This is a genomic window from Capnocytophaga sp. H2931 (assembly GCF_002302535.1).
Classification (GTDB): Bacteria; Bacteroidota; Bacteroidia; order Flavobacteriales; family Flavobacteriaceae; genus Capnocytophaga; species Capnocytophaga canis.
This window is the reverse complement of record NZ_CP022381.1, coordinates 928,187-1,043,529: the sequence shown is the minus strand read 5'-3', so window position 1 is coordinate 1,043,529 and position 115,343 is coordinate 928,187. Positions and strand designations below refer to the sequence as shown.

99 protein-coding genes, 2 tRNA genes and 1 pseudogene (2 of these 102 running past the window's edge) are annotated in these 115,343 nt (G+C 35.7%); 54 read left to right on the top strand and 48 right to left on the bottom strand.

Annotated features, from left to right (window positions below; genetic code table 11):
• The 5 genes from CGC52_RS04420 to CGC52_RS04400 form a co-directional block, all read right to left on the bottom strand.
• Window position 1, bottom strand: a 1-nt sliver of a protein-coding gene (locus tag CGC52_RS04420) for a Crp/Fnr family transcriptional regulator (protein ID WP_042005374.1). The gene continues 623 nt to the left of window position 1, outside the view; a 1-nt sliver of its 624-nt coding sequence is all that appears in the window; only part of the start codon is in view: it crosses the left edge, with 1 base visible at window position 1; its stop codon lies off the left edge, out of view.
• A gap of 77 nt (window positions 2-78) precedes the next feature.
• Window positions 79-978 carry a Ppx/GppA phosphatase family protein gene (locus CGC52_RS04415; protein ID WP_095893549.1) on the bottom strand — a complete coding sequence of 300 codons (900 nt, stop codon included), beginning with the start codon at window positions 976-978 and terminating at the stop codon, window positions 79-81.
• 53 nt (window positions 979-1,031) lie between these two features.
• Entirely contained in the window at window positions 1,032-3,086 is a 2,055-nt protein-coding gene (locus CGC52_RS04410) for a multiheme c-type cytochrome (protein WP_095893548.1), read from the bottom strand.
• A gap of 47 nt (window positions 3,087-3,133) precedes the next feature.
• Window positions 3,134-5,662, bottom strand: a complete 2,529-nt coding sequence (locus tag CGC52_RS04405) for a phosphoenolpyruvate carboxylase (protein ID WP_095893547.1) — start codon at window positions 5,660-5,662, stop codon at window positions 3,134-3,136.
• A 207-nt stretch (window positions 5,663-5,869) separates the two neighbouring features.
• Window positions 5,870-7,285 carry a TlpA disulfide reductase family protein gene (locus CGC52_RS04400; protein ID WP_095893546.1) on the bottom strand — a complete coding sequence of 472 codons (1,416 nt, stop codon included), beginning with the start codon at window positions 7,283-7,285 and terminating at the stop codon, window positions 5,870-5,872.
• Window positions 7,286-8,298: 1,013 nt separating this feature from the next.
• Here CGC52_RS04400 and CGC52_RS04395 point away from each other — a divergent pair.
• Together CGC52_RS04395 and CGC52_RS04390 are read left to right on the top strand one after the other, a co-directional pair.
• Window positions 8,299-8,982: a response regulator transcription factor gene (locus CGC52_RS04395; RefSeq protein ID WP_095893545.1), complete on the top strand. Its 684-nt coding sequence runs from the start codon at window positions 8,299-8,301 to the stop codon at window positions 8,980-8,982.
• 55 nt (window positions 8,983-9,037) lie between these two features.
• The gene (locus tag CGC52_RS04390; RefSeq protein WP_095893544.1) at window positions 9,038-10,054 is read left to right on the top strand and encodes a cell wall metabolism sensor histidine kinase WalK; all 1,017 of its coding nucleotides are present in this window, start codon (window positions 9,038-9,040) and stop codon (window positions 10,052-10,054) included.
• A 53-nt stretch (window positions 10,055-10,107) separates the two neighbouring features.
• Here the strand turns inward: CGC52_RS04390 and mdh are convergent, their stop codons facing one another.
• Together mdh and thiL are read right to left on the bottom strand one after the other, a co-directional pair.
• The gene (gene mdh, locus CGC52_RS04385; RefSeq protein WP_042005382.1) at window positions 10,108-11,040 is read right to left on the bottom strand and encodes a malate dehydrogenase; all 933 of its coding nucleotides are present in this window, start codon (window positions 11,038-11,040) and stop codon (window positions 10,108-10,110) included.
• A 93-nt stretch (window positions 11,041-11,133) separates the two neighbouring features.
• Entirely contained in the window at window positions 11,134-12,177 is a 1,044-nt protein-coding gene (gene thiL / locus CGC52_RS04380; RefSeq protein ID WP_095893543.1) for a thiamine-phosphate kinase, read from the bottom strand.
• Window positions 12,178-12,288: 111 nt separating this feature from the next.
• On the opposite strand from thiL, the gene CGC52_RS04375 reads away from it, so the two are divergent.
• Both CGC52_RS04375 and CGC52_RS04370 read left to right on the top strand, forming a co-directional pair.
• A complete protein-coding gene (locus tag CGC52_RS04375) occupies window positions 12,289-12,783 on the top strand; it encodes a DUF4920 domain-containing protein (protein WP_095894448.1) in 495 nt (164 codons plus the stop codon).
• Between the two features lie 111 nt (window positions 12,784-12,894).
• Window positions 12,895-13,473: an HlyD family secretion protein gene (locus CGC52_RS04370; protein ID WP_232745200.1), complete on the top strand. Its 579-nt coding sequence runs from the start codon at window positions 12,895-12,897 to the stop codon at window positions 13,471-13,473.
• Here CGC52_RS04370 and CGC52_RS04365 read toward each other — a convergent pair.
• On the bottom strand, window positions 13,456-14,154 hold the full coding sequence (locus CGC52_RS04365) for a type II CAAX prenyl endopeptidase Rce1 family protein (protein ID WP_095893542.1): 699 nt from the start codon (window positions 14,152-14,154) through the stop codon (window positions 13,456-13,458). The two genes, CGC52_RS04370 and CGC52_RS04365, sit on opposite strands and share 18 nt — an antisense overlap.
• Window positions 14,155-14,357: 203 nt before the next feature.
• Entirely contained in the window at window positions 14,358-14,774 is a 417-nt protein-coding gene (locus CGC52_RS04360; RefSeq protein WP_042009113.1) for a hypothetical protein, read from the bottom strand.
• 157 nt (window positions 14,775-14,931) lie between these two features.
• Between CGC52_RS04360 and CGC52_RS04355 the strand changes: the two genes are divergently transcribed.
• Both CGC52_RS04355 and CGC52_RS04350 read left to right on the top strand, forming a co-directional pair.
• Window positions 14,932-15,525 (top strand): SCO family protein, encoded by a 594-nt coding sequence (locus tag CGC52_RS04355; RefSeq protein ID WP_095893541.1) that lies wholly within the window; start codon window positions 14,932-14,934, stop codon window positions 15,523-15,525.
• 15 nt (window positions 15,526-15,540) lie between these two features.
• A complete protein-coding gene (locus CGC52_RS04350) occupies window positions 15,541-18,009 on the top strand; it encodes a DUF5686 and carboxypeptidase regulatory-like domain-containing protein (RefSeq protein ID WP_095893540.1) in 2,469 nt (822 codons plus the stop codon).
• A gap of 84 nt (window positions 18,010-18,093) precedes the next feature.
• On the opposite strand, the gene CGC52_RS04345 is transcribed toward CGC52_RS04350, so the two are convergent.
• The 10 genes from CGC52_RS04345 to CGC52_RS04305 all read right to left on the bottom strand — a co-directional run bounded on the left by CGC52_RS04345 (window position 18,094) and on the right by CGC52_RS04305 (window position 24,132).
• Window positions 18,094-18,456: a hypothetical protein gene (locus CGC52_RS04345; protein ID WP_042009106.1), complete on the bottom strand. Its 363-nt coding sequence runs from the start codon at window positions 18,454-18,456 to the stop codon at window positions 18,094-18,096.
• Window positions 18,457-18,531: 75 nt separating this feature from the next.
• Entirely contained in the window at window positions 18,532-18,669 is a 138-nt protein-coding gene (locus CGC52_RS04340; RefSeq protein WP_095893539.1) for a class IIb bacteriocin, lactobin A/cerein 7B family, read from the bottom strand.
• A gap of 335 nt (window positions 18,670-19,004) precedes the next feature.
• On the bottom strand, window positions 19,005-19,661 hold the full coding sequence (locus CGC52_RS04330) for a hypothetical protein (RefSeq protein ID WP_095893537.1): 657 nt from the start codon (window positions 19,659-19,661) through the stop codon (window positions 19,005-19,007).
• A 10-nt stretch (window positions 19,662-19,671) separates the two neighbouring features.
• Window positions 19,672-19,899, bottom strand: a complete 228-nt coding sequence (locus CGC52_RS04325; protein WP_095893536.1) for a ComC/BlpC family leader-containing pheromone/bacteriocin — start codon at window positions 19,897-19,899, stop codon at window positions 19,672-19,674.
• Window positions 19,900-20,006: 107 nt separating this feature from the next.
• Window positions 20,007-20,252 carry a hypothetical protein gene (locus tag CGC52_RS04320; RefSeq protein WP_157909105.1) on the bottom strand — a complete coding sequence of 82 codons (246 nt, stop codon included), beginning with the start codon at window positions 20,250-20,252 and terminating at the stop codon, window positions 20,007-20,009.
• A gap of 196 nt (window positions 20,253-20,448) precedes the next feature.
• Entirely contained in the window at window positions 20,449-20,643 is a 195-nt protein-coding gene (locus CGC52_RS04315; RefSeq protein WP_095893534.1) for a hypothetical protein, read from the bottom strand.
• Between the two features lies 1 nt (window position 20,644).
• On the bottom strand, window positions 20,645-20,821 hold the full coding sequence (locus tag CGC52_RS11205) for a hypothetical protein (protein ID WP_157909104.1): 177 nt from the start codon (window positions 20,819-20,821) through the stop codon (window positions 20,645-20,647).
• Between the two features lie 2 nt (window positions 20,822-20,823).
• Window positions 20,824-21,069, bottom strand: a complete 246-nt coding sequence (locus CGC52_RS04310; protein ID WP_095893533.1) for a hypothetical protein — start codon at window positions 21,067-21,069, stop codon at window positions 20,824-20,826.
• Window positions 21,070-21,230: 161 nt separating this feature from the next.
• Window positions 21,231-21,389, bottom strand: coding sequence for a hypothetical protein (locus tag CGC52_RS11200; protein ID WP_157909103.1), 159 nt, complete (start codon window positions 21,387-21,389; stop codon window positions 21,231-21,233).
• Between the two features lie 121 nt (window positions 21,390-21,510).
• Entirely contained in the window at window positions 21,511-24,132 is a 2,622-nt protein-coding gene (locus tag CGC52_RS04305) for a glucosidase (protein ID WP_095893532.1), read from the bottom strand.
• 419 nt (window positions 24,133-24,551) lie between these two features.
• On the opposite strand from CGC52_RS04305, the gene CGC52_RS11285 reads away from it, so the two are divergent.
• Complete coding sequence (locus tag CGC52_RS11285; protein WP_172914657.1) at window positions 24,552-24,848, top strand: type II toxin-antitoxin system HigB family toxin; 297 nt, start codon at window positions 24,552-24,554, stop codon at window positions 24,846-24,848.
• Between the two features lie 3 nt (window positions 24,849-24,851).
• On the top strand, window positions 24,852-25,211 hold the full coding sequence (locus CGC52_RS11280) for a type II toxin-antitoxin system HigA family antitoxin (RefSeq protein ID WP_172914656.1): 360 nt from the start codon (window positions 24,852-24,854) through the stop codon (window positions 25,209-25,211).
• Between the two features lie 256 nt (window positions 25,212-25,467).
• On the opposite strand, the gene CGC52_RS04295 is transcribed toward CGC52_RS11280, so the two are convergent.
• From CGC52_RS04295 to CGC52_RS04260, 8 genes are all read right to left on the bottom strand, one after another.
• The gene (locus CGC52_RS04295) at window positions 25,468-26,442 is read right to left on the bottom strand and encodes a transposase (protein WP_095893531.1); all 975 of its coding nucleotides are present in this window, start codon (window positions 26,440-26,442) and stop codon (window positions 25,468-25,470) included.
• Between the two features lie 299 nt (window positions 26,443-26,741).
• Window positions 26,742-26,817, bottom strand: a tRNA-His gene (locus CGC52_RS04290).
• A gap of 258 nt (window positions 26,818-27,075) precedes the next feature.
• On the bottom strand, window positions 27,076-28,200 hold the full coding sequence (locus CGC52_RS04285) for a DegT/DnrJ/EryC1/StrS aminotransferase family protein (protein WP_095893530.1): 1,125 nt from the start codon (window positions 28,198-28,200) through the stop codon (window positions 27,076-27,078).
• A gap of 156 nt (window positions 28,201-28,356) precedes the next feature.
• Window positions 28,357-28,803 (bottom strand): hypothetical protein, encoded by a 447-nt coding sequence (locus CGC52_RS04280; RefSeq protein ID WP_095893529.1) that lies wholly within the window; start codon window positions 28,801-28,803, stop codon window positions 28,357-28,359.
• Window positions 28,804-28,882: 79 nt separating this feature from the next.
• On the bottom strand, window positions 28,883-35,935 hold the full coding sequence (gene sprA, locus CGC52_RS04275; protein WP_095893528.1) for a cell surface protein SprA: 7,053 nt from the start codon (window positions 35,933-35,935) through the stop codon (window positions 28,883-28,885).
• 37 nt (window positions 35,936-35,972) lie between these two features.
• Window positions 35,973-36,557: a Holliday junction branch migration protein RuvA gene (ruvA, locus tag CGC52_RS04270; RefSeq protein WP_095893527.1), complete on the bottom strand. Its 585-nt coding sequence runs from the start codon at window positions 36,555-36,557 to the stop codon at window positions 35,973-35,975.
• A 257-nt stretch (window positions 36,558-36,814) separates the two neighbouring features.
• Window positions 36,815-38,608 carry a RagB/SusD family nutrient uptake outer membrane protein gene (locus CGC52_RS04265; RefSeq protein WP_095893526.1) on the bottom strand — a complete coding sequence of 598 codons (1,794 nt, stop codon included), beginning with the start codon at window positions 38,606-38,608 and terminating at the stop codon, window positions 36,815-36,817.
• 26 nt (window positions 38,609-38,634) lie between these two features.
• Window positions 38,635-41,727: a TonB-dependent receptor gene (locus CGC52_RS04260; RefSeq protein ID WP_095893525.1), complete on the bottom strand. Its 3,093-nt coding sequence runs from the start codon at window positions 41,725-41,727 to the stop codon at window positions 38,635-38,637.
• A 475-nt stretch (window positions 41,728-42,202) separates the two neighbouring features.
• Between CGC52_RS04260 and CGC52_RS04255 the strand changes: the two genes are divergently transcribed.
• Genes CGC52_RS04255 through CGC52_RS04230 form a run of 6 tightly spaced genes read left to right on the top strand, consistent with a single transcriptional unit; the run spans window position 42,203 to window position 50,437 of the window.
• Window positions 42,203-43,495, top strand: coding sequence for a c-type cytochrome (locus CGC52_RS04255; RefSeq protein ID WP_042009090.1), 1,293 nt, complete (start codon window positions 42,203-42,205; stop codon window positions 43,493-43,495).
• 50 nt (window positions 43,496-43,545) lie between these two features.
• Window positions 43,546-46,614: a TAT-variant-translocated molybdopterin oxidoreductase gene (locus CGC52_RS04250; protein ID WP_095893524.1), complete on the top strand. Its 3,069-nt coding sequence runs from the start codon at window positions 43,546-43,548 to the stop codon at window positions 46,612-46,614.
• Window positions 46,615-46,651: 37 nt separating this feature from the next.
• A complete protein-coding gene (nrfD, locus tag CGC52_RS04245) occupies window positions 46,652-48,046 on the top strand; it encodes an NrfD/PsrC family molybdoenzyme membrane anchor subunit (RefSeq protein ID WP_042008345.1) in 1,395 nt (464 codons plus the stop codon).
• 5 nt (window positions 48,047-48,051) lie between these two features.
• Window positions 48,052-48,576, top strand: a complete 525-nt coding sequence (locus tag CGC52_RS04240) for a DUF3341 domain-containing protein (RefSeq protein ID WP_095893523.1) — start codon at window positions 48,052-48,054, stop codon at window positions 48,574-48,576.
• Between the two features lie 5 nt (window positions 48,577-48,581).
• Window positions 48,582-49,139 carry a cytochrome c gene (locus tag CGC52_RS04235; RefSeq protein WP_042008350.1) on the top strand — a complete coding sequence of 186 codons (558 nt, stop codon included), beginning with the start codon at window positions 48,582-48,584 and terminating at the stop codon, window positions 49,137-49,139.
• A gap of 26 nt (window positions 49,140-49,165) precedes the next feature.
• Window positions 49,166-50,437: a quinol:cytochrome C oxidoreductase gene (locus tag CGC52_RS04230; RefSeq protein WP_095893522.1), complete on the top strand. Its 1,272-nt coding sequence runs from the start codon at window positions 49,166-49,168 to the stop codon at window positions 50,435-50,437.
• 83 nt (window positions 50,438-50,520) lie between these two features.
• Here CGC52_RS04230 and CGC52_RS04225 read toward each other — a convergent pair whose 3' ends face one another.
• The gene (locus CGC52_RS04225; RefSeq protein WP_095893521.1) at window positions 50,521-51,099 is read right to left on the bottom strand and encodes an ACP phosphodiesterase; all 579 of its coding nucleotides are present in this window, start codon (window positions 51,097-51,099) and stop codon (window positions 50,521-50,523) included.
• Between the two features lie 242 nt (window positions 51,100-51,341).
• Here CGC52_RS04225 and CGC52_RS04220 point away from each other — a divergent pair, with 242 nt between their 5' ends.
• The 4 genes from CGC52_RS04220 (at window position 51,342) to CGC52_RS04205 (ending at window position 54,079) form a co-directional block, all read left to right on the top strand.
• The gene (locus CGC52_RS04220) at window positions 51,342-52,025 is read left to right on the top strand and encodes a GH25 family lysozyme (RefSeq protein WP_369800745.1); all 684 of its coding nucleotides are present in this window, start codon (window positions 51,342-51,344) and stop codon (window positions 52,023-52,025) included.
• Between the two features lie 212 nt (window positions 52,026-52,237).
• Window positions 52,238-52,630: a 30S ribosome-binding factor RbfA gene (gene rbfA / locus CGC52_RS04215; protein ID WP_042008359.1), complete on the top strand. Its 393-nt coding sequence runs from the start codon at window positions 52,238-52,240 to the stop codon at window positions 52,628-52,630.
• Window positions 52,631-52,666: 36 nt separating this feature from the next.
• Window positions 52,667-53,824: an ABC transporter permease gene (locus CGC52_RS04210; protein ID WP_042008361.1), complete on the top strand. Its 1,158-nt coding sequence runs from the start codon at window positions 52,667-52,669 to the stop codon at window positions 53,822-53,824.
• A gap of 12 nt (window positions 53,825-53,836) precedes the next feature.
• Complete coding sequence (locus CGC52_RS04205) at window positions 53,837-54,079, top strand: uroporphyrinogen decarboxylase (RefSeq protein ID WP_042008363.1); 243 nt, start codon at window positions 53,837-53,839, stop codon at window positions 54,077-54,079.
• Between the two features lie 61 nt (window positions 54,080-54,140).
• On the opposite strand, the gene CGC52_RS04200 is transcribed toward CGC52_RS04205, so the two are convergent.
• The 7 genes from CGC52_RS04200 to CGC52_RS04170 form a co-directional block, all read right to left on the bottom strand.
• Window positions 54,141-54,692, bottom strand: coding sequence for a thioredoxin fold domain-containing protein (locus CGC52_RS04200; protein ID WP_042344287.1), 552 nt, complete (start codon window positions 54,690-54,692; stop codon window positions 54,141-54,143).
• An 85-nt stretch (window positions 54,693-54,777) separates the two neighbouring features.
• Window positions 54,778-56,133: a sigma-54 dependent transcriptional regulator gene (locus CGC52_RS04195; RefSeq protein WP_042346005.1), complete on the bottom strand. Its 1,356-nt coding sequence runs from the start codon at window positions 56,131-56,133 to the stop codon at window positions 54,778-54,780.
• 628 nt (window positions 56,134-56,761) lie between these two features.
• The gene (locus tag CGC52_RS04190; RefSeq protein WP_095894445.1) at window positions 56,762-57,475 is read right to left on the bottom strand and encodes a 3'-5' exonuclease; all 714 of its coding nucleotides are present in this window, start codon (window positions 57,473-57,475) and stop codon (window positions 56,762-56,764) included.
• A complete protein-coding gene (locus CGC52_RS04185; protein WP_095894446.1) occupies window positions 57,465-58,616 on the bottom strand; it encodes a serine hydrolase in 1,152 nt (383 codons plus the stop codon). Before CGC52_RS04185 ends, CGC52_RS04190 begins: the two co-directional genes overlap by 11 nt.
• Before the next feature lie 98 nt (window positions 58,617-58,714).
• The gene (gene uvrC / locus CGC52_RS04180) at window positions 58,715-60,490 is read right to left on the bottom strand and encodes an excinuclease ABC subunit UvrC (protein ID WP_095893519.1); all 1,776 of its coding nucleotides are present in this window, start codon (window positions 60,488-60,490) and stop codon (window positions 58,715-58,717) included.
• Between the two features lie 93 nt (window positions 60,491-60,583).
• Window positions 60,584-61,063: a 6,7-dimethyl-8-ribityllumazine synthase gene (ribH, locus tag CGC52_RS04175; protein ID WP_095893518.1), complete on the bottom strand. Its 480-nt coding sequence runs from the start codon at window positions 61,061-61,063 to the stop codon at window positions 60,584-60,586.
• Window positions 61,064-61,175: 112 nt separating this feature from the next.
• A complete protein-coding gene (locus CGC52_RS04170; protein WP_042008376.1) occupies window positions 61,176-61,964 on the bottom strand; it encodes a tol-pal system YbgF family protein in 789 nt (262 codons plus the stop codon).
• Between the two features lie 270 nt (window positions 61,965-62,234).
• Between CGC52_RS04170 and CGC52_RS04165 the strand changes: the two genes are divergently transcribed.
• Window positions 62,235-64,169: an LTA synthase family protein gene (locus tag CGC52_RS04165; protein ID WP_232751838.1), complete on the top strand. Its 1,935-nt coding sequence runs from the start codon at window positions 62,235-62,237 to the stop codon at window positions 64,167-64,169.
• Window positions 64,170-64,351: 182 nt separating this feature from the next.
• On the opposite strand, the gene CGC52_RS04160 is transcribed toward CGC52_RS04165, so the two are convergent.
• The 3 genes from CGC52_RS04160 to CGC52_RS04150 all read right to left on the bottom strand — a co-directional run bounded on the left by CGC52_RS04160 (window position 64,352) and on the right by CGC52_RS04150 (window position 65,985).
• Window positions 64,352-64,669: a hypothetical protein gene (locus CGC52_RS04160; protein ID WP_095893517.1), complete on the bottom strand. Its 318-nt coding sequence runs from the start codon at window positions 64,667-64,669 to the stop codon at window positions 64,352-64,354.
• A 650-nt stretch (window positions 64,670-65,319) separates the two neighbouring features.
• Entirely contained in the window at window positions 65,320-65,478 is a 159-nt protein-coding gene (locus CGC52_RS04155) for a hypothetical protein (RefSeq protein ID WP_157909102.1), read from the bottom strand.
• Window positions 65,479-65,805: 327 nt separating this feature from the next.
• A complete protein-coding gene (locus CGC52_RS04150) occupies window positions 65,806-65,985 on the bottom strand; it encodes a hypothetical protein (RefSeq protein WP_095893515.1) in 180 nt (59 codons plus the stop codon).
• A gap of 375 nt (window positions 65,986-66,360) precedes the next feature.
• On the opposite strand from CGC52_RS04150, the gene CGC52_RS04145 reads away from it, so the two are divergent.
• Window positions 66,361-66,546: a hypothetical protein gene (locus tag CGC52_RS04145; RefSeq protein WP_095893514.1), complete on the top strand. Its 186-nt coding sequence runs from the start codon at window positions 66,361-66,363 to the stop codon at window positions 66,544-66,546.
• Between the two features lie 13 nt (window positions 66,547-66,559).
• On the opposite strand, the gene CGC52_RS04140 is transcribed toward CGC52_RS04145, so the two are convergent.
• A complete protein-coding gene (locus tag CGC52_RS04140) occupies window positions 66,560-66,760 on the bottom strand; it encodes a hypothetical protein (RefSeq protein ID WP_042008384.1) in 201 nt (66 codons plus the stop codon).
• 686 nt (window positions 66,761-67,446) lie between these two features.
• Here CGC52_RS04140 and CGC52_RS04135 point away from each other — a divergent pair.
• The 3 genes from CGC52_RS04135 (at window position 67,447) to CGC52_RS04125 (ending at window position 71,047) form a co-directional block, all read left to right on the top strand.
• Window positions 67,447-68,139 (top strand): TIGR00730 family Rossman fold protein, encoded by a 693-nt coding sequence (locus tag CGC52_RS04135; protein ID WP_095893513.1) that lies wholly within the window; start codon window positions 67,447-67,449, stop codon window positions 68,137-68,139.
• A 112-nt stretch (window positions 68,140-68,251) separates the two neighbouring features.
• Window positions 68,252-70,558 (top strand): beta-N-acetylhexosaminidase, encoded by a 2,307-nt coding sequence (locus tag CGC52_RS04130; protein ID WP_095893512.1) that lies wholly within the window; start codon window positions 68,252-68,254, stop codon window positions 70,556-70,558.
• 183 nt (window positions 70,559-70,741) lie between these two features.
• A complete protein-coding gene (locus CGC52_RS04125) occupies window positions 70,742-71,047 on the top strand; it encodes a hypothetical protein (protein ID WP_095893511.1) in 306 nt (101 codons plus the stop codon).
• A 101-nt stretch (window positions 71,048-71,148) separates the two neighbouring features.
• Here CGC52_RS04125 and murF read toward each other — a convergent pair whose 3' ends face one another.
• The 4 genes from murF to CGC52_RS04105 all read right to left on the bottom strand — a co-directional run bounded on the left by murF (window position 71,149) and on the right by CGC52_RS04105 (window position 76,219).
• Entirely contained in the window at window positions 71,149-72,489 is a 1,341-nt protein-coding gene (murF, locus tag CGC52_RS04120; protein WP_095893510.1) for a UDP-N-acetylmuramoyl-tripeptide--D-alanyl-D-alanine ligase, read from the bottom strand.
• Window positions 72,490-72,585: 96 nt separating this feature from the next.
• Entirely contained in the window at window positions 72,586-74,247 is a 1,662-nt protein-coding gene (gene gldJ / locus CGC52_RS04115; RefSeq protein ID WP_095893509.1) for a gliding motility lipoprotein GldJ, read from the bottom strand.
• Window positions 74,248-74,497: 250 nt separating this feature from the next.
• Window positions 74,498-75,451: an electron transfer flavoprotein subunit alpha/FixB family protein gene (locus CGC52_RS04110; protein ID WP_095894443.1), complete on the bottom strand. Its 954-nt coding sequence runs from the start codon at window positions 75,449-75,451 to the stop codon at window positions 74,498-74,500.
• A 21-nt stretch (window positions 75,452-75,472) separates the two neighbouring features.
• Complete coding sequence (locus tag CGC52_RS04105) at window positions 75,473-76,219, bottom strand: electron transfer flavoprotein subunit beta/FixA family protein (RefSeq protein ID WP_042008262.1); 747 nt, start codon at window positions 76,217-76,219, stop codon at window positions 75,473-75,475.
• Between the two features lie 487 nt (window positions 76,220-76,706).
• Between CGC52_RS04105 and dnaG the strand changes: the two genes are divergently transcribed.
• The 3 genes from dnaG (at window position 76,707) to CGC52_RS04090 (ending at window position 80,949) form a co-directional block, all read left to right on the top strand.
• Complete coding sequence (gene dnaG / locus CGC52_RS04100) at window positions 76,707-78,674, top strand: DNA primase (RefSeq protein ID WP_095893508.1); 1,968 nt, start codon at window positions 76,707-76,709, stop codon at window positions 78,672-78,674.
• Between the two features lie 198 nt (window positions 78,675-78,872).
• Window positions 78,873-79,178: an HU family DNA-binding protein gene (locus CGC52_RS04095; protein WP_042008258.1), complete on the top strand. Its 306-nt coding sequence runs from the start codon at window positions 78,873-78,875 to the stop codon at window positions 79,176-79,178.
• A gap of 229 nt (window positions 79,179-79,407) precedes the next feature.
• Window positions 79,408-80,949: an Rne/Rng family ribonuclease gene (locus CGC52_RS04090; RefSeq protein ID WP_042008256.1), complete on the top strand. Its 1,542-nt coding sequence runs from the start codon at window positions 79,408-79,410 to the stop codon at window positions 80,947-80,949.
• A 259-nt stretch (window positions 80,950-81,208) separates the two neighbouring features.
• Here the strand turns inward: CGC52_RS04090 and CGC52_RS04085 are convergent, their stop codons facing one another.
• Window positions 81,209-82,453, bottom strand: a complete 1,245-nt coding sequence (locus tag CGC52_RS04085) for a DUF5103 domain-containing protein (protein WP_095893507.1) — start codon at window positions 82,451-82,453, stop codon at window positions 81,209-81,211.
• An 88-nt stretch (window positions 82,454-82,541) separates the two neighbouring features.
• Here CGC52_RS04085 and CGC52_RS04080 point away from each other — a divergent pair, with 88 nt between their 5' ends.
• The 8 genes from CGC52_RS04080 (at window position 82,542) to CGC52_RS04045 (ending at window position 89,076) form a co-directional block, all read left to right on the top strand.
• Window positions 82,542-83,795 carry a peptidase U32 family protein gene (locus CGC52_RS04080; RefSeq protein ID WP_013996163.1) on the top strand — a complete coding sequence of 418 codons (1,254 nt, stop codon included), beginning with the start codon at window positions 82,542-82,544 and terminating at the stop codon, window positions 83,793-83,795.
• Window positions 83,796-83,879: 84 nt separating this feature from the next.
• Complete coding sequence (locus CGC52_RS04075) at window positions 83,880-85,034, top strand: AAA family ATPase (RefSeq protein ID WP_095893506.1); 1,155 nt, start codon at window positions 83,880-83,882, stop codon at window positions 85,032-85,034.
• Window positions 85,015-85,464, top strand: a complete 450-nt coding sequence (locus tag CGC52_RS04070) for a hypothetical protein (protein ID WP_095893505.1) — start codon at window positions 85,015-85,017, stop codon at window positions 85,462-85,464. Before CGC52_RS04075 ends, CGC52_RS04070 begins: the two co-directional genes overlap by 20 nt.
• Before the next feature lie 322 nt (window positions 85,465-85,786).
• A complete protein-coding gene (locus CGC52_RS04065) occupies window positions 85,787-86,443 on the top strand; it encodes a hypothetical protein (RefSeq protein ID WP_042345923.1) in 657 nt (218 codons plus the stop codon).
• 344 nt (window positions 86,444-86,787) lie between these two features.
• Entirely contained in the window at window positions 86,788-87,018 is a 231-nt protein-coding gene (locus CGC52_RS04060) for a ferredoxin (protein WP_042008246.1), read from the top strand.
• Between the two features lie 24 nt (window positions 87,019-87,042).
• Window positions 87,043-87,651, top strand: a complete 609-nt coding sequence (locus CGC52_RS04055) for a porin family protein (protein ID WP_157908992.1) — start codon at window positions 87,043-87,045, stop codon at window positions 87,649-87,651.
• A gap of 5 nt (window positions 87,652-87,656) precedes the next feature.
• A complete protein-coding gene (locus CGC52_RS04050) occupies window positions 87,657-88,154 on the top strand; it encodes a hypothetical protein (RefSeq protein ID WP_231550006.1) in 498 nt (165 codons plus the stop codon).
• A 10-nt stretch (window positions 88,155-88,164) separates the two neighbouring features.
• A complete protein-coding gene (locus CGC52_RS04045) occupies window positions 88,165-89,076 on the top strand; it encodes a DUF6427 family protein (RefSeq protein ID WP_095893503.1) in 912 nt (303 codons plus the stop codon).
• On the opposite strand, the gene upp is transcribed toward CGC52_RS04045, so the two are convergent.
• Window positions 89,047-89,703, bottom strand: coding sequence for a uracil phosphoribosyltransferase (upp, locus tag CGC52_RS04040; RefSeq protein WP_042344448.1), 657 nt, complete (start codon window positions 89,701-89,703; stop codon window positions 89,047-89,049). The two genes, CGC52_RS04045 and upp, sit on opposite strands and share 30 nt — an antisense overlap.
• 273 nt (window positions 89,704-89,976) lie before the next feature.
• On the opposite strand from upp, the gene CGC52_RS04030 reads away from it, so the two are divergent.
• The 4 genes from CGC52_RS04030 (at window position 89,977) to CGC52_RS04015 (ending at window position 95,879) form a co-directional block, all read left to right on the top strand.
• Window positions 89,977-90,897 carry a type IX secretion system membrane protein PorP/SprF gene (locus CGC52_RS04030; protein ID WP_095893501.1) on the top strand — a complete coding sequence of 307 codons (921 nt, stop codon included), beginning with the start codon at window positions 89,977-89,979 and terminating at the stop codon, window positions 90,895-90,897.
• Between the two features lie 31 nt (window positions 90,898-90,928).
• Window positions 90,929-92,884 (top strand): OmpA family protein, encoded by a 1,956-nt coding sequence (locus CGC52_RS04025; protein ID WP_095893500.1) that lies wholly within the window; start codon window positions 90,929-90,931, stop codon window positions 92,882-92,884.
• A 137-nt stretch (window positions 92,885-93,021) separates the two neighbouring features.
• Window positions 93,022-95,013, top strand: coding sequence for an NAD-dependent DNA ligase LigA (ligA, locus tag CGC52_RS04020; RefSeq protein ID WP_095893499.1), 1,992 nt, complete (start codon window positions 93,022-93,024; stop codon window positions 95,011-95,013).
• A gap of 203 nt (window positions 95,014-95,216) precedes the next feature.
• Entirely contained in the window at window positions 95,217-95,879 is a 663-nt protein-coding gene (locus CGC52_RS04015) for an aspartate kinase (RefSeq protein WP_042009567.1), read from the top strand.
• A 131-nt stretch (window positions 95,880-96,010) separates the two neighbouring features.
• Here the strand turns inward: CGC52_RS04015 and CGC52_RS04010 are convergent, their stop codons facing one another.
• Window positions 96,011-97,216 (bottom strand): ISL3 family transposase, encoded by a 1,206-nt coding sequence (locus CGC52_RS04010; protein WP_095893498.1) that lies wholly within the window; start codon window positions 97,214-97,216, stop codon window positions 96,011-96,013.
• 253 nt (window positions 97,217-97,469) lie between these two features.
• Here CGC52_RS04010 and CGC52_RS04005 point away from each other — a divergent pair, with 253 nt between their 5' ends.
• The 9 genes and pseudogenes from CGC52_RS04005 to CGC52_RS03965 all read left to right on the top strand — a co-directional run bounded on the left by CGC52_RS04005 (window position 97,470) and on the right by CGC52_RS03965 (window position 108,027).
• The gene (locus CGC52_RS04005; RefSeq protein ID WP_095893497.1) at window positions 97,470-98,078 is read left to right on the top strand and encodes a TetR/AcrR family transcriptional regulator; all 609 of its coding nucleotides are present in this window, start codon (window positions 97,470-97,472) and stop codon (window positions 98,076-98,078) included.
• A gap of 41 nt (window positions 98,079-98,119) precedes the next feature.
• Window positions 98,120-99,469 carry a TolC family protein gene (locus CGC52_RS04000; RefSeq protein ID WP_095893496.1) on the top strand — a complete coding sequence of 450 codons (1,350 nt, stop codon included), beginning with the start codon at window positions 98,120-98,122 and terminating at the stop codon, window positions 99,467-99,469.
• Between the two features lie 71 nt (window positions 99,470-99,540).
• A complete protein-coding gene (locus CGC52_RS03995; RefSeq protein ID WP_095893495.1) occupies window positions 99,541-100,536 on the top strand; it encodes a YhcG family protein in 996 nt (331 codons plus the stop codon).
• Window positions 100,537-100,541: 5 nt separating this feature from the next.
• On the top strand, window positions 100,542-101,039 hold the full coding sequence (locus tag CGC52_RS03990) for a GNAT family N-acetyltransferase (protein WP_095893494.1): 498 nt from the start codon (window positions 100,542-100,544) through the stop codon (window positions 101,037-101,039).
• A gap of 11 nt (window positions 101,040-101,050) precedes the next feature.
• The gene (locus tag CGC52_RS03985; protein WP_095893493.1) at window positions 101,051-101,776 is read left to right on the top strand and encodes a nitroreductase family protein; all 726 of its coding nucleotides are present in this window, start codon (window positions 101,051-101,053) and stop codon (window positions 101,774-101,776) included.
• Between the two features lie 18 nt (window positions 101,777-101,794).
• Window positions 101,795-102,223: pseudogene (locus tag CGC52_RS03980) on the top strand (Bro-N domain-containing protein); the annotation flags it as partial.
• A gap of 328 nt (window positions 102,224-102,551) precedes the next feature.
• Window positions 102,552-103,721 (top strand): efflux RND transporter periplasmic adaptor subunit, encoded by a 1,170-nt coding sequence (locus tag CGC52_RS03975; RefSeq protein ID WP_095893492.1) that lies wholly within the window; start codon window positions 102,552-102,554, stop codon window positions 103,719-103,721.
• A 510-nt stretch (window positions 103,722-104,231) separates the two neighbouring features.
• Entirely contained in the window at window positions 104,232-104,489 is a 258-nt protein-coding gene (locus CGC52_RS03970; RefSeq protein WP_095893491.1) for a hypothetical protein, read from the top strand.
• Window positions 104,490-104,541: 52 nt separating this feature from the next.
• Entirely contained in the window at window positions 104,542-108,027 is a 3,486-nt protein-coding gene (locus CGC52_RS03965) for an efflux RND transporter permease subunit (RefSeq protein WP_095893490.1), read from the top strand.
• A gap of 800 nt (window positions 108,028-108,827) precedes the next feature.
• Here the strand turns inward: CGC52_RS03965 and CGC52_RS03960 are convergent.
• Window positions 108,828-108,900: transfer RNA gene (locus CGC52_RS03960), tRNA-Met, on the bottom strand.
• 310 nt (window positions 108,901-109,210) lie between these two features.
• On the opposite strand from CGC52_RS03960, the gene CGC52_RS03955 reads away from it, so the two are divergent.
• The 5 genes from CGC52_RS03955 (at window position 109,211) to CGC52_RS03935 (ending at window position 112,576) form a co-directional block, all read left to right on the top strand.
• On the top strand, window positions 109,211-109,774 hold the full coding sequence (locus CGC52_RS03955) for a Maf-like protein (RefSeq protein WP_095893489.1): 564 nt from the start codon (window positions 109,211-109,213) through the stop codon (window positions 109,772-109,774).
• Window positions 109,775-109,888: 114 nt separating this feature from the next.
• The gene (locus CGC52_RS03950; RefSeq protein WP_042010572.1) at window positions 109,889-110,329 is read left to right on the top strand and encodes a 2TM domain-containing protein; all 441 of its coding nucleotides are present in this window, start codon (window positions 109,889-109,891) and stop codon (window positions 110,327-110,329) included.
• The gene (locus CGC52_RS03945) at window positions 110,326-110,829 is read left to right on the top strand and encodes a dihydrofolate reductase (RefSeq protein ID WP_095893488.1); all 504 of its coding nucleotides are present in this window, start codon (window positions 110,326-110,328) and stop codon (window positions 110,827-110,829) included. The genes CGC52_RS03950 and CGC52_RS03945 overlap by 4 nt, the downstream gene beginning before the upstream one ends.
• Window positions 110,826-111,674, top strand: a complete 849-nt coding sequence (locus CGC52_RS03940) for a prephenate dehydratase (RefSeq protein WP_042010569.1) — start codon at window positions 110,826-110,828, stop codon at window positions 111,672-111,674. The genes CGC52_RS03945 and CGC52_RS03940 overlap by 4 nt, the downstream gene beginning before the upstream one ends.
• Before the next feature lie 59 nt (window positions 111,675-111,733).
• Window positions 111,734-112,576, top strand: a complete 843-nt coding sequence (locus tag CGC52_RS03935) for a prephenate dehydrogenase (protein ID WP_095893487.1) — start codon at window positions 111,734-111,736, stop codon at window positions 112,574-112,576.
• A 16-nt stretch (window positions 112,577-112,592) separates the two neighbouring features.
• Here CGC52_RS03935 and CGC52_RS03930 read toward each other — a convergent pair whose 3' ends face one another.
• A complete protein-coding gene (locus tag CGC52_RS03930) occupies window positions 112,593-113,549 on the bottom strand; it encodes a lytic transglycosylase domain-containing protein (RefSeq protein ID WP_042010564.1) in 957 nt (318 codons plus the stop codon).
• 195 nt (window positions 113,550-113,744) lie between these two features.
• Here CGC52_RS03930 and CGC52_RS03925 point away from each other — a divergent pair, with 195 nt between their 5' ends.
• Together CGC52_RS03925 and CGC52_RS03920 are read left to right on the top strand one after the other, a co-directional pair.
• A complete protein-coding gene (locus tag CGC52_RS03925; protein ID WP_042344059.1) occupies window positions 113,745-114,482 on the top strand; it encodes a type III pantothenate kinase in 738 nt (245 codons plus the stop codon).
• Between the two features lie 28 nt (window positions 114,483-114,510).
• A protein-coding gene (locus CGC52_RS03920) for a membrane protein (protein WP_042347992.1) crosses the window boundary here: on the top strand, window positions 114,511-115,343 show its 5' portion. 451 nt of this gene lie beyond the right edge of the window; the window shows 833 of its 1,284 coding nt (coding positions 1-833); it begins with the start codon at window positions 114,511-114,513; its stop codon lies off the right edge, out of view.

The window sequence follows — 115,343 nt, the reverse complement described above, 5'->3', positions numbered from 1 at the left end:
TAGGCAACGTTTGTATTTGACGAAAATTGTCATAGCTGATTTGTTCTCTCCTCTTGTGTGGCTCTTTTCACAACAAAATTACGAAGAAGTCTGAATTTGCTGGTAATAAATTGTTTTGATAATTCCGTCAGCCAAACCGATGCGTGGTACATGAATGAGTTTCGCACCACTCCATTTCATTGTGTTGATATAGATAGACATCGCGTGAAGGATAACGTCCGCACGATCTGGATTAAATTCTAACACCCGAATTCGCTCTTCGTAGTTGAAAGAAGATACATATTTGGCATAATCTTTTAAGTATTTCAAAGACAAAGGTTGTCTTTCTCGTTTTCCTGAGTTTTTGAATATTTTATTGATATTTCCTCCTGAACCAACGGCTTCAATTTTATCGTATTTTTTTGTGTTCTCTTGAATCCATCCCTTGACTTCGTTCCACATTTTGGAGCTGACCATATCGTCCAAAAGTCGTACGGTTCCAATAGGGAACGAACGCGAGTTCTGAACTTCGCCGTTCGCAAAGACGGTAAATTCAGTACTACCTCCTCCAACATCAATGTACAGATATGATTTTCCGTCCTTTATCAATGAATGTATGTCGGTTGAAGCAATGATTTTGGCCTCTTCACTTCCATCTATAATATTGATTTTCACACCTGTACGCTTAAAAACTTCGTCAGAAACAGCTGCCCCGTTAATTGCTTCACGCATTGCTGAGGTAGCACATGCCATATATTTTTCTACCTTATTAACTTTCATCAACAAACGGAAAGCTTCCATGGATTCGGCAAGTCGGTCGATGTTTTCTTCCGAGATTTTTTTATCAAGGAAAACATCAGCCCCCAAACGTATTGGCACCCGTACTAAACTGTTTTTTCGGAAAAGAGGTTGCTCAGATTCTGCTTCTAATACGTTCATAATCAATAAACGAACTCCGTTTGAACCAATGTCAATTGCGCCTAATTTTCGTATGTTCATAGCAATATATTTTTGAGAAATAGTGGTATGCAAATATACATTTTTTTTGTGAATTATCTACTTCCATTTCTCAACTGTATTTTTACGGCTTCGTAATTTCGGTGGATTGCTTCATTATCCATCCCAAGTTGCATTGCCTTTTCAAAAAGAGTTTTAGCTTGTTGATAATCCGATTGTTCGCTACGAAGTAATGCCAAAAAGTAGTAAATCTGAGGGTTATTTGGTTCGTGGGTTAAAGCATCATTGAGTTGCTGAGCTGCCTGGTCGTTTTGTCCAACGCCATTGTAGAGCATCGCTAAGTTCAACCGTATGTGGTTGAGTGATTTATCCTTGCTAACAGCCCGTTCATAGAACAAAATAGCCTTTGCATTATCGCCCAACAAGGTGAAATAATCTCCTGCAGTAGCACTTCCTAACGGAAAATCGGCTTGTGAAAGTACAAAGGTTTCATATTCTTGCAATGCTGGTTCGAAAGCAGGGAGATGCATCTTTGCCCATTGTCCTCCTTTTTGTGCTAACACCAAATATGCTGTTGCCAATCGTACTGACTTTACTTCATCAGAAAGCAAAGGAAATAATTCGTTTTCATAGGACTGTATTGGAAAATTTCCCAAAGCAAGTACAGCCCGATAACGCGTCTGAGGATCAGCACTGTACAATTCTTTTTTGATAAGCTCAAAACTCTGCTGTGTGTGTATGCCACTAAGATAATGAACGGCTGTTGCTCGGATAATGTTAGGTGTACTGCTATTATTCAATAAAGCCTCTAAATGCTGAAAGCTGTACGTTTTTTGGTCGCTTCCACGAATCAAATCTTCGGCAAAATGAGGTTTTCGTTCCTTGCCATACCACTGTTGAACGGCGGTTGCTGCCCATGTTGCTGTTTTGTCCGTGTGGCAATCATTACAAGCATTGGGAACGTCATATTTTGCGGACAAATCGGGGCGTGGCACGGAAAAATTATGGTCGTGGCGAACGTCATTACCCATATACGTACGCGTTGGCATGTGGCATACGCGACAATCAGAAGCTTGTGAATCGGTCGGGTGAAACGTGTGTTTTGATGTTCCGTAATCGGCTGTGTGGCATTGCAAACACAACTGATTTCCAACTGCCCTAACCTTACCCGAATGGGGAAAATGACAATTGGAACACCTAATCCCATAGTGAAACATTTTACTTTGCAAAAATGAACCATATTTATAAACCTCATCAAAAGCCTGTCCGTCAGCATAATAAATGTTTTTTGTAGGGATTTCTGGAATATATTCATCCATAATTTCGGTTGAAAAGGAATGAAACTGACTTGTTTCGCCTCTACGGGAATGACAAGGCATACAACTGTTTAATTCAGCTATTTGGTCTGTGTTTTTTCCTAAACGAATGAACAGTTCCTTGGATTTTTCAGCTTGGTAGTTAGCACTTTTTACAAAGTCAATGTGTTGTTTTCCCGCTCCATGGCAACTTTCACAACCCACAGTAAGTTCGCTGTAGGATGTTTGATACGTATCAGAAAAAGCATCGTAATTCTTCTCTAAATTAGTGCTATGGCACGAGGCACACATCAAATTCCAATTCTGGGAAGCGTTCGTCCAATGGAGATAATCATCATGAGGAATTTTTTGTCCTGCATACTGATGAAACCACTGATTTTTTTGACTATCCCAACTCTGCCGAAAAACTTGCATTTTGCCTCCTTCGAATTTCGTAATGTACTGTTGAAGTGGATAATAACCAAAAGTGAAAACTATTTCAAAATCTTGATAAATGCCATTTTTCCCTTCGGTATGGATATAAAACTTACCGTCTTTTTTGAAGAATCGAGAAGTGATGCCATCAGCGGTATAGTTCACATCATTGAAATTACCCAAAACAGTGGAGTCCGTAGCGTGTTGCATCGCTTTGAAATGGTCGGACATTTTCCAATCAGCAAAGGCCTGTGGATGACAATCCCTACAATTTTCAGAACCTACATACAATGATTTATAATCAGTTATGTTATTTTCAACAGAAATGTACTCTTTTTTATCATTCCCCAAAAAAACATATCCCAAGAGAGTTAATACCACTAAGGAAATGAAAAGATATATGACGTGCTTTCGATTCATCGACTTGATTGCGTTACTTTTGTTTTTAAACTCAAGATATTACATTCTTATGCTGAATTTCTACTTGCGTTGATATTTCCGAACAGTGAGCGAATAACCATTTTCTCATAGAGTTCCGTACTTCCTTCACCATTTTCTATTTTCATAAGTGCGTACTGTTGAATACTTAATAACGGCAACACTATTTTTTCACGAATTTCTACTGAACGACGACTTAGCGGTTCTTGTTCTTGCAGGATTTTTTGCTCCGTGAGTTCCAATGTTAGCTGTTTTGACAATAAAAACTCCTCGTGTAGTTGATTCCAAAAATCACCAAATTTCGGATGGTTTTTCATGTAATAGGTCAACGGAAAGTAACTCTTGTTCATACTCATCATGGAGTTAAGAATCAATGTTTTGAAGAAATCCGAGTTTTTGTATAATTTTTTTATACTTTCGAATTTTCCTTGTTTTTTTAGTTCGGATAAAGCATACCCTAATCCAAAAAAGCCTGGAATATTCTGTTTAAGTTGAGCCCATGAGCCTACAAATGGAATAGCACGTAAATCTTCGAATTTCATTTCTCCATCACTACCTCTTTTTGATGGACGACTTCCAATGTTAGTGCGTCCGTAGTACTGTAACGTACTCATTTTCTGAAGATATGGCACAAACATAGAATCAGATTTAAGCTGTGAATATCGCTTAAAACTCAAATCTGCTAATGCTTTCATGTAGAGGCGTTCCTGCTGATTGATGTCCTTTTTATCATTTTTAAACACTTCATTATCAATACCTGCTGTTAGCAATTGTTCGAAATTGTAACGTGCTTGATCCTTATTTCCGAACACACTCGTAATGGTTTGTCCTTGAATGGTGATTTCTATTTTATGATTAGCTATAGAGCTTCCTTGCGAAGCATAAAAATCGTGCGTTTTTCCGCCTCCTCGGGCTGGTGGGCCTCCGCGTCCGTCAAAAAAAATCGGTTTAATGTCAAATTTTTTGGAAATAGCTGTAAGTCGCTCTTTAGTCTCGTAGATTTCCCAATTTGCTTTTAAGTAACCTCCGTCTTTTGTACCATCGGAAAATCCTAACATAATAGTTTGTGATTTACTTCGATGTACTAAATGCTCTTGATAAACAGGATGTTGATAGAGTTTTTCCATTACCTTCTCTGAAAGATCTAATCCATCTATAGTTTCAAATAGTGGAATAATATCGACATTGATTTCATCAGGTTGGTATCCACAAATTTTGAAAAGAGCATACACATTCAACACATCTTTAATATGTTCCGAATTCGAAATGATATAACGATGGAGCCCCTTTTCACCATTTCGTTGTTGGATTTCTTTTATGCCGATAATGGAAAGTAAGGTCTCTTTGGTAATTCCCTCAAAATCATGGATTGATAATTTAATGTTGTTACTCAAAAGCCAATTGAATTTTTCTTCAAAAGTCATTTTTTGAGCTTTTTCTCCTGCATATTTTTCCGTGATTTCATCAATGACTTGCTGGTGGATACGACTGTCCTGTCGGATGTCCAACGAAGCAAAATGCGTTCCGAAAATTTTCACTCGATCGCTAAATTCCAAAAGCAGATTCAAGAAAACACTATTGTGTTCTTCTTTTAATATGGTCTCTGCCTTTGAAAGTCTCTCTAAAATGTGTTCTACGGAAATGATTTTTTTCTCGTGAATGGCAGTGTAAATAGAAAGACTTAATTCGGTAAGAATTTCAGCAATCCCTCTGAAACTGAGTCTCCTTCTAAGTTTTTTTAGATGCTCATAGTAGCATTTTAAAATATTGATACGCAATTCTTCAGCAACCTGTAGCGTTATTTCTGCTGTAACGAATGGATTTCCGTCACGGTCGCCACCTGGCCAAAATCCTAATTGAACAATATTTGGATTAATGGTTCCGAAATAGGTTTTCAGATTGGAGTAGAGTTCTCCGATGGCATCGTAATAGACATACCGTAGGTAGTAGATGATGCTGGTAGCTTCATCCAGAGGGGTAGGACGATCTTTATTCACAAAAGGGGTTTTTCCTAATTGTTGTAACAGCATATCTATCTCATTAGTAGAGTCTTGCAAAATAGCAGAACGCAAATCGTGCAAAATACGTTGCACAGAACTGGGGTAGAACTGAGTTGGGTGTGCCGTAAAAACCACTCTCACCGCGAAATCTTCCATTTTTTTTCTAACTTCTTCCAATTTTTGTGATTGGACACTTTTTTCATAGAGATGTAGAATGGTTCCTAAGTCCTTATCCGAATGCAGTTGAGTAAAAGCTGCATCTTCTACACTATCGAAAAGAACTACCTGTCTTTCAATATATTGTATGATAGTAAACAGCAAATCTGCCTTTTGTTTTTCAGTTTGAAGGTTGGTATGATTCCTGAAAAAGGTTTCGATGATTTCCTCAGGAGTTTTACCTTGCTCGTATCCGATTTTGCTTTCTTCATATAAAAAAGGCAAAAGCATACCTATGTTCGTCATCTTGTCATACGGTAAACTCATAAACAACGAGTTGTAGATTTGATATTTATTTTCAACAAGTTGTCTAAATTTTTCGGTCAATTGTTCGTTTCGCATTATTTTCTGTAATGTAGTGTTTTTAGAAGATGAGTGTTGTTAAATACGTTGCAAAGATACGATATTTTTATACTTTTAGCTCATCCAATAGGCAAACATTTCAGAGAATATCATTCATGTTAAGATAAAGAATATCGTCTGAAAGAGAGAAAAGAAAAACAGTACAGATTTCGGCTCTGTACTGTTTTTTTATGATTAAACTTTTTATTATAATGATTCTTCAATCAATTCTTTAATTTTAGGAGCTGATGGTTCAGGTGCACTCGGGGAAATTACCTTTCCTTTTTTGTCAATCAATATAAAACGAGGAATTGAATTTATAAAATACGCATCATAGAAATCAGATTTATTTCCTCCCCACAATTGAATTCCTTTCAATTGATGTTTTTCTAAGGCTTGTTGCCAATGCTCTTTCTTTATGTCTTTTGAAATACTAACAAAAACCACTTCTTTACCTTTAAAGTCAGCCTCCAATTTCTTTAAGTATGGAATTTCTGAAATACAAGGTCCACACCACGAAGCCCATACGTCAATATAAACCAATTTTCCTCTAAAATCTTCCAGCGATACTTTTTCTCCTTTTTCATTTTCAAATGAAAACGATGGTGATTTACTTCCTTTTTTGATACTTTTTTCGGTATTTAGAAAAATGTATTCGCATTCTTTACGAAGCTTCTCACTTGCCGAATTCTTCATTATATAATTATAAATGAGCTCGTTATTAGGATTTCCGTGATCAATAAGGTCTGAAATAGCTTCTTGATAAGCAGCTTTTATGTTCTGCGAACGAACTTTTTCGGTCTTATCAATAAGTTGTTGAACTTGTTTGGTGTCATTAGGGTTGGTTAGCAAACTTAATAGCTTACTCATAACCAATTTTCGGTATGTATTTACTTTTTCAAATTCATCAGCATTGTCGTAATCAATACTTTTTTCTTCTTCAAAGAAATCTGCTGGAACTTTGGTCTCTTTAAATGATTTTCGATGCATTTGATTAGCTCTGGGGTAGTGCACAAGCATTTGTACAAATGCATATTTACTCCACTTTTCTTCATTTTTACGGATAGGTTCGAAAGAATGTGATTTCCACTGTTTTTCCCAATTTGCAAACAGTTCTTTAAGTTTGTTTTTAAATACGACAGGTTTTTCTTTATAGATATTTCCATCGTAGTGCGTATTAAAGAATTTTTCTTTGTTGATATAGAAATGCGATATAAAAGCATCATTCCCTGATATAATTTCCTTTACATTCTCGGTGGGTTCAGTCAAATCAAGAACGATATCAGAATTTTCACGAAGTGCAACGTTAAAGCCTTTTGAAAATTTGACTTCGTACATTTCATATGTTTCACTTTTGATATGGAGCGTATCGCGAAACTCGGCATTTTCATTAGGTCTGATAATTTTTCGTACTTTACTTCCGTCTTCTACGAGTATCAAACTATTATCTTTACCAGCAGTTTTGCCAGAAATCGTAGCAACTTTTGTTTGTGAGTGAACGGTTCCAATAGTGGCTAATAATGAACAAATTAAAAAAGTATAGACTTTAAACGTTCCGACAAAACTTTTTGTTTCTCGTAACTTTGAATTCTCAGTAAATTGCAAATTGTTTGTAATGCCCATATACTCTATTTTTTGTAAATGATTATTAAATATTTTTTCAATCGCTTAAAAAGTGGATTTATAAAAAATGAAATATACGCTTTATGCTCAAAGCAACAGTCCGCAATTTATAATTTTTTTTTTGATTGTCAAACAAAAATTAAACCTTTGAGTCCTTTGCAAGATCCTCTATTTCCTTTTCTTAACTGGTTTTAAATAATTTTTGAACCGATTTTTTAGAAAATCACATATTTAAAAACATAAAAATAGATGATTTTCATCATTTTTTGTCCCTTTTTTGGGACTATTTTAAGCAAAATCTCTCATTTTTGAGCTTTTTTTCATTAAAAGGCAGGAAGTATCTCCATCTTCGGACTTCGCTTCAGATTGTAGGCAATAGCTTCCAAAATATGTTGTGTGTGTACTTTTGCTAAGCCTTTGAGCCGTATGCCACCCACGCCAAACCATTACTGTCCACCGCAATTTGTTTTTTGTATCCGAAATAAGTCTTTGTGCCTTTTTTGAGCCATTTCGCTTCCTTATCTTCCCCATCTTCAGCTACTTCCTTGAAAAAATCGTCTTGTTTCTCAACTTCTTCCTCGGGAAATTCACCCGAGGCGGAAAGCCCTTTTTGATAATGTTCATCGATGATAGCGGAAATGGGTTTCCAATCGATGATGGTATCGACTTATGCGTAAAAAGAGCCTTTTCGGGTACGTCTTTCTACATCGTAGGCAGCAAAGGACAGCGGATAAGGTTTTGGTGCGTTTCATAAAGTAAATATACGAAATAACCATCTAATATTCAAATGATTAACAATTTATTTTAGGGAAATTTGCCTTGCAAAGGTCTCAAAATATACTGACATGTGCTTTTTGAGGAAGAAATAAAAGCTATAAATATGATATTTGTACGTAATTGCTATACTAAATCATTGAATATTTTTTTAAAAATAATAAGTTGTTTATCTTTGTCCTCTTTCATAGTTGTTTATCAATGAAGGAAGATATATTATGGCATATAAAAAGTAAATTATGAAAAACATGAAGATACTTTTAGTTGATGACGAACCCGATATTTTGGAAATTGTGGGCTACAATTTGGAGAAAGAAGGGTTTCAGTTGTTTTCAGCAAAAAATGGAATTGAAGCTATCAAAATTGCTGAAAGAGAGCAGCCTCATTTAATTCTGATGGATGTAATGATGCCCGACATGGATGGTATTGAGGCTTGTGAACGCATCCGTAGAAACACAAATTTGTCAAGAACGGTCATCGCGTTTTTAACAGCTCGAGGTGAAGATTATTCTCAATTAGCAGGTTTTGAAGCTGGAGCCGATGATTACATTACAAAACCCATCAAACCCAAAGTGCTGGTTAGTAAGGTGAAGGCTTTATTGCGTCGTTTTAGTGTGGAAGAGGAAAAAGTGACTTCACTTACTATTGATAACTTGGTTATTGACCGCGATGAATACAAAGTAATCCGTAATAATGAAGAGATTATTTTACCTCGTAAAGAGTTTGAATTATTGTGGTTATTAGCTTCACAACCCAATAAAGTTTTCAAACGCGATGACATTTTGGATAAAGTTTGGGGAAGTGAAGTGGTTGTTGGTGATCGTACGATTGATGTACACATACGTAAATTGCGTGAGAAAATCGGTGAGAATTATTTCAAAACGATCAAAGGTGTAGGGTACAAATTGGTAGTTAAGGAATAATATTAACGTGCGAAAACTAAAAAAATCATATCGTTTTGCTCTAAAATCATCCGTGATGATAACAACTCTTTCGAGTGTTTTGCTTGGAATTGTCATTTTCTTTTTTGATAATATTCCGTTCTTAGGGCTAATCCCATTTGCTACGCTACTCTTTGCAATATGTTTCTTCACCTTGCAATATCGCGTTGAGAAATTCATTTACAAGCGTATCAAAAAAATATACCAAGATGTCTCTCTTTTGGAAAGTACAAATTTTAAAGACCAAGTCATCACAACGGACATTACCACATTGAGTCAAGAAATCAACCGATTTGCACATACCAAAAAAATGGAAATCGAAGATTTAAAAGACCGCGAGAACTACCGAAAGGAATACATAGGCAATATTTCCCATGAATTGAACACCCCGCTTTTTACTGTTCAAAGTTATATTCTCACTCTCTTAGATGGAGCTTCTGAAAACAAAAACATTCGTGATAAATACCTCTCACGAGCCGCCACAGGGGTCGAACGACTAATTTATATAGTCAAAGACCTTGAGATGATTTCAAAATTAGAAACAGGAGAACTCAATCTTCACTATGAAAAAATTAATATCATTGAGTTGATACAAAATGTGTTCGATATGTTTGAAATGCAGGCCGCTGAGCGAGATATTTCCCTTATTTTTGATAAGAAGTACGAAACACCGCTCTATGTATATGCCGATAAAGAACGAATTCAGCAGGTGCTTACCAATCTGATTGTCAATTCAATAAAGTATGGAAAACACAATGGAACAACGGAAATCAGTATTGAAGACATTTCTAAGAAGAAAATAATTATTCGTGTAACAGACAATGGAGAAGGGGTAATTAAAGAAAATATTCCGCGTTTGTTTGAACGATTTTACAGAGTCAAGAAAAGTGGTAATCGTCAAGAAAGTGGCTCAGGATTAGGGCTTTCTATTGTAAAACATATTATTGAAGCACATAAACAAAAAATTTATGTGGATAGTGTGTTCGGTGTAGGTTCTGAATTTTCATTTACGTTAGATAAAGTGATCTTTCAATCTGCAGAGAAAGATACTTAAAAAGGTTGTCTAAAAATTCAGACAACCTTTTTACGAAAGATAAATACTAATAACTATAGAATGTTCTGCAAATCTTTATTCACTTCTTTAACCGCAGCAGCACTTTCATTGAATTTTGCTTTTTCAGCGTCGTTCAATTTTACTTCAACGATTTTTTCAACACCATCTTTACCGATGATTACAGGAACTCCCAAGCAAATATCTGACTGGCCATATTCTCCATTAAGCATTACCGAACAAGGGAACATTTTCTTTTGGTCACAAGCAATCGCTTGAACCAAAGCCGAAACTGCAGCACCTGGGGCATACCATGCGGACGTTCCTAACAATTTGGTTAAGGTAGCACCACCTACTTTAGTTTCTTGAGCTACACTTTCTAATTGATTTTCAGTTAAAAATTCAGAAACAGGTACACCGTTGCGAGTTGCCAAGCGAGTAAGTGGAAGCATTCCTGTGTCGCTATGAGCTGCGATTACCATTCCGTCTACGTCCGAAAGTGGACATTCCAAAGCTTCTGCCAAGCGATATTTGAAACGAGCACTGTCCAAAGCTCCTCCCATTCCGATAATTCGGTTTTTAGGTAAGTTAGTAGCTTTATGAACTAAATAAGTCATGGTGTCCATAGGATTGCTCACCACAATCACAATCACGTTTGGAGAGTGTTTTACCAATTGTTCTACTACTGATTTTACGATGTTTGCGTTGGTTCCGATAAGCTCCTCACGAGTCATTCCTGGTTTGCGAGGAATTCCCGAGGTGATCACGGCTACGTCACTTCCTGCTGTTTTTGAATAATCATTGGTAGCTCCTACAATGCGTGTGTCAAATCCGTTTAGAGGAGCGGTTTGCATCAAATCCATAGCCTTACCTTCAGCAAAACCTTCTTTGATGTCTACTAAAACTACTTCTGAAGCAAAGTTTTTAATTGCAATGTACTCAGCACAGCTTGCTCCAACAGCTCCTGCACCTACAACTGTTACTTTCATATTGTGTATATTTTTTTAAATTGTTACGTTACTAACTTCAACAGAGACCAAAGATACGAAAAAAAATTACAGCAAACAATTTTTAAAGCAGTTTTATCTAAGGGCATTCCATCCTTTTGCTATAATTTCTATCGGTTCGCCCATTCGGGTAATTAGATTCTTTCCTGTATCTTTATGAGTGATATATCCAATTACGCTCAAATTTGGATTTCCTTTGATTTTGTCGTAATCCTTTTGTGAAATAGTGAATAGTAATTCATAGTCTTCACCTCCGCTCAAAGCAATGGTCGTACTATCCAAATTGAACTCCTCGCACGTACTGATAACTTGCGGGTCTAACGGAATTTTATCCTCGTACAAGCGACAACCAACATTTGATTGTTTACAAATGTGTAATATTTCGGAGGATAATCCATCACTAATGTCCATCATGGCAGTAGGTCTTACGCCCAACTCTTTCAGCAACAGGGGGATATCTTTCCTTGCTTCAGGTTTCAACTGACGTTCAATGATGTAGGAATACATATCTAAATCAGGTTGTGAATTTGGGTTTACCTGAAAAACAGCCTTTTCTCTTTCCAGCACTTGTAGTCCGAGGTAAGCACCGCCTAAATCTCCTGTAACCACTATTAAATCATTTTCCTTAGCACCATTTCGATAAACAATATCACCTTCATCAGCCTCGCCTATGGCTGTTATCGAGATGATTAACCCTCGGGTGGAAGAAGTTGTATCGCCTCCAATCAAATCCACATCGTAAAGTTTACATGCCAATCGGACACCCTCGTACAATTCTTCCAGTGCTTCCAACGGAAATCGATTGGATACTGCAATAGATACAGTGATTTGCGTGGCACGGGCGTTCATTGCGTAAATATCCGACAAATTGACCATGACCGATTTGTATCCCAAATGTTTCAGCGGGACGTAACTTAGGTCAAAATGCACTCCTTCAATAAGTAAATCGGTGGAAATAACAGCTTTTTTTTGCTTAAAATCAATAACAGCTGCATCATCGCCAATTCCTTTTAGGGTCGAAGGCTGTTTCAGTTCAAAATTCTTTGTCAAGTGAGAAATTAATCCAAATTCTCCCAAGTCAGACAAAGTGGTGCGTTGCGGAGTTTTATCTTCAATCATATGGCAAAGATACTAACTTTTGAAATAAATATGAAAGAAAACAGCAGTGAATTAAAAATTTTCATACCTTTGCAAAGAAATTTATTAAAAATAATTCTAAATAAAAACAAAATGAAAAAAATATTGTTATCACTTACTTTTGTAGTAAGTTCTTTCGTAGTTTTGGCTCAAGAAACGCCTATTAAAGAAGCCTCAGTGGGGGTGGAATATGGAGCGGGAGTTGTTGATGAAAACTCAGTAGAGCGAGTGTATGACGCTGAGATGTTGGCAAGTCAGTTGAATGAATCTAATCGAGAGATGAATGACTTGATAATCAGAGCTAAAGTGACGAAAGTGTGCCCTAAGAGAGGTTGTTGGGTTACGCTGGAAAACGATGCTAATATGCTTATGTTTGTAAAGATGAAAGACTACGCATTCTTTTTGCCGAATTCAATCGTAGGAAAAACGATTTTGTTGGATGCAAAAGCGACCTACAAAACAACTTCTGTAGAAAAATTGAAAGCCAATGCTAAAAAAGCAAAAAAATCGCGTAAAGAGATACGAGCCATCACTGAACCTCGTAAAGAGATTCATTTGTTGGCAACAGGCATCCGCGTTGTAGAATGAGGTAACCTTTCCTAAAAAATATCGGATACTCCCGAAGAATTTGAAAATGAACGATTAAATTTTTTACAAGCTCAACAAAATTTAGAAAATATTAGACTTTCTATTTCTAAATTGGAAGATGAAGCTATGATTCTTAATAAGAATAAAAAAAATATTGATCTAAATTTTATAAAAGATAAAGTAAATTACTCCTCTCAAACTTTACTTTCATTTGAACAATTGCGGAAATCCGTTATTCAATGGGAACAAAATTATTTAATAACTTCATCTATAGATGGAACTGTCAGTTTTCAAAACTTCATAGAAACTAATCAATATATTGCCTCAGGTGATGTTGTTTTATCCATCATCCCTAATGAAAAGAAAGGACTTGTCGGAATAATGAATATCCCCTCTGCCAATTCAGGAAAAATACAAAAAAATAGTAAAGTTCTGATAAAACTTGATAACTATCGCTACCAAGAATTTGGAATTATAGAAGGAAAAGTTGAATATATTTCTCTTACTCCAAGTAAAGAAGGAAATTATTACGTGTATATTACTCTTCCAAAAGGACTAAAAACATCTTATGGTAAAGATATAATATTCAATAAGGAAATGACAGGTAGAGCAGACATCATAACAGAAGATATGAGGTTAATAGAACGGTTTTTCTATCAAATACGAAAACTATTAGGTTATCAGCTTTAAACTCAAAATCAGCGCTATTGCATTATTGATACTATGAGTTAAAATGCTATATATAATTCCAAAATTCATCCGTATATATCCGAAAAAAAAACCTGATATCATTTGTGGTAAGGTAATTAAAGGAATGAAAAGTAAATCTTTTCCTTCCAATGAATAATTTTGAAAGTGTAAAAGTCCAAAGCTAAATGCACTCAAATAGAAGATATATTTAAAATTTTTTTCGTAAAAATTCAGTATATTTTTATAATATTTTTGAATTACCAAGATTGATACCAACCCTACCCCTACAGGAATCGTAATTCGGATGAATAACATATCATTAAAATTCATATTTCTTATCCCTAAAATTACATTCAAAATAAAAAAAGATAATACGATAATGGGAATAAATATCCAGCGATTAAAAATTAAAATTCCTCTGAAAGCAATTTCTTCAAGTATAGGACCCAAAAAAGCTCCTATAAGAAGTATGTACAAAAAAGAATGGTTTTCAAAAAATGAGTGAGCAGCTCCATTTTTGGGTAAGTAACCGAAAATTCTTACTCCTAAATTCAAAACTACCGTCATTGCTATAAAAAATAATAACAGCCCTATACAATAGCTTATATTTTTAATAATACCCCAATTTTTTTTCTCTCCGTAATAAACAGGATTAGAAATATATCTGAAAAACTCAATCATTATATAAATTTTTTATACACAAAAATATAGTAAAAAAGGAAGCAAAATTTTAATTTTGCTTCTTTTTTATTTATCATTTAATCTATAGCAGATAGCTTTTATATGAAGCATCAAATCTTTGTTTTTTAGCCTCTTGTTCCCAATATGTATTAAGTTCTATTTTCTTTCGTAAGGGTGGTAAATACACCGACTCTCTTTTTAAGTTATTTTTCATTATTGGTCATAGGCAAAAGCCAAACTCCCTTATATTGGTTGTGTACATTTCTCCAGCTGCTTTGATAAGGTTTAGGCCCATGTAAAAATCCAGTCTGGGTATTTAGGAAAAAATCACCTTTATATCCAAGACTTTCGGCGGGAAACCCTTCACCAATATGAAAGCGACTGCGTTCGGATTTATTTAGCTCATGCGCATCTCCCCAACCTGTTGAGGTTTTAACTTGGTACGACATGGCATTGGTGTTGATGTACACATCACCAACACTTCCCAACTCGTTGGCAGGTAGTTCCACTCCGAAATGAAAAGCTCCTGCTTGTGTGAGAACGGTTTGGTGTAGTTCTAATTCTTCTTTGCTACAACCAAGCACAGCTATTATGAGGAGTATGTTTAAAATTCTTTTCATAAAAGCAATATTGTTTAAGTTCCTCCTTAGACCAACAAAATTAAAAAATAATTACATAACACACAAAATTTTAACACTGGATTTTTTTTGGAATCCTAAGTAGTTTGATTTGAGTTTTGTTGTATATTTGTCCTTTTATTTACAAAAAATTGAATTTATGAAAAAGAATCTTTTATTTTTACTTTTTATTGTTGTTTTTGGATGTACTTCACACGATTCTAAATTAGTAATCATCGGAAAAGCTCCTAAGTTCTCACTTACAAATCAACATAATCAAACAATCACAAATGATACTTACAAAGGAAAGGTCTACGTGGCAGAATTTTTCTTCACTTCGTGTCCCTCCATTTGTCCGATAATGACCAAAAACACGGTGAAGATTCAAAATACGTTTCCTAATGAAGATAGGCTTGGTTTCGTCTCCTTCTCAATAAATCCAGATTTCGATACTCCCGAAATATTAAAATCATACGCTGACGTACAAGGAATTAAGAGTCCCAATTGGCATTTACTTACCGGGGAAGAGGATACTATTTACGATTTAGCCAACGAAGGGTTTAACTTACATGCCAAAGTTGACGACGCTGCTGAGGGTGGTTTTGAACATTCTGGATTGTTTGCCCTCATTGATACTAATGGAAACATCGTATCTCGTAAAGATACCAACGGAAATCCTATTATATACTACAATGGATTGGATCAAGAACACATCAAAATGCTTATAGAAGACATCCAATTTCTGTTACAATAAAATGATAGTAGTAATATGAGACAATTATTGACATCTATCCTTTTAGGAATTTTTGCTTACTCCTTCGGACAAATTCAAGGAACAGTAACCGATCAAAATCAACAACCTATACCATTTGTAAGCGTTTACATCGAAAACGGAACGAAAGGAACCACTTCTAACGAAAAAGGAATGTATCTTTTGAATACAACCGATAAAAATCCGACTGTGGTTTTTCAATCTTTGGGGTATAAAACCGAGAGACGTACCATACAAATTGATAAAACGCCCTATATTTTAAACATCTCGTTATCAGAGGAAAGCTACTTGCTCAGTGAGGTTACCGTTAGTAGTAAAGAAAATCCTGCTAACGGAATCATTCGCAATGCTATCAAACACAAAACGAGAAACAGTGAAAAAACAGACCGATTTGAAGCCGATTTCTATTCCAAAGGTTTTCTGAAACTGATGAATGTCCCGAAAAAAATTTTAGGGCAGGAGGTAGGAGACATGGGCGGTAACATCGATACAATTACCCGATCAGGCATTGTTTATCAGTCTGAAACAATCTCTAAAATAAAATTCGAAAAACCTCGTCAAATAAAAGAACATATCATCGCATCCAAGGTAGCGGGTAACAGTAATGGATTCAGTTTCAACACTGCAGCTTCGGCAAATTTCGATTTCTATGATAACTATATGAACTTCGATGCTAAAATGATTTCACCCATTGCCGATAACGCTTTTTCTTATTACCGATATCAATTAGAAAGTACGTTTTACGATGATCAGAAACGATTGGTAAACAAAATAAAATTGATTCCACGACGCGACAAAGAGCCTGTTTTTGAGGGATATATTTACATACTTGAGGATTCGTGGGCAATTTACGCTGTGGAAGTCACAGCTAAAGGCTATCGGATGAATAATCCTGCTATTTCGGAATTGCATATCGTCCAAAATTTCGGTTTTAATGAAACTTATGGGCTTTGGACAAAGAATTTACAACGTTTCGACCTTAAGGCTAAGATATTTATGGTTTCGTTGGAAGGTACGTTTTCCTACGTATATAACAACTACCAATTCAAGGATTCTTTCTCAAAAAACGAGTTTAAGGGCGAAGTTCGACGTTTTGAACAAAATTCAAATAAAAAAGACAGTATTTTTTGGCAAAAAAACAGACAAATTCCACTTACGGAGGCTGAAATAGTCAATTATCGGAAGAAAGATAGTGTTGAAACTGTCAGAACTTCCGATAAGTATATCGATTCAGTTGAAACGAAGAATAACAAATTCGGTTTTTTCGATATTTTCACAGGATATTCATACCGAAAGACTTCCAAAAGATACAGATTTGGCTATGATGGTTTTATCGATCCAGGCAGTATGGGATTCAACACCGTACAAGGATACTTCCTCGGAACAGGATTCTATTTCAGCCGATGGAATAAAGAAAAAACTAATAGTACTAATATAGGAGTTGATTTTCAGTATAGTTTTTCCGAAAAAAGATTGCGAACAGCAGGATATTTTACGCATTTGTTCAATCGGATTAATTACCCTCGCTTATCCGTTAGAGGAGGTAGTGAGATTCATCAATTCAATCGTTCACAACCTATTTCAGGATTGGTTAATGAAGTAATGACCTTGTTTTTCCGTGATAATTATATGAAACTCTACCACGAAGAGTTTCTGTATTTGGGATACGGTCAAAACCTTACTCCAGAAACTTACATTGATGGCTCGTTACGATTTAGCAATCGTAGTCCGTTGAAAAACAATACTAATTATTCATTTTCGAAAAAGAATAAACCTTATCTATCTAACAATCCATTATTGCCGTTGAGCGATGAACCTTCTTTTGAGCCTCACTACACTCTGTCGGCTTCCATATATGCTCGATTTCGTTTTAATCGAACCTATACCTCTTTCCCTGACAGAAGGATATATAATGAAAATGATAGGTATCCGGAGATTGTACTTGGGATGAAGAATGTGTTGAGTGCTAGTAAGAAATCCTATCAATATCAGCAATTACATGCTCGTGTCGATTACGAACCTTCATTTGATAATAAAGGAGATATGTTTCTTTGTCTCAATGGAGGATTGTTTTTCAATGCTAAGCATATCAGCTTTGTTGATTACAAGCATTTTAACGGAAATTTGACCCATCTGCAAGTAGAGGAAGATCCCAATGCATCGTTCTATCTGTTGCCTTACTATTCGCATTCAACCAATGAGGCGTATGCCGAGTTTCACGCACGCCATCGTTTTAGAGGATACATTTCGAATAAATTGCCTCTATTCAATAAATTACAATGGCATTTTGTTACGGGTTTTCACCAACTGCACCGTGAGGGTAAACGTCCCTACACCGAATTTACGATAGGTTTGGAGAATGTTGGCTGGAGTAAAATACGCCCATTGCGAGTGGACTATGTCCGTTCATTTGATGGTAACAAAGCTGTTAATGGAGTGATGTTTGGAATCAAACTGTTTGATTAAATTTTTATGGCATTAGTAAAATTCACTTAAATGGAAAAAATATAGGCTGTATAGAAAGCACCATACAGCCTATTTATTTGTTTGTTAGGTTTTTATAACCAATATTTGCGTTAAAATTTCATTTCTCCTAAATGAATAATTTAGACTATTTTGATTTGTATAGTTTATTATTTTTTCTAATTTATCAACAATTTCAATAGACTCATCTTTCATTTGAAAAAGTAATTCTATGATAATATCCAATGTTTCTATATCCTTTCCATACGAGGCAGTTATCTCTTCAAATGATGATGTTATGAAGAAATCTATACCATGTTGTGTGTATTTTTCTGATAAATTTGATATTTCTTTAAATCTTGTTTCCTTTACAGTTTTCTTAGTTAGCACTGCAACTAACTCTTGAAAAAACAAATCTATCTGTTTTTTTAGATAATCCTTTTCTATCATAACACATACAAAATAATTTGAAATCCCGTTCTTTTTTAAGTTTAAAGTTATGGCATTCCGTTCAATCTTTTACCTTCAGAGAGCACAAACCGTACCTGCTAGATATAACACTGCCTTTCCTACAGCTATAGCTGGAAGAATTCCTCCTTCAATTTCTTGTAGCTCTCTTGCATCTAATGCTTGAACTCCTTTAATGTTGTCAAGTTTCTTCATACCTTGTACTTCTCTGATGTTTTACATAGTTGCTTTTCAGTATTATTACATTTCACTCAATAATGTTAAAATAAAGAAAATCATATTATATGCTGAATGGTACAAAATTATTTTTAAAAAATTAACTCTTTTTAATCGCAACCAAGTGAGTACGGCTCCCAAAAAAAATTTCGGAAATAACTTTTTAACTTACACAGATTATGGGATACTCCCTTTTTAACTGTGAAGTTTACTCAAGCAGAGAAGATACAGACTGTCCGAAAAGATTGATTTTCACAATTTTATGAAATTAACATATTGAAAATCAATCTTTTCGAACAATCTGTTTTTTTATACTAAAGCATTTCAATAGAAAAATCAAGTACATTTTTAGTTTTGCTATTGAATATTTTCCCTTGTACCTTGTACCAATGGAAATTATTATTTTCTTTTTTGTACAAGGTTTTTATTTGATATGGATTTTGGGTTTTATTTCCAGAGCTAAAAGATTCTATGTCAGTTATTTCTCCTGTATTGTTTAAAGTGACTAAAAAATAATATTCCATGTTTTCAGAATTACTCACTACTTTTTTTATTTCATTTTCTATTGCAGTGAACTTCCATTGATTTTCAGAAACTTTTTCACATTCAAAAATTTCTAAATGTTTCTTTATGAATTTTGTGTACGGAGTGAATGCTACAAAATTAATTCCCTTTATAATGGATAAAACTTTTTTCTCTAACTCTTGTGAAACTTCCTTCTCAGAAAATATATTAATCGCTGAAACGTTGATTGTTTCTCCACTTCCTGATGATTGGTATTCTCCTGCATAAACTTCTGGAGTATTCTCTTCTTTTTTTAGAACAAAAGTGTACAATACTTTTCTTTCGGAATACGTTACATCAATATATGATAGTTTACTTTTAAAATCCTCATTATCATATTTTTGACCAAAAACAGTATGTCCTATCAGTATAAAAAACAGGAAATATTTTAAAATCAAATGTCTCATAGTGCTAGTCTTAAATAGGGATGTTCAATCCAATGCCTCCCTCGTAGTATTGAAACTCTCCAGTAATTGGTTCTCTCTTCGCACGAAACCAAACACCTACATGTTTCCGAATCCACTTCCAAACACTGCCTCCTTCAATTTCTTGTAGCTCTCTTGCATCTAATGCTTGAACTCCTTTAATGCTGTCAAGTTTCTTCATACCTTGTACTTCTACTTGTTTTGTCAATTTGTTCGTCATTTTATAATGTTTTTAAATGTTTATAGGCACAAAGATAACACTGCTCCGTGCAATGACCTTGCACTGAGCGATTTTTTTACACTATATATCAAAATTCTTTTTTATATCTATTTAAATAGCTGATTTTCAACATTATTTTGATGTAAAATTTTCTTTAATAAAAATGAAAAATAATTTCCACCTTCAATAATTCGGGCTTCTCCATCACAAATTGCAGTTACCTTGTAATCAATACGTAATTCAAAATCTTGCTCGTAATAGTACGTTTGTCGTTTCCTACAATAAGAAATGGAAGCACCCATTTCGCGTAAACCATCAACCATATAAAAAAATGTACGCCTACTTACGCCCATTTCCATGTTTATTATGATTAAAACCACATAGGAACATAGAGTAACTCTCTACATCTCTATGTGGTTTAAAGTTAAATTCACAGAAACTTTATTTTTTATAAATTTCGGAGTTGAAAAACAGGTTAAATTAATAAATTAGAAGTGATAATTTTCATGCATTTAACCCAACACTTTACAACCTATTGTAAAACCTAATCTACTCGTTGTCTTTTTTACCAAAATCTCGGTATATTTTTTCGATAAAAAACAAGCAAATTCCTATGGTAACTCCAATAAAAATAGCAAATGGAGAAAGTATCGGATTGTCTTCAGGAATTTCTAATTTTTTATAAACAACCCCCCAAATTATAATACTTAAAGGTAAGTATATCCTTACATCTTTTTTTAACATTTCAATATCCTAAAAAATTGCCTGACCAATCCAAATTAGAGAGAAAGTAACTAACCTCTCCCATTTTTTCTCCTAACCAATTAGAAATATCTCTAACAGTATCTTTTATTTTTCCTCCACCTTCAATTTGTTTAAGTTCTTCCTTGCTTAAACAAACTATTTTTTTATTATCTTTCATAATTAAAACACATTTTTATACTTTTTTTCTGCGTTTTTCACACCTTTTGAGAAACCTTCTTCAAAAGCATCGAATCCTTCAAATATAATCCCTCCTACAATAGCACCGACAACGAACCATCCCAAAGGTCCGATTCCTCCCCCTTCAACTTCTTTAAGCTCTTTTGTGTCTAACGCTTGAACTCCTTTAACGCTGTCAAGTTTCTTCATACCTTGTACTTCTACTTGTTTTGTTAATTTGTTTGTCATTTTATAACGTTTTTAAATGTTTACAATGACAAAAGTAATATCGCTCCGTGCAATGACCTTGCACTAAATGATTTTTTTGTTTTACTTTTCAAAAAATATTTTGTATTTTGTGTAAAATGTTGATTTTCAAGCATGTTGTAGTGTGAAAAACTTTCAAAAAATTATGCATAATTTCCACCTTCAATAATTCGGGCTTCTCCATCACAAATTGCAGTTACCTTGTAATCAATGCGTAATTCAAAATCTTGCTCGTAATAGTACGTTTGCCGTTTCCTACAATAAGAAATAGTAGCCCCCATTTCGCGTAAATCATCAACCATATAAAAACGAGTTGTATTGTAAAAATTATGACACTATAAAAAGCTGAAAATCATCGAAATAGTAAAACACGTCCTCTTTTCTTCCTGTTTTATAAACTGGGATGCATACACCACTTAAAGGTTACCAATCTCCAACTTCATCAATCAGATTTGCCACTAATGATGTCCAACCAGTTTGGTGTGATGCTCCGATGCCCCGACCGTTATCGCCGTGAAAATATTCATAGAATAAGATTAAATCTTGGAAGTTTTCTTGGCGATATACATCTGAATGTAATCTATTCACAGGACGATTTTCTTGTGCATCTTTTTGGAAAATACGAATCAATCGCTTACTAATCTCATCTGCTATTTGATTGAAATTCAATGTGTTTTGTTCATTTCCTGTTGGGAATTGATAGGTTGTATCGTCAAAAAAGCGATATAATTCTCGCAGAGTGTCAATCAGAATATAGTTTATGGGAAACCAGATTGGACCACGCCAATTGCTATTCCCCCCGAACATATTGCTTGTTGATTCCGCAGGATCGTACGCAATTTCATACATTTTTCCTTCCAAAGGTACACGGAAAGGATGTGTATATATCTTTGATAATGAGCGTATTCCATAGTCGCTTAAGAATTCTTTTTCATCGACTAAGGCACGTACCATTTTATCCAATCGGTTCTTAGGAACTAATGAAAGTAGCATTCCTTTGTTGTTGTCCGAGGTTTGAATAATCGGATATTTAAGTTCGTTCATCAAGTGTTTTTGAAACCATGAAAAACTGTTTTTAAATCGAGGTAAGCGATCTAAGGTTTCTTGGTCAATATGCAACACAGCGATTAGAGAAAGCATTCCTGCTACTGAGCGTACTTTTACCAATTTGGAATTACCATCTTTGAATATAATCCTATCATAAAAAAATCCTTCTTTTTCGTCCCAAATGCCTTTATGTTCTTCGCTAATATGGTTCAATGCTTTGGCTATGTGGATAAAATGTGCAAAATATTTGGTTGCCATTTCCTCGAAAGACTCATCATGTTTGGATATTTCCAAACTGATTTTCAGCATACATAGGCTGTACAGAGCCATCCATGCCGTACCATCTACTTGTTCCAAAGTTTCCACTCCTTCAATACCTTGTGTGCGGTCAAAAACTCCAATGTTGTCCAGCCCTAAGAATCCTCCTTCAAAAATGTTGTTCTGACTGGAGTCCACTTGATTTATCCACCATGTGAAATTCAGGGACAATTTATTGAACATTCGTTTGAGAAAACTAATATCGGATGTATCATTTTGTTTCTGATCAATATTGTAAATCATCAACGTTGCCCATGGTTGTACTGGAGGATTTACATCACTGAAGTTCCATTCATAAGCTGGAATTTGTCCATTAGGTCTCATATACCATTCCTTGGTAAACAGTAGTAATTGCTCCTTAGCAAACTGAATATCAATCATTGCCATGCTCACACAATGAAAAGCGGAATCCCAAGCGGCATACCACGGATACTCCCATTTGTCGGGCATTAGCAATACATCTGAATTTCGCAAAGTTGTCCAATCGGAATTACGACCTTTCCAACGTTCTTTAGGAGGTGCAGGATGTTTACTATCGCCTTTGAGCCAACGTTCAATGTTGTAGTAATAATATTGCTTACTCCATAACATTCCCGAAAGAGCTTGTTTTTGAATTAGATAGAGTTCTTCGTTTTTCGTTTTTAACCTATTACGGTAAAAAGTATCACACTCTTGTTCACGCGATGCAAATAACTCATTTACACCGTTAAAAGGATTTTCTTTTTCCTCATTAGTAAGACGTAAATAGATAATTCGCTGTTCTTTAGTCTCAAGTTCAAAAAAGTACATCGGCGAGAATTTCGTTCCATGGTTTCGTTGCGTAGCAAGTTCGAAATCACCTGAAATCACAGCATCGTGAAACAAATCTTTTTTGTAAGGATGTTTGTTTGGATGTCCGTGTAATTTTTCGTTATTACTTTCATTTTCAGTAAATAAACATTGGTCAGCTTCTTGAAAGTAGAGGTAGTAATCTTCCTCCAAAGCGTTCGTAATTTTCACGCTATTTTCATTTCCCTTTCGGGAGATTTTCGGCAGAGGGTCTGTATCAAAAAAACTCCAATGGTTTCGAAGTAATAATGTAGGTAATACAAAAATCGGAGCTTTTTCTTTACCTTGGTTGGTGAGCGTAATTTTCATGAAAATATCCTTTTCATCAGCTTTGGCATATTCTACCAAGACATCAAAATAAGCGTTATTCTCGAAAATTCCTGTATCAATCAATTCAAATTCAAGGTCTTGCAGTCCTTTCTCGCGATTTACGTTTTCCAAAAGTTTGTACGGAAATTCCGTTTGTGGATACTTGTAAAGATATTTCATGTAGGAATGTGTTGGCGTGTTGTCTAAGTAATAATACAACTCTTTGACATCCTCGCCATGATTTCCTTGATTGTTACTCAATCCATAGAGACGCTCTTTGAGAAAAGGATCTTTACCATTCCACAGAGCTACCGACAGACATATTTTGCTATGATTGTCCGAGAACCCTGCTAGTCCGTCCTCTCCCCAACGATAGGCACGACTCCGAGCGTGTTCATGAGGGAAATAATTCCAAGCATCTCCGTTTGCACTGTAATCCTCACGAACCGTACCCCACTGACGCTCACTTAAATAAGGTCCCCAAAATGACCAATTTTTAATCTTCTTATCTTTCTCTTCTATACGTTTTTTCTCTGCGTTCATTACGCTATTATTTTTGTTTTATGCAGAGATACTGACCAATACCTCCACTGAATTTTCTTAATAAATCTCAATTAAAATCCTCAATACGTGATTTTTCTTAAAACTCCATTCCCTCATCTGACGATGGATTTTTATGAATATTTACAAATATACATGAAATATCATTATCGTTGGATTTTTAACCTAATCTTAACTTTTTATTTTTACCATAAATTTGGTTTCGGAGATTTTGAAATCATTTGTAATATATTGATTTTTAACGATAAATATTTTCAAAAGTAATGATAAAACTCCAAAAATGCTTGTTTCAGTGTTTGAAGATAACATATGAAAACAGAAGAAGAAAAATAATTTTATTTTTCGGTATTTTATTTTGTAATTCAAAATATTTTTTATATCTTTGTATGAAAGTTTGAGTAATGAGAATTATATCCAAAAAAGCAATCGTAGATTTTTACACAGATCACGCCGACAGCCAAACGGCTTTGAGCAGTTGGGCAAAAAAGGTAGAAGAGACAGATTGGTCGAGTTTTACGGATATAAAAAATGATTTCAATAGTGCTGATTATGTGGGCAACGACCGATTTGTATTCAACATCAAAGGCAATCATTATCGGTTAGTAGCATTGGTGCTATTCATTCCCAAAAGGGTTTATATTCGATTTATAGGCACTCACGCTGAATATGACAAAATTCAAGACATCGAAAATATTTAAGAAATGATACAAAACGAAATACAATACAAGGCAGTAATGCAACGGATTGACCAGCTTTTAGATTTGGTTGGAAATGAAACACCTCCTACCGACCCTAATTTTATAGAGTTGGATTTGCTCTCGGAGTGGGTGGAACATTACGAAAGTATTCATTATCCGATTGTTGAACCAAACTTGGCAGACACAATAAAACTCCGTATGTATGAGATGAACCTCACACAAGCCAAAGTTTCTGAATTGATTGGGGTTTCGCCGTCAAGAGTGAGTGAGTACCTAACAGGCAAAAGCGAACCGACTTTAAAAGTGGCACGGAACATTGCTAAAAAACTGAACATTAGTGCCAATATCATTTTAGGCGTTTAATATTTAAGAAGGGCAATGTGGTAAAAAATGGTGCTTTTTTAATTGATAAAAAATGCTTATATTTCGCACGTTGATTGGAAGAGGAAACAAGCTCTGCTGAGGAATAAGCGAGAAAAAGCGAATAGCTTTTACGAAGGTTACGAACATAGTTCATTGTCAGTAATACAATCAATGTTCAAAACGATAGTTTTAGGGTGAGTTTTTCTCACCCTTTTTTATTAAAACTATCGGATGAACCCTATGGCTAAAAAAAAACTTACACCCCTTGATTTTTAAAATATAAATACCATTTTATAAAGTTCTTTTTAGCCTCAAAACGAAGTCCTCTATGCAAGGTTAATTTCTCCTTCAAATGCGTAAAATAGGCTTCTAAACGATTGGTAGTATAAGGGATTTCACTATCTTTCAGATATGCAAACATATTGGGTAAGGCATTGATAATATGATAAGTAGCTAAGTGTAGATTTTTATGTTTAAACCACTGAAATCCAGATTCTTCATTCATTGATTTTTCTTCTATAAAATATTGATTTTCAACATACCACTGGTAAAATCTATTTCCCCAATCGTTAGCCTGTTCATTGGTTTTTAGATGCGTAATTTCTTTGGATAAACACAAAAGCTGTTGGCTAATAAAATGTTTTGGGCTACCACTTAAATAGTTCTTAATCTGTCGTTTAATATGCACTAAACATCTTTGGATAATCACCTCTGGAAACACCTTTTTTACCGCTCCTAAAATAGATTTATGCCCATCGCAGGTTACACTGTAAACTGCCACATTCAGCTTCTTTAAGTTTTCCAAATCTTGCTTTATATCACGAAGTTTTTCCTTGTTGGTTTGGCGGTAAAGTTGCACATATCGAATGTCATAATCGTAGTAGAGTATCAGGCATAATCCATTGGAAAAGTAGGTGCCATCAATCAAGAGATGAACCTTTGTCTTGCTTTTGATGCTGAGGGTAGGAACTTGTGAAAGGTAATGTTTAAAGAGGTTTTGAAGGGTAGATTGGCTCATTGTGCTATCCCTCGAAAGGATTTTATAGACTTGCCTTTCCATTATCCATTTTCTGAACCAAATGAATTGATTTTTTCTTTTTACACCAATGTTTTTAATGGTAAAATTTGCCTGACAATCTCCACATTGAAAGCGTTGTTTTCCATTTCTTTTTCCTTTTTTGATGATGTGATTAGAAGCACAAACTGGACATTTTTTATTCGTTTTGGACATAAAATAAGAGTTATAATGAAACCACTTTCATTATAACTCTTATAAGTCTATAAAAGACAATGCTTTACAAGGTTTTTAAGCACCATTTTTTGTTATATTGTCTTAAGAAATAACCTAATTAGAGAGGTTACAGGTCATTCACTTGGCTTGTAGCCTCTTTTTTATTTATGAAAACAATACAGACAACAGCAATATATTCAAGGGTCGAACCTCGCTTTCATACTCGGTGCGTATTAAATAGCTACTATTCAAAACAAAAAAATACGCCTAAAAGCGTATTTTTCATATAGTTATAATTTGGGTGGAATACCGGGCTCGAACCGGCGACCTTCGGAACCACAATCCGACGCTCTAACCAACTGAGCTAAAACCACCATTTTGCATTTGCGAGTGCAAAGATAAAAAATATTTTTTAATTACAAAAGTATAAATGCAAATATTTTTATTATTTTATTGAGTTCAGTGCTTAATTGCATATTTTTTTAATGCTTAAACACGTATTTTTCAGTATTTTGACCACTTTTCATCTAAGGAAAAGAACAGTGTATAAAATAAATAATGAGCTCGTTTATTTTATATCATGTTCCTTTGTTAAACATATAAATAACTGATTGATAGCCGATTGAACTCTGTTTAAACAACTTCATTGATGATACTTGTGATATATTCAATCTGTTCATCATCCAATTCAGTGTGCATCGGCAATGAAATGACTTCTTTCACAAGCTGATTGGTAGCTACAAAATCAGTTTCATTATATGAATCATTTGTATAAGCCTTTTGAGCGTGAAGTGGAATAGGGTAGTAGATACCGTAAGGCACACCTTTTTCTGTTAAGGCCTTTGCTAAAGCATCACGTTTTCCATTAGTGATTCGCAGTGTGTATTGATGATAAACATGATCATAACTCGTTTTAACAAAAGGGGTTACGATGTTTGGGTTTTCCATAAGTGCTTTTGTATATTTTTCAGCAGCAATTCGGCGTTTTTGGTTGTAAGTATCCAAATGTGGTAACTTGGCTCTTAAAACGGCAGCTTGTAAGGAATCCAATCGAGAATTTACCCCCACAACATCATGATGATAACGCACGTACATTCCATGGTTTACGATACCACGTAGGGTGTACGCCAAATCATCATCGTTCGTAAAAATAGCTCCTCCATCGCCGTAGCACCCCAAATTTTTCGAAGGGAAGAAAGAGGTTGCTCCTACATGTCCGATAGTTCCTACCTTTTGTTTACGCCCGTCCGACCACGTAAAATCCGCCCCAATAGCCTGTGCGTTATCCTCAATAACATACAAGTTATGTTCCTTAGCAGTTTTCATAATAGCCTCCATGTCAGCAGGTTGTCCAAAAAGATGTACAGGAACAATCGCTTTGGTTTTAGGGGTAATTGCCTTTTTGATGGCTTCGATATTGATGTTGAACGTGTCGTCATAAACATCTACCAACACAGGAGTAAGATTTAACAACGCAATCACCTCAACGGTAGCAGCGAAAGTAAAGTCCGCTGTAATGACCTCATCGCCAGGTTTCAATCCTAATCCCATCATCGCAATTTGCAAGGCGTCTGTCCCATTTGCACACGGAATCACGTGCTTCACACCTAAATAAGTTTCTAGATCCTTCTGAAAAGCACCTACCTGAGGGCCATTTATGAAAGCTGTGCTGTCTAAAATCTCATTAAAAGAAGATAAAACTTCATCTTTAATTTGTTGATATTGACCATTTAAGTCAACCATTTGTATTTTTTTCATAGAATATACTGTCTATATTTTGATACTCAAATAGATTCGTTTACAAACCACAAAGGTACATAATTGTTGCGAATAATCAATATTTCATTGTGTAGAAAAAAAAATGAAAAAAGCATATAACGGTTGGTGTTATATGCTTTTCTTTGGGTTATTTTGCTATTTATTTACAATTTTTTTGTACAAATCAAAGTAATAGCTACCATCAAATGTATCGCTGACTCCTGAAATGCTTTCAAATGAAAATACGCCTACTGCGATTAGAACCAGACCCGCTACAAAAAAAGCAACTTTTTTTGAAGGAGAGGTTACGTAATAATACAGTAAAACAGCTCCTAATATACTAAATATCAGATAAGGAATTACAACTCTAATACCATCTGTAAAAAAAGAGGTTATGAGCAGTAAACCCAAAATAGGTGCATTTATCCAAATTAAATTATGGCGAGCTTCTTTCTTTTCTTTGTTACGAACTACAAAATATGAAACAAAGATATTTAGTAGCAAAAAAGTGATAAACATATAGTGATGATAACCACTAAAAAGAATTCCCGCAAGTAGGTATAGTCCAATACCTATCAAACTGTTTTTGATGATTTGCTTCATAATGAGAGATATTAAATGATTATATGCCACCAAATATATGGATAAATATTTAAAACTCCAAATAATCATAAATTTTTCTCTAATTAAACGTATATTTCACGGATAACCCCGTACGGATGGTTGTCATCGGGAAAGCTGTTGAAATAGCGGATTTTGAGAAATTATATCGGAAATAGTACGAAGCCAGCAAGTTTCTGCTCAACGCATATTCTGCCGTAAAATCACCAATCCAGTTGCTTTGCCCTGCGGTTACTTGGTTGTTGGTAATTTCCATATTCCGGATAACGGTAAACTCATTCAGATGCGAGAGAGTTCCCTTGAGTATCAAATCACTTTTCAAAGTGGTTCGTACGCCATTCACTTTGGTTACAAAACGTAAATCTTTGATGCGATAGCCTAATCCCATTCGAAATTCCTTACGGATAATTTCGGTTAAATAGTCGTTGTCCAAACTGATGGATATAGTGCGGTCACGATTGATTTCAAACAACGCACTGATTGAGTTTTTCATTTCCATATCAGCACGAATCAGCGGATTGAATTGTTCTACCAAAGTTACGTTGGTGAATAGTTGCTGACTTAAATAATCACCTTTAGCATTGACTTTAAACAAATTATTAGGGTCGAATTCTAAATTCGTACGGAACTCACTTAGCACATAACTCGCATTATAGCCGTGAGCTAATGAAAATCTATTAAAATATCGTTTCATTGATTCCAATCGCCCCAATCCTGTGTAGGTTATTTTCCATTCAGGAACGGGAATGTTTTTAAAGGCACTCAACGAAGTGGAATTAGCATTTCCACCTGAATAGGCCGCAAAAAACGCCGGAATCATCACCGATTGACTGGTTTTGCTGTATCCCTTTGGAAAACCTTCTTGATCAAGATTATTTGGATCGTTCAAGTCTACACCTCTTTCTGAAGCCAAACGACGTGCTATTGTGATGCGATTTTCTTTGAAACGCTCAAACGGTACAGAGTTATATTCGTCTATTTTGTTGAAAGTGGTCGCAATCAAATTGGTTGTAATGTTGAAGTTACCTACTTGATTTCCTATAAGTTTATTATATGTTAGGTTGTTTACTTCAAAGGTCTCGGTGTAATTATCGGTATACTGACGTTTTGCTTTCAAATCAATTTGCAGATCAGGAATCGGTAACAAATTGGCAGTGAATGTTAAATCACGTTCCTTTGACTGTAGGAATTGATCGTTAAAATCAACAAAATCCGTTAAATACCCTTTTTTTGCCATCTCATAACGCACATCCGCCTGACTTCCAAACATGAAACCAAAAGAGGGTTTGGTTGTACCTAAGAATCCTACATTTTGAGTATACCCTGGCAAGGTTTTCCCATTGGTTTCAGCATAATTTACGCTAATGGTTTTCAGCATCGTAGCCAACGATTTGCCTACTGACGGCTTTTCACCGCGAGGAGTTGGTTTCACTCCCAAATAGCGGTAAAACTGTTCAAAGGATGCATTGACCATCAGGTTGTGCGTATTGGCATTTTGTAAAGTATTGATATCGTGTTTTGCTAACTGCAGTAAGGTTTGCGATCCACGTTGCCAATCGAAGTCGCCTGAGTAAGTGTAATTTGCTTTCATAAAATCCAAAAATGGAAATTTGGACAGGGGTAGTTCATAACTTATTTGTAGTTTTGACAAAAAGTGATTTGGATTACCTAAATCCCAGAAATCACTCCACAAGGTTACGTTTCTGTCATATGAAGTTACATCACCATTACTGTCGTAGATGTAATAATTTCGGATAATACTATTATTTGTAGCGTTGAAACTTGCTTTCAAAGAGCGGGTTAGGTTGTAGTTTACTCCGAATTGATAATTATGTAAATAGTTACGCTGTTGTAATTCGGGTAAGGTTTTTTGCAAACTCGCGTCTACTCCTTCAAAATACACATCGCGAAATAATTGTTTTGATAATGAACGATTTACATCGGAAGAGAACATAATGCTGGTAGGCAATAAGTTAAGATTTACATCTGCCAACCATTGCCAGTATTTTTTACCCGTAAAACGTTCCGATTTTTTGAAAGGTTCAATAGTTTTATTTTCAAATCCATAGTTGTACAAGAATCCCGCTCTGACGTTTTGTTCATCTTCATAACGTAGTTCATAATCATGGTGATGCATCTCGTTATAGGCATAGTTAAACGTAAAGTTTTCAATATTGTACATACGTTTTTTCTGTCCTTCGGAAAAATTTTTCTTCACACCAATCAGATTGATTCCTTTGCGAACAGTCAGATTTTCAGCCTGTTCCCTGATAGCTTTGCGTTCTTCTGGTGTTTGTGCAATATTCAAACGATCATCGAGCTTAACATCTTGATATGAAGGATCATAGAACGGTGTAGAACGTTTTTGAGCATGATTTAAACTCACGGGGACTTGTATCTGCCATTTTTCGGGTAGTAATTTCCCTGCATTTATATTCATCACCACATCGTATTCTTGAGTGTTGTCAATTGAACGTTGGTTAGGTGTCTGGTCAACTGCACCGAAACCTACCGTATGCATACGTCCTGTAGCTGAGATGTTTAACAAATCGGCTGCATTCGCATCTAGCGCTCCGACCATTGCCCAACCACCTTTGTTGGACAATTCTGCTACCCGAAGCTCATTGAACCAAAATTCTCCACTTTGGGTATTTCCTGTAATGTTTTTCACTCCAATCATCACTGAGCGGACACTTCCTAATGAAGGATTTCCTTTGATTACATAACGATTTTCTCCTATGGTATAAGGCGTATTTTCGTTTACTACATTCAGATTGGTATCGTAATAAGTAGCGTTGTTCAGTGTTTGATTTCGAAGACCAATGGCTTTCATTTTTGTTAGTACATCCATTGACACAATTAGCTGATTTTCAGTTGGCCATATAGCCATATCAGTGTTTGCTCCTGAAGGTGTGATTTTCAATGGTATTTCTACCTGATAGTAATTTTCGTTAAAATCCGTACCGATACGCATAAATGCTACCATCTGATTGTCAGATAATGATTTATTTTGATACGCTTCTGCATGGACAAACATTTTGATATATTTGTACTGACGCAAATCCAAATTCATCACCTTATAAACAGCACGGCTATCTAAAGGCTCTAAGTTATTTACACTGTAGGATAATGATTGCTCATTCTGTTCAACCAAAGTATTGTTAGCGTTTATACGTTCGCGGTATACTCCAGGAGGCATACGATATGGAATAGGGGTACGTGTTTCATTTTCAATTAGATTCACTGAACCTATTTCCACTTGGGTGTTATCATCTGAAGGGTCGTCTAAATTAGTTTCTAAGGTTTCGCTGTAGTATCGCCAATCTCCACGAACTAAATCTAAAGTTCCGAAACGTAACAACATTTCTTGTGAAAATCCAGTCATGTACATCCGCATATGGGTAATGGAGTTCATGATGTCAATTTCTTCGTTCGGAGCTAATGGGAATTTATAACCTTCACGCACCATTTGCCCTTGAGCAATCGGAATTTTAAACTGAATCCAACGAGCGGATACGGTTCTGCCATTAGGAGCTTCCACAGCTACCGTTCTAATATCGTTTACAAAACGGTCGGAACGCGTAATATTCGGACGGATCTTCACTCGATATTCATAGTAATTATTCTCCGTATTCATAGCGAAATCCCCATTAACATCTTCAATATCAGGATTTGTAGTTGCTCCTCGGTTACTTTCAGTTACGGAAACAGGAGAATTTCCTTGTGTTCCATTGTAGTTGAAATAGCGATTCAAAATGCCTCCACCACGACTCATGAAATACTCGTAGTTGTCCAATGCAGGGTCGTTCGGAGATTCGCTTAGATTGTTATTATAGATTGAAGCCTCATCACCATCGGATAATCCGTCCAAACCAATGTCTTGTAAGGCTCTGTTCGATGAATTGGTGTCAAACGCATAGAGTAGAGACTGAGCTCCGGGTACCTTACCCCATGACGAGGAATTGACCGCTGCTGATGATGATAATCCAGGCAATCCGTTTTCATATTGCTTCCTGCCGTCCTTCAAAACGTCTTCTGAAATGTTTCCTAAGTTAAATACCAATTCTCCAGTTCCACTGTATTCACCTGAATGATAAGGATCTAACATCCAGAACTGTATATATTCAATATTACTTTCTTGAAAATCAGAATATGTTAATCCACGCATGATGCCTCCCCATTTCTCATCAGCATTGGCAGACTGAAAAGCTGGATTATTGTTGTACGAACCTTTATTATTTGGATAATATGCCAAATCCAAGGTTGTTTGTACAAGGGATTCTCCCTGAGCTACTTGCTGTTCTGGAAATATTTCTTCTAAATAGATACGCCGTGTACTATTTTTTGAGATTTCATCACCACTCACATCACTTGGTTTTTGTGCTGAATAGAAAATAGGGTCAATGGTGTACCACGCTAATTTGGCACGACCGTAACCGTTTCGCATATTTTCAGGATCTTCAGGTGAAGTTCCGTATAACCTTCGTGGAGAATTTCTTGATCCTGAACCAAATTCGAGAGGAGTACTTGCTAATTTCCATGCCAAAGGGGAACGAATGTCGATGGTTGCTTGAGCCGATTCAAAATCATCTAAATAGACGGTTGTCTCTCCATCGAAATCATCTCCTTTAGGAGTTCCGGGGACAAGGTATGCAAATTCTCCTCGTACAGACAGATTAGAGGCTACATCTGATTTTATGGTAGGAATGCGATTTACCCAACGTGTCAAAAAAGGTAATTCAGTGGAGTATGTGCCACCAAAACCAAAAATAGTGTTATTGACCGACTCTTGTCCATAGCTTGTTTTTTGGGTGAATGGACGCTCACGCAGGTTCACAACCGACGCTCCCATAATGAATTTATCACTGAATTTATGTTCGATATTCACTCCCATGAATCGAGTGGTCTGCCCACCAAAAATCAGATTATTTTCCATGGATACTTGAATCGGAATGTTTGATGCCTCCAAACTCGGATTTGTAATTTCGACCGTTCCCGACATATAGTCCACTAAATAATCAATACCCTCTTCGAGAATACGCCCTCCTGCCGTTACGGTTACTGACCCTCGAGGTACGTTGAACGCTCCTAATGAAATGCCACGCCGTCCTGAGGATTTGTAGCGTCCTTTCATTTGGAATTTATTTTTACTACCGTCCATCTGAGCCTGTGTTTTGGTATTGGCATACAAACTCGGATAGACATATTTTCGTTGGTTTTCGTTATACGTAGCAGGGTCATCGTAATTTCCACCTCCTAAGGTTTGGTGAAGAAATTTTCCAAAAGGCTCTACTTTAGTAAAAAATATCTTTCCGTACTGTTGATCAACCGTAATTCCTGGGATAAAATCAAAAAATCCGTCACCTCCAGGTTGGGGATCTTGGTATTTATTTAATCGATCGAAATTGAACAAATTTAGTAGTATTTTGTCTTCCAATCCATTATCCCAACCCGCATCGGACACTTTTGAAATATAGTTTAGCGGGGATGGATCAGAGTAGTAAATATTCATTCTGAAATCCTCAGGGTCTAATTGCCCGGATCCTAGGGAATAGACGTTTTTCATCATTAAATCCCAGATAGGATCTTTTACGTTCAAACGATTACTCTTTAACATTTTCAGTACCAACAAATTATTGGTGATAGCGTTTTGGCTTGCTGAAGTGTTGTAGGTTGTCGCTGAAATACCATCATTGGCAAATTCTCCTACTTGAAACACTTCACTCCCGTAGGTGTATTGATAAGCAACGGCCAGTACTTCATTGCTACTCAAGGCAACGTTTAGCGAAATGTATCCTAATTTTGTATCTACTTTATAATCAACCCCTTCCTCTAACTTACGAGCGTTTTCAATCACCGCATAATCATAGCCTTGGTTCACTAAATTGGAAATGGCACCGAAGCCTTGTTGTAAGGTAGCCACATCGCGAATCGCATCGGTTAACACCGAGGAACCTCCAATTTCAGCAGGGTCGAAACGGTTGGCAGCATTGGTTGGCATGTTGTTAGTTGTCGATGAAAAAAAACCTATTGGAGCATTTTGGTTGATGCGTGTGTTCAACGGATTAGCTTCTCCTAAATCCTGTAGTGCTAGTATGTTACGTATATTTCCTGTACGGTTATTACGATTTGTAACCCATACTTCCAAACGTGTGATTTGTACTTTGCTGTTAATAAAAGGATAATTTTCTAAGGCTTTATCATAATTATCACGGAAGAATTGTGCTAAGAAAAAGTTTCTATTTTCGTCATAGTCCAATGCGGTAAACTCAAATTCGGTAAGTATTCCTCCTCCCTGGGCAGTCACTGTTTTCCGTTCGGACTTTTGTTCAGAAAATACTCCTGTAATGGTAGTGCGACCGAATTTTAATTCGGTTTTTACCCCAAATAGACTCTGCGAACCGGTGATTAGAGAGTTAGACATAGGCATACTGATATTTCCTAACTCAACCTTTTGGATAATATCATCCTCGTTAGGTTCGTATTCCAACTTAAAAACGTTCTGAAAATCAAACGAAGCCTGAGTGTCATACTGAGCGTTTAATTTTAATCGTGTCCCCACTTGCCCCGTGAGTCCTAAACTGATTCTTTGATCGAAATCTAACCCATAAGTGATTCTATTTCTTGGAGTTATAGCTGGGTTGTCATTTTTATTAACGTATAAACCTAAATCAATTCCTACGTTTCCTTTAGGGATAAGGTCAATATTTCGCCCTCCAAAAATACTTTCAAATAACTCGGACTTAACATACAAATCAGGAAGCAAATCACGTTGAGCTTTATTTTTCTGCTCCTCTCCTTTGTTACCACTCAAAGCACTACTTTTTTCTCTAAAATAAGCACTTCGTTGTTCTCGTGTAATCAGCGCTTCATATTCTTCAATAGTAAGAATTTGAGGTACAGTCAAATCGGTTTCACCTAATGTTTGACGGTACACATAGCGATTCAATTGCGGGTTATAGGTATAGCGATTAGCAATGCTGGATGGTATTCGCAATCCTATTTTGGGGATATTATTCTTAGTTTGTGTTGTATCTTTCGTAATTTCTTGTCCCCAAACCGATAGGTTAGTAAGAAATGCTATGAGAAAAATATATTTTAAATATCTATTCATCTTCAAGTAGTTAGATTTGAAATAGTTCACGCTGAAGTTATAAACTTTTCAGAGCTATTTTGATAATTTGTTCAACACTAAGTTCTTCCGAATCTGATTTGATAATTTTATCTACTACTTTTTCGGCTTGTTTACGCACAAATCCTAATACTTCTAAAGCTGCTAAAGCTTCCTCTTTGTTTGTATTTGGTTGTGTAAGAGCCACTTCTTCAACATTTTGCACTTTCATCATCTTTTCTCGTAAATCCAAAATAATACGTTGTGCAGTTTTTGCTCCTATACCTTTAACACTCTGAATACTAGCAACATCTCCATTGACAATAGCTCCGCGAACTTGAGCAGCTGTCAATGATGATAGCATCATCCGAGCTGTACTCGCTCCAACACCTGATACGGAAAGCAACAGTACGAATATCTCACGCTCAGCACGGGTGAGAAATCCGTAAAGTGTATGAGAGTCTTCCTTGATTTGTAGATGAGTGTAAATTTTTATGGAATCAGCTTCAGGTAGAGCTGCAAAAGTATTTAAGGTGATGTTCACGAAATACCCCACACCGTTGCAGTCAACAACCACGTGAGTAGGGTTTTTCTCAATCAATTTTCCTTGTAACTGAGTAATCATGTTTATTTAGCGTTCAAAAAAGGGAAATTTTTGGCTAAAATAGAAAATATATTTCAATTACAAGGTAAATAATGCATTTTTAAGGTTTGATTAAGGGAGTTTTAACAGAGCGTATTAAGATCTATAATCTGTAATTCAAGTATTGTTATCACTACTTTTATAAAAAACGTCAGGAAGCTACTTTTACATTTTGCTATCATGTTAAAATGTTTTACGTAACTTCCTGACGACTGACTTTTTATCAGATTATTCAATTATTAATATCCTTCATTTTGTTTCATCAAAGGATTTTTGTCAATTACAGTTGCTGGTATAGGCATGTACATTAATCGTGGCGTCCACGTTTTTTTAGCACCAGGATTTCCTACCACATCTCGTATTTGTCCTTTCATTACAACACTTGCCGCTTGGCTTCCTTTATACCCTCCATTGCGTTTGTCATCTTCATAAAGACGAATGTCAAAGAAACGGAATCCTTCTCCTGCAAGTTCTATTCTTCGTTCAGAACGGATAAAATCAAGAGCTTCCGTTTTTGATAGGGTCTCTGGAACATTAGGCATACCAGCACGTTTACGCAACTTATTGAGTTCTGTTCTAACAGTAGCATCATAACCAGCGTTCTGCGTACGAGATTCAGCGTAAATAAGCAACATCTCAGCTAAACGCATCATTGGAAAATCGACTCCTGTTACGAAATACCCTCCTCCGTAAGCAGAAATTACATCATCGGCACCAGTCATTTTTCGGAAAGCAAATCCGCTTCGACCGTAGTTTACTATGTCTGGAATATATTCTTGATATTGATCAGGAAGAAATCTATTTACCGCTGAGAAAGGAAATATAATAGAAGCATATAGGCGACTATCTCTATTCTTATATTGTAACATATAATCTCTCGAAGGTAAATCGTTTACGATACTATGAACTGCTTCACTGTACGTTTTTTTAGGCATATTCGGTTTTATGGAATTTATTTCTGCTTTTAGTTCATTGTATTTAGTAATACGTTCGTCCATTGTTGGTAACGTAGGTTGTGTTTTTCCATCCGTCGTCCAATAAGCATCTACAAGTTCTTGAATAGGCACTATGGTTGCCCATGCTTGTTTATTAACCAAATTAGGGGTCAATAAAGCTGTTACGCGTAGCCAAGTTCCTTCTTGTTCATTAGCTATAAGCTCTTGAGCAATGATAGTTTCTGGACTATTGTCTGCTTTCCAGATGTTTTGATAGTTAAAAATTCCTTTTATAAAGGTTTCTTCACTAACTCCGTATGCAGAAAAGTCAATGAATTTTTTAAAGTATTCACCGTCTTTTTTCATATCTTCCGATAGTGAAGCTACTTCATGGAGTCTATATCCACCATTGTCAATTACATATCGAGCCGCTACTTCTGCTTGGTCATATTTCCCAAAATAGTACGCCATACGTGCTTTAATGGCATAAGCTACAGCTTTATTAAAAGTACCTTTATCATTTGAAACAGGTAAAACTTCAATTGCTTCATCCAACTCTTTGAGAACCCATTCTCTGATTTGAGTTGAAGATGTACGTGCTATCCCCTCAGGAAAGTCGTTAGTCAAGTTTGGAACGAAAGGAACGTCTCCAAAATAAAGAGTCAAACCTCCGTAGAGCCAAGCACGCATCACCCGAGCTTCATTTTTATATTTTGAGCGTATTGACTCAGAAACTTTTTGAAAGTCATCAATTTTTTCAATTACTTGATTACAAGCACGTATTCCGTTATAAAACCATCCGTACCCATAATTTTGTGCTGTAGTAAGCGTATTCGCTTGTACAGAAGCACCATTACTGTCCCAAGAATTACGTGAATATCCATTGTCAGCATATCCATCCAAGAATATAGCTGAATATCCGTTTAAAGACATGCCTCCTTTGTACCCGTATATAGAATTTCGAAACCCTACTAATAGTGTTTCATCTATTTTTGAAGGGTCTAATGAACCTTGAGGTGTTTTTTCAAAAAACTCATCCGAGCATCCTACGGCTATAAAGGTTGTAGTCAGTAGAATTATTTTTAATATATTTTTCATATTGTTGTATTTTAAAAGTGAATGAATTAGAAAGATAACGACAAACCAGCTGTATAGCTTTTTAAAGCAACACTGTAGCCTCGTCCACTCGCTACTTCAGGGTCAAAATCTTTCATACGTTTATCCCCTCTGATTGTAAAAGGATTGTCGGTAGAAAAGAATATACGTAAACTTGTAAATCCGATTTGTTTTACCCACTCATCTGGCATAGAGTAGCTAAGCGTAATGTTTTTAATTCTGAAATAGGAAGCATCAAACAACCAAAAAGAAGATCTATGGTTATTATATTTGTAGCGTTGGTCCGCAGGAGTGAATAGTTTAGGATAAATAGCTCCTTGGTTATCGGTCGTCCAGTTGTCCAACTGCCATTGACGAGGTACTGAATTATCGAAAAATGCCTGTGATGCTTCTTCACTCAAATATACCATAACATCTGTCACTCCTTGACCTAGTACGGACAAACCGAAATTTTTATAATTCAAGTCTAAATTAAAACCATACGTAAATTTAGGAACGTCATTCGCTACGATCATTCGGTCATCGTCGTTAATAACGTTATTACCATCAGCATCTATAAATTTTATCATACCTGCTTCAGGAACTTGTTTTCCATATGGAATTACCTTACCATCAGCTATGTCCTGAGTTGAGTATAATCCATCCGCTTGTAACATATAGAAATCTCCAACAGAGCCTCCTTTTCTGAAAATCCAATTGCCACTTGGTGGGAGTTGAGTAACCTTATCTCCTAAATCTTCTATCGTATTTTTGTTGTGAGTGGCGTTGAAAGCTAAATTATATGAGAAGTCTCCTATTTGGTTTGCGTGTGAAACAAGAAGCTCTATACCTTTGTTTCGTACTTTTCCTACGTTTCGAGCAGGAATCTGAGAAGAAGATAGACCTGTTTCAGTTGCAATATCATTCGCATGAACAAGAATTCCATCAGTTAAGCGGTCGTAATAATCAACATTTATTCCCAATAATCCTTTTGCGATGGAAAGGTCAAGTCCAAGGTTCGTCGTTGTTGTGGTCTCCCAAGTTAGATTTTTATTTCCAATACGTCCTTCTGTAAGTATGGTACTACTAACACCTCCTATTACGATGGTATTGTTAGAGTTATAGGTTGAATACGTGTCGTAAAGACCAATATTTTTGATATTACCATTTTTACCCCAAGAAGCTCTCCACTTAAGACCATCAATCCAAGTAAGATCCTTCATAAAATCTTCTTGTTCCATTCTCCAACCAGCTGAGAATGAAGGGAAATATCCCCATCTTCCTTCTTTGGCAAAACGAGAAGAAGCATCGGCACGGAAGTTTGCTTCAAACAAATATTTTTGATTGTAAGTGTATCCAAATCTTCCAAAATATGAATTTATATTTTCTTCCAAATAAAACGGTCCACCTTCTCCATTTGTAGGTAGTTGGTCGCTTTCTTTGATAGATCCTCCTGAGAAATCATTCATGTCGTCACTGGCAAAATTTTTACGTCTTACGTACAATTTTTTATATTGATACATATCAGCGTGTGTACCCGCTATCAGCGTAATAGAATGTAAATCATTAAAAGTTTGATCATAATTTAGCCAAGCATCGTAGTTAAATTTCTCAGAATAATTCCAATCCAGATTCATCTGGTTTTCAGCTCTTGGAGTTGCAGGGATAATTCCCGAAGAAGGATTTAAGAAACTTGGAACACCTTTTCTTCTATTAGAAAAAGAAAAACCTCTGTAATCATCGTAGTTATATCCAAATTGGTTAGTTATTTTTAGATTTTTGAAAGGGCGTAGTTCTATCCCCACAGAACCTAAAAAACGTTTCGTTGTTGAGTTTCCTCGGCCATTTTCAGCCCAAGAACGTAATGGGTTTGCATTAATTTCTTCCCCTGTAGCTTGTCGCCCGTTTCTTACTGAACCCCATTCTCCGTTCGAATGTTTTGCCACTTGCGTAGGTGGTACACGGAGAGATTCAACTAAATTAGATCCCCCACCTTCTCTGTTATATTTGCTGTAAATTAAGTTTACATTAGACGTTAATGTTAACCATGGCTTTAACTCTGCAGATGTTTTACTATTGATATTGTATCGATTAGTTGCTGTACCTGGACTCATATCTTCGTCACGTAAGAAACCTGTTCCGAATACATATTTGAATTTATCACTTCCTCCCGAAAATTGAAGATTGTGTTTAGTCAAGAAAGTTTGTTTTCTGAGTATTAAATCGAACCAATTGGTATTTGGATATCTATCAGGATCTGAACCGTCTCGATACTTTTGGATCATCTCATCAGTAAAGGTTAAATTATTTTCTGCTACGCCTGTGTTTCTCTCAGCTGTTCGATACATTTCTGCGTACTGTGCCGAATTAACCATATTTGGCAAATAGGTAGGCATTTGAATACCACTCGAACCGTCGTATGAGATTTGTAGAACCCCTGATTTTGCTGACTTCGTAGTAACAAGCACCACCCCAAAAGCAGCTTTTGCACCATAAATAGCTGCCGAAGAAGCATCTTTTAAGAATGAAACATTTTCGATACTGTTGGGATCAAGGGTGTTAAAAAAAGAAGCACTTACTTCTATCCCGTCTACTATATACAGAGGATCAGAATTTCCTATATTCCCACGTCCTCGAATGTTCAAAGAAGTTCCTCCAGGACGAGAGATAATCGTAACCCCAGGAACAGTTCCTTGTAGTGTTTTAGCGATGTTGGATGAAGGACGAGTAGTCATCTTTTTAACATCAACAGAGGCAACGGCTCCCGTTAGGTTTACTTTCTTCTGAGTTCCGTAGCCCACTACAACTACGTCGTCTAATTGTTCAGCTTCTTCTTCAAGCAAAACATTGATAATCAATGTTTTACCCCCCCCTGTAACTTTTTTACTCTGCGTATGGAAGCCCATAAAGCTGAACTCAAGTACATCGCCTTCTTGGGCTTGAATTTCATAATTTCCATCGAAATCAGAACTCACCCCTCGGGTTGTCCCCTTTACTAAAACATTTGCACCTGGTAGTGGCACGTTGTTCTGGTCGGTAATTTTACCGGTTACCTTTACTTGTGCTAACAAAGGCGAAGTCAAAAACGCTAGCACAAATAGCATTAATACGTGTTTATACATTTCTTTTATGTGTTGGTTTTACCCCACAAAAGTATATAAAACTCGAAACAAAACAAAAGTTTAAATGTTAATTTTTTTGATTTTATTTTATTTAATTCATATATAGTTGTTTAAAAATATACTTCCCGTTTTTTTCTTATAGCCAAATTTAATTATCTCAATACAAATATGATTAATATCATTTCTTAGCTTATAGAAATAGAAAGAAAACACATTTTGTTAATCTTAAAAAAAAATAAAATCATCTTTAAAAAAATCTTTGTTCAAATATTTTGTTAAAGAAATAACAGTTTTTAAAGTGATTTGTTTCTTTAAAAACTTTCTTAAAGAAATGTAGTTTATTTAGAATTTATATAAATTGAAATGAAACAGAATAACTTTTTTTTGTATTTTAAGAATATGTTATACTTTTGTGTCTTGAATCAATAAATGTTTAGAGTTCAACTATCGAAATATTAGATAATATATTTTTAATATGAAAAAGGTTAAAAACCATAACTTGTTTGGTGTCAGTGTTTTCTCTATTTTACTGACATTCATGTTTTCAACTTCGGCTTTTGCACAGGGCGATCCAGCTAAGGGAGAGACTTTGTTTAAGGCAAACTGTATGGCTTGTCACCAGTTGGATAAGCGTACTATTGGACCTGCCTTGGGTGGAGTTACTGAAAGGAGAACCACTGAATGGCTTCATGCGTGGATCAAAAATAGTGAAAAATTGATTGCCTCAGGAGACGCTGATGCTAAAGCTATTTTTGAGGAATTCAATCAAGTACCCATGGCACCCTATGAAGACATTTTATCAGAGCAAGATATAAATGACATCTTAGCGTATACAGCTAATCCGCCAGTAGTGGAAGAGGTAGAAGAGGAGGTGTTTGTTCCTGTGGAACGCCCTGAGGTTGTTGCCGAAAGATCGCTCATCTACTTTATCACTATTGTTGGTATACTTGCAATTATTGTTGCGTTGATTGTTATTTTGTCGGTGTTGAATATGGCTTCCAAAGTTATTGCTGAAGGAAACATTACAACGGAAGAGTTTTCAAAACGTAAAGAAGGTTTCTTGGTTAGAGCATTTGCCGAAAATCCGTTCTTTGTACTGACTACGGTAACAATTTTGTTGTTCGGTTCAACCTATGCAATGTATGGATACTTTATGCAAGTAGATGTTAACCAAGGATATGAACCTATTCAACCGATTCACTTCTCTCACAAAATTCACGCAGGAGATAACCAAATTGATTGTAAGTTGTGTCACTCTGCAGCTCGTGTGTCAAAAACAGCGGGTATACCATCTTTAAATGTATGTATGAACTGTCATGAAACCATTTCAGAATATAAGGGTGAGCCAGATATGGTTAATGGTTATACACGTGAATTCTATTCTAACGAGATTAAAAAATTGTATGACGCAGTAGGCTGGGATGCTCAGAACTTCAAATATACAGGAGAGACGAAGCCAGTACGTTGGGTACGTGTTCATAATCTACCTGATTTCGCTTACTTTAACCACTCGCAACACGTAACAGTGGCGGGGTTGGATTGTCAACAATGCCACGGAAAAGTAGAAGAAATGGAGATCTTACATCAACATGCTCCATTAACAATGGGATGGTGTGTGGACTGCCACAGAAAAACCGAGGTGAACACTGATAATGGATATTATGAAAACTATAAAGAAGTTCACGCAGAGTTGGCTAAAAAACTTAACGTAGAAAAACTTACTATCGCTCAATTGGGTGGTTTGGAATGTGGTAAGTGTCACTACTAATTTTCGATTTATTATTTTTTAAAGAGTTAAATTTCAGAATATAACTAACTATGGCATCAAACAAAAAATACTGGAAAAGTGTAGAAGAACTTAATGAGAATTCAGTCATAGATACACTGAAACAGAATGAGTTTGTCGAAGAAATCCCAGTAGATGAGTTTTTAGGAGATAAGGCTACCTTAGAGTCCTCATCCACAACCCGTCGTGATTTCTTGAAATATGTAGGTTTCACTACGGCAGCTGCTACTTTAGCAGCTTGTGAAGGGCCTGTTCACAAAGCAGTTCCTTATGTTGTGTTACCCGAACAAATTCGTCCAGGAGTAGCTGACTACTATGCTACGGCAATTGCTGACGGATATGATTTCGCAAGTGTACTTGTGAAAACCCGTGAAGGAAGACCTATTTTAATTGAACATAATAAAGAAGCAAACTCTCATTGTGAGGCAAATGCTCGTGTGATTGCTTCGGTATTGAGCCTGTATGACAATCTCCGTGTAAAAAATCCAATTGCAAAAGGAGGTTCGGCTGTATCTTGGAATGATTTAGATGCAGAGGCTATGAAAGCCTTGGAGAAAGCAGTGCAAGAGGAGAAGCAAATTGTCGTATTCAGTCATACTTTAGCAAGTCCTTCAACCTATAAGTTAATTGAAAATCTCAAAGAAAAATATCCTACCGTGAAATTGGTGGAGTATGATGCCATTTCAGAAGAAGCTACTCTAAACGCATTTCAAAAAAAATATGGAGTTCGTGCAATGGCGGACTATGACTTTACAAAAGCAGACGTAATTGTTTCTTTTGGAGCTGATTTTATCGCTGATTGGCAAGGAGGAGGTTTTGAGGGAGCGTATGCCCAAAAGCGTATCCCAAAAAATGGGAAAATGTCAAGACACATTCAGTTTGAGTCAAATATGACTTTAACAGGAGCGAATGCTGACAAACGAGTACCTTTGACTCCTTCACAACAAAAAGTTGCATTAGCGAAATTCTATGGTTATTTAACTGGGATTTCTGTATCAGGAAATTTAGATGCTAAAGTAGAAGAGCAGGTTAAAAAGGCTGCTGAACAAGTGAAAAGAGCTGGAACAAGAGCCGTAGTAGTTTCAGGTATTCAAGACGAAAATGCTCAATTGCTAGTATTGGATATTAACGAAAGATTACAAAGCGTAGCTTTCAACACAAAGAACCCTATCAACGTTCGCAAGGGAAGTCTTGTGGCTTTGAAAGAATTGATAGCTGATATGAACAGTGGAAAAGTAGGGGTTCTGATTATCAATAATTTAAATCCATTATACACTTTGCCTAACGCAGCAGAGTTTGAAACAGCTCTACAAAAGGTAGCTTTTTCAGTGTCTTTTTCAATGAAAGCAGATGAAACGGCAATTAAAACAAATTATATAGCTGCAGCACCTCACTATCTCGAGTCTTGGGGAGATGTTGAATTCAAAAAAGGATACTATGGTTTAACACAACCAACAATCCGCCCTCTGTTTGACACACGTCAATTACAGGATGCATTGTTAAAATGGTCTGGATCAGACAAAACATACTACGATTTTATTAAAGAAAATTGGACAGCTTCCATTTTGGGTGAAGCTAAATGGAACAAAGCTTTACATGATGGAGTATTTGTTTCAGCTAAAGAAGAATTAGCAGTAAGTAATGAGGTTTCTGTGAATGAAGCACTTAACTCGTTGGCAAAAACTTCGACCAATGGGTTTGAATTGACTTTGTACTCAAAAATAGGAATTGGAGACGGACAACAAGCTAATAACCCTTGGTTACAAGAGTTACCAGATCCGATCACGAGAACTACGTGGGACAACTACTTAACCATGTCATCCTATGATGCTAAAGAATTAGGCATTAAAAACTGGCACGTAGCTACCGGAGCTTTAGACGGGAACTACGCGGAGATTACTGTAAATGGAATTACGCTGAAGGTTCCTGTACTTATTCAACCAGGACAAGCGAGAGGTTCTGTTGGTTTAGCATTTGGCTACGGGAAAAAAGAAGCTATGAAAAAAGAGATGCAAGTGGGAGTTAATGCTTACCCACTGTATCAGAACTTCGATAATGTACAAAGTGTAACCATCAAAAATATTGGAGGGACGCATGAATTTGCTTGTGTTCAGTTGCACAATACCCTTATGGGACGTGGGGATGTTTTGAAGGAAACTACTTTAGAAGAGTTTAACACGAAAGATGCGAAAGAGTGGAATGTAAAACCAGTGGTGTCATTAGATCACAAAGAGGTATTAGCTTCCAGCGTTTCTCTTTGGGAAACTTTCGATCGTTCCTCAGGGCATCACTTCAATCTATCGATTGATCTAAACGCTTGTACGGGCTGTGGAGCGTGTGTGATAGCTTGTCATGCAGAAAATAACGTTCCAGTAGTTGGGAAAGAAGAAATGAGACGTTCGCGAGATATGCACTGGTTGCGTATTGACCGATACTACTCTTCGGCTGATACATTCAAAGGCGATTTGGAGACCAAGGCGGGTATTAGCGGATTGAGTGCTGCTTTGACAACTTACGGCGAAATGGAAGACCCAGCTGAAAATCCGCAAGTAGCGTTCCAACCTGTTATGTGTCAGCATTGTAATAACGCTCCATGTGAAACGGTATGTCCAGTAGCTGCAACCTCACACGGTCGTCAAGGACAAAATCACATGGCATATAATCGTTGTGTGGGAACACGTTACTGTGCTAACAACTGTCCTTATAAAGTACGACGTTTCAACTGGTTCTTATACAGCAATAACGATGAGTTCGACTTCAACATGAATAACGATTTGGGTAAAATGGTATTGAATCCAGATGTAACGGTTCGTTCACGTGGGGTTATGGAAAAATGTTCATTCTGTATCCAACAGACTCAGGCTGTTATCTTGAAAGCTAAAAATGAGGGTCGTGCAGTTCGTGAAGGAGAGTTCAATAACGCTTGTGCTTGTTCAGCAGCCTGTGGAACAGGAGCTATGGTATTTGGTGATATCAACGAGAAAAATAGCGAAATCGCTAAATTGATAACCGACGACAGAGCGTATCATTTGTTGGAACACATCGGGACACGTCCGAATGTGGTGTACCAAGTGAAAGTAAGAAATACGAACGAAGCATAAAAATAATTTAATAACTAAGAAATAATATAATAAGGATATGGCGTCGCATTATGAAGCACCTATACGAAAACCCTTAGTAACAGGCGATAAATCGTATCACGATGTTACGGTAGATATCGCCCGTCCAGTAGAGGGTAAAGCGAACAGGTTATGGTGGATTGTATTTTCCATTTCATTAGTAGCTTTCCTTTGGGGGTTGGGAAGTATGATTTATACAGTATCAGTAGGTATTGGTACTTGGGGATTAAATAAAACAATCGGTTGGGCTTGGGATATTACCAACTTCGTTTGGTGGGTTGGTATAGGACACGCAGGAACCTTGATTTCTGCTGTGTTGTTGCTTTTCCGCCAAAAATGGAGAATGGCTGTAAACCGCTCTGCCGAAGCAATGACTATTTTCTCTGTAGTTCAGGCGGGACTCTTTCCAATTATTCACATGGGAAGACCTTGGTTGGCTTACTGGGTAATGCCAATTCCAAACCAGTTTGGGTCGCTATGGGTAAACTTTAACTCTCCGCTTTTGTGGGACGTATTCGCGATTTCTACCTATCTTTCGGTATCGTTGGTATTCTGGTGGACAGGTCTGCTTCCTGATTTTGCCATGTTGCGTGACCGTGCCGTAAAACCTTTCCAGAAAAAGATTTACAGTTTAGTAAGTTTTGGTTGGAGTGGACGTGCTAAGGATTGGCAACGTTTTGAAGAGGTTTCTCTTGTTTTGGCAGGTTTGGCAACTCCGTTGGTACTTTCCGTACACACCATCGTATCGTTTGACTTTGCTACCTCGGTAATTCCAGGTTGGCATACTACTATCTTCCCGCCTTACTTCGTTGCTGGGGCAATCTTTTCAGGTTTTGCGATGGTAAATACGCTTTTGATTATCATGCGTAAAGTATGTAATTTTGAAGATTACATCACCATTCAACATATTGAATTGATGAACATCGTAATTATGATTACAGGTTCTATCGTAGGATGTGCATACATCACGGAGTTATTCGTAGCGTGGTACTCAGGTGTAGAGTATGAGCAATACGCTTTCTTGAACCGTGCTACAGGACCTTACGCTTGGGCTTACTGGTTGATGATGGGATGTAACGTATTTTCTCCACAGTTCATGTGGTTCAAAAAATTGAGAAGAAGCATTATGTTCTCGTTCATCATTTCGCTTGTGGTAAACGTAGGAATGTGGTTTGAGCGTTTCGTGATTATAGTAACATCTTTGCATAGAGATTATTTGCCTTCATCTTGGACAATGTTCTCACCTACCTTCGTTGATATTGGAATTTATATCGGAACTATTGGATTCTTCTTCGTGTTGTTCTTGTTGTATGCACGAACATTCCCAGTGATTGCACAGGCTGAGGTAAAATCAATCTTGAAATCATCTGGCGAGAAATATAAAAAACTAAGAGATAACGACCCTAATCATTAATCATCATGAGTAAGAAAGTAGTACAAGCATTATATAATGATGATGATATTTTAATGGCAGCTGTAAAAACAGTTCGTTCTAAAAATCATCAGATTTCGGAAATATATACTCCATTTCCTGTTCACGGATTGGACAAAGCCATGGGGTTAGCTCCTACGCGATTAGCGATAGCTTCGTTCATTTACGGATGTATAGGGTTAGCTGTAGCTACCTTGATGGTTAATTATATCATGATCGAAGATTGGCCACAGGATATTGGAGGAAAACCAAGTATGACATTTTTACAAAATATGCCTTCTTTTGTTCCTGTCATGTTTGAGATGACGGTATTTTTTGCAGCTCACTTGATGGTAATTACTTTCTTTTTGCGAAGTAAATTATGGCCATTTAAAGAAGCAGAAAACCCTGATGTAAGAACTACTGACGACCATTTTTTGATGGAAATCGCAGTAACTGAAAACAATGTAAGTGAAGTAACAACTCTATTGAAGGAAACAGGAGCTGTTGAAATTAAAATAGCAGAAAAATAGGAGATATGAAAAATATAGTTAAAATAGCTTTATTCAGCAGTGTATCTTTACTTTTAGTATCTTGCTTTAACAAACGCGAGCCGAACTATCAATTTATGCCGAATATGTATGAAAGTGTTGGATATGAGACTTATCAACAATCACCGGCATTTAAGGACAGTATGCAAGCTCAACTACCTGTAGCAGGTACCATCAAAAGAGGATGGCAACCGTATGAGTACGCGGACACACCAGCGGATTTGTTACTTGCAAAAGAAGAACTGAAAAGCCCATTAGTAGCTGATACAGAAAACCTTGAACAAGGTAAGTTTTTGTATGACATCTATTGTGCTGTTTGCCATGGTGAGAAAGGTGACGGAAAAGGAATTTTGGTTGAAAGAGGTAAATTTGGAGGAGTGCCAAGTTATGCCGATAAGAATCGTGTTATTACACCAGGCGGAACGTATCACGTCATTTATTATGGGCTGAATGCTATGGGTTCGTATGCCTCACAAATCAATGAAAAAGAACGTTGGCAAGTGGCGTTGTACGTAGAAAAACTACGTGATGAGTTAGTAAAATAATTTCCTAAAAGAAAGATATTTAGATTATGTATACATTTTCAAATAAATTAAGACTTACAGCAATTGTCCTTATCATCATTGGGATTATTGGAATTGGAGTTGGATTTTTCACAGCACCCAAAACTGTAGAAGACGTTAAAACCATGGAACAAGCTCATCATTCTGACGCTCACGATGATGCTCACCACGATGATGCTCATTATGAACATGTGTTACATCAATTGCAGAACAAGCCTTGGGCTGCGGTTTATGTGGCGGCCTTGTTTTTCATGTTGATTTCTTTGGGAGTATTGGCTTTCTATGCAATCAATCGTGTGGCACAAGCAGGTTGGTCACCTGTGCTTTTTAGAGTCATGGAAGGAATCACAGCATACTTATTTCCTGGAGTGGTTATTGTTTTTACCTTATTGGTACTTTCAGGGATGCATTTCAACCATCTTTTTATATGGATGGATGAAACAGTGGTGGCTCACGATGCTCTTCTACAGGGTAAACAAGGCTATTTGAACGTGCCTTTCTTCTTGGGGAGAGCCGCGTTTTATATGTTAGGTTGGGTAGGCTACCGTTATATTTCGAGACGTTTGTCGATAGCTGAGGACACAGCAACCACTAATCGTCCTTTTGTTAAAAATTTCAAATGGGCAGCTGGATTCTTGGTGTTTTTCTTGGTTACCGAATCGATGATGTCTTGGGATTGGATTATGAGTGTTGATCCGCACTGGTTCAGTACTTTGTTCGGATGGTATGTGTTTGCAAGTTTCTTTGTATCAGGGATTACAGTCATCGCAATGATTACAATCTATTTGAAAAGTCGTGGTTTTTTACCTCATGTGAATAGTAGTCATCTGCATGATTTGACTAAGTTTATGTTCGGTTTGTCAATTTTTTGGACATACTTGTGGTTTTCTCAGTTTCTATTACTTTGGTATTCCAACATTCCAGAAGAGGTGACTTATTATGTTTCAAGAATTAGAGATTATAAAGTGTTATTCTTTGGAATGTTACTGTTGAATTTCATTTTGCCTTTGTTGGTGTTAGTTAATACAGATTACAAACGTATCAGCAAATTGGTTTTCGCTATGGGAATTGTAATTTTGGTAGGACACTACGTTGATTTTTACGTAATGATTATGCCGGCTACTGTTGGAGATCAATGGAGCATAGGAATTACTGAGATTTCCGCTGTATTATTCTTTTTAGGGTTGTTTATCTTTGTGGTGTTCACTGCATTATCCAAGTATCCGTTGTTGCCAAAAGGCAATCCGTTTATTGAAGAAAGCAAGCATTATCACTATTAGGATTCATAGTTACATTTTTAATATTTACTCAATAAGCTATCCGAAATAAGATTTGGGTAGCTTTTTGGTTTTTGAAATGGTGACTATAGTTGGTGTACTATAAATTTACGGATATCCTCAAAGAAAGAAAAAAATTCACTTTCAAATACGGATTCGTGTTCAATAAGGGGTTTGATTGCATATTGCATATTCGATTTAAATCCAGTTCGTCTGTCCATTTGGTAGAGAATCTTTTCCATGCCCTCTAATGAAGCATATGCTAAGAGCCAATTATCTTTAATCATATGTTGCATTATAAAAATAGTATGTTCATTCAATTTACTTTTCTCACATTCAAGGAGTTCATAAAATTGTTGAACATAGTTTTCTAGGCGGATGTCGGAATACAAGTTCCAGTTTTTTGCTAGAAAATAATCGTAAAAAACATCTGTAATCACTCCTGAATAATGTCCAAATTCAGGGACTAATCGTTTTCGGCTACTTCGAAAAGTGGGGTTAGTGTCAGTGAAAGTGTCTATTTGCCGATGTAATAAAATACCTTTTTGTATCGGTTCAGGGAAAGAAAGATACTGCTTTCCACGAACGGTATCCGCCATAAAATTTCCAATTTTTACTAAGTTGTCTTCTTCTCCCGATAAATAGATGTGTGCCAAAAAATTCATAGTCAACCTATTTTCTGGCAAAAATATAAAATACGTAGGAATTTATCTATATTTGCAATAATGATAGTTTATGAAAAATGAGGAAACGAAAAAGACAACATACCGCTAAGAAGAGAAAAGAATTTTCATGGAATAAGTTCCTCGTTGTATTTATTCTTTTTTTTAGTTTGCTAATTGGAGGGTTTCTTTATGTAAGAAAATATTATCCTGCACATTATCAACGAATATTAAATAAAGTTTTTTTGTCAAAAACGAATATAGATTATGAAAATAAGCGTATAGAACGGATTTCGTACAATTATAGAACCAAAACTTTTGGGATTGATTTATCCCATTACCAAGAACGAAATGATATTGTTTGGGACAGTTTATATTTGGAGCGAGGAAATATCCCTTTGAAATTCGCTATCTTTCGAGCCACAATGGGAAATAATACACGAGATAAAAATTTTCATTATTTTTGGGAACAAGCAAGAAAACAGAAGTTAGTGCGAGGAGCTTACCATTTTTATCGTCCTGATGAAGATCCTGTTCAACAAGCAACCTCTTATTTGCAAACGATAACATTGGAAAAAGGGGATTTTCTACCCATTTTAGATATTGAAAAACTGCCAAAGAAGAAAAAAGTAAAGCAATATCTTCAAGATATTCAAGTTTGGTTGGATATTGTTGAAAAAAAATACGGCCGAAAACCTATAATTTACACTTACATTAGTTTTTATAATGACTATTTACATGATAAATTCAAAAACTATCCTCTTTGGATAGCCAATTACAATAATGTACTCACCCCGACACATGTTCATAATTGGAAAATGTGGCAATTTACAGAAAATGGGATTACTCCAGGTTCTAAAGTGAAAATAGATTTGAATATCTACAATGGAAGCGAAGAACAGATGCAAGAACTTCTGATTCAGAAATAATGTTTTGATTGACGGTTCAATCAGCGTTATTGTCTTCCAATTAATGAATCTATATCCCAGCAAAACTCATATTATTGATTATATAAGAATAGACTCTCTGTAAATAACTAAATTATTGATTTTTTCAGAAAATAGTTCAGGTTGCGAAATAACAAGAGAACTTTTACCATAGGAGTCATCTTTTTGAACGAAAAAAACATTATCTTTGCCAAATGGAAAATAATAGACAAAAGAAAATAGCAGGGATTATTCAAGAGGAGCTTGCCAAAGTGTTACAGCAGTCTATTCGAGATGCAGGGCAACACAATTTAATTATATCGGTAACAAAAGTAAGTGTTACAGTTGATTTGTCGGTTGCTAAAGTTTATCTGAGTGTCTTTCCTGAGTCTAAAGCGGAGGATATCTTAAAAGGGACTATTTCAAATACATCTTTGATTAAGCACGAATTGTCGCAAATCACTAAAAACCAATTCCGACGTATGCCTGATTTGCTTTTCTATATAGACGATTCATTGCAATATATAGAAGGAATTGAAAAATCACTCAAAGGCGAAGAGAATCCTATTGAAAATCGTGAATTACTTTATAAACGTAAAAAATCATAGCCTTTGAAGGCAGTTTTTTACATAGCTAAACGCTACATGGTAGCAAAGAGTTCGCAAAATGTCATCAACATCATTAATCGTATTACGGCATTGGTGGTGGTACTTGGTGCGGTGTCTCTTTTCGTTGTTTTAGCAGGGTTTGCAGGATTGAAAAATTTTACACTTTCATTTTCTTCCATTTTTGATCCTGATCTAAAAATATTTCCCAAGACTGGAAAATACATCACTTTTTCTGATGAAGTAGCAAATAAATTATCAGACACTGATGAAGTTGCTTTTTTTAGTAGTATACTTGAAGAGCAAGTTTTTTTAAATCATAAACAGAAAAATCATATAGCCTATATCAAAGGAGTTGATGAACATTACCCGTTGGTGTGTGATGTTGATAGTATTTTGGTTTTAGGTAATTGGGAGATTCAAGCTCCTAATGTAGTAGTTGGAGCAACGATTTTTAACACCTTAGGATTAGGGTTTGTTGATACATCATCGCCTTTGCAAATTGTAGTTCCAAAGTCGGGTAGAGGAAGTATTACCCAAGAGGTAAAGCCTTATCGAGAATCGTTTGTAGTCGTTGCAGGAGTTTATCAACTTACCGAAGAATTAGATAAAAAATATGTCTTTTCATCACTTACCGAAGCTCAACAAATCCTAGGACTATCCTCTGACCAAGTTTCAGCTATTGAAATCCGCCTAGCGTCACATGTTTCTGAAAAAGAGGTAATTGAAAAAATTTACCAGATTTTTGGAGACACCGTAATCGTGAAAAATAGGATGCAACTCAATGATGCTCTTTATCGAATGTTAAACACAGAAAATATTGCTATTTATCTGATTTTTATATTAGTACTAATCATAGCATTATTCAATTTGGCAGGAGCTATTATCATGATGATTCTTGATAAAAGGAAGGATTTACATACACTGTATGCGTTAGGAATGAATGTTTCCCAAATGCGACAACTTTTCTTTTTGCAAGGAACGATGACTTCGGTTATCGGATCTTTTTTGGGAATAATTATTGGGATGTTGATTGTGTTTCTGCAACAGCAATTTCAGTTCGTTACTATTGGCGTTGGTTTGCCTTATCCTGTTGAAATAGAGTGGATTAATGTGTTTTTGGTTTTCTTTACTATAGTAATTCTTGGGGTGTTAGCTTCGTGGATAGCTTCTTCAAGAGTACGATTACAACATTAAAAAAAGGAGAAAATGAGTTGGTATGATTTTATAGGTTATGCGGCGTCACTTTTTGTAGTGGGTAGTTTTTTGATAAAAGATAATATCATCTACATACGCCTTACCAATTTGATAGGGTGTGTTCTTTTTGTGATTTATGGTGTCTTGATTAATAATATTCCTATTATTTTACCTAATGCGTTTTTGATGTTGGTACAAATATATTTTATTTTCTTGAAAAAAAAAGATAAAAAAAAACAGTCCTGTGATAAATAAAAAAAGGTCGTCTAATTTTTTAGACGGCCTCTCTCTGTCTTAAAGTCTATGAAATAGATATTTATTCCTTAAATGTTCCTTTAAAGTTTGACTGATATTCTTGAAAGTCAGCTCTTGTTTTTATGTTTTTATAGTCGTTATTGGCAACTAATTTTAAGAAAATTTCCAATTGAGTAGCAGGCATACCTCCTTGTACAGGCAAGATATACTCTCCGTTATCATCAAAAAATATCATTGTTGGGTAAGCATTCACTTGAAGGTAACCAGCAAAAGAGTGTTGGCTATTTCTTGTTTGAGCTTTCGAAGCATCGTATCCTTGATTTTCAAACTTTTGACCTTTGTAATTTACAACGTCATTTCCTTCAGCATTGAATTTAACAGCATAGAAGTTTTTGTTCATATACTCAACCAAGTCTTTGTTTTTAAACGTTGTTTTATCTAAATATTTACAGGGGCCACACCAATTTGTGTATACATCTACAAATATTTTTTTAGGATTTTTTTTCTGAGCTGCTAAAGCCTCGTCAAAACTCATCCAGTTAATTTCCTGAGCCGAAATAGTAGCCAATGTTCCCACCATTAGGGCAACTATTGCAAAAATTCTTTTTGTCATGATTGTTAAATATTAATTTTTATAGGTTTGAGACATCAAAAATAATGCCAAAATTGAGTGTTTTTAATCGTTGATTTTTAATGTTTTACAAATTTATCCCGTATGCTTTTAATTTATTATACAAGGTTTTTCGAGTGATGTTCAGAAGTTTTGCTGCTTCTGTCTTGTTGTAATCAACTTCTTTCAAAGCGTTGATAATCAAATCTTTTTCATTATCTTTAGTTGAAAAAGAAATTTTTTGTATGGAAGGAACTCTTGATGAGTTTATGATACTTTCAGGCAAATCATTCTCGGTAATATAGCTGCCTTGAGCAAGTAATGTTGCTCGTTTGATAGCGTTTGACAATTCTCGTAAATTTCCATGCCAAGAGTAAGAAAACATATGTTGAACGGCCATTTTTGTAAATCCTAATATGTTTTTATGTAATTTTTGATTTGCTAAATCCAAAAAATAAGACGCAAAAATCATCAAATCGTCTTTGCGTTCCTGTAATGAAGGTACTTTTATTGAAAATTCATTCAATCTATGATACAAATCTTCACGAAACTGTCCTTTTTCAACTGCTATAAGTAAATCTTCGTTGGTAGCCGCCAATACACGTATGTTTACATCAATTTCCTTAGAGCTCCCTATGGGTTTAATTTTCCGTTCTTGCAACGCTCTTAGCAATTGTATTTGATTTTCATAGCTTAGGTTGCCTACCTCATCTAAGAAAATTGTTCCTCCATTAGCCTCTTCAAAATGCCCTTTTTTATCTGAAATAGCTCCTGTAAATGAACCTTTTACGTGTCCAAAAAACTCACTTGACGCAATTTCTTTGGGAATTGCTCCACAATCAACAGCGATGAAGGGTTTACTGGCACGTTCACTTTTCATGTGTATTGATTTAGCTACTACTTCCTTACCTGTGCCACTCTCTCCAGTAATCAAAACAGACATGTCAGTTGGAGCAACTAAACGGATAAAATCGTTTAATTTTTTAGATGCAACACTGATACCTTCTACAAAAAGTTTTTGCTTTATCTTTTCGGAAGGAAGAACATCTTTATTTTCTGGTTTTGAAGTATTTTTAATCTGGAAAGAAGCTGATTTTTTGGCATTTGTAATTACATTAAGAACATCTTCACGTTGAAAGGGTTTCGAAATATAGTCAAAGGCTCCCAATTTCATTGCCTCAACAGCTGTCGAAACTTCGGCATAACTGGTCATTACAACCACAGGAATCTGTGGATATTTTTCTTTTACTTCTTTTAACAAAAGAATACCATCTCCGTCAGGAAGTCGCAAGTCGGTAAAAATCATACCCAACGAAGAGTCAAGCATTGTTAAAGCCTCTTCCAGCGTAGAACTTTCAACAATGTCATAGCCGTTTCTTTCTAAAAATCGAGACAGCATTTTTGAAAATGTAATGTCATCTTCTACTAAAAGTATCTTGTTCATTTACAGCGGTTTAAATTACACTATCTTTCTTCAAACCACAAAGTTACTATTTTTTGGTCAAAAAACGCTAAGCAAAGGTCAAAAAAACGAAAAGGTTCCTTCTTTCGAAGGAACCCTCTCAACAATGCATATAAATACTACTACTAACTCCTGATTTAATTCTTGATTAAATTATCAAACTTGAAAAAGCTTTTTTCATAAATTTTTGTTTGTAACAAGTTCGATAAAATCAATGTTTTGAAAAAAGTAATCTAGATGTTTTTTGATGATACATCTATGTGTAATTTAATATTTATTCAATAATTTCCCAACTATTGGTTTTAATGATAATTTTTATCTAACAATGTTTCTTATAGCAATTTTAAGTAATTCGTTTTTTTCGTTTGTGAACTAATCTTGATAGCAATAAATTTAATATGCATAAACATCATCTCTCATGGTATTGTTCGTACTTTATATTCTTCATGTTTACGTTCATTATATAGAAAATACTGTGCCAAAAAGGAGTGTAGTAAATCTTACTTTTGTAAATATCTAAAAATAAGTGTTTTATATTAAAGAGTGTAATTTTAACAATACACATAAGTGTGTAAAAAATGTAAAAGTGTAGCTTAAAAATGTGTATTTTTTACACAAATAAAATTTCATCTTCGTCTAACAGTTCTTCATTACGGAAACGAAGTAGAATTTGAGCCACTGTTACGGTATCTTTTTGGCAATAGTTAGCAATGCGGTCGATGTCTTTCTCTTTATAGAAAACTTCACGTACTTGGCTACCATCAATGTCATCTTTCGGGGATGGGATTCCCAAAATGTGAGTGAGTAGTTTCAAAGAGGTGAAATGCTTGTAGTCTCCAAACTTCCAAAGTTCGAGTGTATCTAAGTGTGGAACTTCCCAAGGCTTCTTACCAAATAGCTGTAATTTAGCTGGTATTGGTAATCTGTTGATAATCATTCGTCTTAAGATGTACGGAAAGTCAAATTCCTTGCCGTTATGAGCACATAAAACGTGGTTAGGACGTGAAAAATGTGATTCAATTAGCTGAGCAAAATCTTTTAAAATGCGTATTTCATCACCGATAAAAGAGGTTACGCGAAAGGTACGTTGCTGGTTCCGGAAGGAAAAGAATCCAACAGAAATACAAACAATTCTTCCAAATTCAGCCCAAATACCTGCACGGTCATAGAATTCCTCAGCACTGAATTCCTCTTTTCGAGAGTATTTCGTTTTTTCTTCCCATAGTTGTTGTGTCTCTTCGCTGAGTTCTTGGTAGCTTTCGAACAGAGGTACTGTCTCTATATCAAGAAATAAAATATCTTCTAATGGTATCTTATTGAGCATTTTGTAACATTTTATAGGCTTGATCAATGTATCCATAGATATCATCAGTAAAAGGATCTCCGAGTTTATCCTCTCCTTTTAGATGCCCCAGGCGTACGATTATGATTTTATCTTCGGGTTGCATGATTACATATTGTCCTAGATGTCCTCGCATCATAAAGAAATTTTTTCCATTTCGACTGAGTAACCACATTCCATAGCCATATTCTGGGCTTTCCGTAAATCTGGGTTGAATGGACTTCGCTACAAAAGAAGAATCAAGAAGTTGATTACCATTCCATTTGCCGTAATTCAGATAAAGTTTTCCCATACGGGCAAAATCACGAGCATTGGAAGCTATGCAGCAATAGGCTTTTTCTAAGCCTTTTTCCTCGCTATCAATTTGCCAAAAAGCATCATATTCGCATCCTAAAGGTTGCCAAAAGGTTTCTGAAAGATAGTTAGTTAGTTTTTTTCCTGTTGCTTTTTCCAGAACCATTGCTAAAAGTTGTGTGTTTCCACTTTGGTAAACGTATTTTTGTCCTGGTTCTTCTACAATCTTAACTTTTTCTAAAATGATTTTGCGAAGATCTTTATCATAATAAGCCTGTGTGGTTACAGAAAAAGCGTTGTAATACGATTCATCCCAATTGGAGCCTGAAGCCATGGAACTCAAATCACCCACTGTGAGGTCAGCTGCTAATCCAGTTGAAAACTCTGGAAAAAAATCACCTACTCGCTGATTCAAACTTTTGATGTACCCTTGCATAATAGCTTTTCCAAGCATTGCTGAAACATAAGTTTTAGCCATTGAAAATGAGTTACTAAGAGTTTTATGGCTATTGTCGTCAAAATATTGTTCATGCCACACACTGTCATTTTTGATAATCATGAAAGCGGTGGTGTGATATTTACCATGTAAAGCATCTAACTCCTCTGTGGAAGCGACCTCGTTATAATTTTTGTGAATATTCCAAGCCTGTGGTTTGCCACGCTGAATAGTACGGTTATCAAAATAAGTAAAATCCGACAGAAATGCCGTACGATGCCCACTACCATAAACCACACGAACAGCAGTGAAAACATAGCCATATCCCATAGCATAGAAGACTGTAATGGTAATGGCAATCAATAAAAGAAGTGCAATTAAAAACTTTTTCATAATCTCAATGGTTGATGCTTCACAAAGGTACAAAAAAAAATATGTACGAAGAGTATTTTGCATAAAGAATACTGATTTGTAGTTGAGGATGTTGTAATTTACCTAAAATACTCCCATACTTTTTTAGCACGATATCCAATCACAGCTTGTAAGTCCTCTAAAGAGGCTTCCTTAATTCGTTTTACCGATTTAAAATGTTTCAGTAAAGACTCTTTAGTCTTGTCGCCGATACCTTCAATATTATCCAATTCTGATACAATGGCTACTTTGCTACGCTTCTGTCGGTGAAATGTAATTCCAAATCGATGTGCCTCGTTGCGAAGTTGTTGGATTAGCTTTAAAGATTCAGATTTTTTGTCTAAATAGAGAGGAATGCTATCTTCAGGGAAATAAATCTCTTCCAAACGCTTAGCAATACCAATAATGGCTATCTTTCCCCGTAGATCTAAACTTTCTAACGATTTCAATGCCGATGACAATTGTCCTTTCCCTCCATCGATGATGATGAGTTGGGGCAGGGGTTCATTTTCTTCTAACAAACGTTTATAGCGACGATATACCACTTCTTCCATAGAAGCAAAATCATTTGGGCCTTCTACTGTTTTGATATTGAAATGGCGATAGTCTTTTTTGCTTGGTTTCCCATTTCTAAATACTACACAAGCTGCTACTGGGTTTGTTCCCTGAATGTTGGAATTGTCGAAACACTCTATGTGAATAGGAGGTTCCGATAGATGTAAATCTCGTTGTAATTGTGATAAAATTCGGTTTGTATGTCTTTCAGGATCAGCGATTTTAACTTGCTTAAAACGTTCTTGTCGGAAGTGTTTAGCATTGCGTAGAGACAGTTCCAACAACTGATGTTTTTCTCCTAATTTAGGAATAGTTAATTGCAAATTATTAGGTAGAGTTACTTCGAAAGGTGTGATAATTTCTTTGGAATTAGAGAAAAATCGCTCTCGGATATCCACAATGGCAAATTCCAGCAGTTCTCGGTCGGTTTCTTCCAATTTTTTCTTGATTTCGATAGTATGAGCTCTTACAATAGCACCATAGGCCACCTGTAGAAAGTTTACATAACCATATTCTTCATCCGAAACAATAGAAAAAACGTCTATATTGTTGATTTTTGAGCTTACAATAGTCGATTTAGCTTGATAGTTAGTCAAAATATCAATTTTTTCTTTGATTTGTTGAGCTTCCTCAAAACGTAAATCCGTCGCAAGTGATACCATTTCTTTTTTAAATCGTGCTAAGGCATCTTTGAAGTTTCCTTTTAAAATCTCGATAATTTCACTGATATTTTGCAGGTAATTTTCCTCTGATTGCAATCCTTCACAAGCTCCCTTACAGTTCTTAATGTGATACTCTAAACACACTTTAAATTTCTGATTTTGAATATTTTGTTCTGATAAATCGTAGGAACAATTACGCAGAGGATAAAGTTCTTTAATAAGTTCTAATAGTGTTCGGACGGTTTTTATGCTAGTATAAGGTCCAAAATAAAGCGAACCATCCTTGATCATTTTGCGCGTTTGGAAAACACGAGGAAATCGCTCTTTTTTAACACATATCCACGGATAACTCTTATCGTCTTTGAGAAGAATGTTGTAGCGAGGTTGATATTTTTTTATGAGGTTATTCTCCAAAAGCAAGGCGTCGCTTTCGGTGGCTACGACAATGTGTTCAATGCGAACAATTTTTTTTACCAAAACCCGTGTTTTTTCTGATTCATGTTTTTTTTGAAAGTAAGAAGATACCCGTTTTTTGAGATTAATTGCTTTGCCAACGTAAATCAACGAGTCCGATTTGTCGTAAAATTGATAGACTCCTGGTTTGGATGGCAAGGTTTGTAGCGTAAGTTCAATGGACATGCATATTATCTTTTTGAAACTCTATATCATCATAGCCAATACTCAATTCTCTCTTAATCACTAGCAACTTGAAGACTCGTTGCTTATGGTTCACTACCCCAACGTTACCATTTTAATGGCAGCGATGGCAGCTTCTACTCCCTTATTACCGTGTTTTCCTCCACTTCGGTCTAAGGATTGTTGCATATTGTTATCAGTGAGTACACAGAAAATAACAGGTATGTTTTCGGAAACATTCAATTGTGCAATCCCTTGTGTAACTCCTTGACAAACAAAATCAAAATGTTTAGTTTCTCCTTGAATGACACAACCAATCGCGATGATAGCGTCTACCCTTTGGGTTTTAATCATCTTTTTACTTCCGTAGATAAGTTCAAAACTCCCCGGTACTTCCCAACACAAAATATTTTCTTCCAAAGCACCACAATCTTTAAGGGTGTCAATGGCTCCTTTTTTTAACCCAAAAGTTACTTGCTCATTCCATTCGGAAGTAACGATACCAAACCGATAGTTTGCTACATTGGGAATTTTCGTTTTGTCGTATTGTGATAAATTTTTGTTTTCTGTTGCCATAATGTATTGTATTTAAAAGACACACCCACCATTTGTTCTAAGAAAATGGCAGGTGTGGAATCATATAAATTTATAAACTATGAAGAAATTTTATCTTTTCTTATAGTGACGCTTAATTGCTTATTTTACCAATAAGAATGTCGATAGTACGAGCTTCTTCGGAAGTTGGGTACTCATCTTTGATTTGCTCGAAAAGTTTACCAGCCTCTTTATTGTCGTTCAATAACATAGCTGTTATTCCAGCTTTTTTCAAATACATCGGTTTAGTAAATTCGTTATCACTATGAGTATATGCTTTTTTATAGAAATTCAATGCTTCCTGATTGTTTTTCAACTGTGAATAGGCATCACCAATGTTCCCTAAGGCTAAAACTCCCATCACATCGTCAGGTGAATCGAATTTTTTTAAATGGTCAATAGCTTTTTGGTATTCACCTTTATGCATGTAAGCCATTCCAGCTCCATATTGCGACAAATTAGCAGCCTTTGTACCGCTATACTCTTGGATGATTTCTAAGAAGCCGTACTTCCCTTTACCTCCTTCCAATGAAAGTGTGAAAAGCGAATCTTTTGCACGATCGTCAGTAGCGTTTAATGCTTCATTGAAAAATTCATTCGCGAAAAAGAATTCGTTTGCTCCTTCTTTCTCTTTTGGAGCAGAAACAAATTGTTGATATAACAGGACTCCCAAACCTACCACAGCTACAGCGACTAACACTCCAAGGATGGTTTTTTGATTTTTTTGTACCCAAGCCTCTGTTTTTGAAGCTCCTGCATCAAGACTGTCAAAAACCTCAGCCGTAGTACTCTCTTGGTGAAGTTGCTCTTCCTCAAGTTCGTCTAACTCATCTATCTTCTTTTTTCTATTAGGTCTGTTGTTTCTTTTTTTATAAACTGCCATGTCTTTTTTGATTAAAAGTTTGGCAAAAATAAAACTTTTATTTGTATTTGAAAAATGGTTTGACAAAAAAATATAAAAAATAACGAATTAACAATTATTCGTTTTGGAGTAATAGTTCCATTGTTCTGGTTAATAGTTTGTAAATCAGTGTTTTTAGAATATATTTTTGTTAAGATAAAAATATATTTTACTTTTGTAGGATATTTTCCACAGAATTCTAAAATACATAGCGTTATGACATTAGGCGGTATTTAATTCAAATTATCTTTTATGAATAAATTTATCCGAATCACCGAATATCTTGTTTTTTTGTACCGACTTTCCTTGGTATTCTTGTTCTATTTTGTAGCTCGACTTCTGTTCATAGCATTTAATATTGACGTTATAGATGGATATAACTTTCTGGCAGTGAGTAGGTTATTTGCGTATGGAATCCAATTCGACACTACAGCGATTCTTTATGTAAATTTATTGTTTATTCTATTGAGCATTTTTCCTCTGTGGGTAAACACTCGAAAGGGATACCAAAAAATGGTTTTTTGGGTGTATTTTATTCCAAATACTATAGCTTATGCGACTAATTTTGTGGATATGATTTATTATCCATTTAGTAAATCACGATTGACTACAGCTTCTTTTGCAGTGATTGAAAATGAACAAAATAAAACCGCTTTGTTTTTTACCTTTGTGGGGATGTATTGGTATGTTTTTCTAATATTTATCGCTCTGATTTTCTGTTGGATGTATTTTTACAAACGAATCAAAGTTCGTGAGAGTACGATTCATCCATTACCATATGTTTTTGGTTCGTTGGTGGGGTTAGCGGGTATAGGTACGCTGGTTCTGGCAGGGATTCGTGGAGGAACGCTCTCCCATTCATCGCGTCCGATAAATATTGTTGATGCTAGTCGATATGTGTCGGTCTCAGCTCATGCGGATGTTATCCTAAACACACCTTTCACACTTATCCGAACTATAGGAAAAAATAAGGGATTCAGAACCTATGATTTTGTATCAGAAGACTATATAGCGGAACATATCAAGCCTGTAAAGTTGTATTACCGAGAGGTAAAAAATAAACCTAATGTAGTTCTTTTTATTTTGGAAAGTTTTGGTCGAGAATATTGGGGATGTATGAACAAGGATAGAAATATCCCCGATTACAAGTCATACACTCCCTTTTTAGATTCTTTAGCACAGCATTCAATGGTTTTCGACAATGCGTATGCCAACGGTCGTCAGTCTATTCACGGAATGTCGTCTATCTATGGAGGAATACCGACCTTGCAAGTGGCATACACCTCATCGCCTTATGCTCAACAGCCTACACAATCACTGGTTTCAATCGCCAACGAATTAGGATACAACACCTCGTTTTTCCACTCAGCTCCCAACGGCTCAATGGGGTTTTTAGGGTTTTCCAACATACTTGGTTTTCAGCACTACTACGGCAAAACAGAGTATGGCAATGATGTTGATTTTGATGGAGTTTGGGGCATTTGGGATGAACCTTTTTTTCAATTTATGAATACTGTTCTTAGTCAAAAACAACAACCTTTTTTTGGGTCGATATTTACCGTTTCATCCCACCATCCTTTTAAAGTGCCTCAGCAGTACGAAGGTAAGTTCGATAAAGGAAATCTGGAAATTCACCAATGCGTTCAGTACACGGACCATGCGTTGAAGAAATTCTTTGAAAATGCTAAAAAACAATCTTGGTTTCAAAACACTATTTTCGTGTTTACGAACGACCATGGCAATCAAACGTATTACGACCTGTACAAACAACCTATTACTAAAATGGGTTCTCCAATAATGTTCTATAGTCCTAACGAAGAGTTTGTTACCATAGGAAAATCATCGGAAATTGCACAGCAAATCGACATCTATCCATCGTTGGTAGATCTAATGGGTTACAATAAGCCATTTCGTTCATGGGGGCGTAGTTTGTTTGCTGAAGCTAACGAAACACCACGAGCCTATATTTCTGATACACATGTCTATAGCTTGATGCAAGGTAGTTACATTTATGTAATGAATCAAGACGGAACGATGAACGGCATTTACGAACGTGAAGATGAAGGGTTGAAAAACAACTTGTTAGGAAAAGAAAATAATCCCGAAACAGAAAAAGGAATCCGTGATTTACAGGCTTTTATTCAAGATTATATGGATAGGGTAATTCACAAAAAGTTGGAAAATTAACTAAAAAATCACTGTAAAAATTCCTTGTCTGCATTAAGTTTTCGTGATTGCCTGATAATATGATTTTTCCTCCGTCTAAAATACATATTTCATCGGCTACTTTTTGAAGAGAATGCAGTCGATATGAGATAAAACTATCATAGTTTCTTTTTTGATTTTTTGTCGGTCATTAGTTATTAGAATTACTTACTTTGCTTTTTATATATCTTTCGCTTTTGGCTCATCAAACAAAAATAGCTTCCCATTATTACGAATATAAAAAACTTTTCCACTTCGTCATAACTTATAAAATAAGCAGCAGCTAATAAAGAAACAAATCCGAATACACCAAAGGAAATTTTTTGTGCATTTTGTTTTTCGAATGATATTGCAAACAAGGACAAGCAACCCATAGAAGCAAGTGCAAATGCTATCTTAGTTATAAATTCATACTCACTTAAGATAAAAACTACAGAAATTAATCCTATACACAGTAATAAATAGTTTAATAAACTTTTCATAGTAAAAAAATTGAGTCATACTTATATTATCAATCCAAAATAATACTAAAAACAAACACTATAACTAATTGATTAACAGGTGTATGTTTATGTTTTTTTTCGGATAACTACACTTTGTTTAAATCTAATTATCTCATTTTCGTTTTTTTTCGTTACAACATATAAAAATCAAATAGCTAATATAAAATCAATTAGCTCTGTCGTTTTATTTATTTTTCTCTTCTTTTATAATTTTAAAAATCAGAGCAAAAATAATTACCAATGCTGGTACAAGAAAAACATCTCTTACTATGGTTGTTTCCAAAATTTCGTTTGTTAGAACAATAAGAGATATTATTATAAGCAAACCTACCAATATTAAACCCAATTTCATATATTTCATAATACCACAATATGTTTATTAATAATATTTATCCAACATTAATCTGTGGAGCCTTTTCTATGGATACCATTTTATTTAAGTCTAATTGCTTTATTTCTTGTTTTTTTTATACATATTTATAAATATAGTACACAAAAGAGGGATTAATCCTAAAACTACAATAAAATTCAACCCTTTCCCCAAACCATTATTTGTTAAAATATTCACTAATAATATAATTAGAAAAAAAGCAGTAAGTATTATTATAGTTTTATTTTGAATATTCTTATTAATCAAAACACTCCGAATAAACTGCTCCTGCAGTAATTGCCATTGCTGTAAAAAAAACCGCAGGAACAAGGAATCCACTTACAAAAGCAACCGCAGCCAGTCCCCCTCCTATTAAACAGGCTCTCTCACTTGCTTTCCCTCCTTGAAGATTTTCCATTTGATTTAATTTTAACTTTTTCATAAGATTGTAATATAATATTAAGGTTAGACGGTTATTTAATTGATGGTAAAAATATCAGACTCAATTATGGATTTTCATAAAACTAGCAAACTTATTTCTAAACTCTACTAATTTAAGATCTTTTTTTCTTGAAACTATACGCAAAATATACGGCATTCATCGTTAAAATACCATACCGAGCGAATGGACTCAACAACTCTTGTAGCGAAAAGAAAATTATTTTATCTTCAAATAGAATAAACAGAATTGCACATATATTAAATAAATATAAAAATCTTTGATTCTTCATGATTAAATAAAAAATTAAAAACAATCTGAGGCTGCAGCAGCTCCAAATGAGGTAATTGCAAGTCCCCATCCAATCGGATTGAACACACCTATTACCGAGCCTACTACAATCCCTACTCCTAAAATACCACAATTTCTCTGACTTATTTCTCCTCCTTGCACATTTTCCATTTGATTTAATTCTAACTTTTTCATAACAGTAAAATTTTTAAAATAAATAATTCACTTAACGACTCATATAGTTTTTCCGGATAACTACAGTGTAAATCTAAAAAAAAGATATTACAATTCAAATAAAAAATAAGTTTTTAACTATATTTAACTTTAATGATATGTTTGTCAAGTTTTATTGTTATAAAAATGGTTTAAATATATGTATTTTTAATTTTAAGTGTTATTATTTTATGAATAATATAGCGTTTTAAAATATGAAATATACAATAAAGTTGTTGATTCTTTGATAAAAATTAATTTGTGCTATAATTTGAAAAGAAATTACTGAATGAAGAGTGACGGGCTAAAAAAATCAATGAATTAGTTTTTTTGTAACAATTAAAACACAAAAACAAAATGATACAAACAAACGCTACATCAACTTCTATTTTTCAATTCTTTGGCTTTCAAGAAAATATATTGAATATAAAAGTAATCGCCGAACCTAAATACAAGATAGCTTTGTGTTTTCTGCTCAAAAAATCTACCATAAAGAAATTGACCAATATGAGTAGTAATAAAACTATTGAATTCAGTACTTAATTTCATGTATTTTTTAATGGTTCAACACTGATTTTTCAGTATTTTGACCACTTTTCATCGGCATTGGAGATTTGGCGTTAAGAAAATCAACGAATAGAGCGTGGAAATTTTCCATTGTTCGAAGCGACCGTAGGAAGCAAGTTTGGAAAATTTTAGCGACATGAGTCTGATTTTTAGACAAATATCCAAAGCCTTGATTTTTGGTTCTTTTCATCTAAGGAAAAGAACAATATATGAAAATAAATAATGAACTCAATAAAACTATTTACAAAACAGTTTAACATTAGAATCCTTTACTTTACTTTTTATATATCTTTCGCTTTTGGCTCATCAAACAAAAATAGCTTCCTATTATTACGAATATAAAAAACCTTTCCACATCGTCATAACTTATAAAATAAGTAGCAGCTAATAAAGAAACAAATTCAAATACACCAAAGGAAATTTTTTGTGCATTTTGTTTTTCGAATGATATTGCAAACAAGGACAAGCAACTCATAGAAGGATAGTGTCAATAAATGTTCCTATTGAGGATTTTCACCGATATACCAACCCAATCTGTAGGTATAATCTAAATCTTTTGCGTAGGTGCTATCGTTTAAACATCTGGGAAACAAAAATTTAACCTTACTTGATTTTGTTAAAATTATGTCGGAGTGTGGAGCCTTATTCCACTTTAACAAATCATAGTAGGAAGAATAAACAAAGTCATCACCATAAAAAACACCATTTTTATTGTTTTTAAAACTGATAAGTAATCTTTTTTGACTTTAAAAATATTCTGTGAAGTAAAGCTATACCAGTGAATTCCAATTTTCGATTTTTTTCAAAAAATGAATTGTTTTTCTTTTCAAAGTTCCATAACTTTGCGGGTTCAGTAAAAAATATCAAATATTGATTATGAATAAAATAAAACATTCAAAAGTTTGGAACGAAATTAAAACAAACGACTCGTGGTCAATTTTCAAAACGATGGGCGAGTTCGTCAATGGATATGAAAAATTAAGTCTTATAGGGCCTTGTATTTCGATTTTTGGATCGGCTCGTATAAAACCTGGTACAAAGTACTATGAACTGACGGTTCGTATTGCTGAAAAAATTGTCAATGAAGGATATGGTGTCATTACTGGCGGAGGGCCAGGGATTATGGAGGCTGGAAACAAAGGAGCTCATATCGGGAAAGGAGCTTCGGTAGGGTTAAACATTGATTTGCCATTTGAACAGCACGACAACCCGTATATCGACAGTGATAAAAACCTGAATTTCGACTATTTTTTTGCTCGTAAAGTGATGTTTGTCAAGTATTCTCAAGCTTTTGTAGTGATGCCGGGTGGGTTTGGTACATTGGACGAACTTTTCGAAGCAATAACACTTGTACAAACACACAAAATCGACCGTATTCCAATCATTTTAGTAGGAACTGAATTCTGGCAAGGGTTAGTAGATTGGATTAAAGTCACTCTTTTGGAGCATTTTGGGAATATCAGCCCTGAGGATATAAACCTTTTCCATTTGGTTGATTCCGAAGATGATGTGATTGACGTAATCGAAAAATTTTATAGTAATTCAAATCAATTACGTCCAAACTTTTAAGAAAGTCGAACCTAAACTGAAATCCATTTTCCTTAGAGCCTTTTTTAATCTAAGAAAAAATGGAACAACAACAATACAGTTAACTACTAGATCTTAACTATAAATTATTACCATGAAACCTTACTTTTTATTATTCGCTATCTTGTTAATGGGTTGCCATGAGAAGAAAAATTTTCATTTCAACGAAGATGATTTGTTACTAATCCCGAAGCCTGAGCAAGTAGTGTTGAACAACGGATTTTTTGAGTTTACAGCAGAAACAAAATTCATAGCTAACGATTCGCTACACCCTGCTATTACGTTGATTACTGATAAGTTTCATCGTGCTTCAGGGTGGGATTTTTCTAAAAATACTGTAACAAATAGCGACGTAAAATCCAATTTCGTACAATTGATTGTAGATGAAAATCTACCCAAAGAAGGATATTCTTTTTCTTCCGATAGCGACAAAATTTTAATTTCTGCGTCGGATTACCGTGGATTTGTCTATGGATTGCAAACCCTACGACAATTACTACCAAAAGAAATTGAAAGTCAAAAAATCACAACAATTGACTGGGTAATTCCTTCTGTAAAAATCAACGATGCACCTCAATATGAATGGCGAGGATTGATGTTGGATGTGGCTAGACATTTTTTCCCGAAAGAATATATCTTGAAAACCATTGATCGAATGGCGATGCTGAAAATCAACACCTTTCATTTTCATTTGTTGGACAATGAAGGATGGCGAATTGAAATCAAAAAATATCCAAAACTTACGGAAGTTGGAGCGTGGCGTGTGGGTCAATTCGACCAACATTGGAATGCTCGCGTAACCAATGACCCTAACGAAAAAGGCACGTATGGTGGTTTTTTCACCCAAGAAGATATTAAAGAAATTGTAGCATATGCTGCAAAATATGGCATCACTGTAGTCCCTGAAATAGAAATGCCCGCTCATGTGATGAGTGCCATTGCGGCATACCCTGAACTATCTTGCCATAAACGACCTATAGCTGTGCCGTCTGGCGGAGTTTGGCCAATTACGGATATCTACTGCGCTGGTCAAGAAGAAACCTTTTCATTTTTAGAAGATGTTCTTACTGAAGTAATCGATTTATTTCCAAGTAAATACGTGCATATTGGCGGTGATGAAGCTACACACACTGAATGGAAAAAATGTCCAAAGTGCAAAGCTCGTATGAAAACCGAAAATTTGAAAAATGAACACGAGTTACAAAGCTACTTTATCAAACGAATCAATACTTTTTTAAAGTCAAAAAACAAACAGCTCATCGGTTGGGACGAAATCATTGAAGGTGGATTAGCTGATGATGCGGTAGTTATGGTATGGCGAGGTAACAACATCGTTAAAAAAGCTACTGAAAAAGGAAATCGTGTGATTTTGACCAGTCAAGGCTATATCGACCAATATCAAGGATTGCCTGATAATGAGCCTTTGGCAATTGGTGGATATTTGCCTGTAAGCCGAATTTACAATGAAGCATTTTCTGAAAAAGAGTTAAGTAGCGAGGAACGTTCTCGTATTTTAGGGGTACAAGCAAACCTTTGGGCAGAATATGTACCTAATGAAAAACATTCCGAATATATGTTATTCCCACGCCTACTAGCCATGTCCGAAGTATTTTGGAAACCTGAAAAAGAACGAAACTGGACTGATTTTGCACAACGTTTGCAAAAATCATTGGCTCGTTTAGAGATAATGGATATCAACTATGCCAAATCCATCTACCAAACCACAGGAAAAGTATTTGATAACGGCAATAACAGTGTGAAAATTAGCCTTCAATCAGAAACTCCAAATGCAGACATACGTTATGTGTTGAACCAGTCCGACTTTAGCAATGCAATCCCGTACACAGACACCTTGCGTATCAATGAAACTACCCAAATTCAAGCTGCAGTTTTCTTTGATAATAAACCACATACGGCTGTTTATAGCAATACGATAACGTTTCACAAAGCTATGGGCAAACCTACTTCATATAACCCAACTTACCACAAAAGCTACTCCGGACAAGGAAATAAAACACTAACCAATATCGTTCGTGGTACAAAAGATTTCCATGACAAACAATGGTTAGCTTGGTTAGTAGACAACGCAACTATTAACATTGATTTAGAAACTCCTCAGGATATAAGCAAAGTTGTTGTTGGAGCTATGGAGAACCAAGGTTCTGGAATTTATTTCCCTACCGAAATACGCCTTTTCACCTCTGAGGATGGGAAAAAATATACTCCAAAAGGAAAAATCGAACGTCCTTATTCAGTCAATGGATTTGCTATATTGCACGATTTTGCTTTAGAATTTCCTACAGAAAAAACACGCTTCATCAAAATAGAAATTAAAAACTTAGGAAGCCCACCCAAAGGAGGCGATGCGTGGCTATTCATTGATGAGATATTAGTTTTTTAATTTACCTACAAGAATAGAAGCGAAAATAGTCACAGTCCATAAATTTGGAGATGATTCTTTGCAACAGGTAAGTTTAAAAAAGGCTTAATAGAGATTTTTTAGACTCAAATTTCAGTTATAATTTTTATTTTGAGCAGAAAAACATAATTTTGTGCTTCTTTTCAGAAAATCAGCACAGAGCCAATGGAGAGAATTTACAAATCTTGCAAATATTACAAAAAAGAAAAGCAAAACCCCTTCATAGATTCGGATAAGTTAAAAGCTCGTTTCTGGGAAGGGGAGAAAATATTTTGTGAGGAATGTGAAGTAAACGAGAAGTATTACAACATCATGTTAAAAGAGCTTAACCTATCCATTAGAAAAGGAAATGTAACAGGTAAGTTGTTAAGTCCTTCAATGCCAATTGAAGAAAAAGTAATTTTATTCTTTATAGATTTATGGAATGGCAAATGGTTTCCTTATGAAATTGATGTGATTTTAAAATATTAATGCATAATTTATCCATAAAGCCTTACAAACAGTCAGCAGACTAAAATTAAAAACGACAACTTACCTTTAGAATGTTTTTAAGCATGAAAGAAAGTAAAGACTTATAAAATAACTCGCTCCAAAGCCATTCCCCTTGACCCCTTGATTAGTATAAGGCAATCTGAAAATTGTGAAAACGAAAATGCTTGTTTGAATTCATCAAATGTTTTAAATTGAGGGTGTTTGGTAGAGGTTTTTGCAAAATTTTCCCCTATAAAAAAAACAGCTTTCCAAGTATGGGATTCAACCAAATCTACGATGTTCTGATGCTCTGTCAGGGCAAATTTGCCTAATTCAAACATGTCTCCTAAAATGAGTACTTTTTTGTCAAAACTCTCAATTGTTAGCATGTTGTGTATGGCTGCGGACATGCTACTTGGATTAGCGTTGTAAGCATCTAAAAAAATGGTATTTCCCTCTAAGTTAATAATTTGACTTCGGTTGTTTGTAGGGATATATTTTTCAATCCCTCGTTTGATAGCCTCGGGAGGCAATTTGAAATATTTACCTACGGCAATGGCTACACCTATGTTCGAAAAATTGTAACTTCCTGTTAGATTCGATCTTACTACTGTAGTTGAATCAGTAAACTCATCTAATACACCAATTCCCAAAAGCGATGGTTTTTCTATGCCATCGGTCATTTTTCTTAGTGCTGAATTTTCAAAAATCACTTCTACAGGATGTGTATTCTTTAATTTTACTTTAGTATCTCCTTGATTTCCAAAAGAATAGACGTTTTCGTAATTTTTCAAAAGATCTTTTTGTAAAGTATCGTCATTATTCAAAAAAATTGTTTTGTTGTATTTTTTCAAATAATCATACAATTCTCCTTTGGTTTTAATAACTCCTTCAAAACTTCCAAAACCTTCTAAATGAGCCTTTCCAATACTGGTTATATAACCATAGTCTGGCTCAACAATGGAGCATAAAAAAGCAATTTCTTCAGGGTGATTAGCTCCCATTTCTACAATAGCAATATCAGTCTCTGCTTGGATTGATAACAAGGTAAGAGGAACCCCAATATGGTTATTCAGATTCCCTTGGGTAGCAACTACTTGAAATTTTTCTGACAGTACTGATTTCAACAGTTCTTTTGTGGTTGTTTTTCCATTACTTCCTGTAATCCCGAAAATGAGTGTTCCGAGTTTTCTGCGGTGATAGTTTGCTAATTGTTGTAACGTTTTCAGTACATCGTCTACTAAAACCATTTTATCCGAAACTTTCATACTCGAGTCATCTATAACGGCATAATTGGCTCCTTTTTCCAAGGCTTCATTAGCAAATTTGTTGCCGTCAAATGAATCTCCTTTCAAAGCGAAATAGATACAATTTGCAAATACGGCTCTACTATCCGTACAAACCCCTGTTGACTGGACGAACAATTCATATAGTTCTTTCATAAGCTATCATTTGTTTTTCGGTAGCAATATTACAAAAAAAAACGCCATAAATAAAATATATTTATAGCGTTTTTAGATTATTATTTAATAAAGGTATTATCCTTTTGGTCTTTTATTTGCTTTGGATGATTTAGAACCTACACGGCTCATTGCATTTCTAAATCCTATGTAATCCGTTGCTATGTACTGAGGTAAATATCTTCTTTGAGCTGGATCAATCCAATAGGCTCTATCTCTCCAAGAACCTCCTTTGTAAATACGTACTTCGTCGTTTATCAAGGTAGTACGTTCGTTTGATTTGTCATAGCTTCTGGCGATTCTGTTTTCCAACGAATCTCTTGAAATTTGGTGTTTAGGTGAATTGTACATTGAGTTTTTGTAATCCAAATCTCCTCCACTTAATTCACTTCCGCCACTTCTGTAGTTACGTGTTGACGATTTATCACCGTCATTATAACTTCTATTCTCACTACGTGTGAAGTTATAACGCAGATAGGTTTCGTTTTCATCAACTGGAACGGTTGCGATATTACCTGGAAGATTACGAGCTACGATTTTCCCGTTACTTAATGTGTCGTATTTAACATTTTCAGGCGTTACAATCACATGTTTACCATCCTCCCCAATAGAGTGTTTCATGTATACGTTACCACGATAATAGTTAAAATCGGTAACTTCGTCATCAACAATCGGACGATACACATCGGCAACCCATTCTGCAACGTTTCCTGCCATGTCATACAATCCAAAATCATTCGGTGGATACGTTTTTACAGGAACTGTAATATCGCCTTTGTCATCAGACCAACCTGCTAATCCGCCATAGTCTCCTTTACCTTGTTTGAAGTTCGCCAACTGGTCACCACGTGACGAGCGTTTTGTTGAACGTGTATAGGCTCCATCCCAAGGATATTTTTTTCTACCTTGCAAACTATTGTACTCACGAATACCATTTAACGATTTGGCTGCATACTCCCACTCAGCTTCTGTTGGAAGTCTATATTCTGGTAGTAATACTCCACTGGTTTGCTTAGCAAAAGTAGGCTCTCCTTCTTTGGTGACAGCCTTTTTACCTGCAAAATCAGTAGCTTGTCCTCCATAAGAGTCTGATGGTGTGTAAAGATACGTTTCTGTACTGAAAGTACTTCCAGCCTCTACTTGATAGCGTGTGTTTTTTTCAATATATCCTGTTCTTTCCAAAATAGCTTCATTTACGCGATCCGTACGCCAAGCACTGAATTGTACCGCCTGAACCCAGTTAACCCCAACTACAGGATATTCCGCATACGCAGGATGACGCAAATAATTCGTTACCATTGATTCGTTAAATCCAAGAGGGCTTCTCCAAACCAATGTGTCAGGTAATGCTCCAACATAAATGTTTTTGTATAGCTCTTCGGTTGGAGGAAAGACATGCTTTAACCAATCCAAATACTCCATATACATTTTGTTAGTAACTTCTGTTTCATCCATATAGAAAGACTGTACATGCTGCTGCGTTGGAAGGTTATTCCAATCGTGCATCACGTTATCTTGAACCTGCCCCATAGTGAATGTGCCTCCTTCAACCAAGATAAGCCCTGGTCCTGTTTCCTGCTCTTTGAAGTCTGTGTTGTATTGAAAACCTCCTTCTTTTGAGTTGATGCTCCAACCTGTTGCACTGGAAATATTTTTATTTGTCCCCTTTTTACAACCTGTCAGTGCAAACCCCGAAAAAATTGCTATGACGGCAAAGAATCTTAATAAATTATTTTTCATAGTAAAACTACTTTGTTAGTATAAAAATCGGGTGCAAGTTAGCAAAAGTTTCTCTAACTAAACACATTCGGCAAATATTTTAACTTGTTATTTTTAAACAACTTATTGTTTAAAACCAATTAAATATCTAATAATTAAAGAGTTAATTTTATAAAATCAAAGTCTAAAAACCTTTTTTATAGAAAAAATTAACATATTTAATTGTTGTTTTTTAGCTTTTCCAAATAAAACATGATTGCGTAAAAAACGATTATTCTTTGAAGGCTTTTAATTTAGAGATTAGTTCTGGGACTACTTTAAATGCATCTCCTACTACGCCGTAATCTGCAACCTTGAAAAAAGGAGCATTTTCATCGCTGTTGATGACTACTTTGATTTTAGAAGCGTTAACCCCTGCTAAATGTTGGATAGCTCCAGAAATTCCAATAGCGATGTATAGATTTGGTGCTACGGGTTTTCCCGTTTGCCCTACATGTTCACTGTGAGGTCGCCAATCCATATCGGACACAGGTTTTGAACAAGCAGTTGCTGCTCCGAGTACGTCTGCCAATTCTTCAATCATCGCCCAATTTTCAGGTGCTTTTAGTCCACGTCCTGCCGAAACAACAATTGCCGCATCATCCAACGATACTTTGCCTGTGTTTTTTTCGCTTCTCACTACCTTAATAAGTGGTTCGGGTACTTCGGTTGGAATTTCTTCTACGGTCATCGAAACAGGAGTTTCCTTTACTCCGTAGGCGTTCCCCGCAAGGCTAACCACCTTATTAACTGAATCTATTTTTATTAAGCCAACAGCTTTGTTTGAAAAAACATTGCTCTTCACCTCAAAATTATCAACACTCGCAGGTAGCGAAATTACATTTGCTACATAACCTGCTTTCATAACCACAGCTAACGAAGGAGCTATGTTTTTCGCGTAAGATGATGAACTGAATACGACTATGCTACTTGACTCTTTTTCTGCTGTTTTTCTGATGATTTCAGTGTACACTTTGGCTGAAAACTGATTCAGTTGGTCGTTGTTTACTACTATTGCTTTGTTTACACCGTACGTTTGCAATGGAGTGATGTCTTCAACGTTGATTGCTACGGCAACCAAATCAGTATTGTGCATATCGGCGAGAGCTCTTCCGTAGGAGGCTACCTCATACGCCGTTTTTTTTAACGTTCCTTTTTCGGAATCTACGTATATTAATATTGACATTTTTTCTACTTTTTTCAAAAATTAAATCACTTTGGCTTCGTTATGCAACAAATGGATAAGTTCATCTAAATTGTCCGATGCGATCATTTTAACAGGATTTTTGGCAGGTGTTTTTTCAAATCCTACTACACTGGTGGGGGCTGAAACGCTTTCGGGTTGTATTACCGTGATTTGTTTTGTGCGGGCAGCCATCAAATTCCGCATATTTGGTATCCGCAAATCTTTATCGTGAACCAATCCTTTTTGAGCTGCTATCACCGCAGGTAATTGAGTTTTGATTACTTCTTTACCTCCATCGATTTCACGAGATGCTTCAATGTCTATGCCGTTGATTTCTAAACCTATACATTTGTTAATAAAAGGGTAATCAAGTAGAGTTGCAAGCATCCCACCCACCATTCCACCGTTGTAGTCAATGGATTCTTTACCTGTAATTATTAAATCAAAACCTCCATTTTTAACAATTTTTTCAAGTTGTGAGGCTACGAAAAAACCATCTGTAGCAGTGGCATCTACTCGGATGATTTCATCGGCTCCTAGAGCAAAGGCTTTGCGGAGAATTGGCTCTGTTTCAGGAGTTCCCACATTCACTAAGGTTATGGAAGCGCCCAATTTTTCCTTGAGTTGGATAGCTCGGGTAAGCCCATACTCATCACTCGGATTGATGATAAACTGCACTCCTGAGGTATCAAATTTTTGATTGTCGTTAGTAAAGTTTATTTTTGAAGTAGTGTCAGGAACACTGCTTATACAAACTAATATTTTCATTATTCCTAATAAATTTTTATTTGAATACACTTAAAGATTGTTCTTTAGAAAAGAACAATCCTTGCAAAATTCAAAAAAAAAATGATTGTATGCAAATCTTTTTGCAGATTATCTGTTTTTTATCATTCTACATCATTCTATTTTTAATGAAAAATCAGACACAATGTGTTGAGATATAAGATAGTTAATGCGAATCAATGTAAAATGCCAAATTACATAAGAGCTACTCTTCCTGATGCATATTTAGTTAATGTCTTATTTTCTTTGTAGTGCAAAATATTATACGAATTGTTAATATGTTTGATTGAATGATATTTTTTGCTACTTTTGTCCGTCTGTGTAAAAAACAAGCAGTCAGTAGAGTGATATACAGCAAACTATATTAGGAAAACAAGGGATTTACTCTCATTTTTTAGGCAGGAGAAAATGTTATTTTAGTACTTTTTTTATTTATTAAGGCTAACAATTTTTTTAAAGTGGAATAAAAATGATCTCAAAAGCAACCATAGACAAAGTGTATGACCAGATGCGTGTTGAGGAAGTCGTAGGAGATTTTGTACAACTCAAACGTTCTGGTTCCAATTATAAAGGATTAAGTCCATTTTCTAATGAACGAACTCCCAGTTTTATGGTTTCTCCTGTTAAGCAAATATGGAAAGATTTCAGTAGTGGTAAGGGAGGAAATGCTATTGCTTTTCTGATGGAACACGAGCATTTCACTTATCCAGAGGCAATACGCTATTTAGCAAAAAAATACCATATCGAAATTGAGGAGACCCAACAGACGGATGAAGAAAAAGACAAGGCAGATGAACGAGAAAGCCTTTATATCGTTTCGGAGTTTGCTCAGACGTACTTTGAGAAAATCCTGACCGAGAGCGAAGTAGGAAAAGCTATCGGGATGAGTTACTTCAAAGAGCGTGGTTTTACATTGGATACCATTAAAAAATTCCGTTTGGGATATTCCCCTGACCAATGGAGTGCTTTTACAGACGAAGCTCTCAGCAAAGGATATCAACTTGAGTTTCTCGAAAAATCGGGTCTGACAATCGTTAAAGAAGATAAAAAGTTTGATCGATTCAAAGGGCGGGTGATGTTTCCTATTCACTCAATGAGTGGACGTGTATTGGGGTTTGGCGGACGTATACTTACGCAAGATAAAAAAGCCGCAAAATATCTCAACTCTCCCGAAAGTGAAATCTATCAGAAAAGTAAAGTTCTTTATGGGATTTATCACGCTAAACAGGCAATTGCTAAGGTAGACAATTGTTATTTGGTGGAAGGATATACGGATGTAATTCAACTACATCAAAGAGGAATTGAGAATGTGGTAGCCTCAAGCGGAACGGCTCTTACTCCTGAACAAATACGCCTCATTCATCGGTTAACCAATAATATTACCTTGCTTTACGATGGTGACCCTGCTGGGTTGAGAGCTTCCTTACGAGGGGTTAACCTTATTTTAGAGCAGGGGATGAATGTGAAAATATGTACATTCCCCGACGGTGAAGATCCAGATAGTTTTGCTCGAAACAACGCTTTGGAAGACATTACTCTCTATTTGGAAGAAAATACTACGGACTTCATACGCTTCAAAGCATCACTTCTGGTGCAAGAGGCTCAAAATGACCCCATAAAAAAATCAGAAACTATACGCGACATCATAGAGAGCATCTCAAAAATTCCTGATTCAATAAAACAAGAAGTGTACATCCGCGAATGTGCTGCATTGATGGAAATTTCCGAAGATGTGTTATTTGCTACTCTGTCGCAAATATTAAAGAAAGATATTTACGAAGGACAAAAGGCAGAGCGTAAGAAAACTCAAAAATTAGAAGTTACACGAACTAAAGAAGAACAAATAAAACTGTCTATTGATCGGTTACAAGTTTTGGAACACGATCTGATAAAGTGTCTGTTACTTTATGGAGATAGAAAGTATACATTTGTTGATGTCATATTAAAACCTGACGAAAAAGGAGGTGTGCAGGAATATAAAGTGCAGCAAGAGCTTAAAATATATGAAAAAATATATTTGGAGCTACAAGAGGATGAAATTCATTTTGCGAATCCGGAGTTTAGACATATTTATGAATTGGTGATGAGCAAATACGAGGACTCAACCTATCAGTTATCTACATTTGTCAATCAGCTTCCTATCGAATTAAGCGGAAGAGTAACTCAAATCATTATGGAAGATGAAAATTTGACATTACACGATTGGCTTCGCAAAGATATTGTAGTGAAAAACAAGGACGAGAATATAGACATTGCGGTAATAGATATTTTGTTAAATATCCGAAAACAGCTAGTGAGTAATTTGATTGCCGATATTATGCAACGAGTACAAACCTCAGTTGAGGTAGCCGAAAAGAACGAAGCTATGGCAGAAATTATGGATTACATACAACTCCAAAAAACATTGGCAAAGCGATTGAATAGGGTAGTCAATTAAAAATAGTTTTACTGTTGATTAACTAAATGCTCAACTAACTCATTTTCAATAATTTTGAAACCTAAAAATTTTGTAAGGCTGTTAAAATGAGGCGGTAAATAAAAAAATATTAACCTAACATCATGTTTATTAAATATTTAATTACTATATTTGCAGTCCGAATAAGTTAAAATATTAATATTTAAAAAGAAATATAAAATGACAAAAGCAGAAATCGTATCAAAGATCGCTGATAAGTTAGGTCTTGATAAAAACGACGTTCAATCAACGGTTGAGAACTTTATGGATGAAGTGAAAGCATCGTTGGAAAGTGGGAACAACGTGTATTTGAGAGGTTTTGGAAGTTTTGTTATCAAAACAAGAGCTGAGAAAACAGGACGTAATATTTCTAAAAATACAACTATTAAAATCCCTGCTCACAACATCCCTTCATTCAAACCTGCAAAAGTGTTTGTTGATGGTGTAAAAACAAAAGTAAAAGTAAAATCAGGAAAAAAGAAATAATTTTAAACTAATTAAATACATTAAGCTATGCCAAGCGGAAAAAAAAGAAAAAGACATAAAGTTGCTAACCACAAACGTAAAAAAAGAGCGAGAGCTAACCGTCACAAAAAGAAAAAGTAGTTTTTAACTACTTTTTCTGTCTTATGTAAAAACGTTCATTGAAAAAATAGTTTATGAAATTAAATCACTCATAAACAATGTAGTAGTTTAACAAAAAAATCCAAACAGAGTGAATAAAGAACTAATCATTCGTTCAGGTTCCTCTTATGTCGATTTTGCTTTGCTTAAAGAAGGAAGGCTCATTGAGCTCCACAAAGAAGAGGATGCTAATGGTGTAGGTGTGGGGGATATCATGCTTGCCAAAATCCGAAAACCAATTCCTGGGTTGAATGCCGCTTTTGTGGATGTAGGTCACGAAAAAGATGCATTTTTGCATTATTTGGACTTAGGTCCTCAGGTTTCGTCTTTACAAAAATTTGTCAAGATGATTATTTCAGGAAAATTAAAAGATTATTCTTTAAAAGACTTTCCTTTAGAGCCTGATATTAATAAAGATGGAGCAGTAGTAGATGTTTTGAAAGCAGGACAACCCATTTTGGTTCAAATTGTAAAAGAACCGATTTCGACCAAAGGTCCTCGTATCAGTTCTGAATTGTCCATCGCAGGGCGCTATTTGGTGTTAGTACCCTTTTCTGATAGAATTTCTATCTCACAGAAAATTGAAAGCAAAACCGAAAAAGAACGACTACGACGACTTCTGCAAAGCATTAAACCTAAAGGCTTTGGCGTAATTGTACGCACCGTAGCAGAAGGTAAAAAGGTAGCGGAACTGGATAAGGACTTACAGGGTTTATTCAACCGATGGGTTTTGATGTGTAAAAAAATTAACAAGGCTGTTTTCCCATCCAAGGTGATGAGCGAAATCAGTAGAACAGGAGCTATTTTGCGAGATATGTTCAACGATTCTTTCACAGGAATTCAGGTGGATAACGAGACTCTCTATGAGCAAGTTATCAAATATGTTCAAGAGATTGCCCCTGAAAAAGAAAGTATCGTAAAACTGTACCGTTCTTCAGTTCCCATTTTCGAAAAGTTCCATATTGAACGACAAATTAAGACGGCTTTCGGACGAACCGTTTCAATGAGCAAAGGAGCTTATTTGGTGATTGAACATACTGAAGCACTACACGTTATTGATGTCAATAGTGGAAATCACTCTAACAAAGCTGATAATCAAGAATCTACGGCTTTAGCAGTAAATTTAATTGCAGCAACAGAGATTGCAAGGCAACTGCGTTTACGTGATATGGGAGGTATCATCGTTGTTGATTTTATTGATATGTCCAATACGGATAACCGAAAGATTCTTTTTGATCATCTACGACAAGAAATGTCGGAAGATAGGGCAAAACACAAAATATTACCTCCAAGTAAATTTGGGTTAATACAGATTACGCGTCAGCGAGTACGCCAAGAACTAAACATCAAAACCAAGGAAGAAAATCCGAGTAAAGAAGGTGAAATTGAAGCACCTATTGTTTTAGTTGACAAAATCAACATAGAACTTGAAAGAATCATTAAAGAGAGTACCTATAAGGGTAGCATTGTGCTAAATGCACATCCTTTTATTGCAGCGTATATTACCCACGGACTAATGTCAATACGCTTTAAATGGTTTTTAAAATACAAACGGTGGGTGAGGGTAATGCACCGCGATGCATACTCCTATCTTGAATACCGTTTTAAAACCAAGGAAGGAACACCTCTTTAAAAAAACAAAGGCTTTGCGAGAAATTGCAAAGCCTTTATTATTTTCAGAAAAAGAGGTCTGTAGAGTTTCAAATATTTTTGTGTTCCTGACAAGCTACTTTCCAGCAAAGTTTGTTTCCGTTTTACAGATACAGCAAGAAAAATACTTTTGAAATAAAAACCAAAATCACAACTGAAAATTGAACTTTAAAATATCCATTAGAAACAATCGTCTAAAAAATAGCTTAATTTTTAGACATTATACCGAAAATATATCCACTTTACCTTGAGATATTACTACTATTAGCTCCTCCAAGTCCGATCACTTGATCATAAAGAGCGTTAGGAGCTCGGTAATAGACTAAAATGGTATAATTATTTTCTGTTTGTTGAAAATTCCCGCCAATTTCATTAAAATTTTCTTCGTTTTGCTCTTTTGTAGCAAATTTATAGTTATAAAATCCTTGTTTTAGCAGGATTTTTCCTTGATGAATTCTTTTTTCTTCATTGTAAGTAAGTTTGTAAATGTCTAAAAGCTCATAATTGGAGAATTTTCCGTATACGTATACTTCTTTTTTGCCGAAAGAGGCGGGTAATTCTAATGAAAAATGTATCCAGACGTAATCCGCTTCGTTATCCGGGTTGCGTCCGTCCAATGTGTTTATTAGAAAATCTCCGTTGATATCAGGATTGTAGGTGTAAACCCGATTCGCACGGCTTATATTTCCAAATAGAACGTGTTCAAACAGTTTGTTTTGGAATATTTGATACGTAGCACCTGAGGTTACACGTAACTCTTTACTGTCAAAGTAAAAATATTCATTACCTCCATCAAAAGCACTTTCAAGATCGTGTTTGTAAATAAGTTCTCGCCCTATTGTGAACTGAGGTTTGAGATTCGTAATAGCATTATTCCAGCAATAGTTTTGCAAGACAGCTACTTTAACATTTGATGTAGGATCTTGCAGATGTAACCCCAATTCTTTGATGGAGAATTGCACCACTTGTTTGGTGTCGAAATATTGTAAGTCGCGTGTGCGTTTGATTTCGGATTGAATGCTTACTAATGGATTGTAAACTACGAATCTACGGGAGAATAATTCCGTTCCAAATTTGTCAATAATAGAAAGAAGATAATTGCCTGTAAGGGTAATTTTTGTCAAATCATTGGGCAAATTAAGTCGATAGTGAGAGTAGGATTGCAAAGTTGCGTACGAATTGCTTTCGGGGCGTAGAGGTTGCTCATCCATCCCCTTAATATATTCGCTTTTTAGCAAATTGGAGGCTGTCCAGTCGGCGTTGCAATGCGTAATTTTATAGTAATATGTTTCCTCATCACCACTTAAGTCGTCGAACTGTAGAGTAAACATTTCATTGAGTCGCACAATTGGGAATTGGCTTTTATCATTTTCTGAAGCCTTAAAAATAATTGTTTTTATGAATTCTGGAGGTGCTTTTTCGGTAAGAATTTGAGCGTTGACTCCAAGACTGTAACCGAATAGAAAATATATAATTAATTGTTTCATACATATATTTTTAAAAATCAAATGTATGAAAAAAATCGTATAAATAAAAATTTTTTATCTTTGCACTCGCTAACTTTCAATCACATTTATGACAAATTCAGGAAAAATAGAGCTGATGGCTCCCGCAGGAAATTTCGAATCGTTACAAGCAGCTATTGACAATGGTGCTGATTCGGTATATTTTGGAGTTGACCAGCTGAATATGAGGGCAAGAGCAAGTATCAATTTCACCATTGATGATTTGGACGAAATTGCAAAACGTTGCCACCCAAAAGGTATCCGTACCTATCTTACCTTAAACACAATCATATACGACCACGATTTATCCATCATAAAAACCTTGCTCGACGCTGCAAAGAAGGCAAACTTAACCGCAGTGATTGCTATGGATCAAGCAGTTATCGCCTATGCTCGTCAAATTGGTATGGAAGTGCATATTTCTACCCAAATCAATATTACAAACATCGAAACGGTGCGTTTTTATGCAATGTTTGCCGATACAATGGTAATGAGTCGTGAATTAAGCCTTAGGCAGGTAAAGAAAATCGCTGAGCAAATCCAAAGGGAGCAAATTAAAGGTCCGTCAGGGAATTTGGTAGAAATCGAGATTTTCGGTCACGGAGCGTTGTGTATGGCGGTTTCAGGAAAATGCTATTTGAGTTTGCATTCGCATAATTCATCAGCAAATCGAGGGGCGTGTAAGCAAAATTGCCGAAAAAAATACACCGTAATCGACCAAGAAAGCGGTTTTGAAATCGAAATTGATAATGAATATATGATGTCGCCCAAAGATTTGTGTACGATTGACTTCCTCGACCAAGTGATTGACGCAGGAGCCAAAGTACTCAAAATTGAAGGACGCGGAAGAGCTCCCGAATATGTGGCGACTGTCATAAAAACCTATCGTGAAGCCATCGATGCGTATTACGAGGGGACATATTCAAAAGAAAAGGTTGAAAAATGGATGGAAGCTCTTTCAACCGTTTACAACAGAGGATTTTGGAGTGGATATTATTTGGGGCAAAAATTGGGAGAATGGAGCGAGAATCCGGGGTCAAATGCTACACAGAAAAAGGTGTATGTGGGGCAAGGAAAGCACTATTTCCCAAAATCGGGGATTGCGGAATTTCTCATCGAAGCCTACGATATTAAAGTGGGCGACAAACTCCTCATTACAGGGCCTACCACAGGCGTACAGGAGTTTGTTTTGGAAAATATGATGGTCAATGACGCTCCTGCACAAACAGCAACGAAAGGCGATTCTTGCACCATCAAAACCGATTTCAGAATTCGTCTGTCGGATAAATTATATAAGATTGTAGCTACGGAGTTTGCGAAGTGAGAAGTGAATTCTCTATTATTGACAAATATGCTGATGATTAGGAATTATAAGTACAGTTGAAGAAGTAAAAATTAATTTATAAAAATGGAAACAACGGAAAGATTATATTTAAAAAACTTTGGACCAATAAAAGAATTGGACATCGAAATAAAACCACTAATGGTTTTTATAGGTGAGTCAGGTAGTGGGAAAAGTGCCATTTTGAAATTAATGTCGCTTCTTCGTTGGGTGCATAAGCAGAATAATTTGGCAAATTTTTTCCAAGAAGAAATAAATAAGAATATTTTCTTTAAGAATCTACAAACAAGCGAGATAGAAGAGTTTATTTCTGAGAAAACAGAAATTGTTTTTGATTTAGGTTGTGCTAAATACCAACTAAAAAATGGAAAATTTGAAGTTACAAAATGTTACGATACTACTTTTGATAAAGTTATTTTTTTAAGTGAAAATAGAGGGATTTTGCCTAATATTTTCAATCAAGATTTTAGCTTAAATATGGAAATTCCGTATCATTTAGAAGATACTTTTTTTAATTTTAAAAATGCTATTAAACAAAAGAAAGATTTTTTTATAGAAGCTACGAAATTGACTTTATTTGAAAAGAAAGCAGAGTTTCATTCGGAATATTTCGTTAAAGGTGATGATTTTGAAATGAAATTTAAAAATGCTTCTAGTGGAACTAAAAATGCCTCTTTCTTGGAGTTAATTGTTAATTATATATCACAAAGATATGATTTTAATGAAGTCTTACAAAATGAAAATAAACGAAGAGGGTTAGGTGGTGGAAAGACAGGGAAAATCTTTAATAATGCTAAAAACCTCTCCATCTTCATAGAAGAACCTGAACTCTCTTTATTTCCCGCTGCACAAAGAAGATTGATAAATCGTTTAGTAAAAGACTGTTTTGTAGAAAACAAACAAGAAAATTGTACTACCCGATTGGCTTTCGCAACACATAGTCCGTATATTTTAACCTCTCTTAATAATTTGCTATTGGCAGGTGAAATAGCAAAATTGAAACCTGAAAAAGAGGAGGAAATAAATAAAATTATTCCGAAAGCATATTGGCTGACTATGGAGCAAATAGGTGTATTTTCAATAGAAAAAGGAATTGTAAAACCTGCTATTTATGAAGATGAAAATCTGATAAATGGCGATTACTTGGATAGTCTTTCGGAAGAAATAAGCGAAGAGTTTTCAAAATTATTGGATATTAAGTATGAAGAAGAGGGAAATTAAAGATGTACATAAAAATAGTTGTGGAAGCATTGCTACTTGTAAGGAAAATGGAAGGGAATTTGTTCTAAAAAATGCCAATGATTTTTATAAAGTGCGGATAGATAATGGTGTTGTTCCAAAAGGAGAAGAGCCTAAATGTTGTGATTATTATTTTTTCAAAGAAGATGAAATAGAAATTTTTGTAGAACTCAAAGGACGTAATACGGAAGATGCTTTTTCTCAATTAGAACAAAGCATAAATGATTTTTCGTACGGTTATCCAAAAAAATATGCTTTTGTAATTTCGTTAAATGGATTGCCTAAAACAAATACCAAATTACAAAACTTTGAAAATAAAATGAAACGAAAAAAAGTAGATTTTAAGCAAAAAACAAACCGATTAGAATGCTCTTATAATAGTGACTCAAAGAATATAGAAAATATAAAATAATTTTTTAATCTTTTGGAAAACAATTTGAAATTCGGAGGAAGCAAAGTTATGGTATCAGACACTCAAATTTAATGAGTGGATAACCAATTTCACACCAATTGTAACTAAACCTTGTCAAAGTTAACAAGACACCCTTCGGAGCAGTAAAACAACCCAAAGCACCACTAAAAAACTCTCCGAAGCATTTTAATAAGTCGATGTAGAACTAAAATAAACAGATGTACGACTAAAAAGCCTTCCGAAGTATTAAAATAGCAAAGGGAGACTCCAAAACATAAAAAGAATTCAAAGAATAGGAAAATAATTGTAAAAACACTAAAAAATGAAAACATATTATCTATCTAACGAACAAATGCTTCAGAATTTTGGAGCGATGTTTGAAAATCTGTCCAAAGAGGGCGATTTGAAAACAGAATTAGCAGAATACGGCTACGACGATGCCAAAATCGCTGAAGGAAAAGCCCTTTACGATGAGGCTCGTAAAACATTCGATGCCAATATAAAAGAAACACGCGAAGAGACATCGGCGTCATTGGCTTTTCAGGAAAAATATCAAAACGTACAGAAAAAATATAGTACACATCGCAAAAAGGCACGTATCGTCTTTGAGGACAACGAAGAAGCTCTTCGTCAGCTTAAACTCAAAGGAAGTGCTGCCCGAGCCATCGCCGCAGCTATGGAAGAAATGAGAGCGTTTTATCAGCTTTTGGATACCACCCCCAATCTTCTTACGCCACTAAAACAACTAAAAATCAACGAACAAGATGTCAAAAATCAGCTTCAAGAACTCCCCGAAGTAGAAAAAGCCTACGCTACCTATCTGCAAGAAAAAGGAGAAAGCCAACAAGCTACCCGAGACAAAAACAAAGCCTTTGAAACCCTCGATAAATGGGTATCGAAGTTCCATAAAGTGGCTAAAATCGCCCTTGAAGACCGTCCACAACTTTTGGAAGCTCTCGGGAAATTTGTAAGAAGCTAACGTATTTTTAGAAAAGACAAAATACGGGTTCAAATATAAGATGATTTGTTTTCTTAAAGAAATTTTCTAAATAAGTTGATTTATAAAATTGGAAAATGAATAAAGTATGATGGGAATAAAAAACGGATTTTTCCTACTAAGCTGAGCAAAGTCTCAAAAGCAAGTATATGAGCGAAGCTTTCAATAATTGTAATATAGAAAAAAGCAAACAACTCTGTCAGGCTGAGCGAAGTCGAAGCCTCGTGATTATAGAGCTTCGACTTCGCTCAGCTTGACAAAAAAAACAGCCTGACACGAAAAAATATCATCGTACTTTTATAACACAATTTAAAGATAAATAAATAATGGTAGTAGTAACCTTACAGCGTGATAAATGCATTGGGTGTAATTATTGTGTGGAAGTAGCTCCGGAGCAGTTCCAAATGTCGAAGAAAGACGGAAAAAGTGTTTTGCTTCGCTCTACAGAGAAGAAGGGGTTTTTCACACTCAAATCGCACGATGATAGTATTTATGAAAATTGTGCAGAGGCTCAAAAGGTATGTCCCGTTAAAATTATTTCAACTAAAAAAATATGATGTTTAACTAAAAAATATATGAATATGAAAAAAATATTATTTTTGCTATTTATTGGATTATTTTTCCAACAGGCAAAAGCACAGTATGTAGGGATTAAAGGAGGATACAATTATGCTTCATTAAGTGGAGATGTAAATCCTGGGGTTGAACTTTCCAGATATCACGGTTTTTACGGTGGAGTTACGATCGATTTTCCTTTGTCGAACTTGTTTTTCGTACAAACAGAGGGACTCTATACTCGCATAGGGGGAACTGTAAATGTTGCAGGAAGTGGTGTAAACGTTGCATTAGATTATATTTCAGTTCCAGTTTTGTTAGGAATGAAAGTTTATGAAAGACTTAGCGCTCAAGTGGGGCCACAGTTTAATTTTTTGGCTAAAAAATCAAAATTTTCGTACAAAAAGAACGAGGAAGAAGTGATTGTTGAGAAAGCATTCGATAACTTTGACTTATCGCTCGGTATCGGACTGAAGTACACTACTTCTTCAGGTTATTTCGTTGAAGCACGATTCAATCAAGGATTGACAAATATTGCGGATAGTTCCAATGAATCGTTAAAAAAAATGAACATAAGTTCCACGAATAATTTTAAAAATTCGTATATTTCCATTGGAATGGGATATAGATTTTGATGTGTATGAGAAAAATAAGAAAGGTTACTTTTATTTTGATGAGCGTTTGGTTTGTTTTTGTAGTGCTTTTTGCGTGTACAAAATCTAAAATTGAACGTAATCCGTATTTGCCTGAAAGTAGGTTTTCTTATACCATAAATTTGAATCTGCCTGTATATAACTCATTGAAGTATCCACAGAATACTATCTATATTTCAGAGATTGGACTTAAGGGTGTTTTTGTAACGCACGTTAGCAATAATCGGTATGTAGCATGGGAGGCAGCTTGTCCGAATCAATATCCGTCAGCTTGCGATCGATTGTATTGTGCTTCGAAGGAGGGAGAGAGGTTTCAAATCTGTACAAATAATTCCAATGCGTACATTTTTGTGATATGCCCTTGTGATGGTTCGGTTTATAACTTGGTGAATGGCAGCGTTATGGTGGCGTCATCGGAACGTAGCTATCCGTTGTTGAACTACAATGTGTCCGTTTCGGGGAATCAAATTACGGTATCTAACTAATTGATTGAAAATGATTTCTAATAGATTTGAAAATAGAAAACCCGCCAATTTGTTAGCGGTAATCTTAGCAGTAATTTTTGGACAATTGCTCTACGAGTTTTTTATTTTCGATACCATTTGGAATGTATGGCATGTTTTCAGAATCATTGGAGTAGCTTCTTTACTGTATGTTACATTGTATTTTTTAAATAAAATTGATCGTTGGAATGAATTGACTCAAGGAAACTCCTATTCATTATTGTTTTTTGGGGTATTCGTGATTCTTTTTCCTACTGCGTATACTAATTTGCTTATTTTAGCTTCCAATTTACTTATAACTATTGCAATATGGCGGATGTTATCATTGAAAAATGAAAGAAATATTCCTCAAAAGATATTTGATGTCTCATTTTTGATACTTTGTGCGGGGTTATTCAATGTTTATGCTTTGTTTTTTTTGCTAAACGTATGGATTTCACTTCTTTTGTACCGTTCTAAAAAGAAAAAATATTGGTTAATTCCTTTTTTTGCTATTTTTTGTGTTGGAATTTTATCATCTGCAATGTTTTTGGTATTGGATCTTACCTTTACAGTTCCTTCAACAGGAGATTTATGGGATTTTTCGTATCAAAAGGCATTGCACCCACCCATGTTATTTTCGCTAATTTTAATGGGATTCATACTCATAACATCATTGCTGGTCTATTTTTTTAAGAATAAATACCATAGCGGAAGCAGTCAATTGATTGTACAGATTTTGTCTGTAGGTCTGATTGTAACCTTTTTTTCAAAGGAACCGGTCTTTATATTCACGCCCCTTTCGATATTGTTTGCCCTTTATGTTGAAAAAATAACAAAAAAATGGCTAAAAGAAACCGTTTTGTGGTCACTGTTAACCATTCCTTTGGTGGTATTATTGTTGCATTTTATATCCGAAAGCTAAATCACCTGCATCTCCCAATCCTGGAATGATGTATCCTTTTTCATTTAGTTTGGGATCAGTGGTGGCAATCCACAGGTGAGTGTCCTCGGGGAAGTTTTTTTCTAAGTAATCTATTCCTTCTTGAGCACCAATAACAGCAAACAAATGTATTTCTTTGGGTTTTCCCAGGGAATTGAGTGCGTTGTAAACGTTTACAAATGAGCGACCTGTAGCAAGCATAGGGTCAGCTAAAAAAAGAATTTTATTTTCTAAGGAAGGAGAAGCTAAATATTCCACTAAAATATCAAAATCTGTTTCAGAGGTGTGTTTGCGGTAGGCAGAAATGAAAGCGTTGTCAGCATTGTCAAAATAGTTCATAAGTCCTTGATGAAGTGCTAATCCTGCTCGTAAAATGGAGCATATAACCACGTCGTCTTTAGGGATTTCTACTTTTTTCTCACCCAATGGAGTCGTTACGATTTCTGATTTGTACTGTAAAAATTTACTCATTTCATAGCATAGAATTTCTCCTATACGTTCTAAATTCGTACGAAAACGCATACGATCTTTTTGAACGTTCACATCTCGTAATTCGGCTACGAAGCGATTTAAAATCGAAGGCTTTTCGCCTAAGTGGTGTATGATCATATGTATCAGTATTTTTACATGTTTTGTCTTGCAAAGTTACAAAAATTAGAAGAAAGAAGAATGCCTTCTTTAAGAGATATTTCCGACATAAAATTTAAAATGAAGATAATCAGCAAGAAAAAGAAATTTTTACTTCTAAAAATAATTCGTTTTTCTTGTAAGTACGCAATAAAAAACGTATTTTTGCCTCCGTTTGACATGTCTTATGTCAAATTCATGTCTAACGCATAGTTTTGACATGTAAAGAGAGGGATGAACTTTTAATTTAGTTATATGAAGAAGAATAAGTTAGTAGCTTTGTGTATGTTCTTTCTGTGTGCATTAGGATTCGCTCAACAAGAATCACAGTACACACAATACATGTACAACACGATGATGTTTAATCCGGGATATACGGGGTCTCGTGGTGTTGATAGTTTTTTTGGTATATTCCGAGCGCAGTGGATTGGTTTGGATGGAGCTCCTCGCAGTGGAGGGATTAGTTATCATGCTCCTCAGGAGCGTTTGCGAAACGTGGGTTTGGGGTACTCGTTGTTCTATGACGCAATAGGGCCACAAACCAATACGAGTTTTATGTTAGATTTCTCGTATACTTTGAATTTTGATAATTCGAAGTTAGCTTTTGGTTTAAAGGGTACAGCAGAGATTTTTAGTTTGGATTATAATAAACTTCGTTTGTACGATCCATCAGACACACATTTTTCGGAGAATAGTACTATATTTTCACCGAATGTAGGAGCGGGTGTTTTTTGGTATTCGGATAAGTATTACATAGGTTTTTCGGTTCCTAATTTGTTGGAGACAGAGATTTACGAGTCAAAGGATCGTAGGGTTTCTGTATTGAAAAACACTCAACATTTTTATTTGATAGGGGGATATGTTTTTGACTTGAGTGATAATATCAAGTTCAAACCTGCTGTATTGTCAAAGATGTCTTATGGAGCTCCTTTGCAGTTGGATGTATCTGCAAATTTCATGTTTAATGAGCGTTTTGTGTTTGGAGCTGCTTGGCGTTGGTCAGCTGCAGTGAGTTTGATGGCAGGTTTTCAGGTGAATGATCGTTGGTTTATAGGCTACGGTTATGATTTTGAGACTACAGAACTTTCTCGTTACAACTCAGGTTCTCATGAAATCTTTTTACGCTATGAATTGGTGAAGATGTACAAAAAGGTTGTGTCTCCGCGTTTCTTCTAATTAAAGTTTAAATCTTGAAGGTAATCATACTATGAAAATATACCATAAATTATTGTTTTTTCTATTATTAGGAATAACGGCAAATATTTTTGCACAGGAAAAGGAATTACAGAAGGCGAATGATTTGTATCAGAATTATGCTTATGTAGATGCTATTAAGATATACGAAAGTATAGCTAAGAAGGGTTTTGTGAATCAGGAGTTGTTGGAGCGTTTGGGTAATTCGTATTATTTCAATGCTGATTATACGGCAGCATTGGTTTGGTATGAGCAATTGTTTGCCAATCCGGAGTATAAGTTAAAGCCAGAATATTACTATCGTTATTCACTTTCGTTAAAATCGGCAGATCGTTATGATGAGGCTGATAGGATGATGGTTAAGTTTGTTGAGTTGACAGATGCGAATGATACAAGAGCGGTATTATTCCAAGAGAACAGGAATTATCAAGAGATTATCAAAGATAATTCGAATCGTATGGATTTGTATCATACGGATATCAACACAGAGCATTCAGAGTATGGAGCTGCGTTCTATGGTGGAGATAAGGTTATTTTTGCAGCGAGTAATAGCAGTATGTTCAAGCAAACTTCACAATGGACAGGCGAGAGTTTTTACGATTTATATGAGGCTTCTCGCGACAGCATTTCTCTTGATAAAAAATCACTTTTCTCATCGGATATTAATACAAAATTCAACGAATCTACGGCTGTCTTTACTAAGGATGGCAATACCGTTTATTTCACACGTAATAATTATGTGAATAAAAAAGTGGGGATGAATAGTGAAAATACTATTCTCTTAAAAATTTTACGAGCGACTAAAGATGCTAACGGTAAGTGGGGCAATGTGATTGAGATGCCTTTCAATAGTAATGTTCATAGTGTTGCACATCCAGCGTTAAGCCCTGATGGGAAGTATTTATACTTTGCTTCAGATATGAAAGGAACATTAGGAAATTCTGATATATTTCGTGTCCAAATACTCAAAGATGGCTATGGAAAACCTGAGAATTTAGGAAATGTGATTAATACCACAGGGCGTGAGTCTTTCCCATTTGTTTCCGATGATAATGTTCTGTACTATTCATCAAATGGTTTTCCAGGTTTGGGAGGTTTGGATATTTTTGCGGTTAAGCTGTATGACAATGGAACAACTTCAAAACCAATCAACATTGGAAGACCTGGAAATAGTGCCGATGATGATTTTTGTTTTGTAATTGACAGTGATAAAAAGATAGGATTTTTGACTTCAAATCGTCCAGGAGGAAAAGGCAAAGATGATATTTATTCCTTTTATGAACATACACCGCTACGATTTGTATGTACACGAACTATGCGTGGAATTGTAAAAAATCAAGAAACCAATGAAATTATTCCTGATGCTAAGGTGACTTTATCAAATAAAGATATGGCGTTGTTGGGTTCTAAACAGGCAGATTCAAAAGGAGCTTTCCTTTTCGATGATGAATCCATAAACTGCACAGACGCACACTTCTACTTAAAAGGAGAAAAAGAAGGATTTGAAACAGCAGAGGTCAATGTAGTAGCAGGAAAAGATAAAGAAATTTATTATGAGATTCTATTGAAACCGCGTGTGGTTAAGGTTGGAGAAGGTACGGATTTAGCAAAAGTACTTCATATAGATAATATTTATTTTGATTTAGATAAATCGAATATTCGTCCTGATGCTGCGGTGCAATTAGCTAAGGTTCTTGAAGTTATGAAAGAATATCCGAATATGAAAATTGATGTCCGTTCACATACTGACAGCAGGGCGTCACATGCTTATAACTTGTCATTGTCCGACAGAAGAGCAAAATCCACCGTAAAATGGATTATTGATAACGGAATAGATAAGAGTCGTATCACAGGAAAAGGATATGGAGAAACTCAGTTAGTTAATGGTTGTTCGGATGGTGTTTCATGTTCTGAAGAAGAACACCAAGCAAATCGCCGAAGTGAATTTATTATCGTAGAACTGAAATAAAACTACGCGATAAAAAATATGAAAAAGAGACTGTTCCCAACAAGAATAGTCTCTTTTGTTTTTCGTACGTTAATTGCGTTTGAAAATTTCATTGATGTAAAAAAAACACTACATTTGTGGCTTAATAATCTCAATAAATGGACGTCAAAAATCAAATAGAACAGCTTAGAAACGAACTTAATCAGCATAATTATAATTATTATGTATTGGACAATCCAATTATTTCTGATTACGAGTTTGATCAAAAATTGAAGGAATTACAGTTGTTAGAAAATCAACATCCTGAATTCTTCGATTCTAATTCGCCAACAGTTCGTGTGGGTGGGACTATTACTAAAAATTTCAATACTATCACACATGAATTTCGGATGTATTCTTTGGATAATTCTTATTCAAAAGAAGATTTGGAAGAGTGGGAAAAACGTATCATTAAGCTATTAGGGAGTCAGAACCTCTCTTTTACTTGTGAATTGAAATATGACGGAGCTTCGGTTGATTTGCTTTATGAGAAAGGGAAACTAACCCAAGCTACTACACGCGGAGATGGTTTTCAAGGCGATGAAATTACTGCAAATGTACGTACAATTAAGAGCGTACCGTTGGTTTTGCAAAACGATTTCCCAGAGCGTTTCCATATTCGTGGAGAAATTATCTTACCTAAAAAAGGATTTGAAGAAATGAATAAAGAACGTATCGAAGCAGGGGAAGATCCTTACATGAACCCTCGGAATACGGCAAGTGGCAGTCTGAAATTGCAGGATACCTCTGAAGTAGCGAAACGCCCATTGGATTGTTTACTGTATGCATTAGTTGGTAGTGTAAATATAAAAACACAATATGAAGGTTTGGAAAAGGCTCGTTCCTGGGGTTTTAAAGTTCCCAAAGAATCAAAATTATGTCATTCCACCGATGAGGTAATGGACTTTATTAACTATTGGGATGTACACCGCCATGATTTGCCATATGAAATTGACGGTGTGGTGGTCAAGGTCAACGATATAGCTCTGCAAGAAGAGTTGGGATACACCTCAAAATCACCACGTTGGGCAATGGCATATAAATTTAAGGCTGAACAAGCGACAACTACCTTAGAAAGTATTTCGTACCAAGTCGGGCGGACAGGAGCCATTACTCCTGTAGCAAATCTCACCCCTGTATTGTTGGCGGGAACTATCGTAAAACGAGCATCCTTGCACAATGCCGACCAAATAGAAAAGTTAGATATTCGTGTCGGAGATACGGTTTTTGTAGAAAAAGGCGGTGAAATCATTCCGAAAATCGTAGGAGTAGCGCTTGATAAGCGTCCCTCAGGCTCTATGATAACAACTTATATTTCACATTGTCCTGAATGTCAGTCTGAATTGATACGTAACGAAGGTGAAGCACAGCACTATTGCCCTAATGTTGAAGGTTGTCCTCCTCAAATTACAGGCAGAATTCAACATTACATCTCGCGTAAAGCCATGGATATCGAAGGTTTAGGTGGAGAAACTATAGAGTTGCTATTTCGTTCAAAACTAATTGAGAATTACGCAGATTTGTATGAGCTTACAGTATCAAAACTTTTGCCATTGGAACGAATGGCATCCAAAAGTGCTGAAAATATTATCAAGGGTATAGAAAAATCAAAAGAAGTTCCTTTTGAGCGAGTGCTTTTTGCTTTAGGAATCCGTTACGTGGGTGAAACGGTGGCTAAAAAATTGGCTCGGCACTATAAAACGATTGATAACTTAGAAAAAACCACACTCGAAGAACTTATGCAAGTAGATGAAATAGGTGTTCGCATAGCTGAAAGTGTAGTTCAATTTTTTGACAATGAACAGAATAAAAATATTGTCAAACGACTAAAATCCTATAATTTACAATTTTCATTATCTGAAGAAAGTCTGGCAAATCAAACTGAAAAGCTTAAAGGATTCACGTTTGTGGTTTCAGGGGTATTTCATTTACATTCTCGTGATGAGTTGAAAAACATCATTGAACAAAATGGAGGAAAGGTAGGTTCGTCAATTTCTTCTAAAACAAGCTATGTGATTGTGGGTGACAACATGGGGCCAAGTAAAAAGCAGAAAGCTGAAAGTTTAGGCATTCCGATGATCAGTGAAGAGGATTTCATAAAAATGCTTTAGATTTTAATATAGAAAAACTGATGATGATTTCAGAAAAAATAAGGATTTTATTTATGATTGCTTTGGTTAATAATTCAAAAAGAAAAGATATTTTATAGGTTTTTAAAATTTTAGCAAAAAAAAATAAACTTATATTGTTACAAAGATTTTTTTTATTGTAATTTTGTAACGAAATAATAGTGTGAACTTAAAATTATGTACTAATGAAAACCGTTTCATCTGCCGTAGAGAATTATATAAAATCAAAACCATTCTTGCAGACGGCTCTATCACAAGGGATTATCAATTTGACTTCGCTGGCTCGTATCATTCGTAAAGAAATTCAAACTGATACAACCAGTAGGGAAGTGCGCAATGGTGCTATCGTTATGGCACTCAAACGACTTTCTACAGATATGGAATTTCGTTCGACACACCGCATTGTTAAGGTTCTTAAGAATATAGGTGAGATTATTGTTCGTTCTAATCTGACGGACTACACTTTTTTAGTTTCTGAAACTCTGTTAAATAATCAATCTGAGTTGTTGCGACAAATTCAAAATACGAAGGACGTGTTCTACGCTTCCTCGCGCGGGGTAAATGAAATTAGTTTGATTGTTAGTAATTCAGTAGAGCCTATTGTTGAAACTGTGTTTAGCACAGAAAGATGTACTCATAAATATAGTAATTTAGGTTCCATAAGCGTAAAACTTCCAGAAGAAAACGTTTCAATTCCAGGTATTTACTACTTTATTTTCCAGAGATTGGCATGGGAAGGAGTTACTATGAATGAGGTGATTTCAACATCTAATGAGTTTACAATTGTAGTTCCTGAAAGTCAGATAGATATAGCGTTTAAGGTAATTAAAGATTTGAAAATGCTGTAAAAAATATTAGAATTAAAAATAGGATTGTCCGAAGAGTTGTTATTTAAAAAATATTCTCCCACTTGAATAAATTTGTGTAAGTTTTTTAAAATAAATTTCTGAATGTTAATTATTTATATTTTTTGGCATTACTAATTTTTTTGTGAGCTAAACTTCAGATTACCGAAGTAAAAGAGGGTGTTTATTCTGAAACGCTCAAAGTTTAAGAATCCTCTTGCTTTTGAAATAACGGATTGTATTTTTCCATTCATATTTTCGTGCTTCCCGCTGGATGTTTGAGTAACTATCGCATTGATAATCCCTTGTAAATGATTATCAAAGGTCTTTATCACTTCATTTACAGCGGTTATGGATTGACTTATTGCATTATTTTTCCATAGCTCGTAATTGAATGATATACAATCCTTTAAACCAAATAAATACTTGAAATTCTCTCGTATTTGCCACGCCTTTGCCGTAAGTAAATTCTCACTAAGCATTTGCTCAAAGGCTCTTTGTTGCTCTTCTGTGCGATTTTCTTCGTTCTTTAATACGGTGTATTTCTGTCCTTTAAGCAATTCGGTTTCTTTTACCTCTTTTCTTCTGGTCTTGTCAATGGCTTGGGATAACTTCTTGAATAGATGAAACTTATCGTGTACAATCATCGCTTGAGGAGCTATATCCTTAATGGCGTTTATATAAGGTTTCCACATATCCATATTTACCCTTTTCAGGGAGGGCTGTTTTTCTTGTGAATTAATACTGAAAAACAAGGCTTTTACATTTTTTTCTTTTCTACCTTCGGTCATTTCTACTACACAATTTTTATCGCTATCGATAAGAATTGTAGCGTATTTATGTCCGTGAGAATATGCTTTTTCGTCTAAGCTAACATTCTCTAAATCATTTACTTCTCCTCGTTCCAAAAGTGATTTTTCTACGGCTGATTCCATAATGCTTCTTATCATATATGGGGTGGTATGCATCAGTTCTGCAACGGTGTTTTGTACCTTTACTTTATGTAAAGTCTCTATGACTTTGGCGGCGAATAAATGCGTGTATCCCTTGTATTTAGGTGCAAAATGGATGTCGATAACCTTAGGCTTACCATCCTCAGAAAGGTAACGAGGTAGACTGCAAACCAAGTAACACCGATAGTCAAACCAATTTAAATGTTGCCACTCTCGCTCGGGGGTGGTATCATACAGTTTGTAACGCTTTCCTTCTTTAACAAAATGGGTGTTAAGGTATTTCAAGTGAATTTTAATGATCTTATTTTCTTCGTCTTTTACTATCGAAGTGATCGCAAAATCATCTGTAATACCCAACATCTCTCTCAAAAAATCTACAAAGTCCATTCTTTTCTCGCAAAGTTAATCATAAAAATTTTACTAATGCCTTTTTTTTAAGCTTAAAACATTCTTCATCAAACTAATTAAACAATATAACAAAAAATCCAGCTTTTCGGACAGCTTCTTTCTCTTTTCATATAACACACAAATATATAGTAATTTTCATAGCTTTCGTTAAAAGTTAAATATAGGTTAAAACGCGGAAACTAAAGTCTCGTTTTCAGTTTCCTTGGTATATTTGCGCTGAAAAATTCGAACGATGGCAAAAGAACAACTCATTACAATAGCACGTGACCTTCTGATTGACTTAGGTATCAAATCCGTTACGATGGACGATATCGCCCGAAAAGCGGGAGTTTCCAAAAAAACGCTTTACAATCACTTTAAGGACAAAACCGACCTTATCCAAACAGTGGTTCTGTACGTTAGCAAGGAACTCAACGAGCAAACCAAAGCAATTATGACCAACAGGCAAAACCCAATTGAGCAACTTTACGAAGTGGAGCGTTTCTTTTCGTGTCAGCCTGTAATTGTGAACAATTCGCCTCAAAAACAGCTACAAAAATATTACCCAAAAATATACAAAGAGCTACAAAACAAGCAATTGCAAGAAGTTGGCGGATTAATTCTGGAAAATTTAAAAAGAGGCATCGAATTGGGAATGTACCGAAAGAATATCAACTTGGATTTTACGATGCGATTGTACCTACACATTATGATTGAATCGGGCAATGATTTGCTCTTTTTCAAGGATTATGACAAAAATATCATCTCGACAAGTTATTTGGAATATCACATTCGAGCCATCGCCACCCCGAAAGGAGTTACCACCTTGGAAGAAATTTTAAGAAGAGACAAAAAGAATTAAAAACTAAAAATCATACAATTAAAAAATTCATAATAAATACAATGAATCATAAATTTATTTTTATTTTACTGATTTTCTGTGGATTGTCAGGATTTTCGCAAGAAACTCAAATATATCAATTTTCATTGGAAGAAGCCGTTTCCTTTGCCATCGAAAATAATTTAAAATCCAAAAACGCCGCAGCTGACATTGAGGCTGCCCGCAAGAAGAAATGGGAAGCCACAGCCACCGGATTACCGCAAATCAATGCCAAAGTAGATTATCAACACTTTTTAAAACAACAAGTTACGCTTATTCCAGCAGAATTTTTCGGAGGACAAAAAGGCGACTTTGCCGAAGCCACTTTCGGAACCAAGCAAAACGTAAATGCTTCTGCTACGCTTTCGCAATTGATTTTTGACGGTTCTTATCTCGTTGGTTTGCAGAGTGCTAAGGTGTATTTACAGATTTCAGAACTTTCCAAACAAAAAAGCGATATCGAACTGCGAAAAACCGTTGTCGATGCTTATGCCAATGTACTTCTTTCGGAAGAAAGTATCCGAATTTTAGAAGAAAACAAACGTGTTTTGGAGAAAAATCTCGCCGAAACCAAAGCCATTTTTGAAAACGGATTGGGCGAAGAAGAAAATGTGGAACAACTCCAAATCACCCTTGCCAACATCAGCAATAACCTGAACAATACCAAGCGTTTGCACGAACTTTCTAAAAAAATGCTCAATATTACTTTGGGGCTGAATTTGGATGACCGCGTACAACTGAAAGACCATCTGGAAGGACTTATCACGTATACCGTAGCGGAAAGTATTGAAAATCAAACAGATTTTAATTTGGAATCGAATATTGATTTTAAAATTGCTTCCAATAGTGTGCGTTCGCAAGAATTGCTCGTGAAGTTTGAAAAAAGCCAGTCGCTACCTCGTTTGAGTGCTTTCCTCAACGGAAGTTACAACGCTTTTGACGATAAATTTTCATTTCTCGACACGAACAAAAGATGGTTCGGGAGTGCACTTTTTGGCGTGAGTTTGGAAATCCCGATTTTCAGTTCGTGGATGCGTTCAAGTAAGGTGCAACGCTCTCAAATTGAGCTTGAAAAATCAAAAAACGATTTGAATTTGGCAAAACAGCAGTTACAAATGCAACACGATAAAGCGTTGAGCGACTTACAGTTTGCCATTGAAGAACATCATACTTTGCGTGAAAATCTGAATTTGGCAAAACGCATCGAAAACAAAAATCAAATCAAATACACCGAAGGTTTGGCAACGAGTTTCGACCTGCGTCAAGCCCAATTGCAACTCTACGCCGCTCAGCAGGAATTTCTGCAATCGATGGTTAATGTGCTGAATAAAAAAGAAGTTTTAAAATCGTTACAGACAAATCAAAAAAACTAAAAAGACTAAAGAAAATCGAAAAATGAAATTTTGTTTAGAATAAAAGCGTTTTCTGCATAAAAATCAAAATTATGAATATCGAACCTACAAGTTATACCAATTTAGTTTCAGAAATAGGAAACTTGCTTAAAAAAGGAAGAGAACAAGCCGCTACTTCTGTTAATACAATTTTGGTACAGACCTATTGGTTGATAGGTAGATATATTGTAGAGTTTGAACAAAAAGGAAAAGAAAAAGCAACTTATGGAAGTGAACTTTTAGAACGATTATCAAAAGACTTAACTGCTGTGTATGGGAAAGGATTTAGCAGATCTAACTTATTTTATATGAGAAAATTATATGTAAGTTTCCCAAATAGTGAGACATTGTCTCACAAATTGAGTTGGTCTCATTATTTTGAAATTCTGAAAGCGGAACAGCCTTTGGCGATTAAATTCTATACCATTCAGGCTGAAAAAGACAATTGGAGTGTAAGGGAACTTAAAAGACAAATGAAAAGTATGCTTTTTCATCGTTTAGCGTTGAGCAAAGATAAAAAGGGTATCTTGGAATTGGCTGAAAAAGGACAAGAAATACACAAAGCCCAAGATATATTAAAAGACCCTTATGTTTTGGAATTTTTGAATCTTCCGATGCAACATCAATATTTGGAAAGCGAATTGGAAGGTAAATTGATTTCTAATTTACAAGATTTCTTGATGGAATTAGGAAAAGGATTTACTTTCGTTAAAAGACAATACAGAATTTCTCTCTCAGGAAATCATTTTTATGTAGATTTGGTATTTTACCATCGTATTTTAAAATGTTTTGTGCTTATAGATTTGAAAAGAGGAGAGGTGAATCACCAAGACATTGGGCAAATGAATTTATATCTAAATTATTTTCAAAAGGAAGAAAATGTAGAGGGAGATAATCAGCCAATAGGCATTGTATTAGGAGCGTACAAAGATCATATTTTAGTAGAATATGCAACTGAGAATATTAGTAATCAACTTTTTGTAAGCAAATATCAATTATATCTTCCTGAAAAAAAAGAATTGGAAAGGGAATTGGAAAAATTGTTGTAAAAACTATGGATTTTATTTTAAGTAAATTTGAAGATAAAGATTTTGAGCATTATTTTCAATTGGTTGGCGATATTCGTGTAATGGAGATGATTACCGAACGAGCCATTCCGTTGGAGGAAGCGAAAAACGATTTTGTAAAGGAATTGACAAAAAATCAAATACATCCCGATTTCGGAATTTTTAAAATTATAAATACTGAAAATCACTGTTTTATAGGATTTACCAAATTAGAGGTTGAAACATCAGAAAGCAAAGAAGCCGAATTGGGGTATATGATTTTACCCGAATTTTGGGGTAAGGGCGTCGCAGGAAAAGTCGCCAAATATTTGGTTGATTTTGCTCAAAATCATCCGCAAATAGAAGAGCTTTTTGCTATTATCGACCCTAAAAATATTCCTTCGAGGAAGATATTAATAAACAATCATTTTGAACATCAGGAATATAAGGATTTTGACGGATTGCCCGGAGAAATTCTTAGGCTGAAATTCAAAAATAAAACATAATTACAAAAATTATGAACCTAAAAGATATATTAAACTACCGTCGTGCTGTGCGTTTGTATGACGAAACCCAACCTATCGAAACAGAAAAAGTCCGCGAATGTTTGGAATTGGCACAGCTCGCTCCCACAAGCTCCAATATGCAACTATGGGAAGCCTATCATATTACAGATAAATCCGTTATGGCGAAACTAACCGAAGCCTGTTTGTCGCAAAGTGCCGCAAAAACCGCTCAGCAAATGGTGGTTTTCGTCACTCGGCAAGATTTATATAAAGAAAGAGCTAAAGCCATTTTGGAGTTTGAAAAAGGCAATGTACAACGCAACAGCCCTTCGGAAAGACAAGCCAAGAGAATAAAAGACCGAGAAACCTATTATGGCAAATTGATGCCTTTTTTATATCGCAGATGTTTCGGTTTGTTAGGTTGGGTTCGCAAAATAATGGTGCTAAGCATCGGACTATTTCGCCCGATAGTAAGACAAGTGTCCGAAGCCGAAGTACGAACCGTGGTACATAAAAGTTGTGCATTGGCAGTACAAACTTTTATGATAGCAATGGCTGAAAAACAATACGATACCTGTCCGTTAGAAGGATTTGATAGCAAATTGGTAAAAAAAGCGTTAAAACTTCCTTCCGATACAGAAATCAATATGATTATCACTTGTGGCATTCGAAAAGAGGGCGGCATTTGGGGCGAAAGATTCCGCGTTCCGTTCGAGGAAGTATATCATCACGTGTAAAAAACTCAATAGTAAAAAATGGAAAATAACATAAAAATATTTGAACAGAAAAAAGTACGTTCGCAATGGGACGAGCAACAAGAAAAATGGTGGTTTTCCATCGTTGATGTGATTGAGGTTTTAACAGAAAGTCCCAATCCGAGAAAGTATTGGAGTGTTTTAAAAACACGTTTAAAAAAAGAAGGAAGTGAGTTGGCTACAAATTGTAGTCAACTGAAAATGCTTTCTTCTGACGGGAAATATTACAAAACCGATGTTGCTGATACCGAACAATTACTAAGGCTTATCCAATCTGTACCCTCACCCAAAGCCGAACCTTTTAAACTTTGGTTGGCTCAGGTAGGTAGCGAACGTTTGGACGAGATGCAAGACCCCGAAATTTCCATAGACCGAGCTTTGCAGCAATATCTCAAACTCGGATATTCCGAAAGTTGGATTAACCAACGGTGCGACCCGCACAGGGAATTTGAACTAAACGAACCTTTAAAAATATTTTCAACTCATTCAAACTTTTTATCAGTATAGGTGAAGTTTTTTATAAAGAACACAATTACATTTTCAAGCTCATAAACTGGCATTGGAGACGAAGCGTTTAAAAAATCGATGAATGAAGCACAGAAAATCTCCACTGCCCGAGCGTTAGCGAGTTTGGAGATTTTCAGCAAAATGAATTGATTTTTAGCTGAGTATCCAAAGCCTTGAACTTTTGGTTCAAGCCAAAAGTACGAAGAAATAGAAACAAGAATAAATCAAACAACAAATAAAATCAGTTACAATGAAATACATTAACATTCAACTTATTATTTCCGCATTGGTATTGTTGGCATCGTGCGGAGAAAGCAAAAACCCATCGGTGGAAGAAGTCATCGCAAAAGGTTCAAAATCGGAAATCCGCCAGAAAAGAGATGAAATTTCTGCACAAATAAAGGAACTCGAAACGCAAATCGCTTCGCTTGATGCTTCACTCAGTAAATTTCCCGAAGAGGGTTCGGCTCAGGTGCTTGTATCGCTTTTGGAAGTGAGAGACACACTTTTCAACCACTTTTTGGAATTGCAAGGAACGATAAAAACCACTCAAAACATCACCCTAAATGCCGAATTCGGAGGAGTTTTGGAGAGAATATACGTGCAAAAAGGTCAAAATGTACAAAGAGGACAACTTCTGGCATCGATTCAAGATGGTGGAATTTCCCAACAATTATCACAACTTAAAATCCAAGCCGAATTGGCAAAAACTACCTTTGAGCGTCAATCGCGATTATGGGAAAATAAAATCGGGTCGGAAATTCAATACCTACAAGCCAAATCGGCTTACGAAACACAGCAAAGTGCGGTGGAGCAAATGCAAAAGCAGGTTGCCAAAGCCAACATTTACGCTCCGTTTTCAGGGGTAATTGACGATGTGATAACCGACGTGGGAACGGTGGTAGCTCCCGGAATGCCTGTGCTTCGGCTTGTGAACCTGTCGGATATGTATCTGGAATCGGAAGTGCCTGAGCAGTACATTGCCCACATAAAAAGAGGAACACAGGCGAAGGTGGACATTCCCGTTTTGGGGGAGCAGTTGGACACGAAAGTAAGTCAAGTGTCCAACTTTATCAATCCGTCCAACCGCTCGTTTGGAATTGAAATTCGTTTGCCCAACAAAAATAACGCCATCAAACCCAATATGACAGCTCGTTTGCAAGTGAATGATTATCAGAATAAAGAAGCCATTTTGTTGCCTCTTGATATCATTTCGGAAAATGCCAAAGGCGAGCAATATGTGTTTCTTGCCAAAAGCACCAATACGCAAAATCAGTACGTGGCTGAGCGGGTGGTCATCACCACAGGGAAAACACAAAACGGCTTTACGGAAATTCTTTCAGGGTTGAAAAAGGGCGACAAAATCATTAAAGAAGGAGCGAGAAGTGTGCAAGAAGGACAACGTGTTTCGACTTTGTAAGGTTCAGATTTTTGATTTGTCCAACAGAAAATGAATTTTTACTGATAAGAAATCAATTCTAACCGACAAGAAATCGATTCCGACCAACAGGAAATCGATTTTGACCGACAGGAAATCAATTTTATCCGACAGGAAATGAATTCCGACCGACAAGAAATCGATTCTGACTGAAAGGAAATCGATTTTGACCGATAAGAAATCAATTCCGACCAACAGGAAATTGATTCTGACCGACAGGAAATGAATTCTGACCGACAAGAAATGAATTTTGACCGACAGGAAATGAATTCCGACCGACAGGAAATGAATTCTGACCGGTAAAAATCCATTTCTGACAAGTAAATATTCAATTATTATTGGTAAAAATTTATTGATGAGCGGCAAAAATCGATTTATATCAGGTAAAAATCAGTTTATAAGTGGTAAATATATATTTTCACTTGGTAAAAATCGGTTTTAGGACGGTAAAAATGAAATCCGTAGTGGTAATCATAAAAATAAATACAAAATATGAACCCAAATATTCATCAAATACAAGTGAATACACGTGAGGATTTTGCAAAATTCTTGGAAATGCTTAAAAATAATCTCGAACACAATCCGCAAGATTGGGAAAATACCACTTTACCCGATTTTCTGGACGCTTTAAGCCGATATACGGAAGATATTCAGCAGTATTACGCAAATACCAATCAAGATATTGATGCAAATATCGCGAACTGGAGCGTTTTTGCTGATATTTTTAAAGGAGCAATGATTTATGAATGAGAAAAGTGCAGAAATAATCAACATAGTTAAGAAATAAAACCAATATTCTATTATGAGTAATATCAAAGATAAAGAGTTCAAGATGTCGTCTTGGGCAATTGACAACAAATTCACGATTTACGTGATGATTTTTATCTTTTTCCTTGCCGGAATGCTGGCGTATATGAATATGCCTCGCGAGAGTTTTCCGGAAATTAAGGACACGAAGATTTACATCAGCGTTGTCTATCCGGGCAATACCGCCGAAGACATTGAAAGACTGATTGTTGACCCGTTGGAAGAGAAACTCAAAGGAGTCAGTCACCTGAAAAAAATACAATCCTCCTCGCAGGAAGATTACGGAATGATAACGCTCGAATTCACCGAGAAAATCACCATTGAAAGTGCTTTGCAAAAGGTAAAAGACGAGGTAGATAAAGAAGTATCGGGCGAGGATTGGCCTACATTCAACGGAGCGAAAGTGGAACCAAACGTGTTCGACATTACCATTTCGGAATTTATCCCAATCTTGAACGTAAACATTTCTGGAAACTACCCAACTGCCAAGCTCAAAGAATTTGCCGAGCAGATGCAGAAGAAAATCGAAAATCTGCCCGAAATAAAAGAAGCAACCATTCGCGGAGCACAGGAAAAAGAGGTGGAAGTTGCCATCGATATGTACAAAATGATGGCTTCGCGGGTAAGCATTGACGATGTAATCAATGCCATCAGCCGAGGGAACGTAACAATGTCCGCCGGAAATCTTATCTCATCGGGGCAAAGACGTACCATACGAATGGTCGGGGAAATTGAGCAACCTACCGATTTGAAAAACTTCATCGTGAAGTCGGACAAAGGCGTTGTTTTCTTGGGAGATATTGCCGAAGTTTCTTTCCGAGATAAGGACAAAACCACGTATGCTCGTGAGTTTGGTCAGGGCGTGGTGATGCTCGACGTGAAAAAGCGTTCGGGCGAAAATATGATTCAGGCAAGTGAGAAAATCAAAGAATTGGTAGCCGAAATGCGAAGCGATTTTCCGAAAGATTTATCGATAACCATTGCCAACGACCAATCACAACAGACTGAAAATATGGTAAGTGACCTCAGCAACAACGTTATTTTCGGGGTGTTCCTCGTTGTGGGCGTACTGATGTTCTTTTTGGGCTTTAGAAACGCACTTTTTGTAGGGTTTGCCATACCGATGTCGATGTTTATGTCCTTTATGATTATCAATGCTTTGGGCTACACACTCAACACGATGATTCTCTTCGGACTGATTATGGGATTGGGAATGCTTGTCGATAACGGAATTGTGGTGGTTGAAAACGTTTACCGACTGATGGAAAAAGAAGGAATGAGCAGATACGAAGCCGCCAAAGCAGGTATCGGAGAGGTTGCCGTGCCTATCATCATTTCTACTTTAACCACCGTTGGGGCATTTTTACCTTTGGCAATGTGGCCTGGCATTATGGGAGATTTTATGATGTACTTCCCTCTGACGCTTTCCATTGTGTTGGGGTCGTCACTTTTTGTTGCCATCTTCTTCAATTCGATGTTGGTATCGGAATTTATGGATATCAACGAAAAAGTATTAAGCGTTAAGCAATTAGTAAAAATCAGTATTTTGCTTTTCGTTATTGGAACCTTCATTTTACTTGTTGGAGGAGCGGTTCGAGGCTTAGGAACGGTGATTTACTTCACGATTATTTCACTATGGGCGTACAAATATTGCATCAAAGGGCTTGCGGATAGTTTCCAAAAGAAAGTACTTACAAGAATGGAGGATATGTATGAGAAAACCCTTCGTTTTACACTTCGCGGAAAAAATCCGTATATAATGGTTGTTTCCACTGTGGCGTTGCTTGTTGTGTCGTTTGTGTTGTTTGGCTGGTCGGTTGGGACAGGGCGTACAAGTATAAACTTCTTCCCTGATAACAAACCCAATCAAATTATCGTTTACATCGAATATCCTGAAGGAACAGACATTGAGAAAACCAACGCAGTAACTCAAGACATTGAAAAACGAATATATACGTTACTCAATAGCGACCAATACCGCGATGGTGATTACAACTTTATGGTAGAATCGGCTGTGGCTCAAGTGGGTGAAGGAGCAGGAAATCCTTATACCGATGGAGCTTCGTCGGCTGAAATGCCTAATCGAGGGAAAGTGACGGTAACCCTCCGTGAGTTTAAATATCGTCGAGGGCAGGATTCAGAGGAGCTTCGTGCGAAAATTCAATCCGACTTAAGGGGCGTTTACCCTGGGGTTTCCATTTCGGTAGAAAAAGACCAAAACGGACCTCCTGCTGGGCATCCGATAAATATCGAACTTCGTGGCGAAGATTACAACGAACTGATTGTTACCGCCGAGCGTATGCGTGATTTTATCAAACAGAAAAACATAGCAGGGATTGATGAGCTGAAAATAGATGTCAACAAAAATAAACCTGCCATAGAGGTTGAAATCGACCGCGTAAAAGCAGGGGAATTAGGGGTTTCTGTCGGGCAGATTTCCAATCAGTTGCGTCGTTCCGTATTTGGGGAGAAAGCAGGGGTTTACAAAGAAAAAGGCGACGACTACGATATTTACGTTCGTTTTAATCAGGCAGACCGCTACAATACCAATGTTTTGTTCGACCAACATATCATCTTTAAAGATGCTAGTACTGGGGAATGGCGACACGTTCCGATATCTTCTGTAACGAAATATAAAAATACCTCGTCGTTCAGTACGATAAAACACAACAAAACCGATAGGGTGGTAACATTGTATTCGGCTTTAAGTCCTGGATTTAGCGATGCGAGTGCTATCGTACGACAAATTCAGCAAGAGATGAAAAACTTCGACCTTCCGCAAGAAATCAAAATTGATTTTACTGGACAGATTGAGGAACAAAACAAGGAAATGGCTTTCCTTTCAACAGCACTTCTTATCGCTGTGGGGCTGATTGTTTTCCTTTTGGTGTATCAATTCAATTCAATAGTGAAACCAACACTGATTTTCATTACGATACTACTGAGTTTCACGGGAGTTTTCTTGGGACTGATTATTACAGGACAGCCCTTCGTTATTCTGATGACGATGATGGGAATTATCTCTTTGGCGGGAATTGTGGTAAATAACGGAGTGGTATTGCTTGATTATACGCAACTACTCATCGACCGCAAGAAGGAAAAAATGGGCTTGGCGGTGTACGATAAAATAAACAACGAATCGGTTTACGATGCTATTGTAGCGGGTGGGAAGGCACGTTTGCGTCCTGTTTTGCTTACTGCTATTACCACCGTACTGGGGCTAATACCTCTTGCCATTGGGTTTAATATTAACTTCTTTACGCTATTTGATTCACTAAATCCGAATATTTACTTCGGAGGAGATAACGTTATCTTCTGGGGACCATTGGCGTGGACGGTTATCTACGGACTGGTATTTTCAACATTTCTTACGCTGATTGTCGTTCCGGTGATGTTCTACCTGACTTCAAAATTTTCAAACCGCTTTGGAAAGGTTTACAAACAAGATAACGAAGGAAATACAATTCTGGTAGAGAGATAAAAGAAAAAGAGCCAAGTATCAAGGGGACAAGAAACAAGTTAAAAGGATAAAGATTTGTACTTTGAGTTTTAAAAACCACATAGATAGATTAAAATAGACTCGAAATTATATGCCTATGTGATGGAATAAATTATCGGTAATAATCTAAAAATGAGCGCATTCGTAAACTTTCATTTTGTAATAAGAGGTTGAAAGTTAAACACAAAAAATCCAGTAGTTTTTATCGAAACTGCTGGATTTTTCTTTTTTGAGTACTTTTATTGACTTTGAAGTCTGAGGAAGGAACAGCACTCTGTAATAATTTTCGCACCCGCATATACACTCTAAAGGATTTTACCCCTATCACCAATATTGATGGACTTTCCCTTTGCATAGTAAATCGGTAATTTAACATAAAAGCAAGAAAGTAGACAAAGGTAGAAATATATTAAATTTTCCATCATGATTGGTAACATATCGCCCCGCTCTCCAATGACACAAGATTTTGTTTCATTCTTAAAAGATCACGAGACCATCCCTTTAGAACTATTGTTCTTATATACCGTATTAATAGCAAAAAAAATAAGCAACAATACAAAAATAATTGAGAAAGTTCCACAATAGAAACAAAAATCACATGCCGAAGATTGGATAATTTCCTTGGAAACTACCATACTTCCTTATTTTTGAACGAAGTAACTTTATCAGAAAGTTAACTTTACTTCATTTTAACCGAATCTCCAATAGTTGTCCCAATTTTGTCTCAATGGTAAAAAAACAAAGCGTAATAAATTGTTTATCAATTTATTACGCTTAAAAAGTAGCGGGAACAGGACTCGAACCTGTGACCTTCGGGTTATGAGCCCGACGAGCTACCTACTGCTCTATCCCGCGATTTCTGAGTGCAAATATACAACCTTTTTTGATACATCCAAAAAAAAAGTGATTTTTTTATTTCATGCATCACCAAGTTATATAGAAAAACCTGATATTAATGATATTTCTCTCTAATGTATAAAGTCCTAATTATGAATGCATTAATTAAAAAATCATTTTGAAGAGTAAAAATTTGGAGAAGATATTTCAGTAGCATCATTCGGTTAAGTGAATTTTTAGTGAGTTCCTCTAACCTTTTATTGCCTTATGAAAACTTCATTTCAAAACATTTTTATATTTTTGCGACTAAATAACACTTCATGTAATAATGAAAAAAATCATTTTAGCATCAGCGTCTCCTCGTCGTCAACAATTTTTTAATGAACTCCATTTGAACTATGAAATCGTTATAAATCCCGTTGATGAAATTTACCCTCAAAACTTGGTTCGGGAGCAGATTACTAATTTTTTAGCTGAACTGAAAGCAACACCTTTTAAAGACACCTTGAACGATGATGAAATTGTAATCACCTCCGATACTATTGTATGCATTGAAAATCAGGTATTAGGAAAACCTAAAAATTATGAAGAAGGTGTTGCTATGCTTCAATCCCTTTCAGGTAGACAACATGAGGTTATCACTTCGGTATGTTTCACTACTACAAAAACTCAAAAAACGGTACATTGCATCACTAAAGTTACTTTCAAAACTCTGTCCAAAGAAGAAATTGACTTTTATCTAACAAACTATAAACCATACGACAAAGCGGGAGCCTATGGGATCCAAGAATGGATAGGTTACATTGGTGTGGAAAATATTGAAGGTTCGTACAACAACGTTATTGGACTACCTACGCATTTGGTTTACAAAACATTACAAGAATTACTTTAATACAAAAGATATGCAACAGTTTCTGAGGATAAGTATCTTAAGACAAAAAAATATGTTAATTAATTTGCTAAGAATAGATTAAGTTGTACTTTTGAAACTCTAATTATATCAGTTATGGCAGAAAATATCAAAATCGACACCAATCAACACATTTTGTTTGAGGAAGCTCAAAAGCGCATCAAACAAAAAAAAATGCTTACATTCCACTTTTTTGTTTTTATCTTGGGATGTATCTTCATGTACGTAATTAATCGTATTTTGGATTATGGCATCGCCTACAATTGGTATATTTGGGGCATTATGATCTGGACGTTTCTTTTTTTACTACATGTGATTAACGTTTTCCTTATCAACAGATTTATGGGCAAAGAGTGGGAGCGTAAACAACGTGAACGTTTGGTAGAGTTACAGCAGAAGAAAATCTTAAAGATGGAAGTTGCCATAGAAAAAGAATTCGAGAAGCAAAAAGAACAAGTCGCAAAAGAACTCCTGAAAGAACAGAATACAAATCTTGAGCAAAACATTTCTTCTGAACAAAATACGCAAAGAATATGATAACACTCATTGCAGCGGCTTCTGAAAACGATGCCTTAGGGAAGAAAGGAGATCTACCTTGGCATTTACCCAAAGATTTTAAACGTTTCAAGGAATTGACCACAGGACATTGCATCATAATGGGAAGAAAAACTTTTGAAACCTTCCCGAAACTACTTCCAAATCGCACTCATATTGTCATCACACGACAGAAGGACTACTTTGCCAAAGGTTGTATGGTGGTTAGTACACTCGAAAAAGCAATTGAAGAAGCTTATCAATTGGATACTTCGCCCTTTGTGATTGGAGGTGGAGAAATTTATAATTTAGCATTACCCTTAGCCGACAGGATTGAACTAACAAGAGTACACGCTTCATTTGAGGATGCCGATACGTTTTTCCCAAAAATAGACATAAATGAATGGGAAATAGTCCATTCTCAACATGTTGAAAAAGACCAGCAACATCAATACAACTTTACTTACGAAACTTACGAACGAAAAAAGAAAAACGCAAAATGACACCAAAAGTAGCTATTCAGGGGATTAAAGGTTCTTTTCACTACCAAGCTGCCACGGAATGTTTAGGACAAAATATTGAGATTGTTGAGTGCGATTCTTTTGATAAAACGGTAAAAAGCCTTTTGAATAATTCATCTGATTTGATTGTAATGGCTTTAGAAAACAGTATTGCAGGATCTATCCTGCCTAACTATGCGTTGATTGATCGCTTCCAGTTGCATATTATCAAGGAACATTACATTGATATTCAACAAAATTTAATGATGTTTCCAAACCAAAAATGGGAGGATTTACAAGAGGTTCACTCCCATCCTATGGCTCTTTTGCAATGCAAACAATTTTTTGAGGATTTTCCAAACATCAAACTTGTAGAAGACACTGACACAGCATCGACTGCACGTCGTATTAGAGAACAAAAACTAAAAAACATCGGAGCAATCGGCTCAAAATCAGCTGCTGAATTGTATGGTTTAGAAATCATACAACACAGTATTCAAACGATGAAAGTCAATTCTACTCGATTTGTTGTATTGAGTCTTTCTGAAAACAAAACTGAGAAAAGCAAACTAACGAAAGCTTCCTTAAAGTTTCAGGTCGACCACAAACGAGGAAGTTTGGCAACGGTGTTGAATGTTATCAGTGACTGTAACATCAACATGACCAAAATTCAGTCATTACCAATTATTGAAACTCCTTGGAAGTATGCTTTCTTTGTAGATATTATTTTCGAAAAATACGAAGATTTTGAAAAAGCCTATAAATTGTTATCCATCATGGCAGAAAATTTTAGGGTTTTAGGAATTTACGAATCAAAAAATACAAATATCTCAAACATAGGTAATTAATATAAAGTTGTGGGTAAATATTATTAGGTCTACAATCTGCCTTTATAAAAAAGAAAAAAATGAACAAAGCTGTTATCATTGGTTTAGGACTCATTGGCGGGTCTATTGCATTAGAACTACGAAAACGATGTGGCTATACCCTTTGGGGTATAGATGCTAATCCTGCACATATTAACAAAGCTATGGCATTAGGAATCATCGACAATGAGGTTGATTACGAAGCTATTAAAGAAGCTGATGTAGTCATCATTTCGGTTCCTGTACATATCACTCCGCAAGTGGTTGCGAAAGCATTAGACTACGTAGGCGAACAAACCTTAGTATTTGACGTAGGTTCGGTGAAGGAGCGAATCTGTAAGCATGTTGAAAATCACCCAAATAGAAGTCATTTCGTAGCTGGACATCCTTTAGCAGGAACTGAATTTTCAGGGCCAGAGTCTGCTGTGTACGACCTTTTTGACGGAAAAGTAATGGTTTTGTGCGACACAGAAAAGAGCCACTGGAAACATTTGGATAAAGCGATTGAAATTTCTAAAAAACTGAACATGCGAGTAAAAATGATGCCTGCTCACGATCACGATTTACACGCCGCTTATGTATCGCATCTTTCACACGTAATTTCTTTCGTATTGGGACAAACTGTGTTAGATATTGAACGCAACGAACAACAAATTTTCGATATGGCAAGTACAGGTTTTGCATCGACTGCACGGTTAGCTAAAAGCTCACCAAGCACATGGAGTCCTATTTTTTTAGAAAACAAAAAACATGTGCTTAGATCACTGGAGGAGTACATCAAAAACCTTCAAAACTTCAAACAACTTATTGAAAATGAAGATGATGAAAATCTTAGAAAAACCATAAAAGAAATCAACTACATTAAAAAAGTACTACAAAAATAGACTCAAATCCAATATTTTATCTCTTAGGAATTTTGATGTAGTATACTTTTCCGGATTTGTTTTCCAACTTTCGGCTACGGAGCCACGAATTGTGGAGTTTTAGTTCTTTATAAGTGATATTATGTTTCTTTGCAAAATCCGTTAGATCTGTGATTGATGTATCAACCTTGACACTGTAAGTCGGTACTTCATTGTAGAGGTGTCTGGCTTCAAAATTAAAACCGTATTTCGCTGGATTCTTCATAATTTCTTTCACCGCTAAAATTCTAAAAACATAACGAGATGTTTCCGAATTTAGCCACAAATCGTAATAATCAGTTGTTTGCTGAGCATTCATCTGATTTTTCATTCCCGAAATTCCGGCGTTGTAGGCCGCAGCAGCCATTGTCCAGCTTCCTGTACTTTCTTTTGCCTTTTTTAAATAATCACAAGCTGCCTGAGTTGCTTTCTCCACATGATAACGTTCATCAACATTATTATTAACTTCAAGTCCATGTTCAATAGCAGCGGGTTTCATAAATTGCCAAAATCCACTTGCTCCTGAAGGAGAAACTACATCCATAAGACCACTTTCAATCAAAGCCAAATATTTGAAATCATCAGGGACATTGTTTCGTTTGAGAATCGGCTCAATAATTGGAAAATATTTATTGGAGCGTTTCAAAAACAGCAATCCATTTGATTGCCAGTACGTATTTACCAAAAATTCTCTGTCCAAACGTTCGTACACGTCAGGAATTTCAATAGGAACACGCTCCCCAGCAAAATCAAGAGAAGTAGGCAAATCAATAGCGTAAACGTTATAACGCTTTTCTACGTTTTGGGCGTCATACCCTTTTGATATATCGTATTGCGAATAATCTTCTTGCTGAAAAATATTATTTTTATCTTGCTTAACTGCTACGGCATTAATCAGAAAGCCGGACATAACAACAATGGCTAAGCAATAAAAAGAAGTACGAATAATTGCCATATTGATGGATTTTTTAAAGTTGAGTACAAACCTAACACTTACAACCGGCAAATTTCTTACTTTTTTTCGTATAAAAAAAATGGAAAACCAAAATTATTTCAGACGGTGAATTTAAAAAAACACAAAAAACGTCCATTTATATGATTATATTGTTTACTTTTGCAAACTAGGTTTACATCAAATAACGATTTTGCGATGAATTTAATCATTGATCAGGGGAATACGAAAATAAAGGTAGCCTTATTTGAAAAACAAACCCTAATAGTTAATGAGGTTTTTTCGGATGTGGACTATGCTGAAAAAATCAGCAATATCATTGATAATCATCCTATAAAAAAAGGAATTGTTGCTTCAGTGGTAAAAGATGCTGAAAGTCGTTATTCATTTTTGAATGCTAAAATACAACAACTTGTGTTTGTAAACTCCGAAACTCCAATGCCCTTTCTGAACGAGTATGCTACTCCAAAAACATTAGGTGTGGACAGACTCGCGTTAATGGCAGCGGCGGTCAATCAGTTTCCTAATCAGAATGTATTGGTCATTGACGCTGGAAGTTGTATTACCTTTGACATGATGACTTCTGAAGGTGTGTACGTTGGAGGAGCAATTGCTCCTGGAATACAGATGCGATTGAGAGCCATGCATGAATTTACGTCAAAACTACCTCTGATAGAGCAACAAAACTTCGACATTAGCCATTTTATTGGAAAATCGACAAGGGATTGTATGCTATCGGGTGTGTACCACAACGTGGTTTGTGAAATTGAGGGTGTTATCGCTCGATATGAGCAACAATTTAAAAATTTAACGATAATTTTAACAGGGGGAGACCATCTTTATTTGGTTGAAAACATAAAAAATCGGATATTTGCAAAATCTTTTTTTCTGTTAGAAGGATTAAACGCAATTTTGGAACAAACAAAAGAGAGATAGATACGAAAAAAAAGGATTTTTACTCAATATGAACAATAAAACAATAGCTTTTATCTTTGCACTCGTCACGACCATTTCTGGGGTCTACGCTCAACAAACTATTGAATCTCCTTACTCCTACTATGGAATTGGAACATTGAATACTGATGGCAGTATTGAAGAAAGCCTTATGGGGGGCATAGGAGTTTATGCTGATAGTACGCGTGTGAACATGCAAAATCCTGCAACATTAGCAAAATTGAAGTTTACCGCATTTTCAGCAGGTTTATCATTCGACACAAAAAAAATAGCTTCAAATCAAACAAGTGTAAAAAGTAAAGAGACTTATGCCAATTACGTTTCATTAGGATTTCCTATTGCTGAAAAATTGGGCTTCTCCATAGGTTTACGACCTTATTCATCTGTAGGATACCGATTGTTATCAACTCAAACCACTAACGGAGTCATTCGAAAAAATGAATTTGAAGGCATTGGAAATGTAAACCAAATGTTTGCCTCGGTAGGCTACACGGTTTACAAAGGTTTACGTGTTGGGGCTTCGTTCAAATTCAATTTTGGAAAAACTGAAATGACTGATAATTTAGCAATTTCAGACGTACAATACGTAACAAGGGAGTACAGCCAATCAGTACTAAGAGGTTTTTCAACAAATTTGGGATTGTTCTACGACGGTAAATTTGATAACAAATTAGGATATAGTCTCTCTTTAGCGTATACACCTGAGAGCAAATTGACTTCAAAAAATGAAAGAACCATCTCAACGATGGGATATATGGGAGGAAGTCAAAACAATAGTTTAAACGTAATAGACTCACAATCAATAGACTTATTAAATTTAGGCTTAAAAGAAACCAAATTAAC

Excerpts from the sequence above, each read along its gene's own strand:
- CGC52_RS04415 (WP_095893549.1), bottom strand. The coding sequence starts at position 978 with ATGAACATACGAAAATTAGGCGCAATTGACATTGGTTCAAACGGAGTT.
- CGC52_RS04410 (WP_095893548.1), bottom strand. The coding sequence starts at position 3,086 with ATGAATCGAAAGCACGTCATATATCTTTTCATTTCCTTAGTGGTATTA.
- CGC52_RS04405 (WP_095893547.1), bottom strand. The coding sequence starts at position 5,662 with ATGCGAAACGAACAATTGACCGAAAAATTTAGACAACTTGTTGAAAAT.
- CGC52_RS04400 (WP_095893546.1), bottom strand. The coding sequence starts at position 7,285 with ATGGGCATTACAAACAATTTGCAATTTACTGAGAATTCAAAGTTACGA.
- CGC52_RS04395 (WP_095893545.1), top strand. The coding sequence starts at position 8,299 with ATGAAAAACATGAAGATACTTTTAGTTGATGACGAACCCGATATTTTG.
- CGC52_RS04390 (WP_095893544.1), top strand. The coding sequence starts at position 9,038 with ATGATAACAACTCTTTCGAGTGTTTTGCTTGGAATTGTCATTTTCTTT.
- mdh (WP_042005382.1), bottom strand. The coding sequence starts at position 11,040 with ATGAAAGTAACAGTTGTAGGTGCAGGAGCTGTTGGAGCAAGCTGTGCT.
- thiL (WP_095893543.1), bottom strand. The coding sequence starts at position 12,177 with ATGATTGAAGATAAAACTCCGCAACGCACCACTTTGTCTGACTTGGGA.
- CGC52_RS04375 (WP_095894448.1), top strand. The coding sequence starts at position 12,289 with ATGAAAAAAATATTGTTATCACTTACTTTTGTAGTAAGTTCTTTCGTA.
- CGC52_RS04365 (WP_095893542.1), bottom strand. The coding sequence starts at position 14,154 with ATGATTGAGTTTTTCAGATATATTTCTAATCCTGTTTATTACGGAGAG.
- CGC52_RS04360 (WP_042009113.1), bottom strand. The coding sequence starts at position 14,774 with ATGAAAAGAATTTTAAACATACTCCTCATAATAGCTGTGCTTGGTTGT.
- CGC52_RS04355 (WP_095893541.1), top strand. The coding sequence starts at position 14,932 with ATGAAAAAGAATCTTTTATTTTTACTTTTTATTGTTGTTTTTGGATGT.
- CGC52_RS04350 (WP_095893540.1), top strand. The coding sequence starts at position 15,541 with ATGAGACAATTATTGACATCTATCCTTTTAGGAATTTTTGCTTACTCC.
- CGC52_RS04345 (WP_042009106.1), bottom strand. The coding sequence starts at position 18,456 with ATGATAGAAAAGGATTATCTAAAAAAACAGATAGATTTGTTTTTTCAA.
- CGC52_RS04340 (WP_095893539.1), bottom strand. The coding sequence starts at position 18,669 with ATGAAGAAACTTGACAACATTAAAGGAGTTCAAGCATTAGATGCAAGA.
- CGC52_RS04330 (WP_095893537.1), bottom strand. The coding sequence starts at position 19,661 with ATGAGACATTTGATTTTAAAATATTTCCTGTTTTTTATACTGATAGGA.
- CGC52_RS04325 (WP_095893536.1), bottom strand. The coding sequence starts at position 19,899 with ATGACGAACAAATTGACAAAACAAGTAGAAGTACAAGGTATGAAGAAA.
- CGC52_RS04320 (WP_157909105.1), bottom strand. The coding sequence starts at position 20,252 with ATGGGCGTAAGTAGGCGTACATTTTTTTATATGGTTGATGGTTTACGC.
- CGC52_RS04315 (WP_095893534.1), bottom strand. The coding sequence starts at position 20,643 with ATGTTAAAAAAAGATGTAAGGATATACTTACCTTTAAGTATTATAATT.
- CGC52_RS11205 (WP_157909104.1), bottom strand. The coding sequence starts at position 20,821 with ATGAAAGATAATAAAAAAATAGTTTGTTTAAGCAAGGAAGAACTTAAA.
- CGC52_RS04310 (WP_095893533.1), bottom strand. The coding sequence starts at position 21,069 with ATGACAAACAAATTAACAAAACAAGTAGAAGTACAAGGTATGAAGAAA.
- CGC52_RS11200 (WP_157909103.1), bottom strand. The coding sequence starts at position 21,389 with ATGGTTGATGATTTACGCGAAATGGGGGCTACTATTTCTTATTGTAGG.
- CGC52_RS04305 (WP_095893532.1), bottom strand. The coding sequence starts at position 24,132 with ATGAACGCAGAGAAAAAACGTATAGAAGAGAAAGATAAGAAGATTAAA.
- CGC52_RS11285 (WP_172914657.1), top strand. The coding sequence starts at position 24,552 with ATGAGAATTATATCCAAAAAAGCAATCGTAGATTTTTACACAGATCAC.
- CGC52_RS11280 (WP_172914656.1), top strand. The coding sequence starts at position 24,852 with ATGATACAAAACGAAATACAATACAAGGCAGTAATGCAACGGATTGAC.
- CGC52_RS04295 (WP_095893531.1), bottom strand. The coding sequence starts at position 26,442 with ATGTCCAAAACGAATAAAAAATGTCCAGTTTGTGCTTCTAATCACATC.
- CGC52_RS04285 (WP_095893530.1), bottom strand. The coding sequence starts at position 28,200 with ATGAAAAAAATACAAATGGTTGACTTAAATGGTCAATATCAACAAATT.
- CGC52_RS04280 (WP_095893529.1), bottom strand. The coding sequence starts at position 28,803 with ATGAAGCAAATCATCAAAAACAGTTTGATAGGTATTGGACTATACCTA.
- sprA (WP_095893528.1), bottom strand. The coding sequence starts at position 35,935 with ATGAATAGATATTTAAAATATATTTTTCTCATAGCATTTCTTACTAAC.
- ruvA (WP_095893527.1), bottom strand. The coding sequence starts at position 36,557 with ATGATTACTCAGTTACAAGGAAAATTGATTGAGAAAAACCCTACTCAC.
- CGC52_RS04265 (WP_095893526.1), bottom strand. The coding sequence starts at position 38,608 with ATGAAAAATATATTAAAAATAATTCTACTGACTACAACCTTTATAGCC.
- CGC52_RS04260 (WP_095893525.1), bottom strand. The coding sequence starts at position 41,727 with ATGTATAAACACGTATTAATGCTATTTGTGCTAGCGTTTTTGACTTCG.
- CGC52_RS04255 (WP_042009090.1), top strand. The coding sequence starts at position 42,203 with ATGAAAAAGGTTAAAAACCATAACTTGTTTGGTGTCAGTGTTTTCTCT.
- CGC52_RS04250 (WP_095893524.1), top strand. The coding sequence starts at position 43,546 with ATGGCATCAAACAAAAAATACTGGAAAAGTGTAGAAGAACTTAATGAG.
- nrfD (WP_042008345.1), top strand. The coding sequence starts at position 46,652 with ATGGCGTCGCATTATGAAGCACCTATACGAAAACCCTTAGTAACAGGC.
- CGC52_RS04240 (WP_095893523.1), top strand. The coding sequence starts at position 48,052 with ATGAGTAAGAAAGTAGTACAAGCATTATATAATGATGATGATATTTTA.
- CGC52_RS04235 (WP_042008350.1), top strand. The coding sequence starts at position 48,582 with ATGAAAAATATAGTTAAAATAGCTTTATTCAGCAGTGTATCTTTACTT.
- CGC52_RS04230 (WP_095893522.1), top strand. The coding sequence starts at position 49,166 with ATGTATACATTTTCAAATAAATTAAGACTTACAGCAATTGTCCTTATC.
- CGC52_RS04225 (WP_095893521.1), bottom strand. The coding sequence starts at position 51,099 with ATGAATTTTTTGGCACACATCTATTTATCGGGAGAAGAAGACAACTTA.
- rbfA (WP_042008359.1), top strand. The coding sequence starts at position 52,238 with ATGGAAAATAATAGACAAAAGAAAATAGCAGGGATTATTCAAGAGGAG.
- CGC52_RS04210 (WP_042008361.1), top strand. The coding sequence starts at position 52,667 with ATGGTAGCAAAGAGTTCGCAAAATGTCATCAACATCATTAATCGTATT.
- CGC52_RS04205 (WP_042008363.1), top strand. The coding sequence starts at position 53,837 with ATGAGTTGGTATGATTTTATAGGTTATGCGGCGTCACTTTTTGTAGTG.
- CGC52_RS04200 (WP_042344287.1), bottom strand. The coding sequence starts at position 54,692 with ATGACAAAAAGAATTTTTGCAATAGTTGCCCTAATGGTGGGAACATTG.
- CGC52_RS04195 (WP_042346005.1), bottom strand. The coding sequence starts at position 56,133 with ATGAACAAGATACTTTTAGTAGAAGATGACATTACATTTTCAAAAATG.
- CGC52_RS04190 (WP_095894445.1), bottom strand. The coding sequence starts at position 57,475 with ATGCTCAATAAGATACCATTAGAAGATATTTTATTTCTTGATATAGAG.
- CGC52_RS04185 (WP_095894446.1), bottom strand. The coding sequence starts at position 58,616 with ATGAAAAAGTTTTTAATTGCACTTCTTTTATTGATTGCCATTACCATT.
- uvrC (WP_095893519.1), bottom strand. The coding sequence starts at position 60,490 with ATGTCCATTGAACTTACGCTACAAACCTTGCCATCCAAACCAGGAGTC.
- ribH (WP_095893518.1), bottom strand. The coding sequence starts at position 61,063 with ATGGCAACAGAAAACAAAAATTTATCACAATACGACAAAACGAAAATT.
- CGC52_RS04170 (WP_042008376.1), bottom strand. The coding sequence starts at position 61,964 with ATGGCAGTTTATAAAAAAAGAAACAACAGACCTAATAGAAAAAAGAAG.
- CGC52_RS04165 (WP_232751838.1), top strand. The coding sequence starts at position 62,235 with ATGAATAAATTTATCCGAATCACCGAATATCTTGTTTTTTTGTACCGA.
- CGC52_RS04160 (WP_095893517.1), bottom strand. The coding sequence starts at position 64,669 with ATGAAAAGTTTATTAAACTATTTATTACTGTGTATAGGATTAATTTCT.
- CGC52_RS04155 (WP_157909102.1), bottom strand. The coding sequence starts at position 65,478 with ATGGAAAATCTTCAAGGAGGGAAAGCAAGTGAGAGAGCCTGTTTAATA.
- CGC52_RS04150 (WP_095893515.1), bottom strand. The coding sequence starts at position 65,985 with ATGAAAAAGTTAGAATTAAATCAAATGGAAAATGTGCAAGGAGGAGAA.
- CGC52_RS04145 (WP_095893514.1), top strand. The coding sequence starts at position 66,361 with ATGATACAAACAAACGCTACATCAACTTCTATTTTTCAATTCTTTGGC.
- CGC52_RS04140 (WP_042008384.1), bottom strand. The coding sequence starts at position 66,760 with ATGAAAAGAACCAAAAATCAAGGCTTTGGATATTTGTCTAAAAATCAG.
- CGC52_RS04135 (WP_095893513.1), top strand. The coding sequence starts at position 67,447 with ATGAATAAAATAAAACATTCAAAAGTTTGGAACGAAATTAAAACAAAC.
- CGC52_RS04130 (WP_095893512.1), top strand. The coding sequence starts at position 68,252 with ATGAAACCTTACTTTTTATTATTCGCTATCTTGTTAATGGGTTGCCAT.
- CGC52_RS04125 (WP_095893511.1), top strand. The coding sequence starts at position 70,742 with ATGGAGAGAATTTACAAATCTTGCAAATATTACAAAAAAGAAAAGCAA.
- murF (WP_095893510.1), bottom strand. The coding sequence starts at position 72,489 with ATGAAAGAACTATATGAATTGTTCGTCCAGTCAACAGGGGTTTGTACG.
- gldJ (WP_095893509.1), bottom strand. The coding sequence starts at position 74,247 with ATGAAAAATAATTTATTAAGATTCTTTGCCGTCATAGCAATTTTTTCG.
- CGC52_RS04110 (WP_095894443.1), bottom strand. The coding sequence starts at position 75,451 with ATGTCAATATTAATATACGTAGATTCCGAAAAAGGAACGTTAAAAAAA.
- CGC52_RS04105 (WP_042008262.1), bottom strand. The coding sequence starts at position 76,219 with ATGAAAATATTAGTTTGTATAAGCAGTGTTCCTGACACTACTTCAAAA.
- dnaG (WP_095893508.1), top strand. The coding sequence starts at position 76,707 with ATGATCTCAAAAGCAACCATAGACAAAGTGTATGACCAGATGCGTGTT.
- CGC52_RS04095 (WP_042008258.1), top strand. The coding sequence starts at position 78,873 with ATGACAAAAGCAGAAATCGTATCAAAGATCGCTGATAAGTTAGGTCTT.
- CGC52_RS04085 (WP_095893507.1), bottom strand. The coding sequence starts at position 82,453 with ATGAAACAATTAATTATATATTTTCTATTCGGTTACAGTCTTGGAGTC.
- CGC52_RS04080 (WP_013996163.1), top strand. The coding sequence starts at position 82,542 with ATGACAAATTCAGGAAAAATAGAGCTGATGGCTCCCGCAGGAAATTTC.
- CGC52_RS04075 (WP_095893506.1), top strand. The coding sequence starts at position 83,880 with ATGGAAACAACGGAAAGATTATATTTAAAAAACTTTGGACCAATAAAA.
- CGC52_RS04070 (WP_095893505.1), top strand. The coding sequence starts at position 85,015 with ATGAAGAAGAGGGAAATTAAAGATGTACATAAAAATAGTTGTGGAAGC.
- CGC52_RS04065 (WP_042345923.1), top strand. The coding sequence starts at position 85,787 with ATGAAAACATATTATCTATCTAACGAACAAATGCTTCAGAATTTTGGA.
- CGC52_RS04060 (WP_042008246.1), top strand. The coding sequence starts at position 86,788 with ATGGTAGTAGTAACCTTACAGCGTGATAAATGCATTGGGTGTAATTAT.
- CGC52_RS04055 (WP_157908992.1), top strand. The coding sequence starts at position 87,043 with ATGAAAAAAATATTATTTTTGCTATTTATTGGATTATTTTTCCAACAG.
- CGC52_RS04050 (WP_231550006.1), top strand. The coding sequence starts at position 87,657 with ATGAGAAAAATAAGAAAGGTTACTTTTATTTTGATGAGCGTTTGGTTT.
- CGC52_RS04045 (WP_095893503.1), top strand. The coding sequence starts at position 88,165 with ATGATTTCTAATAGATTTGAAAATAGAAAACCCGCCAATTTGTTAGCG.
- upp (WP_042344448.1), bottom strand. The coding sequence starts at position 89,703 with ATGATCATACACCACTTAGGCGAAAAGCCTTCGATTTTAAATCGCTTC.
- CGC52_RS04030 (WP_095893501.1), top strand. The coding sequence starts at position 89,977 with ATGAAGAAGAATAAGTTAGTAGCTTTGTGTATGTTCTTTCTGTGTGCA.
- CGC52_RS04025 (WP_095893500.1), top strand. The coding sequence starts at position 90,929 with ATGAAAATATACCATAAATTATTGTTTTTTCTATTATTAGGAATAACG.
- ligA (WP_095893499.1), top strand. The coding sequence starts at position 93,022 with ATGGACGTCAAAAATCAAATAGAACAGCTTAGAAACGAACTTAATCAG.
- CGC52_RS04015 (WP_042009567.1), top strand. The coding sequence starts at position 95,217 with ATGAAAACCGTTTCATCTGCCGTAGAGAATTATATAAAATCAAAACCA.
- CGC52_RS04010 (WP_095893498.1), bottom strand. The coding sequence starts at position 97,216 with ATGGACTTTGTAGATTTTTTGAGAGAGATGTTGGGTATTACAGATGAT.
- CGC52_RS04005 (WP_095893497.1), top strand. The coding sequence starts at position 97,470 with ATGGCAAAAGAACAACTCATTACAATAGCACGTGACCTTCTGATTGAC.
- CGC52_RS04000 (WP_095893496.1), top strand. The coding sequence starts at position 98,120 with ATGAATCATAAATTTATTTTTATTTTACTGATTTTCTGTGGATTGTCA.
- CGC52_RS03995 (WP_095893495.1), top strand. The coding sequence starts at position 99,541 with ATGAATATCGAACCTACAAGTTATACCAATTTAGTTTCAGAAATAGGA.
- CGC52_RS03990 (WP_095893494.1), top strand. The coding sequence starts at position 100,542 with ATGGATTTTATTTTAAGTAAATTTGAAGATAAAGATTTTGAGCATTAT.
- CGC52_RS03985 (WP_095893493.1), top strand. The coding sequence starts at position 101,051 with ATGAACCTAAAAGATATATTAAACTACCGTCGTGCTGTGCGTTTGTAT.
- CGC52_RS03975 (WP_095893492.1), top strand. The coding sequence starts at position 102,552 with ATGAAATACATTAACATTCAACTTATTATTTCCGCATTGGTATTGTTG.
- CGC52_RS03970 (WP_095893491.1), top strand. The coding sequence starts at position 104,232 with ATGAACCCAAATATTCATCAAATACAAGTGAATACACGTGAGGATTTT.
- CGC52_RS03965 (WP_095893490.1), top strand. The coding sequence starts at position 104,542 with ATGAGTAATATCAAAGATAAAGAGTTCAAGATGTCGTCTTGGGCAATT.
- CGC52_RS03955 (WP_095893489.1), top strand. The coding sequence starts at position 109,211 with ATGAAAAAAATCATTTTAGCATCAGCGTCTCCTCGTCGTCAACAATTT.
- CGC52_RS03950 (WP_042010572.1), top strand. The coding sequence starts at position 109,889 with ATGGCAGAAAATATCAAAATCGACACCAATCAACACATTTTGTTTGAG.
- CGC52_RS03945 (WP_095893488.1), top strand. The coding sequence starts at position 110,326 with ATGATAACACTCATTGCAGCGGCTTCTGAAAACGATGCCTTAGGGAAG.
- CGC52_RS03940 (WP_042010569.1), top strand. The coding sequence starts at position 110,826 with ATGACACCAAAAGTAGCTATTCAGGGGATTAAAGGTTCTTTTCACTAC.
- CGC52_RS03935 (WP_095893487.1), top strand. The coding sequence starts at position 111,734 with ATGAACAAAGCTGTTATCATTGGTTTAGGACTCATTGGCGGGTCTATT.
- CGC52_RS03930 (WP_042010564.1), bottom strand. The coding sequence starts at position 113,549 with ATGGCAATTATTCGTACTTCTTTTTATTGCTTAGCCATTGTTGTTATG.
- CGC52_RS03925 (WP_042344059.1), top strand. The coding sequence starts at position 113,745 with ATGAATTTAATCATTGATCAGGGGAATACGAAAATAAAGGTAGCCTTA.